This window comes from Allobaculum sp. JKK-2023, from assembly GCF_034745455.1.
Taxonomy (GTDB): Bacteria; Bacillota_I; Bacilli_A; order Erysipelotrichales; family Erysipelotrichaceae; genus Allobaculum.
The window spans coordinates 3,402,620-3,517,962 of record NZ_JAYERV010000003.1; the positions used below are offsets into that span (position 1 = coordinate 3,402,620).

90 protein-coding genes and 1 pseudogene (1 of these 91 cut by a window edge) are annotated in these 115,343 nt (G+C 46.4%); 72 read left to right on the top strand and 19 right to left on the bottom strand.

Annotation, left to right across the window (positions count from 1 at the left end; all coding sequences use genetic code 11):
- Positions 1-175 precede the first annotated feature (175 nt).
- The 15 genes from iolE to U4956_RS13755 all read left to right on the top strand — a co-directional run bounded on the left by iolE (position 176) and on the right by U4956_RS13755 (position 23,613).
- On the top strand, positions 176-1,075 hold the full coding sequence (iolE, locus tag U4956_RS13685; protein ID WP_323091269.1) for a myo-inosose-2 dehydratase: 900 nt from the start codon (positions 176-178) through the stop codon (positions 1,073-1,075).
- 262 nt (positions 1,076-1,337) lie between these two features.
- Complete coding sequence (gene iolG, locus U4956_RS13690; protein WP_323091270.1) at positions 1,338-2,351, top strand: inositol 2-dehydrogenase; 1,014 nt, start codon at positions 1,338-1,340, stop codon at positions 2,349-2,351.
- A 443-nt stretch (positions 2,352-2,794) separates the two neighbouring features.
- Positions 2,795-3,829: a 5-dehydro-2-deoxygluconokinase gene (gene iolC / locus U4956_RS13695; protein WP_323091271.1), complete on the top strand. Its 1,035-nt coding sequence runs from the start codon at positions 2,795-2,797 to the stop codon at positions 3,827-3,829.
- 23 nt (positions 3,830-3,852) lie between these two features.
- Positions 3,853-5,781: a 3D-(3,5/4)-trihydroxycyclohexane-1,2-dione acylhydrolase (decyclizing) gene (gene iolD, locus U4956_RS13700; RefSeq protein ID WP_323091272.1), complete on the top strand. Its 1,929-nt coding sequence runs from the start codon at positions 3,853-3,855 to the stop codon at positions 5,779-5,781.
- Positions 5,782-5,843: 62 nt separating this feature from the next.
- A complete protein-coding gene (locus U4956_RS13705; RefSeq protein WP_323091273.1) occupies positions 5,844-5,996 on the top strand; it encodes a hypothetical protein in 153 nt (50 codons plus the stop codon).
- Positions 5,997-6,809, top strand: a complete 813-nt coding sequence (locus U4956_RS13710) for a 5-deoxy-glucuronate isomerase (RefSeq protein WP_323091274.1) — start codon at positions 5,997-5,999, stop codon at positions 6,807-6,809.
- A 176-nt stretch (positions 6,810-6,985) separates the two neighbouring features.
- Complete coding sequence (locus tag U4956_RS13715) at positions 6,986-8,143, top strand: iron-containing alcohol dehydrogenase (RefSeq protein ID WP_323091275.1); 1,158 nt, start codon at positions 6,986-6,988, stop codon at positions 8,141-8,143.
- 663 nt (positions 8,144-8,806) lie between these two features.
- On the top strand, positions 8,807-11,194 hold the full coding sequence (locus tag U4956_RS13720) for a VWA domain-containing protein (RefSeq protein ID WP_323091276.1): 2,388 nt from the start codon (positions 8,807-8,809) through the stop codon (positions 11,192-11,194).
- 162 nt (positions 11,195-11,356) lie between these two features.
- Positions 11,357-13,894, top strand: a complete 2,538-nt coding sequence (locus U4956_RS13725) for a tubulin-like doman-containing protein (RefSeq protein ID WP_323091277.1) — start codon at positions 11,357-11,359, stop codon at positions 13,892-13,894.
- Positions 13,891-14,892: a hypothetical protein gene (locus tag U4956_RS13730; RefSeq protein WP_323091279.1), complete on the top strand. Its 1,002-nt coding sequence runs from the start codon at positions 13,891-13,893 to the stop codon at positions 14,890-14,892. The genes U4956_RS13725 and U4956_RS13730 overlap by 4 nt, the downstream gene beginning before the upstream one ends.
- 30 nt (positions 14,893-14,922) lie before the next feature.
- Positions 14,923-16,860, top strand: coding sequence for a hypothetical protein (locus U4956_RS13735; protein WP_323091281.1), 1,938 nt, complete (start codon positions 14,923-14,925; stop codon positions 16,858-16,860).
- Positions 16,853-20,152: a hypothetical protein gene (locus U4956_RS13740; protein WP_323091282.1), complete on the top strand. Its 3,300-nt coding sequence runs from the start codon at positions 16,853-16,855 to the stop codon at positions 20,150-20,152. Before U4956_RS13735 ends, U4956_RS13740 begins: the two co-directional genes overlap by 8 nt.
- Positions 20,153-20,211: 59 nt before the next feature.
- Entirely contained in the window at positions 20,212-21,135 is a 924-nt protein-coding gene (locus tag U4956_RS13745) for a hypothetical protein (protein ID WP_323091283.1), read from the top strand.
- 960 nt (positions 21,136-22,095) lie between these two features.
- Entirely contained in the window at positions 22,096-22,764 is a 669-nt protein-coding gene (locus U4956_RS13750; protein WP_323091284.1) for an IS607 family transposase, read from the top strand.
- Positions 22,765-22,938: 174 nt separating this feature from the next.
- A complete protein-coding gene (locus U4956_RS13755; RefSeq protein ID WP_323091285.1) occupies positions 22,939-23,613 on the top strand; it encodes a transposase in 675 nt (224 codons plus the stop codon).
- Positions 23,614-23,802: 189 nt separating this feature from the next.
- Here the strand turns inward: U4956_RS13755 and U4956_RS13760 are convergent, their stop codons facing one another.
- From U4956_RS13760 to U4956_RS13770, 3 genes are read right to left on the bottom strand one after another with little or no spacing between them, the layout of a single operon-like run.
- Positions 23,803-24,222, bottom strand: a complete 420-nt coding sequence (locus U4956_RS13760; protein ID WP_323089020.1) for a hypothetical protein — start codon at positions 24,220-24,222, stop codon at positions 23,803-23,805.
- An 18-nt stretch (positions 24,223-24,240) separates the two neighbouring features.
- Entirely contained in the window at positions 24,241-25,050 is an 810-nt protein-coding gene (locus U4956_RS13765) for an ExeA family protein (RefSeq protein ID WP_323089019.1), read from the bottom strand.
- The gene (locus tag U4956_RS13770) at positions 25,050-26,315 is read right to left on the bottom strand and encodes a DDE-type integrase/transposase/recombinase (RefSeq protein WP_323089018.1); all 1,266 of its coding nucleotides are present in this window, start codon (positions 26,313-26,315) and stop codon (positions 25,050-25,052) included. The genes U4956_RS13765 and U4956_RS13770 overlap by 1 nt, the downstream gene beginning before the upstream one ends.
- Positions 26,316-26,478: 163 nt before the next feature.
- Here U4956_RS13770 and U4956_RS13775 point away from each other — a divergent pair, with 163 nt between their 5' ends.
- The 10 genes and pseudogenes from U4956_RS13775 to U4956_RS13820 all read left to right on the top strand — a co-directional run bounded on the left by U4956_RS13775 (position 26,479) and on the right by U4956_RS13820 (position 39,486).
- A complete protein-coding gene (locus U4956_RS13775) occupies positions 26,479-26,652 on the top strand; it encodes a hypothetical protein (protein ID WP_323089017.1) in 174 nt (57 codons plus the stop codon).
- A 495-nt stretch (positions 26,653-27,147) separates the two neighbouring features.
- On the top strand, positions 27,148-27,921 hold the full coding sequence (locus U4956_RS13780) for a transposase (RefSeq protein ID WP_323091286.1): 774 nt from the start codon (positions 27,148-27,150) through the stop codon (positions 27,919-27,921).
- Between the two features lie 272 nt (positions 27,922-28,193).
- Positions 28,194-29,732: a hypothetical protein gene (locus tag U4956_RS13785; protein WP_323091287.1), complete on the top strand. Its 1,539-nt coding sequence runs from the start codon at positions 28,194-28,196 to the stop codon at positions 29,730-29,732.
- A gap of 941 nt (positions 29,733-30,673) precedes the next feature.
- Positions 30,674-32,233, top strand: a complete 1,560-nt coding sequence (locus U4956_RS13790) for a nitrite/sulfite reductase (protein ID WP_323091288.1) — start codon at positions 30,674-30,676, stop codon at positions 32,231-32,233.
- Positions 32,234-32,491: 258 nt separating this feature from the next.
- Positions 32,492-33,511, top strand: a complete 1,020-nt coding sequence (locus U4956_RS13795; protein ID WP_323091289.1) for an ABC transporter substrate-binding protein — start codon at positions 32,492-32,494, stop codon at positions 33,509-33,511.
- Between the two features lie 49 nt (positions 33,512-33,560).
- A complete protein-coding gene (locus U4956_RS13800) occupies positions 33,561-34,628 on the top strand; it encodes an iron ABC transporter permease (RefSeq protein WP_323091290.1) in 1,068 nt (355 codons plus the stop codon).
- The gene (locus tag U4956_RS13805; RefSeq protein WP_323091291.1) at positions 34,621-35,400 is read left to right on the top strand and encodes an ABC transporter ATP-binding protein; all 780 of its coding nucleotides are present in this window, start codon (positions 34,621-34,623) and stop codon (positions 35,398-35,400) included. Before U4956_RS13800 ends, U4956_RS13805 begins: the two co-directional genes overlap by 8 nt.
- 757 nt (positions 35,401-36,157) lie before the next feature.
- A pseudogene (locus U4956_RS13810) lies at positions 36,158-36,707 on the top strand (IS607 family transposase); the annotation flags it as partial.
- A gap of 22 nt (positions 36,708-36,729) precedes the next feature.
- Positions 36,730-38,457: a zinc ribbon domain-containing protein gene (locus U4956_RS13815; protein WP_323091292.1), complete on the top strand. Its 1,728-nt coding sequence runs from the start codon at positions 36,730-36,732 to the stop codon at positions 38,455-38,457.
- Between the two features lie 492 nt (positions 38,458-38,949).
- A complete protein-coding gene (locus U4956_RS13820; RefSeq protein WP_323091293.1) occupies positions 38,950-39,486 on the top strand; it encodes an O-acetyl-ADP-ribose deacetylase in 537 nt (178 codons plus the stop codon).
- 156 nt (positions 39,487-39,642) lie between these two features.
- Here U4956_RS13820 and cobA read toward each other — a convergent pair whose 3' ends face one another.
- A complete protein-coding gene (gene cobA / locus U4956_RS13825) occupies positions 39,643-41,151 on the bottom strand; it encodes a uroporphyrinogen-III C-methyltransferase (RefSeq protein ID WP_323091294.1) in 1,509 nt (502 codons plus the stop codon).
- Positions 41,148-41,795 carry a bifunctional precorrin-2 dehydrogenase/sirohydrochlorin ferrochelatase gene (locus U4956_RS13830; protein WP_323091295.1) on the bottom strand — a complete coding sequence of 216 codons (648 nt, stop codon included), beginning with the start codon at positions 41,793-41,795 and terminating at the stop codon, positions 41,148-41,150. The genes cobA and U4956_RS13830 overlap by 4 nt, the downstream gene beginning before the upstream one ends.
- 771 nt (positions 41,796-42,566) lie before the next feature.
- Between U4956_RS13830 and U4956_RS13835 the strand changes: the two genes are divergently transcribed.
- The 11 genes from U4956_RS13835 (at position 42,567) to holA (ending at position 55,950) form a co-directional block, all read left to right on the top strand.
- Positions 42,567-42,689 (top strand): hypothetical protein, encoded by a 123-nt coding sequence (locus U4956_RS13835; protein WP_323091296.1) that lies wholly within the window; start codon positions 42,567-42,569, stop codon positions 42,687-42,689.
- 470 nt (positions 42,690-43,159) lie between these two features.
- Entirely contained in the window at positions 43,160-43,513 is a 354-nt protein-coding gene (locus U4956_RS13840) for a helix-turn-helix transcriptional regulator (RefSeq protein ID WP_323091297.1), read from the top strand.
- Between the two features lie 744 nt (positions 43,514-44,257).
- Positions 44,258-45,415: a tRNA 2-thiouridine(34) synthase MnmA gene (gene mnmA, locus U4956_RS13845; RefSeq protein WP_416347428.1), complete on the top strand. Its 1,158-nt coding sequence runs from the start codon at positions 44,258-44,260 to the stop codon at positions 45,413-45,415.
- A gap of 58 nt (positions 45,416-45,473) precedes the next feature.
- A complete protein-coding gene (locus U4956_RS13850) occupies positions 45,474-47,867 on the top strand; it encodes an AAA family ATPase (protein ID WP_323091299.1) in 2,394 nt (797 codons plus the stop codon).
- Between the two features lie 457 nt (positions 47,868-48,324).
- Complete coding sequence (alaS, locus tag U4956_RS13855) at positions 48,325-50,958, top strand: alanine--tRNA ligase (RefSeq protein WP_323091300.1); 2,634 nt, start codon at positions 48,325-48,327, stop codon at positions 50,956-50,958.
- Positions 50,959-51,991: 1,033 nt separating this feature from the next.
- Positions 51,992-52,243, top strand: coding sequence for an IreB family regulatory phosphoprotein (locus U4956_RS13860; RefSeq protein WP_323091301.1), 252 nt, complete (start codon positions 51,992-51,994; stop codon positions 52,241-52,243).
- Positions 52,243-52,677: a Holliday junction resolvase RuvX gene (gene ruvX / locus U4956_RS13865; protein WP_323091302.1), complete on the top strand. Its 435-nt coding sequence runs from the start codon at positions 52,243-52,245 to the stop codon at positions 52,675-52,677. Before U4956_RS13860 ends, ruvX begins: the two co-directional genes overlap by 1 nt.
- A gap of 109 nt (positions 52,678-52,786) precedes the next feature.
- A complete protein-coding gene (locus U4956_RS13870) occupies positions 52,787-53,047 on the top strand; it encodes a DUF1292 domain-containing protein (RefSeq protein ID WP_323091303.1) in 261 nt (86 codons plus the stop codon).
- The gene (gene mltG, locus U4956_RS13875) at positions 53,040-54,137 is read left to right on the top strand and encodes an endolytic transglycosylase MltG (protein WP_323091304.1); all 1,098 of its coding nucleotides are present in this window, start codon (positions 53,040-53,042) and stop codon (positions 54,135-54,137) included. Before U4956_RS13870 ends, mltG begins: the two co-directional genes overlap by 8 nt.
- A gap of 46 nt (positions 54,138-54,183) precedes the next feature.
- Positions 54,184-54,654, top strand: a complete 471-nt coding sequence (gene greA / locus U4956_RS13880) for a transcription elongation factor GreA (RefSeq protein WP_323091305.1) — start codon at positions 54,184-54,186, stop codon at positions 54,652-54,654.
- A 354-nt stretch (positions 54,655-55,008) separates the two neighbouring features.
- Positions 55,009-55,950, top strand: coding sequence for a DNA polymerase III subunit delta (holA, locus tag U4956_RS13885; RefSeq protein ID WP_323091306.1), 942 nt, complete (start codon positions 55,009-55,011; stop codon positions 55,948-55,950).
- Between the two features lie 616 nt (positions 55,951-56,566).
- On the opposite strand, the gene rpsT is transcribed toward holA, so the two are convergent.
- Positions 56,567-56,830, bottom strand: coding sequence for a 30S ribosomal protein S20 (gene rpsT, locus U4956_RS13890; protein WP_323091307.1), 264 nt, complete (start codon positions 56,828-56,830; stop codon positions 56,567-56,569).
- Positions 56,831-56,939: 109 nt separating this feature from the next.
- On the opposite strand from rpsT, the gene fmt reads away from it, so the two are divergent.
- The 18 genes from fmt to recO all read left to right on the top strand — a co-directional run bounded on the left by fmt (position 56,940) and on the right by recO (position 76,718).
- Positions 56,940-57,872 (top strand): methionyl-tRNA formyltransferase, encoded by a 933-nt coding sequence (fmt, locus tag U4956_RS13895; protein ID WP_323091308.1) that lies wholly within the window; start codon positions 56,940-56,942, stop codon positions 57,870-57,872.
- A 1-nt stretch (position 57,873) separates the two neighbouring features.
- A complete protein-coding gene (lepA, locus tag U4956_RS13900) occupies positions 57,874-59,679 on the top strand; it encodes a translation elongation factor 4 (RefSeq protein ID WP_323091309.1) in 1,806 nt (601 codons plus the stop codon).
- Complete coding sequence (gene hemW / locus U4956_RS13905; RefSeq protein WP_323091311.1) at positions 59,676-60,791, top strand: radical SAM family heme chaperone HemW; 1,116 nt, start codon at positions 59,676-59,678, stop codon at positions 60,789-60,791. Before lepA ends, hemW begins: the two co-directional genes overlap by 4 nt.
- Positions 60,792-61,136: 345 nt before the next feature.
- Positions 61,137-61,400, top strand: a complete 264-nt coding sequence (gene rpsO / locus U4956_RS13910; protein ID WP_323091312.1) for a 30S ribosomal protein S15 — start codon at positions 61,137-61,139, stop codon at positions 61,398-61,400.
- 304 nt (positions 61,401-61,704) lie between these two features.
- Entirely contained in the window at positions 61,705-62,940 is a 1,236-nt protein-coding gene (locus U4956_RS13915; RefSeq protein WP_323091314.1) for a hypothetical protein, read from the top strand.
- Between the two features lie 340 nt (positions 62,941-63,280).
- On the top strand, positions 63,281-65,536 hold the full coding sequence (pnp, locus tag U4956_RS13920) for a polyribonucleotide nucleotidyltransferase (RefSeq protein WP_323091315.1): 2,256 nt from the start codon (positions 63,281-63,283) through the stop codon (positions 65,534-65,536).
- 786 nt (positions 65,537-66,322) lie between these two features.
- Positions 66,323-67,711, top strand: a complete 1,389-nt coding sequence (locus U4956_RS13925) for a Sapep family Mn(2+)-dependent dipeptidase (protein ID WP_323091316.1) — start codon at positions 66,323-66,325, stop codon at positions 67,709-67,711.
- Positions 67,708-68,346: a tRNA (guanosine(46)-N7)-methyltransferase TrmB gene (gene trmB, locus U4956_RS13930; RefSeq protein ID WP_323091317.1), complete on the top strand. Its 639-nt coding sequence runs from the start codon at positions 67,708-67,710 to the stop codon at positions 68,344-68,346. The genes U4956_RS13925 and trmB overlap by 4 nt, the downstream gene beginning before the upstream one ends.
- Positions 68,347-68,375: 29 nt before the next feature.
- Positions 68,376-68,711, top strand: a complete 336-nt coding sequence (locus tag U4956_RS13935; RefSeq protein ID WP_323091318.1) for a thioredoxin family protein — start codon at positions 68,376-68,378, stop codon at positions 68,709-68,711.
- Between the two features lie 3 nt (positions 68,712-68,714).
- The gene (locus U4956_RS13940; protein WP_323091320.1) at positions 68,715-69,797 is read left to right on the top strand and encodes a hypothetical protein; all 1,083 of its coding nucleotides are present in this window, start codon (positions 68,715-68,717) and stop codon (positions 69,795-69,797) included.
- The gene (locus U4956_RS13945; RefSeq protein WP_323091321.1) at positions 69,797-71,116 is read left to right on the top strand and encodes a UDP-N-acetylmuramate--L-alanine ligase; all 1,320 of its coding nucleotides are present in this window, start codon (positions 69,797-69,799) and stop codon (positions 71,114-71,116) included. Before U4956_RS13940 ends, U4956_RS13945 begins: the two co-directional genes overlap by 1 nt.
- 529 nt (positions 71,117-71,645) lie before the next feature.
- The gene (locus tag U4956_RS13950; protein WP_323091323.1) at positions 71,646-72,125 is read left to right on the top strand and encodes a hypothetical protein; all 480 of its coding nucleotides are present in this window, start codon (positions 71,646-71,648) and stop codon (positions 72,123-72,125) included.
- A 2-nt stretch (positions 72,126-72,127) separates the two neighbouring features.
- A complete protein-coding gene (locus U4956_RS13955; protein WP_323091324.1) occupies positions 72,128-72,880 on the top strand; it encodes a hypothetical protein in 753 nt (250 codons plus the stop codon).
- Positions 72,877-73,884, top strand: a complete 1,008-nt coding sequence (locus U4956_RS13960; RefSeq protein ID WP_323091325.1) for a LacI family DNA-binding transcriptional regulator — start codon at positions 72,877-72,879, stop codon at positions 73,882-73,884. The genes U4956_RS13955 and U4956_RS13960 overlap by 4 nt, the downstream gene beginning before the upstream one ends.
- A gap of 177 nt (positions 73,885-74,061) precedes the next feature.
- Positions 74,062-74,517, top strand: a complete 456-nt coding sequence (ybeY, locus tag U4956_RS13965; RefSeq protein WP_323091326.1) for an rRNA maturation RNase YbeY — start codon at positions 74,062-74,064, stop codon at positions 74,515-74,517.
- Positions 74,498-74,866, top strand: a complete 369-nt coding sequence (locus U4956_RS13970; protein WP_323091327.1) for a diacylglycerol kinase family protein — start codon at positions 74,498-74,500, stop codon at positions 74,864-74,866. Before ybeY ends, U4956_RS13970 begins: the two co-directional genes overlap by 20 nt.
- A 14-nt stretch (positions 74,867-74,880) precedes the next feature.
- A complete protein-coding gene (gene era / locus U4956_RS13975; protein ID WP_323091328.1) occupies positions 74,881-75,780 on the top strand; it encodes a GTPase Era in 900 nt (299 codons plus the stop codon).
- Positions 75,781-75,935: 155 nt separating this feature from the next.
- On the top strand, positions 75,936-76,718 hold the full coding sequence (recO, locus tag U4956_RS13980; protein WP_323091329.1) for a DNA repair protein RecO: 783 nt from the start codon (positions 75,936-75,938) through the stop codon (positions 76,716-76,718).
- A gap of 136 nt (positions 76,719-76,854) precedes the next feature.
- Here recO and U4956_RS13985 read toward each other — a convergent pair whose 3' ends face one another.
- Positions 76,855-78,510 (bottom strand): Rqc2 family fibronectin-binding protein, encoded by a 1,656-nt coding sequence (locus tag U4956_RS13985; protein WP_323091330.1) that lies wholly within the window; start codon positions 78,508-78,510, stop codon positions 76,855-76,857.
- Positions 78,511-78,879: 369 nt separating this feature from the next.
- On the opposite strand from U4956_RS13985, the gene U4956_RS13990 reads away from it, so the two are divergent.
- Positions 78,880-79,764 (top strand): hypothetical protein, encoded by an 885-nt coding sequence (locus U4956_RS13990; RefSeq protein WP_323091331.1) that lies wholly within the window; start codon positions 78,880-78,882, stop codon positions 79,762-79,764.
- Positions 79,765-79,998: 234 nt separating this feature from the next.
- Here U4956_RS13990 and pstB read toward each other — a convergent pair whose 3' ends face one another.
- The 5 genes from pstB to U4956_RS14015 all read right to left on the bottom strand — a co-directional run bounded on the left by pstB (position 79,999) and on the right by U4956_RS14015 (position 83,742).
- Positions 79,999-80,757, bottom strand: coding sequence for a phosphate ABC transporter ATP-binding protein PstB (gene pstB / locus U4956_RS13995; protein WP_395528915.1), 759 nt, complete (start codon positions 80,755-80,757; stop codon positions 79,999-80,001).
- Positions 80,757-81,674, bottom strand: coding sequence for a phosphate ABC transporter permease PstA (gene pstA / locus U4956_RS14000; protein WP_323091333.1), 918 nt, complete (start codon positions 81,672-81,674; stop codon positions 80,757-80,759). The genes pstB and pstA overlap by 1 nt, the downstream gene beginning before the upstream one ends.
- 20 nt (positions 81,675-81,694) lie before the next feature.
- Complete coding sequence (pstC, locus tag U4956_RS14005; protein WP_323091334.1) at positions 81,695-82,549, bottom strand: phosphate ABC transporter permease subunit PstC; 855 nt, start codon at positions 82,547-82,549, stop codon at positions 81,695-81,697.
- A 2-nt stretch (positions 82,550-82,551) separates the two neighbouring features.
- Entirely contained in the window at positions 82,552-83,415 is an 864-nt protein-coding gene (locus tag U4956_RS14010) for a substrate-binding domain-containing protein (protein ID WP_323091335.1), read from the bottom strand.
- A gap of 180 nt (positions 83,416-83,595) precedes the next feature.
- The gene (locus tag U4956_RS14015; protein WP_323091336.1) at positions 83,596-83,742 is read right to left on the bottom strand and encodes a hypothetical protein; all 147 of its coding nucleotides are present in this window, start codon (positions 83,740-83,742) and stop codon (positions 83,596-83,598) included.
- An 81-nt stretch (positions 83,743-83,823) separates the two neighbouring features.
- On the opposite strand from U4956_RS14015, the gene gmk reads away from it, so the two are divergent.
- The 9 genes from gmk to U4956_RS14060 all read left to right on the top strand — a co-directional run bounded on the left by gmk (position 83,824) and on the right by U4956_RS14060 (position 92,628).
- The gene (gmk, locus tag U4956_RS14020; protein WP_323091337.1) at positions 83,824-84,390 is read left to right on the top strand and encodes a guanylate kinase; all 567 of its coding nucleotides are present in this window, start codon (positions 83,824-83,826) and stop codon (positions 84,388-84,390) included.
- A 237-nt stretch (positions 84,391-84,627) separates the two neighbouring features.
- On the top strand, positions 84,628-85,086 hold the full coding sequence (gene rimP, locus U4956_RS14025; RefSeq protein WP_323091338.1) for a ribosome maturation factor RimP: 459 nt from the start codon (positions 84,628-84,630) through the stop codon (positions 85,084-85,086).
- 19 nt (positions 85,087-85,105) lie between these two features.
- Positions 85,106-86,866 (top strand): transcription termination factor NusA, encoded by a 1,761-nt coding sequence (gene nusA, locus U4956_RS14030; protein ID WP_323091339.1) that lies wholly within the window; start codon positions 85,106-85,108, stop codon positions 86,864-86,866.
- Between the two features lie 306 nt (positions 86,867-87,172).
- Positions 87,173-87,433, top strand: a complete 261-nt coding sequence (rnpM, locus tag U4956_RS14035; protein WP_323091341.1) for an RNase P modulator RnpM — start codon at positions 87,173-87,175, stop codon at positions 87,431-87,433.
- On the top strand, positions 87,423-87,776 hold the full coding sequence (locus tag U4956_RS14040; RefSeq protein WP_323091343.1) for a hypothetical protein: 354 nt from the start codon (positions 87,423-87,425) through the stop codon (positions 87,774-87,776). Before rnpM ends, U4956_RS14040 begins: the two co-directional genes overlap by 11 nt.
- A gap of 98 nt (positions 87,777-87,874) precedes the next feature.
- Positions 87,875-89,743, top strand: a complete 1,869-nt coding sequence (infB, locus tag U4956_RS14045) for a translation initiation factor IF-2 (protein WP_323091344.1) — start codon at positions 87,875-87,877, stop codon at positions 89,741-89,743.
- Positions 89,733-90,128 carry a 30S ribosome-binding factor RbfA gene (rbfA, locus tag U4956_RS14050; RefSeq protein ID WP_323091345.1) on the top strand — a complete coding sequence of 132 codons (396 nt, stop codon included), beginning with the start codon at positions 89,733-89,735 and terminating at the stop codon, positions 90,126-90,128. The genes infB and rbfA overlap by 11 nt, the downstream gene beginning before the upstream one ends.
- A 214-nt stretch (positions 90,129-90,342) precedes the next feature.
- Positions 90,343-91,353: a zinc-dependent peptidase gene (locus U4956_RS14055; RefSeq protein WP_323091346.1), complete on the top strand. Its 1,011-nt coding sequence runs from the start codon at positions 90,343-90,345 to the stop codon at positions 91,351-91,353.
- Positions 91,354-92,112: 759 nt separating this feature from the next.
- Entirely contained in the window at positions 92,113-92,628 is a 516-nt protein-coding gene (locus U4956_RS14060; protein WP_323091347.1) for a hypothetical protein, read from the top strand.
- A gap of 778 nt (positions 92,629-93,406) precedes the next feature.
- On the opposite strand, the gene U4956_RS14065 is transcribed toward U4956_RS14060, so the two are convergent.
- The 4 genes from U4956_RS14065 to U4956_RS14080 all read right to left on the bottom strand — a co-directional run bounded on the left by U4956_RS14065 (position 93,407) and on the right by U4956_RS14080 (position 99,600).
- Positions 93,407-94,162 (bottom strand): nitrous oxide-stimulated promoter family protein, encoded by a 756-nt coding sequence (locus U4956_RS14065; RefSeq protein ID WP_323091348.1) that lies wholly within the window; start codon positions 94,160-94,162, stop codon positions 93,407-93,409.
- Positions 94,163-94,235: 73 nt separating this feature from the next.
- Positions 94,236-95,912, bottom strand: a complete 1,677-nt coding sequence (gene cydC / locus U4956_RS14070; protein WP_323091349.1) for a thiol reductant ABC exporter subunit CydC — start codon at positions 95,910-95,912, stop codon at positions 94,236-94,238.
- Positions 95,899-97,716: an ABC transporter ATP-binding protein/permease gene (locus U4956_RS14075; protein ID WP_323091351.1), complete on the bottom strand. Its 1,818-nt coding sequence runs from the start codon at positions 97,714-97,716 to the stop codon at positions 95,899-95,901. The genes cydC and U4956_RS14075 overlap by 14 nt, the downstream gene beginning before the upstream one ends.
- 675 nt (positions 97,717-98,391) lie before the next feature.
- Positions 98,392-99,600: an acetyl-CoA C-acetyltransferase gene (locus tag U4956_RS14080; protein WP_323091352.1), complete on the bottom strand. Its 1,209-nt coding sequence runs from the start codon at positions 99,598-99,600 to the stop codon at positions 98,392-98,394.
- A 1,293-nt stretch (positions 99,601-100,893) separates the two neighbouring features.
- Between U4956_RS14080 and U4956_RS14085 the strand changes: the two genes are divergently transcribed.
- From U4956_RS14085 to U4956_RS14120, 8 genes are all read left to right on the top strand, one after another.
- Complete coding sequence (locus U4956_RS14085) at positions 100,894-102,033, top strand: acyl-CoA dehydrogenase (RefSeq protein WP_323091353.1); 1,140 nt, start codon at positions 100,894-100,896, stop codon at positions 102,031-102,033.
- Positions 102,034-102,054: 21 nt separating this feature from the next.
- On the top strand, positions 102,055-102,852 hold the full coding sequence (locus U4956_RS14090) for an electron transfer flavoprotein subunit beta/FixA family protein (RefSeq protein WP_323091354.1): 798 nt from the start codon (positions 102,055-102,057) through the stop codon (positions 102,850-102,852).
- Between the two features lie 11 nt (positions 102,853-102,863).
- Positions 102,864-103,922 carry an electron transfer flavoprotein subunit alpha/FixB family protein gene (locus U4956_RS14095; RefSeq protein ID WP_323091356.1) on the top strand — a complete coding sequence of 353 codons (1,059 nt, stop codon included), beginning with the start codon at positions 102,864-102,866 and terminating at the stop codon, positions 103,920-103,922.
- A 170-nt stretch (positions 103,923-104,092) separates the two neighbouring features.
- Positions 104,093-104,932 (top strand): 3-hydroxyacyl-CoA dehydrogenase family protein, encoded by an 840-nt coding sequence (locus U4956_RS14100; protein WP_323091357.1) that lies wholly within the window; start codon positions 104,093-104,095, stop codon positions 104,930-104,932.
- Between the two features lie 111 nt (positions 104,933-105,043).
- Positions 105,044-105,823, top strand: coding sequence for an enoyl-CoA hydratase-related protein (locus U4956_RS14105; protein ID WP_323091358.1), 780 nt, complete (start codon positions 105,044-105,046; stop codon positions 105,821-105,823).
- Positions 105,824-106,285: 462 nt separating this feature from the next.
- A complete protein-coding gene (locus tag U4956_RS14110) occupies positions 106,286-107,854 on the top strand; it encodes an acyl CoA:acetate/3-ketoacid CoA transferase (RefSeq protein WP_323091359.1) in 1,569 nt (522 codons plus the stop codon).
- A 1,116-nt stretch (positions 107,855-108,970) separates the two neighbouring features.
- The gene (locus tag U4956_RS14115; protein ID WP_323091360.1) at positions 108,971-110,626 is read left to right on the top strand and encodes an alpha-amylase family glycosyl hydrolase; all 1,656 of its coding nucleotides are present in this window, start codon (positions 108,971-108,973) and stop codon (positions 110,624-110,626) included.
- Positions 110,627-110,868: 242 nt separating this feature from the next.
- Positions 110,869-111,969, top strand: coding sequence for a threonine aldolase family protein (locus U4956_RS14120; protein ID WP_323091361.1), 1,101 nt, complete (start codon positions 110,869-110,871; stop codon positions 111,967-111,969).
- Positions 111,970-112,250: 281 nt separating this feature from the next.
- On the opposite strand, the gene U4956_RS14125 is transcribed toward U4956_RS14120, so the two are convergent.
- The 3 genes in view from U4956_RS14125 to U4956_RS14135 are tightly spaced (at most 41 nt apart) and all read right to left on the bottom strand, a layout consistent with a single transcriptional unit that may run on beyond the window.
- The gene (locus tag U4956_RS14125) at positions 112,251-113,366 is read right to left on the bottom strand and encodes a metallophosphoesterase (protein WP_323091363.1); all 1,116 of its coding nucleotides are present in this window, start codon (positions 113,364-113,366) and stop codon (positions 112,251-112,253) included.
- Positions 113,363-114,121, bottom strand: a complete 759-nt coding sequence (locus U4956_RS14130; RefSeq protein ID WP_323091364.1) for an alpha/beta hydrolase — start codon at positions 114,119-114,121, stop codon at positions 113,363-113,365. The genes U4956_RS14125 and U4956_RS14130 overlap by 4 nt, the downstream gene beginning before the upstream one ends.
- Before the next feature lie 41 nt (positions 114,122-114,162).
- Positions 114,163-115,343 carry the 3' portion of an ATP-grasp domain-containing protein gene (locus U4956_RS14135; RefSeq protein ID WP_323091366.1) on the bottom strand. The gene runs 16 nt beyond the window's last position, so only the last 1,181 of its 1,197 coding nucleotides appear in the window; its start codon lies beyond the right edge, outside the window; its stop codon occupies positions 114,163-114,165.

Consider the following 115,343-nt stretch of genomic DNA (forward strand, 5'->3'; position numbering starts at 1 on the left):
GACCCAAAACAGGGAACCTAAAATTTAGATCAGGAAATTTCGCCAGAAAAAATACCCCTGAATCTAAAAAGGTTCCCGTTTTTTTGTCCATTGCCCGATGGTATCTTATAGCCAGTTAAGGAAAGGTACCTTAAAAAAACTGAAAAAGAAATTAAAGAGAGGAAAAAATAAATTTATGTTAAGTGCAGAAAATGTAAAGATCGGAATTGCGCCAATCGCATGGACCAACGATGACATGCCCGATCTTGGCGCCGAAAACACCTTCGAACAGTGTGTCAGCGAAATGGCTCTGGCCGGCTATACCGGCAGCGAAGTCGGAAACAAATACCCGAAAGATCCTGCTGCCCTGAAAAAAGCCCTGGATCTGCGCGGGCTGGAGATCTGCAATCAGTGGTTCTCTTCCTTCCTGCTGACTCGTCCGTATGAAGAAGTTGAGCAGGAATTCCGGACTCAGCTCAGCTTCCTGAAAGCGCTCGGCGCCAAAGTGATTGGCGTTTCGGAACAGAGCTATTCCGTCCAGGGCCAGCTTGATACCCCTGTGTTTGGCCACAAGCATGTGATGAATGAAGAAGAGTGGAAGCTGCTGACAGAGGGCCTGAACAGACTGGGCAAACTCGCAAAAGAAGAATACGGCATTACGATGACTTTCCATCATCACATGGGAACCGTTGTTCAAAACGATGATGAAGTGGAACGCCTGCTCAGCCAGACGGATCCCGAATACGTCAGCCTGCTGTATGATTCCGGACACTTTGCCTATGCCGGATATGATCCTGTAGAAATGGTGAACAAATACGCAGATCGTATCCGCCATGTTCACCTCAAAGATATCCGCCCACAGCTTGTTGAAAAAGTCAAAGATGAAAATCTCAGCTTCCTCGATGGCGTTCGTCTTGGTGCCTTCACGATTCCGGGAGATGGATGCATTGATTTTGCCTCGATCTTCCAGAGTCTCGATCGCTCCGACTATAAAGGGTACATGTTAGTGGAAGCCGAACAGGACCCAGCAAAAGCCAATCCTCTGGAGTACGCCCTCAAAGCCCGCCGTTATATCGCCTCGAAAGCCGGTCTTTAATCCAGTCAGTCCAGAGATTTTAAATCCGGCCGCATGCCAGATGCTTTCAGGGGCTGGCAGAGCCGATAAGCTGAAAAAGTAAGCTAAGCACAGACCGTATCGCTGTAAAGACAAAAAAACAGAATTTGAATTCAGAAACTGCCCAATACCAGCAGCTTATCAATCGAAGAAAATTGGATTCAAAACCAGTAAAAGAGAAAACAGAAAAAGAAAATCGAAAGAAATAGAAATCACTCGCTCAAAGAGAAAAAGGAGACCCCCCATGGTAACAGTAGGAATTATCGGCGCCGGACGAATCGGCCGTGTACACACCCAGAGCATCCGTACTCAGGTTCCAGAAGCCGTCACCAAAACAATTGCAGATCCATTCATGAATGAAAAAACCGAAGCCTGGGCCAAAGAAAATGGCATCGCAAACGTCACCACAAACTACAAAGACATCCTCAATGATCCAGAAATCGATGCAGTCCTGATCTGCTCTTCTACCGACACGCATTCCCCCATTTCTGTGGAAGCTATTAAAGCTGGCAAGCATGTCTTCTGTGAAAAGCCAATCGACCATGACATCACTAAAATTCAGGAAGTCATTACTGCATTGAATGAAAATCCCGTGAAATACCAGGTAGGCTTTAACCGCCGCTTCGACCACAACTTCCAGGCAGTGAAAAAGGCTGTCGATGCCGGCAAGATCGGTGAAAAGCACATCATCAAGATTACTTCCCGTGACCCGGAACCACCTGCACCAGAATACGTAAAAGTTTCCGGCGGGATCTTCCTGGATATGACCATTCATGATTTCGACATGGTTCGTTATCTGGCTGGCTGCGATGCCACAGAAGTCTATGTGGCTGCGGCTAATCTTGTGGATCCTGCTATTGGTGAAGCCGGCGACGTGGACACGGCTATTATCACGCTGGAGATGGAAGACGGCTCACTGGCTGTCATCGACAACTCCCGTAAAGCAGTGTACGGCTACGACCAGCGCGCCGAAGTGTTCGGTTCTAAAGGAATGGTATCGACTGGCAACGACAGCGCAACCAAAGCCGTGATTGCCAATGAAGAGGGAATTACTTCGGAAAAGCCGCTCTACTTCTTCCTGGAACGGTACATGGATGCCTATGCCAATGAAGTCAAGGCTTTCATCCATGCCATTGAAACCGATACAGATACCCCGCTTGGTGTTGACGACGGTCTTAAGCCAGTTCTGATGGGCCTTGCTGCCAAGAAGTCGCTCGAAGAACACCGTCCGGTTAAAATCAGCGAAATCCTTGCCTGATTTCCCGTATCGAGTCGCTGGTTGCTGGATAACTGAATGAACTTTCGCTTCAGCATCAGGCGCCGGAAAGAAAACTGGAAAAGAAGGCAAAAAAGGAAGCGGCAGCAAAGCGTAAGAAGCGGCAGCAAAGTGTAAACAGAAAGTGGCAAACAGCATAGACAATCGAAAGATTCGAATCGCATCAAAACAAAAAAACATTAAATAAGAATAGAAAAAAGAACAAAAAATGGAAAGCGGTCTGGAAGGGTCAGAAGAAGATCGGCCAGGCCGGACAAAGAGAAAGGAAATTCCAGCAAGAAAAAAGGAGATTCTGTAAAGGCGGCCAGCCGGATTGCATTTGCAGAATCTGCCCTGGCTGCTCAGGGCAGAAAGGCGGCCGGTCTGGCCAGCCTTTCTTTTTGAAAAGGTCAAAAGAAAAAGGACAAGGAAAAGGAAGAAAGTGCATGAACTATATCGAAATTGACCAGACCAGACCCCTGGATCTGATCCTGCTGGGCCGGGTCGCCATTGATTTTAATCCTGCTTATTCCGAAGAAGTGAAGGAAGAGTTTAAGCCGTTAAAGCATGTTCACTATTTTGAAAAGTTCGTCGGCGGGTCGCCTGCCAATATTGCGGTTGGGATTACGCGTCATGGATTAAAGGCCGGCTTCATCGGCAAAGTTTCAGATGATCAGTTTGGAGACTACGTCGTCGACTATTTCCATGAAGCAGGAATCGACACCTCTCAGATTACACGCTGTACAAACGGAGAAAAGCTGGGCCTGACTTTTACAGAAATGCTCAGCCCGAAAGAATCCTCCATTCTGATGTATCGCAACATGGCAGCTGATTTGCAGCTGTCGGTTGACGATATTGACGAAGACTACATCAAAAGCGCCAAGGCGATCCTGATTTCCGGAACCGCCCTGGCCCAGAGCCCCTCTCGTGAGGCAGCAATTAAGGCCGCTCTGCTGGCCCGCAAGAATGGCACACTGATTATCTTTGATATCGACTATCGAGAGTACAACTGGAAAAATGCTGACGAGATTGCCATTTACTACAATGCACTGGCCAAGGAAGCTGACATTATTATGGGCAGCCGTGAGGAATTTGACTTAACCGAAAAACTCATCCAGCCTTCCATGAGTGATCAGGAAAGTGCCCGGTACTGGCAAAATCAGAACGCGAAAATTGTTGTCATCAAGCATGGCATGGAAGGCTCAACAGCCTACACCAATGATGGACAGGCTTTTTCCATTAAGCCATTCCCGGTTGCTGCCCGCAAAGGGTTTGGCGGCGGCGATGGATATGGATCCGGTTTCCTGTATGGTCTTTTCCAGGGCTGGCCTGTGATCGATTGCCTGGAATTCGGCTCTGCAGAAGCATCCATGATGGTCCGGGCCAATAACTGCTCAGATGATCTTCCTGATTCAAAACAGGTTGCCGCATTTATTGCCGAAGAAAAAGAACTGTATGGGGAAATGATTGCCCGTGTCTAAAGAAAGTCAGGGAAAAAAGAAAGATGGAAAACACTACACGTATGACGACTGCTCAGGCAATTGTCAAGTTTCTGAATAATCAGTACATCCTGGTTGATGGTGTCGAAACACCATTTGTTGAAGGATTCTTCACAATCTTTGGCCATGGAATTGCTGTCGGGCTCGGCGAAGCCCTTGACACCAATCCCGACCATCTGCGGGTCATGCAGGGGCGCAATGAACAGGGAATGTGCCATGTGGCTACAGCTTTTGCAAAGCAGAACAATCGCCGGAAAATTATTGCCTGTGCCTCCTCGGTCGGGCCCGGAGCAGCCAATATGGTGACGGCTTGTGCTACAGCCACAGTCAACAACATCCCGCTTCTGGTTTTTCCGGCCGATACTTTTGCCTCCCGGCAGCCTGATCCTGTCCTTCAGCAGCTTGAACAGAGCAATTCCCTGGCTACAACGACCAATGATGCCTTTAAACCGGTATGCAAATACTGGGACCGTATTCAGCGTCCAGAGATGGTGATGACCGCTTTAATCAATGCCATGCGCGTGCTCACCGACCCAGCCGAAACAGGTGCCGTCTGCATCGCGCTGCCTCAGGATGTTGAAGGCGAATCGTATGATTTCCCGGATTCTTTCTTTAAAAAGCGCATTCACCGGGTGACGCGCCCGACTGCAGATCTGGAAGAAATCGAAGATCTCGCCGACATGATTCGTCAGGCCAGCAAGCCGCTGGTGATTGTTGGCGGCGGTGCGCGCTATAGCGATGCGGGCAAGGAAGTCGAAGAATTCTGTGAAGAATTCAATATTCCATTTGCGGAAACCCAGGCCGGAAAATCAGCCTGCAAGTCCAGTCATCCATATTGCCTGGGCGGAATTGGTGTCACAGGAACGAGTGCAGCCAATCGGATTGCCAAAGAGGCTGATGTCGTTCTGGCTATCGGTTCCCGGCTGTCGGATTTTACGACTGGATCCAAGCGCCTGTTCAAAGACACTGCCCAGTTTTTAACCATCAACAACAACCGATACCATGCCGGCAAGATGGATGCCATAAAAGCAGTTGGCGATGCCAGAGCCAGCCTGCAGGTGCTGGGCGAGATGCTGCGTAAAGACAATTACCGTGCTGGCTATACCGATGAAATTGAAACGGCCAAAGCTGAGTGGGAAGAAGAGCTGAGAAGACTTGGCAGCCTGGTTTATACCGGTGATGAGTTTGAACCGACGATTAAAGCGCGTGATCCCCGCACTGTTCCAGAGTTTCATGAACTTTACAATTCAACCCTGACGCAGACTGCTGCTTTAGCCACCCTGCGAAAGGTCATGGATCCTGACGGCATTATCATTACTGCCGGCGGTTCGCTGCCCAGCGACCTGCAGCGAGTCTGGAAAACGGATCACCGTGGTGGATACCATGCCGAATATGGATACTCTTGCATGGGTTATGAAGTGGCTGCTGCACTTGGCGTGAAGATGGCTGAACCCGACAGTGAAGTGTATGCGGTGGTCGGGGATTCCAGTTTCCAGATGCTGCACAGCGAAATCATGACCATTCAGCAGGAACGGCGCAAAGTCAATATTCTGGTTTTCGATAACTGCGGCTTTGGCTGTATTAACAACCTGGAGATGAATCACGGAATTGGTTCACTGGCTACTGAATTCCGCTATACCGATGGCACCAAACCGACACAGGATTTGATTGCGGTCGACTATGCCAAGATTGGCGAAGGCTATGGATATCAAACGTACACCTGCCGGACGGCTGAAGAACTCGAAGCCGCTCTCCGGGATGCCAAGACACAGAAAAAGCCATGCTTGTTTGATTTGAAAGTTCTGCCAAAGACGATGACCGATGGATACGACTCCTGGTGGAATGTCGGCATTGCAACCACTTCCCAGAAAGAATCAGTACGCAATGCAGCCAGGGAAGTATTGAAGGGAAGAGCGGAAGCCCGCAAATACTGATTCCGGAACAGAAGACCATCAGGCTATTGTTTCAGTCTTCTGGACTTGGAGTAAGCAGCATCATGGACTGTAAAGCCAGGTCCAGACGACTGGAACAAAACAATTGGCCTGGTGTTGATCAGCCAGAAAAGAAGACGCAGATCCAGAAAGGAACAGTCCTGATCCAGTCCCAGTCAGTTCTGGATCGAAAAGACGCAATCGAAGAGAAGGATTGAATGAGAAAAAACAGCATGAAAAATATGGAAGAAAAAGTATTTGGATATCCACAATATGATTCCAATGGCGAAATGGTCCTGACCACGTATGACAACGAGTATCGGGCCATGCGGATGGATATCCGTCTGTATACCCTTTACGCTGGGCAGAGCCGAAGCTTTGAAAGCGAGAAAGAAGAAACAGCAGTCTTGCTGCTTTCGGGAAAAATCATTTTTGCCTGGGGTGGAAACCAGGAAACAGTCAGCCGCAAGGATGTGTTTACTCAGGGTCCCTGGGCTTTGCATGCCAGCAAAAACCACAAGATTACGGTGACCGCTCTGGAAGAAAGCGAGATCCTGGTTCAGAAAACCCTGAATGAAAGAGAATTTGCCAGCAGGCTTTACAGCCCAGAGGATGCCCCCTGGATTGCTTCTTCCAAAGGAAAATTTGGCAATACCGCAAATCGTCTGGTCAATACGATTTTTGACCACGACATCTGCCCGGAATCCAACATGGTTTTGGGAGAAGTGCTCAATGCTCGCGGCAACTGGTCAGGCTATCTGCCCCATCGTCATCCCCAACCCGAAACTTACCTGTTTAAATTTGACCGTCCCGAAGGATTTGGTGCCAGTTTCGTCGGGGACCAGGTCTTTAAAAGCGTCAATAACAGTTTCTCAGCCATTCCCGGCGGCGAACTTCATCCCCAGGCTGTGGCACCGGGCTTTCAGATGTATACCTGCTGGATGATCCGTCATCTGGATGACAACCCCTGGCTGCAGACAGATCGCAATGAAGATGAGCGGTATCTCTGGCTGCACGATGCAGAGTTTTAGACAAGACTGATCCTGCCAAAAAGAGTCAGGAAAAACACCTGAAAGACTGCCAGGTCAAAAAAGAGCAGACCAAATCAAGTCCGCGCAAAACCAAGTCCAGACAAGACAGACAGTGGACACTATTTATAAAGAAGAAAAGCAAGAGAAGAAGGAGAAGAAGGAGAGTTTAGAGTTTTATGGCAAATGAATTTGTAATGCCTGGCCAGATTATTTCTGGATCTGGCGCCTTAAAGCAGGCAGCCGGCCTGTTTTCCCAGATGGGAAGCAAAGCATTGATTGTGACAGATCCGATGATGATCCAGCTTGGAAATGTTGAAAAAGTTGCTCAGGTCTTAACGGGCCAGAACGTAGACTATGCGGTTTTCAGTGATGTTCTTGGCGAACCGACAGATAAAATGATCGAAGCGGGAAAACAGAAATACAAAGAAGAAAACTGCGACTTTTTGATCGCGCTGGGCGGCGGCAGCCCAATTGATTCTATGAAAGCCATCGGGGCTTTGGTCCATCATGATGGACCAATTACAGACTATTTTGGTCAGGTCATTGACGTGCACATGCCGCCGATGGCCGCCATCCCTACCACAGCAGGCACCGGATCGGAAGCCACGCAGTTTACGATCATTACGGATACTGCCAACAATGTCAAAATGCTGCTCAAAGGAAAAGTCCTGATGCCATCGGCTGCAATTATTGATCCACAGTTTACAATGACTGCTCCGGCTAAAATTACAGCGGCGACTGGCCTGGATGCTTTATGCCATGCCGTCGAAGCCTACACTTCCCGTAAAGCCCAGACCTTATCGAATACTTTTGCCTTATCAGCAGTGAAGCGAATTTTCAGATTCCTTCCACAGGCATTCCATGACGGCCAGAATGAAGAGGCAAGAATTCAGATGTCAGTTGCGGCTCTGGAAGCCGGTATTGCATTCAACAATGCCTCAGTAACGATTATTCATGGCATGAGCCGCCCGATTGGAGCACTGTTTCATATCGCGCATGGCTTATCCAATGCCATGTTAATGAAGGCCTGCCTGCAGTTTGCCTGTGATGGAGCTGTAGATCGATTTGCAATTTTAGGTCGTGAAGTTGGGGTGGCAAATGCAGATGATTCCGATCAGGTGGCAGCAGAAAAATTCCTGGAAGCCTTAAATATCCTGGTTGAAGAACTGGAAACTCCTTCTTTAAAAGCCTACGGGGTCAACCGTGATGAGTTCTTTGCGGTAGTTGAAAAGATGGCAGATGACGCACTGGAAAGCGGATCGCCTGCCAACACCATCAAGCCTGTCAGCAAAGCAGATATTCTGAATATTTATGCCAGCCTCTGGGAGGAATGAGTCCAGAAAAATCGTCTTTCTTTCTGAGCGCAGACAACTTCTAAGATACCGATGTTCTTAATCTCCTGTGCACTCTGCACCCACTCCTGTTTTTAAAGCCTGTCCTTGTTTACGGAGAAGTAAGCAAGGGCAGGCTTTTATCGTATGCCCTGTTCTTTCTTTTTGCCGCCAGCTATTCGGGCGCATGCAGGCCAGATCCGAGGGATGCGGATGTCTTAACTATTTTTTGCTGTTTATCCCGTAACCGAGAAGAAAAATATCCGGTGCTGGATAACGAAATTTCAATATCGAAATAAATTATGACGACTTATACCAAATTCAGGCACAATAATGTAAGAAATCATTCAGAAACTGATCACAAAATATCACGGAATCTTGTGAATAATGAGAGAGAAATGTAAGCTATGAAAAACTGCATTTCTGCAAGAGTTCGATTTTCTTTTCCTTCCGATTTCCACTTTAATTTCACTTTAATTTTAATCTATCGGATAACTGGCTGTTTTGCGGCCTCAGAACAGATGACAGGGAAAAGATTTTCGCTTTTATAGAACTGTAAAAAATAATATCTGAAGTATAAACAGACTTGCTTGAGTGATCTTCAGAAACGACAGTTCACATACAAATCAGAAGGCAGTCCAATGGCTGTCTGGAAAAGAGGTAGGAATGAACAAAAGCAAGCGGATTTCTCCAGTCCTTGCGTCAGCCTTGCTTGCACTGGCTGCTGTCTGGCAGCCAGTTCTGGCTGATGAGCAAGAGGATACCCCCTCACGCGACATTTATGTCGTTTATGACAATTCGGGTTCCATGTATGTGTTGGATAACAGTCAGGAACTGACCGATGCCTGGTGTAAGGCGAAATACTCCATGGAAGTGTTGGCAGGGATGCTTTCGGATCAGGACCGGATGAATATCTATTACATGTCTGACTACGATATCGAACCCGGTGCTGATCCACGGATTCAACTGGATGGTGCGGATGATGTAGAAGAAAACATCGCCGTCATTCACAACACGAAAACGGATTCCGGTCATACATCCTTTGATTCAGTTCGGACTGCCATGGAAGATCTCGAAGACAGCACAGCGGATGAAAAGTGGCTGGTCATCTTAACCGACGGCAAAATGCAGAACTACGGCGATGGAAAGTATCCTTCTTTGAGTGCCCAGCAGATTGAAGAGTATCTCGATGCAAAACCAGAGGAGATCTCAGTGATTTTCTTAGGCATGGGCGAGCAGGCGGTCGCGATTGAAAGCGACCCGGCACAAAATATTTTCTACAGAAAAACCGAGAGTTCCAAGGACATTCTGGAAGGGGTGACTGAAGTCGGTCTGCAAGTCTTTAACGCCAACCGACTGGATGTCGACAAACGAAAACAGTCAGTTTCCTTTGATGTCCCGATGAAAGAACTGCGGGTGTTTGCCCAGGGTGAAAACGTCCAGATCAACGGGATCACTGATGAAAACGATACGACCTTCAAACCTGAAAGCGATCCGGTTGAAGTCCGCTACAGCGAAGTGGATTCACCAAGCCATCCTGAAAACAAGCCGGACACCTCTTTACAGGGCCAGATGGCTCTGTTTACCGGACCGTTTGAACCAGGGCAGATGAAGCTGGATGTCGACAATGCTTCCACCATTGAGGTTTACTACAAACCGGATGTAACTATTGGGGTTACTTTGCTGGATGAATCCGGCAAGGAGGTCACCGGCAACGACTCTATAAAGGGCGGCGAATATACCCTGTCGTTTGGACTGATCAATGCCATGACCAATGAGCCGATTGAAAAGACAGATCTGCTTGGCGATGTTTCCTATGAGGCGAAGGTTACCAACAACGGGAAGGAATTGAGCGGAATCTATGGCAACAACGATCAGATCAAGCTGGAAGAAGGGGATCTGATCATAGATGTTCTTGCCCATTATCTGGACTACAACACAACTTCTACCCATTATGACTATTCCGTCATGACGGATAAGACCATTACGTGGGAAGTTACAAAGAATCCTGAATATCTTGTCAAAGGCAAAGGACTGCGTTCAGCCAACAGCGATCTTGACCCGGCAGAAGATCAGATTGAAATTCAGGCCTTAATCGATGGCAAAAAACCAACAGCTGAGCAATGGTCTGAGATGGGGCTGCCAGTTGTCAGCCTGGAAGCTGGAAGTGAAGATAAGTTGGATGATTTCTGCGTGGAAAAAACGGAAACCCCTGGTGTATATGCGATTTATCCGCAGCTTCCAGAATCAGGACCGATGAGAGGGAAGAAATACGAGCCAGCAGCCTATACGATTGCTTATGACCAGGAGGTCGGGCCGGCTGTGTGGCAGGGCAGCAGTGAAGAAATGCTGAAACTCAACGACCCTCGAAACTGGTTTGAGCTTCATCCATGGTTCTGGTGGATTCCAGCTGGACTTATTCTGGCAGCCATTCTGTTTGGGTATTTCTTTAAAGCCCGTCTGCCTAAATCTTTAAAAGATAATCCCCAGGTTACTGTCAAGGACAATCAGAACTATGACCAGAGCACAATCGAGTATGGCCGGACGACCAGAGATAAAGTTTCAAAATGGATGCCCTATATGGCTGAAAAAGCCAGTATTCAGCTGCTGCCAGCCACTACCGGCCTGAAACGGACGATGGATGTAAAGGCGGTCCGCAAAAATACCGGAATGGAAGTTCTCAATCCGGGTGTCCTGAAGGATGCGAAGATCCAGGATAAGACCCTTGAAGAACGGAAGTCGCAAGCTGAACGCCGCGCATCAAAAAATAAGAAAAATGAGAAGAAATCCAAAAAAGAAGATCTGCTGACTCTAAAAGTCAATGAAACGATCAAGTTTGAAAAGGACGGAAAGACGTACGCAGTCCAGCTGAATAAAGGCAAAGATGAGCGCAAAAACAATCGTGGGGCCAAAGGCAGCAAACGAGGAGGCAGTTCATCCAGAGGGCGTTCCAGCCGAGGCGGCAGCCATCAGTCTTCCTCAAGAGGGACTTCCAGCCGCAATCGTTCCAGCAAATCCAGCTCTAACCGGAGTTCGCGCGGCCGCAGGCGTTAGATCCAGATCGAACCCAAAAACGCAGCTCAGCAGATAGAACGAAAGAGCAGTGTTTTAAAAACGAAAAGAAAACCCAGTCTTTGTGCAGATCGTTTACAGGCAAAAAGACTGGATGAAATAAACTGATAAGAGATTTTTGCACCATGCTAGAAAGGGAATTTTATGAATGCACCCACATTGATCGTTGGTCTTGGAGGAACCGGATGTAAAATCGCCGAACGCGTTTCGGAGATGGTTACCCCAGATCAGCGGGACAGCATCGCATTCTGCGGATTTGATACCGATATCAACGATCTTGAAAAGATCAGCCAGCGCAATCCGTTGATGCACCTGGTTCAGACTTCCACCAGACAGACCGTCGGGGAATATCTCAGTCTTGACCAGTATTCCAAAGACGAATGGTTTCCCGGCCATGCCATTCTGTATACCAAGCCATTAACGGAAGGCGCCGGGCAGGTCCGGGCAATCTCCAGACTCTCACTCAATCCGGTCGTACGAGCCGGCCAGCTTGAACCCTTACACGAGGCGATTCAGAGCCTGTACAAAGTCGACCAGTCCAAAGCGGATCAGGCTTTGCGCGTGATTATCGTCAGCTCCCTGGCGGGCGGAACCGGATCTGGATTGATCCTGCCGATTGCTTTATACATTCGGCAGTATCTGAAAACCCACTATCGCCAGAATGCGAACATTACCCGCGGATTTTTCATTCTGCCGGAAGTCTTCTATGAAGTCATTAGGGATCGGGCAGAACGCAATAACCTGAACGCCAATGCGTATGCAACGCTGCGCGAGCTGGATGCTTTCTTAATGAAAGGCGACAACTCCCTGCCAAACCGCTACAAAGATTCCGTCAAACTGCTGATGCCGCGTATTTCAGCGGAGGGCTATGAGGATTTCAACGTCAGACCCTATGATTTCTGCTTCCTGTTTGATGCGCAGAACGCAGAAGGATCCAAACTGAATTCGTTTGAACAGTATCTCGATCATGCAGCCAACTGTATTTATTCCCAGTCGATCGGCCCGATGAATAAACGCTCCAATTCTTCAGAAGATAACACGATCCGCCGCCTGGCCCAGGAAAGAGGACGCAACCGTTATGCAGGAGCTGGGGCAAGTCGTCTGGAATATCCGCTGGAAGACATCAAAACCCTGGTCGCCCTCAACTGGATGCGCCAGGCGATCAGTGAACAATGGCTTGTTTATGACCGGCTGTTCAAAGCACAGAAAGCGGAAGCGAGTGCGCGCCGCGAAGAAGGAATTTCGACAGCAGATCAGTCCTTTGCGGAATTCTATTCCAAACAGATCGAGACGGATACCAACAACAAAAACAAATTTGCCCGGGCAATCTACAATTCAACAGGCGAATACCAGGATGGCCTTACAAGAAATGGGGATTACTGGAAAAAATATACGGATCGAATTGCGGCCAAAATCAGTGAGGAATCCACCCATCTTTCCGATCGTTCAAAACTGGCAAAGAAAAATGTAGAAAACCTTCTTTCAGATCTGGGAAATCAGAGTGGGTGGGCGGATTATGGCCAGTGCTGGCAGGACCTGAATACCTACCAGAAACTGCTGGAAAAAGATATTGAAGACTCCATTGCCAATATTGCCTATTCCACCTTCCGGGGAGTCAAGGAAGATCCAGACGGTAAATTCTCTGACTTACAGCTCGAATACTATCTGAGCGATCAGAAGGGCAATTTTATTCATCCATGTGCAGCCAGATTCATGATTGCCAGAGTCATTGAAGAGCTTGAAAAACGCAAAAAGACAGCAGACAACACCATCAAAGAACTCGAAGGAAAATTTGCGGACGAATACCAGGGGATTTCGGATTACGCAGGCGAAGACTGGAAGCCTGATTCCCTGGCAAATCGCAAAGATCGCGGGTGGATGAACCGCAGGAAAGACGCTGGTTTCCGGGATGATGTCGCCCTGCTTTTAGAGGACTACAAGAATGATATTGATGCCTGGGCGGCTGTAAAGATTCAGTCGGATGTCTATATGACCGGTCTGCAGTATTATCGCAATCTGTTCAGTGCCTATGACAACTTCTATCAGGCCCTGGAAAGCAAAGTCGGCCAGCTCGACAAACGCATTGAGCAGCTCAAAAACAAGTACAGCCATTCGAGTGGCAGCACGGTTCGCTACGTTTGTGCGAATCGTAAATGCCTGGATGCGATCATCAAGAAGATGCCCTATTTACAGAGCCGGTACTATCTGGACAACAATCTGGCCCGCAAGATTCATACCCGGATCCGTGATTACTCCATGATGGGTGAAAAGCCAGAGGCGGCCCGTTATTTTGGCGGTCTGTTTGATCAGGAAATGACGACCTTCTATAAGGATGCGGTGATGGACTCTTATGGTCTGGATCTGGATGTGGATATCCTGACAGCGATTGAAAAAGAAGCTGAACTGCTCGGTCTGTACAAGGATGATCCAGATGAGATGCGTCTGATGGATCAGTATGTGCGGGATGTTATCCGCACGACTCGTGATCTGAGCTGTCCATTTATTGAAACCCCGCTGGGTGAAACCCGCTCTCCGGTTTACAGCTGTACGTATAACACTTCACTGATCCCGCCAAAAGGCGACGATTCGCTGCGCAGCCGGCTGATTCAAAGTGAACTGGCCAATCTTGGCGGCACGCCAATCTTGGCGGCACGCCAGATGATGACATTCCGGAAAACATGATCATGTTCTACAAGTCGTTTTATGGTCTGCGCGCCAATGAGCTCAGCAAGTTTGCTCCGCCGATTCATGATGAAACCCATGACCGGCCAGGGGGCGAATATTTCAAGGCCTACTACGAACTGGTCGATGGCCTGTTCCCGATTCCAGGCAAGAGTTCGGGCATCAGCCCACATTTGGATAAATGGTGGCATCTGGTCACGAAGATGCCCGATCTCGATGAAGGCAACCAGGACAAACTGTTCCATGAGCAGTTTGCGGCGTTCTTCTGGGCCATGCTGATTGGCCTGATTGAACTCGATCAGATATCAGAAGATCAGTGCCAGTACAAGGTCAACCATGTCCGATTGCGTTTAAACAATGATCCGCGCCTGAAATTCAACAGCAGCACGCTGGTTGTTTCCAATGGCACACCCTGTGACAAGCTCTATGAGGTTCTGGATGCCATTTCGATCTATCCGGCTTTGATTCACCGCATCCTGGACTACGTCAACAATGAAATTGCCTATGACATCAACATGAATGGTGATCTGAAAGATCGCCTGTTATGGGCCAATCTGAAGAAATTTGAAATTGAAGAGCCGCTCATTGGCGTTGACCATGAAAAATCGACATGCATTCTGGATCTGCCGCTGCTGCTGCGCAAATCGAACAACACAAAGACTTACTTTGAAGAAGACTCCATTGGCTTGCTGAAAGTGATTCTCGATGAACTCAGGCATTATTTCGAGCTGAATATCAATGAAAAAGATGCCCTCAATGACTACATCGATTTCATCAAGACAGAGTATGCCCGCAGTCTTGTCAGCTGGGAAAAGGAAGAACAGGCCATTCCAGCTACGCTGACTGGCTCGCTGTTTAACAGCTGGTATGAAACTCTGGCCCAGTATTTTGAAGATCTCGGGGTCCGTCGGGATGCCAGGGAAATCCGTTCGAAAGCGGAAGAACTCAAACAGAAATACGACGCACAAAAGGGCAAAGGTGCGGATGCAAGGGCGTAGAAAGACTGACTCAGAAAGGGGATTTCGAACATGCTGAATGTTCTGATCATGAACCGCGCCACGCGTGATTCCTTTCTGGAGCAGCCGGTTCTGTATGCCAACATCGTCAATCGGCCGGATGTGGAAATCTGCGGCTGGATTGAGTCGGGATCTACCCTGGAAACCGCGCTGCCGGCCATTGAGGAGCTGGTTGGACCCCATCAGAAATGGCGGGCCATTGTGATCAGTTATGAAGATGATGGCGTGATGGAAAAATTTTCCTTCGATCCGGAAAATCCATTTGATTTTGACGGGAATCCCTTTGCGCTCCACCAGCCAAACCCTATTCCGCTTGTCCGGCTGACCCATCTGCTCAAAGGACTTCCACCATTAGAAAAGAAATACGTTGAAGAACAGATTATCGATCAGACGGGCATACAGAAGATGGTGTTGACCGAGCAGCCCCCTGACGAAACAATGACCAGGCAATGGCAGCAGTTAGCAGCCCTCTATGAGAACGATCTGCGTGAACCCGAGCAGATCATTCTCATCCGCCGCCGGCTCAAACCCAAAGATCCAGCCAGCCGGCGCCTGGAAAACATGTGGAGTCTGCCTGAGGAAATTGAAAGCTCCAGATTCGTGGACCGCAATGGCTATGCGCCAGGATGCCGGTTTCTGTGTGTTGACTACACCAGACAGGGCAAATACCAGGCGCTTCAGGAAGCTTTTGAATTCTGGGTGAACAGTACGCTCATGGCGACCATTGAAGTCGATGGCAGCACGCTGCAGGCAGGAAGACTCTATCGGCTGGAAACCCGGATGGACAAAACGTCGCTGACCAGTCTGTTTCGGATTCTGGATGCAAGACTGACCAGAGCACAGAACGGCTATTTCGAACATTCAGCCCGCCTGAAAGAAAAGCATCCGCTTGAGGAAGAAACGCTGCCAGCCTATCAGGTCACTCTGCCCGAACTTCATCTGGAGACAGGCTCGTTTGAGGAAAGCGAAGAGCTGGATCTCAATTTTGCGATGCTTCCCGCCCGCAAAATTGACCCGCTCCATGACTGGCAGGACTATCTCAAGCTTGTTGAGAAGGAATATCAGGCGTCGATCAAAAAGATCGGCCGCTCGTTTGACCGGGCCGCCGAGAAATTTCAGGACAAAATGCAGGTCCGCGTCGAAAACGTGGAATTGCTCAATCAATGGCAGAAAGAAGATCTGGCCCAGGAACTCCAGAAAGAAAAGCTTGCCTGGATGGAAACCGGTGCCAGTTTGCCTGCCCAGGGCATTGTTCGCAATCAGAAACTCAAGAAAACAGATGATACGGTGCGCTGGCTGTTAGAAAACCAGGCTGACCGACGGGATGTCCTGATTATGGAAGGAGTTCTGCTGATGATCGGCCTGCTGGCTGGCCTGCTTGGATTTGTCTTTCCGATTCAGAAAAACCAGGAAAGCTGGGCGCTGGGTTTTTGGATTGTGCTTACGCTGTTTGTTGTTGTGGGCGCTGGATGGCTGAGTCTGTTTCTTTGGAACAGACGGGCCAGAAAGCTCGCTGATTCCTATCGCAATGAAATTCAACAGGCCGCAGCCGCAATGAACTCGGATACCACTGGCTTTGCAAAGTATTTAGAGCAGGCGGTCAATCTTGTACGCGGGGCGAAATATCTGCGTCTGAGTGATACGAAAGCCATGATGGGACAGATGCAGGATCAGTCCACACTCTTTAATAACCATCAACAAGTCGAGCTGCTGACTGCCCTGCAAAATAACCTCCATCTTCTTGGAGCAGCCAACCATCTCTCGCTAAAGGAAAGTACACCTCACCAGTCATGGCCTGAGCCCAGCGGGGAAGTCGTCGATGGGAAGAATCTGCTGCTCATTGAAGAGGACCCGGTAGAAGTTGAAATCAACCATTCGGGATTTCATGTTGAAAGTCCATGGCCGTTTGTCAGCCGCCTGATTGTGGAACGGGAGGAGCTGTATGAATAATCTCCAGCAGCTTTTCCTCCATCTTCTTTCCTGTACAGCCGGCCTGTATGCCCTTTGTGGTCTTGGCCAGCTCTATCCGCTTAAAAAGCCTGTCCGGCCGTTAGAAGGCATCATGGTTGTGATGGCCGTTCTGTACAGCCTGATTGCGTCATGGATTTTGCTGGATCATGCCAGCCAGCTGGTCGCCCTGCTTCCAGACTGGCTGTCTGAGAGCAATGGGATTGATCTGCCAGCCTTATCGACAATGTTTCTGTTTGGGTATGCGCTGATCCGCTTTGCGGTGGATGGCATTTTGCGCTTGCTTCAGTCACGCAGTGAGTTGGTCGCTTTCAGTGCCCTTGATTTTTACGAACAGGATCCTGCCAGCCGCCAGTGGCATTTAAAGCAGGGGCTGGCCGGATTCCAGCGCTTGATTCAATGGACGTACCTGGCTGCTCTTGGCATGAGCGTCCTGTTTTTAACCCTTGTCTGGACCTGGCCGAATTTGCAGATTGGCTGGGTTAGCTGGCTGCCGATCGCCTTATTGCCATTCTTGATGTCTGTTCGAGTCTATCTGGATGGACTGCCGCCGCTGCTGGATCCAAAGCGCAAGTACAGCGGGTCTGGCATTGATGCGCTGGATATCTGCAACTACTATGGCCTGCGCTCGGTCTATGAAGAAAATCTGCCTGAGCCATTGTTGACATCGACTGCCGGCTGTGATCTGCGGCATCTGACCAGTGCCCTCAATCTGGTCGAAACCTGGCGCAAACATGGCGGGGAAATTGAACAGATTGCCGCCGAATACTATGCGATTCATCAGCGCTTTACCAAAAGCGATCCGGATTGCGCCGCGGCGTCGATTGATTTGCTCAAGGGGCGCAATGTGGTGTTCTTCAATCCGTTTTATCGCGATCTCAGTCTGTACCTGACGCTGCCGCTGGCTTCGACTTTACTGGCTGGGGATCATGTCCTGATTCTTTGCGGCCGCAAAAGTCTGGAACAGCCGGCCAGAGAGTGGATTGAAGAAGCGATCGGCTTACAGACCCGGACTGAACATCTGTGGACGATCCGGCAGATTGATGATCAGGATGAACCCTGTCAGATCGGGATCATGACCTTTAACCAGATCTACAATCATTCGGTTTTGAAAAACAACCAGGATTTCTTCCATAAAGTGCAGTTTGTCATTTTGCTGGAGCCATCCAAACTGATTGGAACAAGCCAGACTGCCTTGTCCATTATTGCTTCCAATCTGGGAGAGTCCGATCGCCGGCCCGTGTACGCGGTGTGTGATCGTCAGACGACAGGTCTGATCGATACGCTTTCGCACGTTTTAAAAAGTGAATTTATTGAAGCCTGTGCCAGTCCGGTTCCCCATTGTCTGTACACGGCGATGTTCTGGGATGCAGATGGGGAATTTCGGCGCCAGGAGTTCTTTGATCACCAGAGCCGCTATCTTGGCAATGGTCTGGAACTGGCCGCTCTGGCGATCCGCTGCCAGGTGCCGCAGGTGAAATGGATCGGGGAAACCAAAGTCCCGCTCAAAGATCTGCGCCGGATTGCCGGCCAGAGCTATCAGAACTTGTGCCGATTCATGAATATCAAAGTCAGCCAGCACGCTTTGTTTGAGCGAGTGGACTTTGTTGACAGCCTCTGGCAGCCCGAAATGGAAAAACGTCCATTCCTGATTGTTGAAGATGAATTCAACAATCTCTTTGCCACGCTTCATCCCTATCTGGCCAGAGGAACCGGACAGTCCTTTGTCCATATGCTTTCAGAAAACTATCTGCTTCGTGATTATATGAAGGAAAACCGGGAAGTCTTCGCAAGCAATCCCCAGGCTGTTCCTTCCCTGATTCCGGATTACGCGCGCACCGAACGCAATACGATTCTGAAACTGCTTCTGTTGATGAACATGAAGCCGGTCGATGAAGAAACCATCGCCAGAGAATTGCGCATGACGGGCATTTTAAACCGGGATCTTGAAAATGAAATCAACCGGCTGGTTCGCAAGTATACGCCAGCGGATGAGACGATCTTTACGATCCATCGCCGCAAGAAACTGGTCAATGAATTTACCCAGAAAGTTGTGGTTGAATACTCGATCAGCGATGAAGCGTTCAGCCAGTACTTCCAGTCCTCTTTGAAAAATGCCTATTTTGTCGTTGAAGATGAACTGGCCAATCATGAGTATCTGGATGCAAAACTGTATGGCCAGATTGTTCAGGCCATTTTGCCAGGACAGTTTCTGACCTATGGCGGCAAGTATTATCAGGTCCATTCCATCAACCCGATGGATGGTGTCGTTTTGCGCAGGGCTTCGGATCTGTATGAAGGTCGTGAATACTATCGCCAGAAGCGGATTTATACAGTGACCACCAGTCCGGCGGAGGCTACAGACGGTTTGTCAGAAAGCACCATAAATCCGACAGAAGGTGAAACAGCTGAACTGGTCAGCTTCCAGCAGATCGGTTCGATTGAACTGCGTCAGGAACGCCACAATTTCTCTGTCGAAACGCCTGGCTATCTACGGCTGCGTGATAACCATGATCTTGAACATGGCATTCCCTATACCTTCCAGCAGGAGGGCCGACAGGAAATCTTCAACCGCTCGTATTTAAGCAAGACATTGTTACGGGTGAAGATGCCGGAAATGGATACGCAGGATGCTTTGACGTTCTGTGTATTGCTGAATGAACTGTTTCGGACCGTCTATCCAGAAAACTGGCCGTATCTTTGTGCGGCAGCTGTCTATGATCCTTTGAATGTCGATCCATGGGTGAGCTACCTTGTCCCCCAGGTGAAAGGAAACTTTGATCAGGGTGAAGTGCTGATCCTTGAAGACAGTGAAATGGATCTGGGCCTGATTGATTCGTTCTGCCGCAATTTTGACAGCCTGATGGGCATTGTCTATGACTATCTGGACTGGCTGGAAAATCCGGTGGCTGAAAGTACAGAAGCAACGATCGATGAAGTTGATTTTGATGCCCTGATTGAAGAGATCAAGGAACGAAAAAAAGAAGAAGCCAAGAAAAAACGCTTTTTCGCCCGCTGGAAAGCCAGACATTCTAAAAAGAACAAAGACGATCCAGAAAAACCAGATTCAGATTCAGGACCTGATGCAGGACACGATTCAGATCCAAATCCTGACCAGACAAAAGAAGAGGACTCTTCTTCTGGTAAACAGGCATCCGATTCACAACAGGAGCAGTTGGTTCCGTTCACAAGACCAGTGACGGAAGATTTAAAAGTTCCAAATTCCGTAAAACAGGAAAAACCAGAGGCAACTCTTTATTCAGACCAGAATTAGCCAGCTTGCAAGACTGGACTGAACGGAAACCAGGAAAAGAAGGAAAGGACGAAGTAAAGATGAAAGATAGGGAAAAGACAAAATTTGATCCCACTGCCTATCTGCGCTTTGGAAAAGATCAATTACCTGAATATTTCCAACCCGAAAAGCTTCGTCAGTGTCTCGAAGCCAACGGTTATGCCGGCAACCCATTAACCAAAGCCCGTAAGGCAAGACAGACCGTTTTCAAAGATCTAGAAATGACGGATGAAAAAGGCCAGCCCATTCTCGCTTCTTCTTGTGACTTCTGCGGCCAGCGCATCAATGGCGTTTCCTACCAGCAGTTAGCGGATGGCCGGATCCGCTGCAATGAGTGTGCTTCAACGGCTATTGAAAGCCTCGAAGAATTCAAACTGCTTTTTGAACAGTGTATCCAGCTGATGCAGGACTTTTATCAGGTTACTTTCCAGGTTCCGCTTGATATCCGGACGACAGACAGTGACGAAATTGCCCGCCGCATTGGATTTAAAGGTTCGGAAGGGGTGGGCAAGAAGGTTCGTGTATTAGGTTTTGCCCAGAGCCAGAATGGAAAACATACAGTTGTCATTGAAAACGGCAGTCCAAGACTGGCTTCGATTGATACGATCGTCCATGAAATGACCCACATCTGGCAATCGATTTCGTGGAATGAAGCGGAGTTTGAACAATTGTATCGTATGGGAAATAAGAAGAAAAACGCCCTGGCCAGACTGCTTGTCCGTGAGGGCATGGCCGTCTGGTCAGCCATTCAGTTTCTGTACCTGATTGGTGAAACCAGCTATGCCTCCCGCCAGGAAACCCTGATGGAAAACCGGAAAGATGAATATGGTCTTGGCTTTCTGTTGTTTCGCCAGCAGTTTCCTTTGATTCGAACGACCGATTTTCTGTACCGAACGCCGTTTACCGTCTTTCCACCAATCCCACCGGAAATGATCCGTAAGATCGTAAACCAGATTTTTGCCTGAGTCTTCATACTGACTGGAAACCAGAACAAATCGAATTGTCATCAACACCTGATGATCCCGCCTGGAAAGTCAGGTGTTTTTGTTTTGACGGCTTTGGCAGCAAGCCTCACCAGCCTCATTCTGGTCAGCCAGAAAATTCTCAAAAATTTTTGAAAAAATCGCCAATTTTGAAACAGATCTTCCGATCTTGCGTACATGAAAGTGACAGGGGAGGAGGAGATAGTCAACTGCAAAAGAAAGAAGTAAATCGAGTCGACGGAAACCTTGCTTCACAGCAATAAAGTACTCACTGAACCCCATGGCAAGCCATGAGGATTGAAAGACCTCTATTGTTTGACAGGACAGCTTCGGCTGTTGTCTGTGAGTAGCCTTGGTGAATATTGTCTTCGGACGATACGAACTCCGTTGTTTATGTCATCACACCTTTAAGATATCGTTCTAGTGTTGCGTTTTATTGACTTTTATATTAATGAGACTTTGCACCATTAGAGCCTTGCACTTTATATAAAGATCTAATGGCAATTCTGTCTTTCGAGAATAAATATAAAAGTCATTGGGACAGATCACTAGTCTTAAGTCATCAAATGGATGGCTTATTGATAAGCGAAAAAACAATACTGTAAACATTGAATAGGAGGTGCAGGCGGCAATTGCTCCCCACAGCAAGCTATGGGGTTTCCTTGCCGCATTAGATGACAGTGGTCAGTCGGATATCACAGGAAGGAAACCTGATCTGACCCAGGATCAGAGAGTTTCCAGGGCAAAAACGATAAAAGGCGCTGTTGAGCGCGAAAGGAGCGATAAATATGGGTATTGATATCACTGCGGTTTTAAAGAGAAAAGGGTACACAACTGTTACCTTATCTTGGCGAATCAAGATATCAATATTCTTATATAACTATTTTATAATTCAACTAATTGTGGATTTTTTATGGTATCATTCAAACAGGAGATGACGTTATGATCGGTCCTGAAGACTTAAGAAGAGAACGCTATACCACTGGACAAATTGGAAAACTTGTAGGGAAAAACTACCATACAATTGCCCTTCATAAAAACAAGGGAATGATTAATATGGTGCAGGATCCAGTTTCCGGGTTCTGGTATGCCGATAAAAAAGACCTGATTGATTATCTGAAAAAACTCGGGTTATGGAACAATTCCGAGAAAAAGAATGCTATCTATGCCAGGGTTTCTTCCCATGATCAAAAGAAACATGGTGATCTGGACAGACAGATCGGCAGGCTCTGCCAGAAAGCTTCTGGCGCAATGATCTTTTCTGATGTTGGCAGCGGCCTGAATACAGAACGCAAAGGACTAAATAAACTCATAGATGAGGTCATTCATAATAAGATTGATGTCCTCTATATTACTCATAAAGACAGACTCACCAGATTTGGATATGGCTATCTTGAAAAGTTTTTTAATGCCCATGGAGTCAAAATCATAGTGACCGAGGATAAGCCGGATAAGAACTATCAGGAGGAGCTGGTAGACGATATGATGTCGCTCCTTGCCTTCTTTTCCGGGCAAATGTATGGAATGAGAAGTTCTCAAAGAAAAAAGATTGCCCAACAGGCCAAAGAAGTAATTGAAGAACCTCTCAAACAGGAAGAAACAAAAGATTGAGAGGCCCAATGTCATTTAGCTTAGTTTTTGATAGTTAGTATTGTCCACCATCCGTGCACAGATGGTGGATTTTATATTTTCTGGTTTAACGAAAATTAACTTTGACAACAACTCTATAATTGTCTAATTTAATCCTTACTCAATCAAAAATGTAACCGTTTAAGGAGGAATAAAATGGCAATTAGAGTTACTTCACCACATAAGATTTATCAAAGATTCATGAAATTCCTTGAGGAATTTGCCCACAAACAGGAGAAGATTCTTGCTTCTCAAACAGGAGCTTTCTCACGAAGTCATTATCGATCATCAAAAATAAACTTGTTCCATTTCCTGAATACATCCATTATCGGGAATGGATCAACACTCTCCGATTTATCCATGAACTATTTCGGCATGGGCAGTGTAAGACCATCTGCTTCGGCACTTGTTCAGACAAAAGCCAAGACTCCAGTCAGCGTATTTTCAGCACTGCACAAAGCCACATTGGCACTTTGTTACATGGATAAAAAATATAAAGGGCTAAGGGTAATAGCCTTTGATGGAACCAATGAACCTGTTGCGCCAAATGAAGATGAACCTGACTACATCATTTATGCCAAGAACAAGGAAACCATCATCCGGGCCGGTATTCACATTAACGCTGCCTATGACGTACTTAATGACAAATATCTAGCCATCGTCACTCAAGACCAGAGGTCCAAAGACGAACGGGCCGCTGCTATGAAAATGGTCAAGGAGATTCACGAAGCTTATCCTGGCGAGACATTTCTCTTTGTCATGGACAGAGGGTATTTTTCTTATCCATTGTGTAAGCTTATTGATGTTACGCGTCGAATTGATTTGACATAATACGTTAATTTTTATTGCAGTTATTTGCTCCAGAAATCTTTCTAAACATCTTGATTTCAATAAATCGATATGAATTATCGCGTCACTTTCTTTTTCAAAAATATGACCCTTGGCTTTTTGATAAAATTAGTTATTGATAATTAAAAATGAGATCCGATGCATTTCTTGCATCAGATCTCGTTTAACTATTCAGAAAGGCAATTCTGTATTTGCCCATTCTTTCGCTTTTTCGAAACTATAGTATTCGTACTGGGCTACAGGGTCTACCGTGTCCCAGATCCGATAAGGCCCAAAGATAAACTCTTCAATTTCAAGACTTTTCATCTCCTGATTTTTACTGCTTCCGTACGCACCAGTTCGGGCCTGTACAAAAACTGTACGGTGATCAGGATCATAGCCTGTAATTGTATAGCGCGGCTCTTCAATGCCATCTGACCTTACAACGACTGCGTGGCAATGCTCCGATGAAAGGTACTTTCGGATGAGATATTCATAGGCCGGAATTTCTTCGTTGCGTGTCTGTACTGCCTGCGCAGCTTCTTCATAGCTTGATCCTTCTTTCTTCAGGTAGTGAAAGAGATCATAAGGATTAAATGTTGAATACATCATCTTCATCTCCAGTTCATTTTAAATGTCAAGTTCACAGTCTTCACGGGCAATGGTTACAATATCAGCTGTGATCTGCCGCTTTTTCTGTGCAGCTGCTTCAATCATGCTTTTGGAAAGAAGCGAATCCATAACCCTTACTGAACCCTGCGAAAAGCGCCAGGCTGCTTCAATGGCATCTTCAGAAAATACCGGTTCTTCGCAGCCCGATTCCTTCAGACACCACTCAACATACTGTCCTGCTTCTTTTCGACTCAGGCCATTTGCGTGATAATTCACGATGATTCGCTGTCTGAGAGATTCGTTGATGCTCTGTTTTAAAATTCGATTCAGTCCGGGAAGACCCGAGAGAATCAGAATGCAGCAGTCACGAGAATCCATTTCAAAGTTCAGAAGCATAACCAGATCCCGCAGAATGGCATTGGATAAATATTGTGCTTCATCAATGATAATCACCGGCGTACATTTCTTTTCCTCGCACTGATAGCGGATTTCATCTTGGATTTGCCGAAACAGGTCAACCTTTTTATATTGCGGCTCAAGACCAAGCTCACTTGAAAGCATCCGAAAGAACTCCGCAACAGTGACAGTTGTCATCTGCAGGTAAATCACTTTAAACGAAGCTGGATTAAGGTTGTTGGTAAATTCACGGATCGCAGCAGTCTTGCCAGTTCCGGGTTTGCCAGTAATCAGACCAATTCCGCGAACCTTTTTTAAATGTTCCAGTCGACCTTCAAGCTGCTGAATATCTTCTGTTTTGTAAAGATGCCGGTAGCGTGAAGATTTCTGAAAGGGCAGCTGCCGCAGGCCAAAGAATAATGTCGGTTCCATTACTGTGTCTCCTTATGCGGGTAAACAATATGGCGTTTGCGATGGGTATAAGCATTTTCATGCTTATCTACCTTTTTTACAGAAATCTGCTTGTTTGAGATCGGATCCAGGATCCATGCCCGATCATCATTAAGAGGGTCGATAAAAATTTCGATTTTCTGCTTCATGAATTCTGAAGGAACTTCGTAAAGGACATTCTGAACCGAAACAGTCGAGTTTGTTTTGACTTTTCGCTCATACCTGCAGACAAAGATAGAATCCAGTTTTTCCAGAGGAATTTTATGGATGTATTCCTGATCCATAAGGAATCTTTCTCTTGGTGTCAGACAGGTACCATCCTCTTTGGCTAGAGAAGAGTGAGGTTTATTGATATACTCAGGGTAGAGATAGTGACTGAACGAGCTTTTTACTTCTGCCAGGTCGTTGAAACTTGTCCAGTCAATCTGATTGAGCCATCCTTCCTTCAGGGTTCGGTTCAATCTTTCTACCTTCCCCTTCTGGGCCCCATCCCGCACAGCACAATAACGCAAAACGATTCCTGCTTGTGCGCAGGCTAAGGCCAGATGGTGGTTTTCATAGGTTCCGCCGTGATCAAGAAGCAGCTTTTCCGGTCTTCCATTCCGAGCGATTGCGTCCTTAAGCACTTCAAGAAAATTCGCGGCATTATCGTGGGTATAGATACCGTACCCAACAACCATCCGGCTGGCATCGTCCACAATGAGCATCAGACAGACTTTTTCACCATTTAAATTCTGCAAGAAAGTGGTGTCTGCCTGCCAGCACTCGTTGGCATGCCGGAACTCAAAAGCCTTCCTGTCCTTATTCTGATGAATGGCAGGGAGCTTTTTTTCTGGTCTGGCCGTTCTGACAAAGCGATCAATTGTTGACTGAGAAAGCGAATCATCAATAATACCCTCGTCTTTCAGCCTTTCTCTCAGCTTCACGTTGGAAATTCTTGGAAACTGATCAAGGATCTGACAGATTCGGCTTTGAACCTGGGGAGTAAGGGCGCGAAACACCCCCTGGTCTTTTCTGCTGCGCGAAATAAGACCATCCAGTCCCGAAGATTCAAAGCAGTGGCACCACCAGAGAAGGGTGCGTGGACTGTAAAACTTTGATACCCCAGTGACAGGGTTCATCAATGGCGATGAAGCGATTTTTTTGGCTAAGGCATGTCTGGATTCATCCTCTTTTTTCCGATGAAGGATAGGGGAAATGACGCCAACTTTCCAGATTGCGATCTTTTCTTTGTTTTCCTGATTCAAGATTTCACCTCCAATAAGATCAATCCCAACATACCATCAAATCGGCCGCTTCTACTATGTCCAAATGATTTGAGTGTGGTCATATGCATAAATTCCATACCCCATAACAGATGAACGACCAGTGGCTTGATATTGGAAAGTGACGCGTAAAAAAAGATTCACTGTGGATGTGAAGAAAATCAACAAGAAAGTCTATGAGCCTCTTAGAAGACTGGGCAAGCTTGCAGGCTGTCCGGCCTCTGGACAACTGATTTTGATGGGCAAGTCTGGTCTGCATAATTCTCCAGTCCTCGGCCGAGTAACGATTAATCAGGCTGCGAATGGTGGATCGGGGTAAATGGAAGTGCGTGGCAGTCGTCTGAAACTGCTCTTTCCCCGGGCCATAAAAATAGCCAAGAACACATACCAGAAAACTATATGTAAAGACACAGAAAGGACATATCCAGAGCGGTAAAAATGCATGATATGGATGTTCACATGTTTTACATTCGCAACGAAAGACGGTCACAGTCAGATGAAATGGTTTTGAATTTTTACTGGTATATAGATAGCGTTGGTAATGGGAATGAACCTTCATTTTGCCAACAGTTCCGCAACAGGGACACTTAGAACGTATCCTTAGAGCATTTTTTAGATCCCGGTCATAACGGTTTTGAAAGTTGGATGAGTATGAACTTGGATCAATGCTTGGGAGTTTTCCGACAATACACATGATAATCACCTTAGAATAATTTTAATCCAACTGTTAACGTTCTAAAATGTAAATTTAATATGATGCAAAAAAGCACAATCCATTTCATACCTGCCTAGGCAGGTATGAAATGGATTGTGCTTGAAATCCCGAAATCTATGTAATACAAGATGCCTCGTAACAATTGAATCCTTAGGGCACAAATACCTCATACGTATGAAAGAACGAGAGTATAGCTGCCTGACTTATACACAGCTTGACCATACAGAAGACCAGCAGATCAGCCGCATTCTTACCCACCACCAAAGAAAAGAGGAAAAAGAAAACCCCCAGATGAAATACCTGGTCAAAAAATCAATGAGACAGATTGATCAAGAATCTGAATTTATTGATTTTGACTGCAGGGTGGTAGCTATCGAGATTGGCGACAACGTCTGGGAAGGACTGATTACCAACCTGGATGAAGCAGAATTTCCTCCGGAGGCTCTTGGATTTATTTACCACCTAAGGTGGCGAATCGAGCAGAGTTTCTCCTGGCTTAAATATGGAATAGGAATGAAACGTATCCACTCGATAAAAGCAGAATACATCATTCAGGAGATTTATTCATCCCTTATCTTCTACAATCTGGTTTCCGAGATCAAAAAGTGTGTTCTTGAATCATCTCAATCGGATAATAAAGAAGAGAAGCAGACAACTTATGAATACCAAATCAATACAACTAAGGCGATAGGGGCTATCAGGAATACGTTTACTCCGAAATGGACGAAAAAACGAACAATCTGTCAAATTACAAAAGCGGAGTTTCAAGCTCTGACCGAGGAGCTGCTAAGAGAAAAACTGCCCGTTCGGCCGGAAAGGAGCTTCAAGCGAAATCTCCATCCCAATCGTTTGATGTGGTTCACCTATCGATAAGTGCATTATATGCGCATCTTATTGATACAAACCACCCATACAATTCTTAAAAACGGCTCTTATCGAAGGGTTGTTTTTAGTGTACCTATTTTGATGAATACAGCCAAATCAATCAGTATATTTTGTGCTTGGTTGGTGCATATGGATATAATCAGCAGCAAATTCTATTCCTATCATCCACTTTGTCTTTGATTTTTATACAAAGTTTGAGGTCATATTTTTCTAGCTAAATGACATTGTTGAGAGGCCTGTAAAAGAAAGGAGCTGCACATATGGCGACAAAAATGAAGATTCGAGAAAAAGTCCCTTATCAAAGAGCGGCTCTTTTTGATGAAGAATCGTTTACACTCACTTCCTCCGGCCGTTTTGGTAAAGAAGGATGTCTGGATAAAAAATCACTGCTCAAACCAAAGAAAGAAGCTGTGGCGCAGCTGGCGGAACTTAGAGCCTATATTGAAACAATGGCAGAACATTTTTCGCGGATGGTTCATTCGGCATGGGTGATGATCTGCCATGGATTGGAAGATGGTGAGATTAAAGCTTCTCTGACCAAACAGTATTCTGTTAAAGCAAGAGCAGCGAATGCGGCAATCAACCAGGCTCGCACCAGAATGAATTCCCTGAGTGCTCTCAAAGTGACACAGATGGAGGAGCTTGAATCCAAAATCAGCGCCTATAATGATCTGCTTGAAGATCAGAAAAAGGAGCATAAAGAATGGCATGAGAGCGTAAACTGGCATAAGCCGCAAAAAGGTGACTGTCAGAAAAACAGATACTGGAAGCGAAAAATCAACAACATGAAAAACCGCCTCCATGGAATGAAGCAGAAACTGGCAAGCTGGAAAGAAAAAATTGAAAACAGTTCTTTTTCATGCTGCTTTGGATCTAGAAAACTCTTTAAGGCTCAATACCATTTAATAGAAGCAGGATTTGCAAACCACGAGGAATGGAAAGCGGCCTGGAGAAAAGCCAGAAAGAAAAGCTATTATCTGTTTGGCAGTTCGGATGAGACTCAGGGAAACCAGTTGTGTCAATTAACACCAGAATCTAAACTTGGCTCTGACTGGTTCAGTCTGCTTCTTAGAAGCGGATTTAAAGATGACAAAACTGAGCATCACATCGCAGTGCGGATTCCACATCTGAAAAAAGAACTGAAAGACAATCTCGAAAACCGCTCTGTTTCCTATCGTTTTGTTCTGAAAGATAAAGGACTGTATATCCAGCCGATGGTTACAATCCAGAAAAAAGAAACCTATGAACCACAGGGAATGCTTGGAATCGATATTAATGATGGATTCTTCTCGGTTACTGAAAGTGACGGCCAGGGAAAATTTGTTTCTTCCCAGGATATCACCTATTCAAATTCAGGCTCCAAAGCGGTAAATGCCACCGTTATGGCTCAGAAGCTGTCTGAAATTTTTACCAGAGCAGAGAAGCTCCATTATGGGGTTGCCATCGAGACAATCAATCTTACGAAGAAGAAAACAAAGATTCAAAAGAGATGGGAAAGAAAATATAACCGAATGATTTCAAATTTCCCATACTTAAGATATATGGACAACTGTGAAGCATTATCACTTAAAAGCGGTGTTCCCCTTTATTACGTCTCCCCTTACTGGTCATCCGTTCTTGGAGACGAGAAGTACTCTGAAAAGCTGGGGATCAGCCGTCATCAGGCGGCAGCCTATGTGATTGCCCGGCGGGCTCAGAATTACAGCGAATTCTATATTCCTCCCAAAAAAGGAAAGTCCAAAGCAAAGAAAACTGAAACAAGGAAGTCTGAAACAAAGGCATCAAAACCATGTGCGTAACTGGCATTCAGCAATGATGTAAGTCCAATCTGCTTTGAAAATTCGGCCTCTTAGTCCACTTGATTGAAGAGGCCTCACTTGTTTTTATTGCGACATGGGCGAAAGCCCAAGGTGTCTTGCAATGTATTTTTGAAATGCATTTAATCTGCAGTCCGCTATATATGAAGCGAGTCCAACTCTGTACAAACGCAAGTTTGTTGGGCACGGAAAAGTTTATCCTTCATCCCGGTTAATGGCCAGGGGATCATTAGCCTTGCTCTGAAGGTGAAAGAGCTTTTTTCAACCCGGCAGAGGAACCAGCCGTAGGGATTCTAGGGCAGCTTCATTTTATCCGTATAGCTGGATTAGCTAAAAATAGGCTACGGTTTGGTCAGTACGGAACGTGCATGGATTTGATTGGCTCCTGGGCTTATGACTTGATTTCAATTGAAGATCATATCCCGGAAGATGATGATTTTAAGGAATCCCAGGCCACTTTTGTCGAGGTGAGTAGAACGACCTTTTAATGGCTTGCAACAGATTGAAATTGGGATGAATTCAGAACCAAAAATGAAAGGGCTGTGTGCAAAACAGACAGAGTTTCGGCCTGAAAAACTTTCTTTAACTATTTTGGAGCGGTCAATACCTTTTACAATTTGAAAAACTTGCCTCAGACATGATCGTGAAGACAGAAATTTGAAAAAGTCAAAACGATAACGCTTCACACTGCCATATAAAAACGACATTAAGGGAGAGTGAATCTCGGTTTTGGGATAATTGTAAAATTCGGTTCCTGGAAAAAGGTATACAGATCAGATTCAGGGGACTCTAGCTTTCTAGCTGATGTTAAATGGAGTAATTCAAGCATGAACAGAATGCCAAAATCCATGTAAAAGCGAATCGGGATTGGGGTGAGGATGCTATACTTTGGCTGACAGATGAATAATTAGAGGTAATAAAGAATGTCAGACATTAAACCTGTAGACTACGAATCATTTAAAAAGCAGATTCCTCTTTTCAAAGAGAAATCTGAAGAGTTCTATAACAAAACCATGAACATGAAAGACTATAAGTCTTTCTCCGGAAAATACGGAAGCTATGCACAGCGTGGCGGCAAAAAGAACATGCTTCGCTTGCGGATGACGGCTGGTAAAGTCACTCCGGATAAACTGCACTTCGTTGCGGATATGGCAGACAAATATGCCATCGAGCCAATCCACTTCACAACCTGCCAGACCATCCAGCTTCACAATCTGGACCTCGATGCCGTTGTGGACATCATGGATAAAGCCCTCGATCACAAGATTGTCTGGTATGGCGGCGGCGGCGACTATCCCCGTAACGTCATGTGCTCGCCACTCTCTGGTGTTGAAGAAGAATACTTCGATGTCATGCCTTATGCAGAAACTGCCGCAAATTTCCTGCTGGACTTCATCGATAAAGAAAAAATGCCTCGGAAGCTGAAAGTCGGCTTCTCGAACAATCAGAAAAACGAACCCCATGCCACTTTCCGTGACTTAGGTTTCGTTGCAAGACCGGATGGAAAATTCGATGTGTATTGTGCCGGTGGCCTGGGACGCGATCCAAAACTGGGTGTCCTGGTTGCTGAAGACGTAGACCCAAATGAAATTCTCTACTACATCGAAGCCATGATCCTTTTGTTCCGTGCGTATGGGAACTACGAAAACCGTGCCAAAGCCCGTACCCGCTACATGCAGGATGTTTTAGGCGCTGATGGTCTGCGAAAAGAATTTGCAAAATATCTGACTCAGGTCAAAGAATCCAGAGACCTGACCCTGACGGATGTTGAAATTCCAGAAATCACCAAAAAAGGCGAAGGAGAGCCTCTCGAAGAATCCTTCATCGTTCATAAACAGAAACAGCCTGGTCTGTATGCCCTGCTGTATCATCCACGCGGAGGTATCGTGACCAAAGAAACAGTCCGTGCCCTGTCAGATGCCATTGATGGCATGGAAGATGTAGAAGTTCGTCTGAAACCAGATGAAGGCAGCTACATCATCAATCTGACGGCTGATGAAGCTCGCAAGATTCTTGCGATCATTGAAGCTGATGCAGCAAAAAATGAATTTGAAACTTCTGAAGGCTGTATTGGCGCAACCATCTGTCAGGTTGGTCTGCGTGACTCTCAGGGGGCTTTAAAAGCGGTTCTGGAGGCAGTCAAAGAAGCTGGCGACATTGCGGATAACGCTCTGCCTCAGATTCATATTTCGGGATGCACGTCGAGCTGTGCAGCTCACCAGATTGCGCCGATTGGTTTCCGTGGCAATTTAAAAGTTGTGGATAAAAAACCAGTTCCTGCCTTCTCAATGTTTGTAGAAGGGGAAGATATTCAGGGCAATGAAAAACTTGGCCAGGAAGTCGGAATCATCGCGGAAAAAGATCTGCCAGCATTCCTGGTAAAACTCGGCCGGGATATCACAAAATCGGGTCTGTCCTTTGAGGAATGGCAGTCTGCCAATCCAAATGGTCTGGTTGAAGAAGCCCAGGAATTCTTCCTTTAATCGACAGATTGAAAAGATCAGACCAGAAAACTGAATTTAAATCCTATTAAAAGGCTTCGTAAAAGCGAAGCCTTTTTTGGTGGCTGGCCATCCAACACCAATTCGCCGCAAGAATCTGAGTGATTCTGAGCGGTAAAATGCCCGGAAAGGATAAAATAGGGTCGTTATTGTCGAGGCAGAAGAAAAGAGACTTTGTCAGAAACTAAGCAAAAGATTTTTGGCAAAACGAATCTGACTCGACAGATAAAAGGAGATTTCATGAAAACACTCAAATCAAAGGCTGCCAGTGCTCTGGTGATGGCCAGTCTGATTCTTTGTGGCTGCAGCTCCAGTCAGTCTTCCGCTGCATCTAACGGCAGCCAGATATCAGCCTCTGCTTCGAGCAGTGCAAAATCAAACACTGACCAGATATCAAGTCCTGTTTCAAGCTCATCACAGAGCGAAACGATTACTCTGACAGACGACCTGGACCGGACTGTAGAATTTGAAAAGCCGCAGCGTGTAGCTATTTTGATCGGCAGCTTTGCGGATGAGTTTGCCAATGCGGGGGGTGAGGATCTGATCGTCGCAGCCCCACACGATACCTTTACCCAGTTTGACCTGGATCTCAAAGATGCTGCTGACCTGGGTGAGGTGAAAAATATCGCCCAGGAAACCTTGATTGCAGCAAAACCTGATCTGGTCATTGCCAGCGCTAAAAATGACAGCCAGAAAAAAATGCTGGAAGTCCTTGAAAATGCCAATATTCCGGTCCTCTATTATGACGTGTCCAGCTTTGATGACTATCTGCGCACTCTCAAAGCCATGACCATGATCACTGGGGATACGGAAGCATATTCGAAAAATGGCCTGGACCAGCAAAAAGCCATTGAGACTATCCAGAATGCAAAACGAAGCAAAACACCCAAAGTCCTGGCCATTCGTGAAACGGGCAAGGGTGTTAAAGCCTTGGGTTCCCAAAACAGTCTGTTAGGCCAGATGCTTGCGGACCTGAAAGCTGAAAACATTGCTGGCGAAGGCGGACTGGATACGTTATCCATGGAAGAAATCCAGATGCAGAATCCAGAGGCCATCTTTTATGTAGCGCAGGGAAAAGATCAAAAAACGGCTGAAGAGATGGCTGATCAGCTTTTTGCTTCAGAGGCCTGGAAAAACCTCGATGCTGTCAAAAATGGCCGGGTCTATGTGCTGGACCAGAAACTGTATAATTTAAAACCAAACGCGAAGTGGGCCAGCGCATTGAAAGATCTCGAAACGATGTTGTATCCATCAAAATAATGAGCCCAACAAATTCATAACCACAAACTGGAAAGGAGAGCTGGACAAAATGGATGATCACTCATGGTCTGAAAAGACACAAAAAACGGATGATCTGCCCCTTTGCCGTTGCCAAAAAGACCAATCTGATCCTGCTGGCCATATCCTGAAAACAACAGGCATGACGGGTCAGTCAGGGCGCCTGCTGTTTGTTTCCTTATTGCTTTGCGCGGCTTGTTTTGTGCTCTCCTTGCTCGCCGGGCCGGCAGGATTTCTGGATTTGCACAACCCAACCATGCAGACCATTCTGCTTCATCTGCGTCTGCCGCGTGCTTTAGGCTCCCTTCTGGCGGGCAGTGCCCTGGCCGTGAGCGGTGCTTTGATTCAGACAGTGCTCAACAACCCGCTGGCCTCTGCCAACTTGATCGGGATTAATTCTGCAGCCGGATTTTTTACCATTCTTGCCGGAATTTTGTTTCCAACGATGGTCGCTTTGCCACCATTGGCGGGATTTTTTGGAGCTTTGCTTTGCGCAGGGATGATTCTGCTTTTGATCTGGAAAAAACAGGCCAGCAAACTGACGATCATCCTGGCAGGGCTGGCGATCAGTCAGGTTTTTTCAGCCGGAATTGACCTGTTGACGGTCATTGTTCCAGATGCCCTGAGTGGATATGCCTCTTTTAAAATCGGTTCGCTGGCATCGATTTCCTTATCGAAAGTCGGCTGGGGGGCCATTTTGATTTTGCCGGCGCTGGCTCTGGCCGTTTTTTGCAGCCGGCAGCTGGAAATGTTTTCTCTGGGCGCGCTGCAAAGTAAGGCGCTTGGCTTTCCCATCCGGCGCTGGACGGTCATCTTTCTGGCCCTGGCTGCATTGCTTTCGGCAGGAACGGTCAGCTTTTGCGGAATGCTTGGATTTGTCGGCCTGATTGTCCCGGCGTGGCTTCGCCGCTTTCATTTGCCGGTCAAGACCTACTTGCTGGAATGCCTGATTTGCGGGGCGATGCTGGTGTGCCTGGCGGATGTTTTAGGCCGCGTCATTCTGATTCCATGGGAACTGCCGGCCGGACTCTTGCTGGCGTTAGCCGGCGGTCCGTATTTTCTGTATCTGTTGTTAGGAAGAAGGAATCTGGATGCTTGAAGTCCATTCCCTGAATGCCGGATATCCTTCCCGGCTTGTTTTAAAAGATATCAATGCTTCGTTTAAAGCAGGCAAACTCTATATTCTGCTCGGTCCAAATGGATCGGGAAAAACGACCCTGCTCAATACCATCGGCGGCTGGCAGAAACCCTTTGGCGGCCGCGTGCTGGTCAATGGCAAGGACTTGTTTGAACAAAGCGACCGGCAGCGCGCCCATCTGACTGGGCGTATGGCCCAGCAGACCGCTTCGCTTTCTATGACAGTGTCCCGCTTTGTTCTGCTTGGCTGTTATGCCAACCAGGCCTGGATCAATCCGTATTCACTGGCCGATTATCAGAAAGTCGATCAGGTTTTGACCGCCTTAAAACTGACGGATCTGGCAGATCGTCGGATGGACCAGATTTCTTCCGGTCAGCGTCAGAGAGCGGCCATCGCCCAGGTCCTGGCCCAGAATCCGGTCTGCCTGCTTCTTGATGAACCGGGCAGTGCGCTCGACCCTTCAGCCCGGTTTAAACTGATGGAAACGTTGGTCAGCCTGCGCGCGCCGGACCGGGTGCTGCTTGCGATTGTACATGACCTGGATCTGGCTCTTCGTTATGGAGATGAACTGCTGGTTTTAGATCAGGGTCAGCTTGTCTTTCAGGGAACTGGAGATGAGCTGGTCAGAAGTCACGTCGTTGAGGACGTCTTTGGTCTGGTCATCAAAGACTGGGATTCCGATACCCGCACCGGCCGGATTTTTCCGGCTGCCTGTGAAGGGAAGTGGATCTGAGGTCGCTGCTGGATCTTTCGTCCTCATTCTTTCGTCCTCATTCTTTCGTCCTCATTCTTTTGTTCTGGATCTTTAATCGATGCTTTAAAATTCTGACATCAATATTCATCAGACAGTCTGGCTTGATTCTGGCCAGGCTTTTTTGTGGCTCATTGACAAGGGATTTTCGAGTCGAGATTGAGCCAGCCCCAACAAAGGCAGCTGAACACGCATTCATTGTTCAGGAAGAATACTATTAAACAGTTAATATTGGATACTCAGACGGGATTTAACAGTTGGATAAATAAGGCAATTTTAAAATAATAAGGGCTAAATGATTGAAATTCCGTTATCGGCTCATCCTCCATTTTTCACCTGTCCACTATTCTTTGCATGTCCATCGTCACCAACATGTCCTTTGTTATCAAGCTAGGCGAATACGCCATGGCTTGCCATGGGGATGAAAGCCCTCTGAAAGATGCTTTTGAGATTCAATAATGGATAAGATGCGACCGACAAAAGCGCTAAAAGCAATTTTTGTCTGTTATATATGAACGTTTACGCCTGAAATCAACATTTTAGAGTTTGTTATGATCATTAATTGCGAACGTTTTTAGTCAACCTGACCATGAAAGGGACATTTGTCAGGCCCATCTGGATAAATAAAATAAATGCGTTTTCGGCCTTTTTATTGCGCATTTTTTGCGTCTGATGTACAATGAATATAGAAATAGAAAGCGCGTAGGTCTGCCAGTATTTTGGAGTTACCAGACATACTTTGTACAGAATGATCAAAACTGATAACCTGCCTTATCATCTTTCTATTGGCGGCCATTATATGTTTGATTCTGAAGAGCTGGATGTCTATCTTGGGAAGACTCCAGAAAAGTCGCAAAGAACCGCCATTGGTTATTGCCGTGTTTCTACAAAGAAAAGAATGGCGGACCTGGAAAGGCAGGCAGATGTTGTTGAGATCTATATGCAGAAGCAGGGCTGGCAATACCAGATTATTGAGGATATTGGATCTGGAATGAATTACAAAAAGCCAGGTCTGCTTAAACTGATAGATCTGCTTATAAACAGAAAAGTCAGTCACATTGTCATTACCCACAAAGACCGCCTGCTGCGTTTCGGCTTTGAACTGGTTGAATATCTTGCCAAAAAGATGGAGACAGAAATTGTAATCATCAATCAGGGAGAAGAACGAAACAGCGCCCAGGAACTCACAGACGACCTGATTGCCATCATTACTGTTTTTTCTGGCCGCTTATATCTTATATGGTTCACGTAGCAACAAGAATAAGGAAATAATTGAAGAAACCAGGAAACTGCTGAAGGAGGACAACGAAGATGAGTCGATCGAAAAAAACAATTCAGATGGTGTCCGTCCGACTGGACAAAAACCAGAGCAGACAGGCAGATAACTTATTTCTCGCCTGGAGAGAAACCTATAACCTTCTTGCTCCTTTTGGCTGTTCCATTGAGTTGATGGGAAAGTCCTGGAAAAAGTGCCGGGACCAAATCCGCGCTGAAAAACGACAGCTTCTTAAAGATACGACCAATCACGTAGCTAAATTGACGGGTATTTCTTTTCCAAAGGGAATGCTTCCTTCATGGCTCTGGACATGTGCTATGCAGTCTATCATCACAAACCGTAAATCCATGGAGGAAGAGATCATCCGCCGTATCAAGGATGAACTCTATACGAAGTACAAGATGAATGCCCAGGAAGCCTCAGTTGTATTTTATGTGGTCAAGACGCCTTCGCTGTTTAAACCAATCATTCGAAATCATCGGTTTGAGCCTCTGGAGATTTCCAATAAAGATATCGCTGGCCGCCTGAAAAAATGCGATCCTGTCAGAATCCACCGGCTTCTCACTCATGCGGCAAGAAGGTATCGACAGTACCATAAACCAGTTCATACCAACAAAGGCAGCTGGATGAGAATTGACAAAAACGGTTATACAATCCGTCATGAAGAGAATACAACAATCATTCAGCTGATGGGGTTAGGAAACCAGGAGCCATTTGAAGTCAAACTCCGGGGGATTTTCTATACATCCAAAAAAGAAAAGACCAGAGGCAACCTTACTGTGCTCTATGACCGTGAAAAAAAACGTCTGGTTTTTCAGAGACTTGTCGAAGTAAGAAACCATCCTTCCAAGTCAGAGAAGAACGTTGGCGTAGATGCTGGAATTACTTCTTTGCTCAGCACTTCCAATAATATTTTGTCTGCTGAACTTAAAAAGAAGAAAACTGAAGATAAAAAACAGGCGTTGCGCAAAAACAAGAGCAAGGCGGCTGAAACTTTAGACCAAAGAACTTACAAAGAATGCTTTTATCCTGCTTCTGATTTTCTGAGTGCGCGAGGAGTTCAGAGAAACCGGATGCGGGATCGAAGAAAAAATCTTTTAAAGCAGGCTGACCAGGAGAAGTTTGCCTCTAAAAAGCCAGATCTTTCCCCTCAGGAAAAGAAAGCCTGCGAAGAACGAACATACTCGCTTTTGCGCAAGGCAGAAAGGATCAGAAAGAACAATACCCGTGGTAGAAAGTCCTTTGCCCGCCAGTCCAGAAAGATCCAGGCCCATCTGGAATGCCTGATCAACGAAGAAATCGCTTTGGTCCTGAAGACAGACCAGAATATCGGTCATATTGTAATGGAAGATCTGGATATCCGAGGGGCGGCCAGCAAGTATAAGCGAATGAACCGCCTGCTTTCGGAATGGATGTATGGCGTCCTGCAGGAGAGAATCGAATACAAAGCCGGCCTGAAGGAGATCGGAGTCTCGTATGTCAATCAGGCCTACAGTTCCCAGTACTGCCACATCTGCGGAGCAAAAGTTACCCGCGACAAATCAGCACATGAAAAGGCGTTTTGTCCTGTACACAAAGAAATGAACGCCGATATCAATGCGGCGTCCAATCTTGTATGGATTTATGAGAATCATCCGGAAATCACCAAATGGACTCCCCGAGAGAGCATTAAGAAGCTTTATGAAGAGAGAATCGAGCAGTTAAAGAATCAGCAGGAAACAAAACAAGAAGTAAAACAAGTAACCAGTCAAGTAACACCATAACTCCCTAACTAACTAACCAAGTAAACAAATGAATAGACAGCCATAATGACTGTCCGAGCTTTCATCAAGCCCGGCCGGAGCTGTTTTGTGAAATCTTCGGGTTTCTTAAAACTCAGGCCTGTACCGCGCCGGACGGGCTTTGAGGGGGACCAATTCTGCGAGATTGGGGTATGCCCCTTAAAATTACAAGCTGTACTTTCCCCGGAAAGTGCGGTGCGTAAAGCGGGACTTAGATAAGATTGAAGATTCAGAGTGGAGTCCAAAAGACAAGGCTTTGGATCACCATTCAATTTAACCCTTCGACCGCCGGCTAATGCCGAACACTGTTCGCAGACAGGGATGAGTACATTTTATCCTTCCGAGGACAAATTCTACTCATTTATTGAAGGGGAGAATTTGTTCAGGCGAACTAACCAAAACGGTTGATTTTGTGGCGAGATGAACTTAAAAATACGCTACAATGAGAAAACGCACACAATGGAGGGAAGGAATATGACTGAAATTAAAGCAATCTGTGGCGATATTACCAAGGATCATGGCGTGATGGCGATCGTCAATGCAGCCAATACCAGCCTGCTTGGCGGCGGGGGAGTGGATGGAGCGATTCACCGGGCTGCTGGACCTGAACTTCTTGAAGAATGTGAGACTCTCAATGGCTGTCCAACTGGCCAGGCCAAACTGACACGGGGTTACAATTTACCGGCTGCCTATGTGATTCATACCCCGGGACCGCGCTGGCGCGGTGGAAATGAGCGGGAAAGAGAACTGCTGGCCAACAGCTACTGGAACTGCCTGCAAGTTGCTTTGGATCATCAGATCCGCTCGGTAGCCTTTCCATCGATTTCAACGGGGATTTACCATTTCCCATTACGGGAAGCTTCTTTGATTGCGGTTTCAACAGTAAAGCGATTTGTAGAGAACAATCCGGACGCATTTTCGCAGATTCTCTTTGTGCTTTTTGATGACAAAACCCGTCACATGTACGATAAAGCGATTCGCCAGGTCTGCTCAGCCAAACCGCTGATCTGACCTGGCTTTTCTGGTCGAAAAAAGTCCGATTGAGGCGTCTGTGAACCACTCGATCGGACTATTGTTTTTGGACACGTCTTTTTGAACATGCTTCTTATGGATTGATCTGGTCTTTGAATATCCAGCCATGCAAGCTGAATTTGCTTCCAGAATCGACTATGCTGTCGGGCTGCTTTCGGATTTTTCTTTGCTCAGGGCATCTGTAATAAGCAGACGGGCAACCTCTTGGGCCTGGGGGTGCGGGCTGATAAGAACTTCACTGTCTAAATCGCTGACCAGACTGGCAATCGCTTCGGATAGGGCAATGATCGTTTTGACGCGCGGCCTTTTTTTCAGGTTGCTCCAGCATTTTGCAGCGGTACGGCTTGGCAGCACCAGATAGTCATACTCGAGATCAGCTTCCAGGGCACGTCCCGGTCGGCATGCAAAATCATACAGAGCTACAAAGTCAGTTTTCACATCGGTTCGTTTGGCAAGCTGATCCCGTAAAGTCGGCAGAGCTTTCTGGCTTTGCATCAAGACAACATGGTCGCCGTCTTTGACTTGATTTGCAAGTTCCAAGGCAAGGGAGGCGCTGTCAGAGCCGGAAGCAACCAGATCTGGAATGATCAAAGCCTGTTCAAATCTTCTGGCCGTTCCTTTTCCGATGCAGGCAATGCGCATGCTGGCAAGACTTCGCAAATCCCGGTGTTCTTCAGAAAGCAAAGACAAAAAGCGATCGGCACCATGGGGCGAAGTGAAGACCAGCCAGTCTGGATGATCGTCGAGAATGGCTGAAAGATCAATTTCAAAATCCGTGTATTCGTAGCGAAGAAGACTAGCAGACTGCATATCAGGGGGCAGCAGAGCACTTAGTTTGGCATTAAAATCTTCAGAGCCACCAAGAGCAATCCGGATCGGGTTAAGGGGCGAATAACTCGCAACAGAGCCGCCAATCACAATAATTCCAGGACTTTTTAAACGATTTTCCTCTGCACTCTTTGCGAGAAGGCCAAGAGATGTTTTAATGCTTGTTGTCATTGTAAACACAGGACTCGTAAAGATTGCACAAGGAGTCTGCGGATCCAGACCGGCTTCGATCAGATTCTGACGGATTGAATCCAGGTCAGCCATCCCCATCAAAAAGACAAGAGTTCCCTGAAAACCTGCAATCTGTTTCCACTCGGTTCTGGTTCGTGGCTGCTTAGCGTTATGGGCGGTAAGCACCATGAATCCAGCAGCCTGCGTGCGTTTGGTCAGTCCGAAGGCTTCTTTGGAGGGAATGCCATAGAACGACGAAATGCCAGGCAGGACGCGTACCGAGATGCCATGTGCTTCTAGAAATTCGACCTCTTCCATACCGCGGCCAAAGATCATTGGATCTCCCCCTTTCAGGCGGACAACCTTTTTACCGTCCAAAGCCTCGTCAACCAGCAGCTGATTGATTTCACGCTGATCGGCACTGACCAGATGGCCCCGCTTGCCACGGTAAATTCTTTGCGCTTTTGGATGAGCACAATTGACGATGCTTTCGTCGACCAGATCGTCATAGATGACGATATCGGCTCTGGCAATTGCTTCTTTGGCAGCTGCCGTCAGCCAGGAAGCATCGTGACAGCCAGCACCAACCAGATCGACAACTGGCTTTGAATTCTGGTCTGAATTTACGATTGGTTTGTCGTTCATTTTTGTTTCTCTTCTTTCTGTTTCTGGTCATATAACAACAGAAGGGCCTCAAGATGGTCTGCGTCGAGCGGACCATGGTTGGCCAGACTGTCTTTAAACAATTGGGAAAACAAGGCTGCCCGGACGAACTGAACTTTGTATCGTTCGATCATGACCGGCCGCAATGCGGCCAGCCATTCCAGAATGGATGAAAATTCTTCCGGAATGATCGAGCGGATTTGGTTTTTGATATAGACAGCAGCACTTGGTGAAGCACCGGATGTGGAAACACCGATGACCAGATCACCCTGTTCAATGACAGCGCCGAAAATACAGTCTGACAAGCCTGCATTATCGACCACATTACAGAGGATCCCCTTGTAGCGACATGCTTTTGCGATCCTCTCATTTTCGAAATAATCATCGGTGGCTGCAATCACAAACTGGCAGCCATCCAGATCTGATACCATCCAGCCTCGATTGATCAGCTGGATTTTTTTTTGCGCTGCCATCTGGGCAAGCTCATCCGCGCATTCTGGAGCAATAATGGTCAAAGCTGCTCCAGTTTTAAGAAGCCGCTTTGCTTTTTCTAAAGCTGTATGTCCACCCCCGATAATGGAAACAGGTTTGTTGGAAAAATCAAAAAATAAAGGAAAGTAGGCCATAAAAACTCCTTTCGTCCTTACCTTTACAAAGTATAGCGGGCACTCCTGTTTTCCGGCTTTCTAAGGCCGCAAAAGATGTGGTGATGGTCAAAGGCAGACAGATCAACCTTGCACGAAATTTCGCCCCCTTAAAAAGACTGTATTCATTTAAATTCCAGAGAATTATGATATTAAACAGTTAATATTTAATCGTATCAAACCAAAAGAAGGGCAGACCATATTGATAAAGGTCTGAATCGAAGCGAGGGGCTGGATTGAGCTTGCCCTTGCATCCGAGCCGGCCGATGTGTGTACGACTTTATGCGCAGGCAAGAAAAGCCAGCAAAACAGAAAAGGAAGCTCAAATCTGGAAAGAGAATGCGAGTGCTCGACTGACTGACTGCCCGAGTCAGGATCAGGCGGTAGTAGGAGATGGGGAAGAACAGACGGTAAATATTTTTTTGAAACGATCAAAAAAAGATATTAAAAATACACACTTCAGGCATATTGATGAGGAATTCAAAAATGTTCATCATATATAGACAAAAATCAAAAGGGCATTCGTTCAGAACATTGAAAAAGCTAAAGATAAATTGCTGTCATTAAGTAAGTTCAGGGGTGCCGGAAATTGTTGATCTTTCTGTCCTGAACAGCGAAATGAACGAACGAATATTCAGATTCGAATTATTCATATATGGATAACACTAGATCTTGAATCGTATGGACATGAAGTAACTTCATGGTCAGTCAGATCGAAATTCAGTCTGTGAATATGGAGATATGACCATAAATATGGTAAATATAAATATTAAAATTGTCCAAAGACAAAACGGTTCTGCTCAAAAAAATCCAAATTTTGTCCTTGAAAAATGGGCAGAAATGCGCAAAAAAACGCCGTTTTTATTGGTTCCATAAAAATAACTCAATTAAGATTTTCTTTAAATGGAGAAATCTATTGATAAACTTCGGTAAAAAAGTGTAAGATTTATAAAAAGTGAATGGATAGTGACGGGGATGATATACAGAATTCACCGTCCAAAGATTACATCCATTTGCCAAGTGCGAATCAGGCGATTGAAGGAGGGGATCCTGCACAGATAACCTGAAATTCGACTTTTCCCGTTTTAATTCATTTCGACGTCCAGTCAGTCTGCGTTTTGAGAACCAGTTTTTCGTAATGTGAAAAAAAATGTTCTGAATCTGCAGACAAAATACAAAAGGAAAGGATAAAGCTTCTCAACGTGATTTGAATTTACCTGGGAGAACTCCTCGATATACGGATAGCAGTGCGTTTCGAGGGGATGTACCGCCGACTGGGTGGGAATTTACGCATGTGGACTGTCAGCACATCTGCCTATGCTTCCAAATTGCCGACAGGAAGAAGCATGAATAGAAGAAGGCCGCAAGGCCAAAACGAGAAGCAGGGATTGTCTTTGGCGAAAAAATCTGCTTGTGTGGAACTTGAAGTTGGTAGTCCTGAATATTCAGTCGTTCATGCTATTCAGGATACGAGAGAACGGCTTCAGATTACACAGACCGAACTTGCTAGACGCACTGGTATTGACCAGGGGGATATTTCCAAACTCGAACGTGGAACGCGAAATCCGTCTTTAAAGCTGCTCAAAAGACTCGCTCACGGTCTGGGGATGGAACTTAAGATTTACTTTATCCCGATTGAATCGTCCCAGGAAGGCGATAGCCAGCCAACTGATCGTGCCGGGGCTCTTACGCAAATGTAGTTTTTAACACTGATAATCCTGGTGAATGAATAAGCTGGAATCATTCATGCTGTTGATTAAATAACATTACCTAATCTGAGATGAGTTTAGCTATCACGTTTTGGGTTATTGTCATTAGTAGTAATAACTATCGTTTATAATAGTCACAATGACTAAACACGCTATTTGCATAAGAGCCCGTGCCGGACTTTAATAAGTCCGGTTTTTTTGACTTTAATTTTTCTGGCCACACGAAAAGCAGAAGATCCATTCAAAAAACTGCAGGCGGCCTGGAAAGTGAGAGTTTGCCAGACTTGCCTGGTTCGATACAATAAAGAATTGAATCCATCGATTGCATCCAGAGGGAAGAAATTTTCAAAACTCTGTCAGTCTTCGGTTTTTCTGTTTTCATTTGGACCTTCTTGGATCTGCTTCTGGCTGCCTTTTTTCGACGAATAAGCAGATACTCTTTAAAATATTAAAATATAGGTTGAAAGCCGAAAACCAAAATGGAAAAGCGCCATCAGCTGGTGGATTTCCAACATAAGTCTGTGATAAGTCTTTTATAAATCTGTCAGACTCTGGCGTCGTAAATTGATGTGGATTTTAAACTGGAAAGATCCTGCGTTTTGCCAGGATCATTTAGAAAGCAGAGGCATTCTTATGACCGAAACAACAACAGATCCAAAGGATCTTCTTCATACTCTTGATTACACCAGACCTGCTCCTCTTCCTTCTGCGCTGGCCGGGCGCAGACCCGAAGAGATTAAGGTTCTGGTCGGCCTTTCCGGTGGAGTGGACAGTGCGATTGCAGCCTTTTTACTCTCCAGGCAGGGTTTTGATGTCACCTGCTGCTTCATGCGCAACTGGGACTCTTTTGCCAATAACGATGTGGCCGGCAACCCCGACCTGCTCAATCCTGTCTGCCCGCAGGAACAGGATTACCAGGACGCGAAAGCCGTTGCCGACAAACTCGGTCTTGAGCTGCTGCGTGTGGATTTTGTCCGGGAGTATTGGGATGACGTGTTCTCCGTCTTCTTAAAAGAATATGCCCGAGGCCGCACCCCGAATCCGGATATTCTTTGCAACCAGTTCATTAAGTTTGATGCATTTTATCATTATGCAATGGCCCATGGCTTTGATGCGCTGGCGACAGGTCATTATGCATCCAACTTTGTTGAAGGCAATTTTACCTGTCTGGGCCGGGCTGAGGATTTAAACAAAGACCAGACTTACTTTCTCGCGCAGATTGCCGAGGAACCATTATCCCGCACAATTTTCCCGCTGGGCACGCTGACCAAACCACAGGTGCGCGAGATTTCCCGGGAACTCGAACTGGATTCCGTTTCTTCTAAAAAAGATTCCACTGGCATCTGCTTTATCGGAGAACGCAATTTCCGTCAGTTTTTAAGCAACTATCTGCCTGCCAGACCAGGAAAGATCATTGATCTGGATTCCGGAACGGTGGTCGGCGAGCACCAGGGGGTTCTGTATTACACCATCGGCCAGCGCAAAGGTCTGCATATCGACCGCTTTAAAGGCCCATGGTTTGTTGCCGGCAAAAACGTCGAAACCAATGAGCTGTATGTGGCCAGAACCGATCAGCGACACTGGCTGGATTCTGACAGTGCCCGCATTGAAAAGATCAACTGGCTTGTTGAAGATGGCTATTCATTCCCAGAAAACTGCACCGTGAAATTCCGCTACCGCCAGGCCGATATTCCTGTTCGCCTGGAAGTGGATGGAAATTGCGCGACAGTTTACTATCCACAGAAAAGTGCAGCCGTGACTCCCGGTCAGGAGGCGGTTTTCTATGATGGAAAGCGCTGCCTTGGCGGGGGCGTGATCGAACAGGTTTTCGATCAGGGGCAGGATCTTTTCGAAACCATCAGAAAGCGAGCTGAAAGTTTTGGCAAACACTGAGACTACCCCGTTTTTTTCTGAAACGGATCCCCATTTTGATCCCGTGGCGGATCGGGCAATGAATCAGGATGTTGACCTGTCCAGTGCATTTATTCCGGTTGGCAATCTATCCTTCGAAAAGGCACGTCTGGCCTCGAATGCTCTGTCAGATCTGTCTGATCCGTCCGCTCAGCTGGCTTCTGAAGCTGAACTTTCGAAAAAAGCTGAAAAGGCCGAAGAGCAGATAGCCTCTTTATCCACGACGCCGCTTGCTGCGGATCCTGAACTCGACCTGTTAAAAGCGTCCGAACAACCAGAATGGCCCGTATTTACCGGGCAAATTGAGCGGATTTATTTCAACAAGCCGGAATCCGGCTTTGTGATTGGTGTCCTGCGGGAAGAGCAGATGAAAAAAACAATCCGGTTTAAAGGCACTCTGCCTGGATGTGAAGTCGGGCAGCTCTGGCAGATTCAGGGCGACTGGGTTCATCACGAAAAGTATGGCGATCAGATTGCGGTCGATACAGCCAGGCAGCTGGAAAAAAGTTTTGATGAAGACCTCATCCGCTTCTTTTCGTCCAAGCGGTTTCCCGGCGTCGGAAAAACCACCGCAAAAAAAATTGTGGATGCTCTTGGAGAAGGAGCCATTACGACCATTTTGCAGGATCCAAGTGTCCTGACAAACCAGTGCCAGCTCTCTGAAAAACTGGCCTATGCGATCAAAGATGGTCTTCGAGGACTTGGCGGCAAAGGCCAGCAGATTGAACAGATGCTGCGCTGGGGTCTCAGCCAAAAAGACATCAACCTCATCCAGCAGCTTCCTGATGATATGCAAAAAAACCTGCTCAAAGATCCGTATTGGGCTTTTTATAACGTCCGGGGCTTTGGCTATGAATCCTCTTCAAAACTGGCTGATGGGTGTCATGTTTCAAAAGATGATCCACGCCGCATTGAAGCCAGTGTCTATCATCAGCTGAGGGAGATGGTTTATCACTCTGGCTCAACGGCGATTTCCCGGGCAAATCTTGCAGGCGTCTGCCAGACCCCGGAAGAGGTTTTAAATCCGGCTTTAAAATCGTTGGCTGAGCGCAAGATCGTTACGGTGCGGGACAACTTCGTCTATTTAAGCGAACAATACCAGGCAGAACTGTTGATTTCAGCCTTGATGTATACTCATCTTTTCCAGGTCGAAGCCCCGGCATACCAGACGATTGAAGCGGCGTTGCGGAAAGTCGAAAAACGCTACCACATTCAATACGATAAGGACCAGCACAAAGCGGTTCATACGTTTCTTAACAATTCCATGATGATTCTCAACGGCGGACCCGGTACGGGTAAAAGCACCCTGCTTAAAGGCCTGCTGGCGATGATCCGGGAATTCTATCCCAACCAGACGCTGTTGCTTTGCGCACCGACAGGACGGGCGGCGAAGCGGATGAACGAACTTTCCGGCCGCAGTGCCCGCACAATCCATTCTCTCCTTGGCTGGGATGCGGACCTCGACGCGTTTGCCCGGGATGAAAACCACCCACTCAGCTGCGATTTTCTGGTTGTCGATGAGATGTCGATGGTTGATAACCGCCTGTTCTCTTCGCTGCTTCGGGCTTTGCCGGCGTATTGCCGGATTCTGCTGATCGGGGACGAAGATCAGCTGGAAAGCGTAGGTCCAGGCAATGTGCTGCGGGATCTGATTGAATCGGGGAAGGTTCCCGTGGTCCGCCTGGAAACCTTGCACCGTCAGAAAAAAGGAAGCGGGATTTCCCTGCTTGCCAGTGAAATCCGTAACAATCGACCGGTGACCTTTGAAAATCCGGTGACTTTTCTCGATGTGCCCCAGGATCAAACGATGGCTGTGCTCGAACAGGTGATCAACCAGCAGGAAGATCCAGACAGCATGCAGATTCTTGCACCACGCTATGGCGGGCAAAGCGGCATTCATGAAATCAATGCGATGATGCAAAAAATCATCAATCCGTTTTCTACAGCCAAACCAGAGATAGCCATCAATGTCACGACCGCCGATGGCAGACGGGCAATGACGTTTCGGCAGGGGGACAAGGTATTGCTCAAGATCAATATGGCCGAACTGGATGTTTACAATGGGGATATCGGAGAGATAACTTCCGTTGATCCGATGACAGGATCTTTGATCTGTGAGTTTAACGGTATCGAAGTCGAATTCACCAAGCAGGCTCTGTACCATACAGTTACGCATGCCTGGTGTATTTCGATCCATAAGTCTCAGGGATCGGAATATCCGAATGTCTGCCTGATTGCTGACTATAACGGAGGTTCCATGCTGCGCAAAAGGCTGCTGTATACGGCGGTCTCGCGGGGCAAGGCAAATCTGACGATCGTCGGCAGCGAGATGCTTTTTCGCAATGGCGTCCGCACGCAGGAAAGTGACCGGCGGCAGACAACGCTGCAGCTGCGCATGAATCAATATTGGCAATATATGGCCAAAAAACTGTGAGCAATCCCTTCATTTTTGGAATGGTTTCAAAGGATCCTTGCCTAAAAACGGGAGGATTGTTTTACATCTTTGCGCCAATCAGTCTATAATACGATTTGCAGTGCAGACAGGGAAAAGAAGCAGTGTTTCGGAAAGAAGAGAGCAGCGGTTGGTGAAAAGCTGCCCGGAGTCTGTTTTACGAGCCGCCCTCGAGCTGACGCTTCCGGCGATATCGGAGAATTAAGGGTGCTTTCCGCACAATGACCAAGGAAAGTAAACCGGGATGGTAACGCGTGTTCAACGTTCCTGGAGACAGGGACGTTTTTTTGTGCTTTGTCAAAACGTGCACAAGCAGGACCGGTCTGGTTCTGGTCCATTGAAGGATGGACTTTCCCCTTGTTTATTCTTAATGATTCGATATCCTGGCCAGGACAGCCCACAGAAAAGGCCATGTCTGATGCGAAAGGAGAAAAACGACATGAAACAGCTGACAGGTAACCAGGTCAGACAGATGTTTCTGGACTATTTCAAGTCTAAAGATCACATGATCGAACCAGGAGCAAGTCTGGTTCCACACAACGACCCGACGCTTTTATGGATCAACGCGGGCGTTGCCGCGCTGAAAAAATATTTTGATGGTTCTGAAAAACCAAAAAAGAACCGGATTGCCAATGCACAGAAGTCGATCCGGACCAACGACATCGAGAATGTCGGAAAAACGGCCCGTCACCACACATTCTTTGAAATGCTGGGTAACTTCTCCATTGGTGACTACTTCAAAAAAGAAGCCATTCCATTTGCATGGGAATTCCTGACAAGCCCAAAATGGATCGGATTTGACCCAGAAAAGCTGTACATCACCGTGTATACCGATGACGATGAGGCGTATCGCATCTGGACCGAAGTATGCAAAGTTGATCCCAGCCACATTCTGAAGACCCACGAAAACTTCTGGGAAATCGGGAAAGGCCCAGGGGGACCAGACACTGAAATCCACTACGACCGCGGGCCCAAATACGATCCAGAAGGTCTTGGCGAAAAACTGTTCTTTGATGAAATGGAAAACGATCGGTACATCGAAGTCTGGAACGTTGTATTCAGCCAGTATGACTGCAACCCTGAAATTGACCGCAAAGACTACAAAGAACTGCCACAGAAAAACATTGATACCGGTATGGGCCTCGAACGTCTGGTCGCTCTGATTCAGGATGGCGAAACCAACTTCGACACCGACCTGTTTTTGCCTATTATCCACGAGACAGAACGTCTTTCCGGCAAGAAATACGAAGGCGACAACAAGATGGCTTTCCGCGTGATCGCCGATCATATCCGTACGCTTGTCTTCGCTTTAAGTGATGGTGCAGGCTTCTCAAACTCCGGCCGCGGCTATGTTTTAAGACGTGTTCTGCGTCGTGCTGTTCGCTTTGGTCTGAAACTCGGTCTGGATGAACCGTTCTTATATCGTCTGGTTCCCACCGTTTCCGAAAACATGAAAGACTTCTATCCATACCTGATGGATCACATTGAAGAAAATGAAAAAGTCATCCGTCGTGAAGAAGAAACCTTCAAGAAGACCCTGAAAAATGGTCAGGCGCTGCTTGACGAAGAAATGGCAAAGGCCAAAGATGGCAAACTGAGCGGCGAAGTGACATTCAAACTGTATGACACCTATGGCTTCCCATTCGAAATGACCCAGGAAATTGCTGAAGAAAACGGTCTGAAAGCTGACCGGGCTGATTTCGATGAACAGATGGAACAGCAAAAAGAGCGGGCAAGAGCCGCCAGAAGCAAGGAAGATTCCTTCGGCAAGCAGAACGAAGAACTGATGAACTTCACCGAAACCTGCACCTTCACGGGCTACGATCGCTATGAAGATGAAGGCCGCATCATCGCTCTGTTCAATCAAGAAGGCCATATGGTCGATGAGCTGTCCGATGAAGGCCAGGTGATTCTCGATGTCACTCCATTCTATGTACAGTCCGGTGGTCAGGTTGCCGATACGGGGACTTTAACGGGTGAAGATGGCGTTAAAGCTCATGTTGTGGATGGAATCAAGACGCGCAACAAACAGCATCTGCTCCAGGTTGTTGTCGATGAAGGACAACTCCATGTTGGTGATCGTCTGCATCAGGTTGTGGATGCCGAACGCCGGGTGAACACAACAGCCAACCACTCTGCCACCCACCTGCTGCAGTCTGCCCTGAAATCCGTTCTTGGAGATGGCATTCACCAGGCAGGAAGCTACGTCGGTCCAGAATATTTACGTTTTGATTTCAGTTACCGTGACAAACTGACTCCAGAACAGCTCGAAGAGATCGAAAACAGAGTCAATGTCATGATCGAAGACGCTCTTCCTGTAACCAAGGAAATCATGCCGATCGAAGAAGCCAAGAAAACAGGGGCAACGGCTCTGTTTGATGAAAAATACGGGGATGAAGTCCGCGTTGTGACCATGGGAGATGTGTCCAAAGAATTCTGTGCCGGCTGTCATGTGGGCAACACCAACGAAATCGGTCTGTTAAAGATCGTTGGTGAAGAATCTATTGGTTCTGATACCCGTCGTATTACAGCTAAGTCTCGTAAGGCTGCTTATGATGACTTTGCCGCCCAGCAAAAAATGCTTGAGCATATTGCCAAGACTGCAAAAGCCAAAGGCATCAAGAATCTGACGGACAAGATCGACTCTTCCTTCGAGCAGATGAAAGAAATGCAGAAAGAAATTGCCGATCTGAAAAACCAGATCTTCACCCTGAAATCCAAAGAATGGGCAAGCCAGGCCAAAGAGATCAATGGCCTGCATGTTCTGACCAAACAGGTCAGCGGCATGGATGGCAAAGCGCTCAAGGAAATCGCTTCTACGCTCAAAGGCAATGACGATTCCATGGTTGTTGTTCTGATTTCCAACAACGATGGCAGACTGGCTATTGCCGCTGGCGCTGGTAAAGAAGCCGTGAAACGCGGCGTTCATGCGGGCAAGCTCGTTAAAGAAGCGGCTGCGATTACGAATGGTAAAGGCGGCGGAAAACCTGACCTGGCTCAGGCCGGTGGATCCGATGCTTCCAAGATTGACGAAGCGCTCAACAAAGCCAAATCTATGGTTGAAGAAATCTAAGCGATTACTGAATCCATTTGAATTTGTTCTAAAAGCCGGGGATGTTCACATCTTTGGCTTTTTTTGATGGAAAAAGACATCTGTAATTTCTTGGAAGGACCAAACAGAATTCGAAGAAAAACAGAGAAAAGGGGATTGACAACAATCCCGAAAAACTGGAAATAATGGGAGACACTCTGGCTGCCTCCTTGCTTGAAGGTCTGAAACCAGATGAAAAATGACGTAAAACCATACATTTTGAGTGAAATCTGCTTATAGCGGGAAAACAGGCAAGATTGAATTTAAAAGCCAGTTTTAAAAAAGAAGGATGAATCCAACTGTTCAAAGCGCTCAATCCAGCCGGATTTTAGCAAGACTTCGCCCTAAGTGGAAACAAAAAAATTTCTGTCGGCGGTGTTGAAAGAAGAAACCAGCAGGCCTGCTCTAAAGCAACAAAGACGTCCCGTAGGCAATCAACTAAGAAAGCTTGCTGTTTAAAAGCAAAAAGAAAGCCCTGAACCATTGGGAAACAAAGACAAGACCATGAGCTGACAGAACTGTCAAGAAAACTTTGCTATTCTAAACCAGATACGCCCAATTTGCTTCATAACAAAGAGAATTTCGATTCAAATTGTCTTTTCGAACGGGCATGATTCCACAAAAAGAAGGCGAGGCTGATTCTGGGCCTTTTCAAGGAGGCCCGTTTCAGGCAGTTCAAAGCCAGAAGAAAGTGAAATTGGTCTGCCCTGTCATCGGTTTTCTGATCAAATCAGCAGTGTTGAACTGCTCAATCGGCTAAGGTATTCATAACCATGGCTGGACGGATCAGCCAGTCCATCCGGCCGGGATCTTTGTACAAGGCAAACTGTGCAGGGAAATCGGCAGGTCCAGCGATGATCATAAAAAGCAGCTGACAGACTCAGATTTTTGAAGAAAAGTGGGGTAATCGCCAATAAAAAGCCCTGTTTTTTGAAAACTGGTGGCAAATCTGAGCGTCTTTTCAAGAAATGAGGATTGGTGTATCATATAAGCGCTTTAACAAGGAGGGTTAACAATGGCTAATATTACAGAAACAGTAATGTTCACCACCGAAAAGATTCGTCGTGAAAATATTAAACGTATTCTTCGGGAAGTTTCTGAAGCTCTTGAGGAAAGGGGATATAACTCGGATAACCAGATTGCCGGTTATCTGATCAGCGCGGATCCAGCCTATATTTCCTCCTACAAAGATGCCCGGAATACCATTCAGAAAGTGGAACGCTACGAGATCATTGAAGAACTCGTCAGAGCGTATCTGGAGAAATAATGGAAAGACTCATCGGGCTTGATCTTGGCTCAGTCACCTGCGGTGTTGCCATCAGCGATCCGTTAGGCATGATTGCCAGAGCTCTTACGACAGTACGCTTCGCACCGGATGATTACGATACGGCCCTGGCGGAAGTACTGAAAATTATTCGCGAAAACAAAGTTAAAAACGTAGTCCTTGGTCTTCCCAAACACATGAATGGCGACATCGGTGTTCGTGGTGAGATCTCACAGAATTTCGCTAAGAAGCTGGAGGAAAACGGAATCCACGTTGATTTGTGGGACGAACGCCTGACCACAAAGGCAGCAGAAAAAATTCTGATTTCAGCGGACCTGTCCCGCAAAAAACGGAAAAAAGTAATCGATCAGATGGCAGCAGTTCAGATTCTGCAAAGCTATCTTGACCGTAAAAATGGCGGTCTTGTTTCGTTTTAATCAAGTTTTTCCAGGGGCAAATATTATTTTTGCCCCTTTAATTGTTTTGGTGCAGCTTTCAGGTTCTTTGATCAGGGAATGAACCGGAAGTCAAAAAGGAGGACATTACATGATTGATTCAAATTCTTTATATGTAAAGGATGAAGACGGCAACGAAAAAAGAATGATCATTCTGTTTACATTCAGCAGTGATGATTATGGCAAATCGTATGTTGTTTTCCAGGATCCGGAAAATGAAACCGGTGAAATCTACGCGTCGGCCTACAATGATGATGGCGAACTGCTCCCCATCGAAACAGATGAAGAATGGGATATGGTAGAAGAAGTCATCAATACGTTCGTCTCCGACGAGGAAGAAACGGATGACTAAAAGGAAGGTCCGAAAAAAAAGTCATAAGGGGTTATGGATAACACTGATTCTTCTGATTGTCCTTGCAGCTGGAGCGGGCGGGGCGTACTTCTGGTATTCTTCTTCGCTCAAACCTGCTGGCAACGAGGAACAGAAGATCGGAATCGAAATTGATCAAGGGGAAAACCTGAATACATTACTGCATCAACTGAAGGAAAAAGGCCTCATCAAATCTGAAGAGGCCGCAAAGATCTATGGCAAGCTGGAAAATCCAGCTATGTATGCCGGAACGTATGAACTCTCGCCAACGATGAGTGTTCCGGAAATCTTTGCCTATCTCGCCAATCCGGCCAACGCCATTGCGGACTATGTCTCGGTTATGATTCCAGAAGGAACATGGGCCAAAGATACGGCTCAGATCCTCGCAGATGAAGTTCCAAATCTGAGTAAAGACGAGTTCATGCGGCTGTGGAATGACAACGCCTATATCGAACAGCTGGCCAGCGAATATCCATTCCTGGATCCATCTAAGCTGGAAAACGATCAGTACTTTGTCAAACTGGAAGGCTACCTGTTTCCAGATACATATTATGTTGGTCTGGATGCAAACGAAGACCAGGTCACACGGATGATGCTGGACCGTTTCAATGACGTCTATGCCGCCCATCAGGCAGAAATCGATAACTGCGGGCGTTCCATTCAGGATCTGATCACGCTGGCCAGTGTGATTCAGTTTGAAAGCGGCGATCCATCCGAAATGAATGACATTTCCGGCGTGTTTGTCAACCGCCTCAACCAGGGAATGCCATTGGAAAGTTCCGTGACGGTCTGCTATGCACTGTACGATGATTTCAACTCAGGTGAAGACTGCGAAACCAATACGCAGATTGATTCCCCCTACAATACTTACCAACATACAGGACTGCCGATTGGACCGATTCTCAATCCAGGCGAAGATGCAATCATGGCGGCTTTACGGCCGACCGGACATGATTATCTGTTCTTCGTTTCTGATGTGTATGGGGATGGAAAGACGTACTTCGCCAGAACCTATGATGAGCATCTTGCCAACATCGAGCGATTCAATTTGCAGATTTCTGATTCTCAATAAAAAAAGTGATACTATTTTAATGTTTTGAAATCTGGAGGATTGAAACATGGCTGAAAAAATTTTTGTAACCCAAGAAGGTCTGGAAGAACTCCATGCCGAGCTTGAAAATCTTGTCCATGTCGTAAGACCTGAAGTCATCATTGAACTGCAGGAAGCCCGTGCACAAGGTGACTTGTCCGAAAACGCCGACTACGATGCTGCCCGTGATCATCAGGCCCGTGTCGAAGCCCGTATCAAAGAACTCGAATCTCTGATTAAAAATGCGGAAATTATCCAGGAAGGAGCAACAGGAACCAAAACAGTTCGTCTGGGTTCTACTGTAACGATCCACGATAACAGCGACGGTACCGAAATGACATTCAACATTGTTGGTACCATTGAAGCTGACCCATTTAATAACAAGATTTCCAACGAAGCACCCCTGGTCAAAGCGATTCTCGACAAAAAAGCCGGAGATACCGTTCTGGTCAAAGGTGTAGAAGAACCATACGAAGTAACAATTGAATCTGTTCTTTAAAGAAAAAGCGTTCGACCTGTTCGAGCGCTTTTCTTTGCATTAGACAGCCTGCCTGTCAAAAGAGCAGGATCCATCTGGACAATCTTCTTGAATCCGGCATGGCCTGATGGTCCTTAATCCTGTAGACAGGCAAACGCGCTGGAAACAGGGACATAAAATCAGGAAACAGATTGGAATAGGATAAGGCAGGCGGTACTGGCCAGACAGGATAGACAACAAAAAAGATCCTCGAAAAGTGCCGGCCCAAGTATCAGCGTTCGGGCTTGATGGCCGAAAACAGAGCTGAAATGACCCAAGAGGAAACTCTAAGAGGAAACCCAAAAAGGAAACAAAGAAAGGCGGTCTTGCGAATATATGATCTATGTTTTGATTGGTGAAGACGCTTCACGGATGGAATACAAGCTGGAGCGGATTAAAAAAGAAGAAAACTGCGATCAGATTGATCGCTTTAACTGTGCCAAGGATGACCCGGCCGAGATTCAAAACGAACTGGTAACGATGAATCTGTTTGCACAAAAGCCGATGGTTATTTTGACCAATGCCACGTTTTTAGGGGCCAAGAACACCACCCCCTTTAAGCCGGAGGAAATTCTGACCAACATTCCTGAAGACAAAGTCGTAGTGATGATGGCAGAAATCAAGAAGATGGATACGCGCAAGAAGGTCATCAAGAATCTTCAGAATACGGCCAAAGTTCTGGATTGCATGCCGCTGGATGAGAAAAATCAGCCTGGCGAGATCCAGCAGATGATTAAAGAGCGCAAGCTGAAAATGGACCGCGATGCCTTTGATTGGTTTTGTGCCAATGCCGGCTATTCCCAGCCTGTTCTGGCCGGGCAGCTTGATAAACTGGCCCTGTACTCCAATCATCTGACACTTGCCGATGTCAAGGCATTGACGACCGTAGAACCAACTCACAACGTTTTTAAAATGACGGATGCATTGTTTCGCAAAGACCGAATCAAGCTGCTCGAACTGTACCGGACCTTCAGGGGCCAGAACATGGAACCTCAGGCGATACTCGGTCTTCTGGCCGGACAGATCCGTTTTGTTTACCAGGTGCGCGTACTGATGGACTCTGGCTGTAAAAAAGAAGAAATGATGGACATCCTCAAGGCTTCAAGCGGGCGGATCTGGAATACGATGAAAAACGCCAACCGCTTCCGGGCAGATCAGCTGCTTGATCATCTGGCTTTGCTGTCAAATCTGGATGAGACCATCAAAAGCGGTCGGATGGATCGGGATACGGCGTTTGAAAACTTTATTCTCCAAATCCAGGATCCCTCAAACAGATAGACGGTTGAACGTTTGATAAAGTCCTGGAATGATTGAATTCCATCTTTAACAGATGTTTTCTACGGATTTTATCCGAGGCATATTGTTGTGTCGGACAGAATTCAGCGGGAAAGTCCAGAAGACAAAATATTTTGCGGATACAAGATTGTCTGCTTTTGAAAAATATGTTCGCGCTTTCGTAATTTTTTCCCTGTAGGGATAAGAACAGAGCAAAAAGAATTTCAGCCCAGGAAGGGATGGATTGGAAGCTGATTTTCGGGACAGATCGTGAACAATTCAAAAAAAACAAGGTCGGGCTGATCACACTTCTGATCAGAAAAAATACAGACAGGGAAATAAACCGAAAAACAGACTGAAAAAATAGCCTGAAAAAATCGATCAAAAAAGAGCTGGAGGACTATGATGGTCTTCCGGCTCTTTAATTTGATCGGTGCTGGAAATGAAGATTTGTAAAAACCAACTCTTATCGGATTTGGCTGATCCTTCCAATCTATCTTTGCAAAAAAGGCACAAAAAAACGAAGCCAAAGCTTCGCTTTTGTTGTTTTGATCAAAACGACAAATAACTGACTCGCAGAGAGTCATTTAAAAAACGATATCTAAAGGATATCGTGTTTTTACTTGATGGAGTTAACTGCTTTAGCAAGTCTGGATTTCTGGTTGGAAGCATAGTTTTTATGCTTGAAACCTTTAGAAACAGCTTTATCCAGTTTGGAGCAGGCTTCAGCATAAGCTGCAACAGCTGCTGCTTTATCTTCAGCTTCTACGGCTTTCAGCACTTTTTTGATCGCTGTTTTGAGAGCTGATTTCTGAGAAACATTGCGGCTTCTTGCTTTATTATTCGTGAGAACACGTTTTTTCTGCTGTTTGATCTGCGGCATGGGTACACCTCCTGACGTAACGCTTTGAAATTATAGCAAAGTGCTTTTTACAATGCAACAAATGCCCGCCTGATCAGTTATAATACAAACCCGAAAGGGGGCATTCCTTTTGAATTCCAGAATTATTTTTATGGGGACTCCCCAGATTGCGGCCGACGTTTTACAGGCACTGCTCGACAAGAACGCCAACGTTGTCCTGGTTGTCTGTCAGCCAGACCGCAAAGCTGGCCGTAAGGGTCAGCTGCATGAATGTGAAGTCAAACAACTCGCACAAAAACATAACATTCCTGTTTTCCAGCCGGAACGAATCCGTAAGGACTACGGACCCATTGAAGAAGCCGATGCCGATCTGATTGTGACTTGCGCTTATGGCCAGATTGTACCCAAAGCTGTCCTTGATGCGCCGAAACAGGGATGCGTCAACTTACATGGATCCATTCTTCCTGAATACCGCGGCGCTGCCCCAATTCAGCGCGCTATTTATGATGGCAAGACAAAAAGCGGCATGTCCTTGATGCGCATGGAAGAGGGAATGGATACCGGTGGTGTAGCCGCCATCAAGGAAATCGAAATCCTGGATACCGATAACACCACAACTTTATTTGAAAAAATGGGGAAAGCAGCCGGTGAGCTGCTGATTGAAAATCTTGAAGCATTACTGGATGGTTCTGCCTGCTTTGAAGAACAGAATGAAGATATGGCAACGTATGCGGCCAAGATTTCCAAAGAAGAAGAACAGATCGATCTGACTCGAACAGATCGTGAAATTTTCAACCAGATCCGGGCTTTATCCAGAACACCCGGCGGGTATGTCATGGCCAACAACCAGAAACTCAAGCTGTTAAGCGTGCGCTATCTGCCAAAAGAAACACCGGGCATTGGGGTGTTTGCAGCACCAAGTAAAAAACAGTTTGCGATGGGTGGTCATGAGGGACTTTTCTTGCTGGATGAAGTTCAGCCCGAAGGCAAAGCTGCCATGAAATCCGCTGATTTTGTCAACGGGAAAGGCCGCAGCCTCATTGGAAAGAAAGCGGGGGAATAACTTGGATCAGAAAAATATCCGAAATTTTTCAATTATCGCGCATATTGACCATGGAAAATCGACGCTGGCCGACCGGATTCTCGAACTGACGGATTCCGTTGAAAAACGGGAAATGAAAGACCAGATTCTCGACAGCATGGATCTTGAACGGGAGCGCGGAATTACTATTAAACTCAATGCCGTCGAACTGGTGTATCACGCCAAAGACGGTCAGGACTATCTCTTTCATCTGATTGATACTCCGGGCCATGTCGACTTTTCCTATGAAGTGTCACGCTCGTTAGCAGCCTGTGAAGGGGCTATCCTGGTCGTCGATGCCGCTCAGGGAGTTGAGGCTCAGACCATGGCCAACGTCTACCTGGCTTTAGACAACGACCTGGAAATCCTGCCGGTCATCAATAAAATCGACCTGCCAAGCGCCCAGCCGGATGTCGTCAAAGAAGAAATTGAAAACCTGATTGGGCTGGACTGCACCGACGCAGTGGAAATCTCAGCCAAGTCCGGACTGAATGTCGACCAGGTTCTTGAAGAAATTGTCCACAAACTGCCAGCACCATCGGGTGATGGGACAAAACCATTGCAGGCGCTGGTTTTCGACTCGGTCTATGATCCGTATAAGGGCGTTATCGCCTGGGTTTCCATCAAGAACGGGAAAGTCAAGGTCGGCGACAAGATCAGACTGATGGCTTCCCAGGCTGAATATGAAGTCACTGAACTTGGCGTACGCACACCAAAACTTTTAAACAAAAACGAACTTGAAACCGGTGATGTCGGCTGGATCGCTGCATCGATCAAAGACATCAAAACTGTCCGTGTCGGTGACACGATCACTTTATCCGACCGCCCCGCAGATCAACCGCTCCAGGGATATAAAGAAATGCAGCCAATGGTCTATGCGGGTATTTATCCTGTCGATAATGCCCGTTATGACGATCTGAAAGAAGCGCTGGAAAAACTGCAGCTTAACGATGCATCCCTGCATTTTGAGCCGGAAACTTCCCAGGCACTGGGCTTTGGTTTCCGATGCGGTTTTTTGGGACTGCTGCATATGGATGTTGTCGAAGAACGGCTGGAAAGAGAATACAACCTCAATCTGATCGCCACTTCGCCATCCGTAATCTACCGGGTTCATAAAACCGATAAAACGATCGAGGAAGTCGACAACCCGGCTGCCTTGCCGCCTGCGCAGAAAATTGACTACATTGAAGAGCCATACGTCAAAGCAGAAATCATGGTGCCAAAAGATTATGTCGGAACCATGATGGAACTCTGCCAGAAAAAACGCGGCGAATACGTCGATTTACAGGTTCTTGATGATACGCGCATGGAACTGGTTTACCAGATGCCGTTATCCGAGATTATCTTTGATTTCTTTGACAAGATGAAGAGTGCAACCAAAGGGTATGCCAGTTTTGACTACTCTTTTTCTGGCTATCGTAAATCTGATTTGCAAAAACTTGATATTCTGCTCAATGGCCAGCCTGTCGATGCTTTAAGTATCATTGTCCATAAAGATTTTGCCTACACGCGCGGCAACGCAATGACGATCAAACTGAAAGATCTGATTCCAAAGCAGCAGTTTGAAATTCCGGTCCAGGCCGCGATTGGAAGTAAAGTTATTGCCCGTACCAACATCAAAGCGTTGCGAAAAAATGTCCTCGCCAAATGTTATGGCGGTGATATTTCCCGTAAGAAAAAACTGCTTGAAAAGCAGAAAGAAGGAAAGAAGCGCATGAAGATGGTCGGCAGTGTCGAAATTCCACAGGAAGCCTTTATGGCGGTCCTGTCCATGGACGAAGATAAATGATCGCTTCGGCCTACGTTCATATTCCATTCTGCCAGCACATCTGTACATATTGTGCGTTTGCCAGAACGGCAAGGCTCGACTGGATTGAACCCTGGTTCAATCAGTGTGTGTCTGAAATCCAGACCACGTTGCAAGAGGCCAGAGCCAAAGATGAAAACTTTGCTTTGCAGACCGTCTATTTTGGCGGGGGAACCCCAAGCCTTCTTTCTGTCGACAAGCTGAAGAAACTGACGGATTGTTTCAGACCTTATCTTGCAGATGAATATGAATGGACCATTGAAGCCAACCCGGAATCAATTGACGAAAAAAAGCTGACGGTTCTGCATGATGCAGGCATCAACCGGCTTTCCATCGGAATCCAGACCTTTGATGACGCAAGATTAAAGCAGCTTGGCCGTCATCATTCCAGCCATCAGGCCAAAGAATGCATCAGGATGGCCAGAAAGGCCGGCTTTGGCAATGTCAGTGTGGATCTGATGTATGGCTTTCTGGATCAGACACCCGAGCAGCTGAAACAAGATCTGGATGCGTTTCTGGATCTGGACGTCGAGCATCTGTCGATTTATTCGCTGATTCTCGAACCCGACTCGATCCTTGGCCGCAGGCAGACCGAAGAGATGGATGAACAGCAAAGCGGTGAACTGTTCGAGCAGATCGAAACCCGCCTGGAAAATGCCGGTTATACGCATTACGAAATTTCTTCGTATGCCAAAGGCAACCGATACGGTCTTCACAATGTGCTCATCTGGCAGGATGGTCTGTATTATGGCTTTGGCTATGGCGCCATCGGCCGCAACGAACACGGGCTGTATCATCACACGGGAACGCTCAAAGACTATATCGAGGGGAAAAGCCGGCTTGAATACGATGAAGATGCCAATCCCTGGTTTGATGCCATCATGACTGGTCTGCGGACGATCTTTGGATTGAATCTGAAATCCTGGAATGAGAAATATGGCTTTGACTTTGAAACGCGCTATCCTAAAACGCTTGCGCGATATGCCGATTCTTTCCAGCATAAGGATGGGTATCTGTGCGTAGATTGCAAAGGGATGGAAATCCTGGATACCATTCTGGTGGATTTTCTGATGGAAGATGAATCGGCTGGGTAGACTCTATTGGATAGATTCTATCTACTTCGAAGAATGGAATCGTTCAGGATCCGAATTGTATCGAAGCAATCCGATTGTCCGGATCCTTTTGTGCCAGGCAGGGCAGCTGCTTTTCCAAACCTTGCCTGGTCAGGTTTGATTCACATTCATTTTTGCGGTTTCTGCCTGTCGAATGGCGAGAAACTGAAAGCTTGGACTTGTTCTTTTGGCCAAAAAAGAATACACTGTAGCAGTTCGCTTCAGAAACAACTGAAACGAAGATTCTGACCGGATTCATACGCGGTATCTGGACACTCCGACCAATACTTCGTATCGAACGGAAATCGAAATGAAGGAGAAAATTTCATGACAAATGCAGAAAAGCAGGCAATCATCAAAGAATTTGCCGTACACGAAGGAGATACAGGTTCTCCTGAAGTTCAGGTTGCTATCCTGACCCGCCGTATTAACGAACTGACTGAGCACTTCAAAGTTCACAAACACGACTACCATTCCTACAGAGGTCTGATGCAGATGGTTGGTCACAGAAAAAACCTGCTGGCTTACCTGAAACGCAAAGATCTGGAACGTTATAAAACTCTGATCGCAAGACTTGGTCTGAGAAAGTAAGCGCAAGCTTGCTTTTTTTTTTACTCTTTTGAACGCTTGCAGCTTGATGTAGATAAGCTGGGCGGCAAATTCTGGCGACAGTCTGATCAGGCCGAAAGCTGGAGAGTACGTATGGGCATCTTCTCAAAAGTGGGCAGGTTTCTGGATCTGACTGGATAAATCGTCTTTATGGTGGGAGATTTTATCCAATAAGGACGAGACGGAGCGTCTTAAAAGTCGTTTTAACCTGATTTTCAGCTCAATATGCCTACAATAAAGACAGAGACTGCCTGGTCAGTCTGTTTTAGAAAAAGGAAAAAAGATAATGATGAATCGATCTCTACAAAAAATGACAGGTGCAGCCATGGCGGCGCTGCTCTCCTGCAGCCTGTTGAGTGCCTGTTCGAGTGCACCGGTAAAAGTCACCGAAGAAAACGCACCAAGTGAACTGTTAAAGAAAACTGCCGCGATTACCAGCGACTCTGCTTCACAGGACGTGGTAGATGTCTTTCGTTCGTTGATTGATGCCACCAGCAAGGAAAGTGATCATCGACTGATCTTTACGGAAGATGTCAACAGTAAAGGACTTTCCCTGGACAGTGAGGACTTATCCACAGTAGAAAACAGCTTTAAAAACTATGATGTCCGATATGGCAGCGAGAATGCTTTTTATCAGCTGTATGAAGAAGTTTCCGAAGACCAGCCGATCTTTGGTCTGATGGAATCCAGTCCGAAAAACATCACCACAGTTTACATCAATCCAAAAGAAGACGAAGAAGCCAAGGAACTTTTAGGCAAAACCCCACAGGATTTTACCATTGACCAGATCTCCGTTTCCGACAGTGCTTTAAAAGACACCAATGAAGAAGAACTGCGCACAAGCATTGATAATGCAGTTGTCTATCCATTGAATACTCTGCTGGGGGCAAGCCTTGTCCTGCAGCCAACCGATATCCCTTCGATCTATACATATGATCTGGAAAAAATCGGCAATGACTACACCTGGACGATTTCGATCAAGGATGTGGAGGAATACAACACTCAGCTCGATGAAGCGTACCAGGCTGGTTATGGTCATGACCGCAACGATATTCGCGGTGATGGTTCCTATGTTCTTGATTCCTGTGATATCACCGATGTCACCATGAAAATGACCATGAATGAAAATGGCGCCTTAAGCAAGATCTCTATCACCAATAAGTCGACTGCTGTTCTTGATGGCGATTCGGCTGATCTGTACAGCACCGATGAGGTAGAAATCAAGCAGGCGCCCGAAACATGGGGTGAATTCTTCACTGCATTCTTTGACCAGATCAACGACAAGTCGCTGGCCGAAAATGATTCCTTCACTCTGCTAGGGGAGTCGAAGACTGAAAATGATTCCAGCAAAGCTTCTGAATCGAAGGATGAAGAGTCCAAGAAAGAAACCACTGAATCCGCAGCCGATTCTGAAAAGAAATCGGAATCCAAAGCAGACTCTGAAAAGAAATCAGATGCTGAGTCCAGAACCAATTCAGAATCGAAAGAAAAATCGGAAAGCACCAAGTCTGAATCCAAGTAGCAGACTTTAAACGTTTTTTGAAAGAAGAGCTGCCCTGGCAAAGACAACATCAGTCTTTTGAAGCCATCCAGTCAATCAGATCCTTGTCAATTTGAATTTCTGACCATTTCCTTTTTGGGAGATGGTTTTTTTTTCGTTCCTTATTTTCTGCTTTTCCATTCTGCTTTCCGGAATTTTGCAGTCCCGATTTTGGACTCTCCAATGAATGCCTTTACAACATTTTTATGCGAATAAATTACAGTTCGAGCTCAGGAAATTGGAATTTACATGTTTGAGTGATTGTAAAATTTCGTTATGTTATGATGTGCCTTGACAAAATAAGAGAGGTAAATATAACAAGATGTCAAAACAGGTATTTCATCTTGACTTTTGTGGAAAAAACATCACGGTAGAGACCGGTGAAATTGCCAAACAGGCAAGCGGTGCCGTTATTGTCCGTTATGAAGACACAGTCGTCCTGTCCACAGCTGTTGCCAGCCAACAGGCTAAAGAAGGACTGGACTTTTTTCCACTTACAGTCAGCTATGAGGAAAAGCTGTATTCAGTCGGAAAAATCCCGGGTGGATTCTTACGCCGTGAAGGCCGTCCAACTGAACATGCTACGCTGACTGCCCGCATGATTGACCGCCCGATCCGTCCTTTATTTGCGGAAGGTTTCCGAAATGAGGTTCAGGTAGTCAATACGGTCTTATCCGTAGACCAGGATGCTTCGTCTGAAATGGCAGCGATGCTTGGGGCATCGCTGGCTTTATGCATTTCCGATATTCCATTTGGCGGTCCAATCGCCGGTGTGAAAGTTGGACTGATTGATGGCGAATATATCTGCAATCCGGATGCCGAGCAGGCAGAACGCTCTGAAATTGAACTGACCGTTGCCGGAACAAGCCAGGCACTCAACATGGTTGAAGCCGGAGCCAACGAAGTCAGTGAAGAAGTGATGCTGAAAGCTTTGATGTTCGGCCACGAAAAAATCAAAGAACTCTGCGCATTTGAAGAACAGATTATCGCAGCCTGCGGAAAACCAAAACGGGAAATTGAGCTTTATGCTCCAGATCCAGAACTGGAAGCTGCTGTTCGTGAAACTTATGAACAGGATATCCGCCAGGCTGTTTCTATTCCTAAAAAACTCGAACGCTATGAAGCCATCGATACCCTGATTGATCAGTGTAAAGCGCAATACGAAGCCAAAGAGTATGCCACTGAAAAAGAAAAAGCTGAAGCGGTTAAAGAAGCCGGCAAGATCTGCCGTTCGATTGAAGCCGATGAAGTTCGGCGCCTGATTATCGAAGACAAGATCCGTCCCGATGGCCGGGCGGTAGATGAAATTCGTCCGCTTAATTCCCAGGTTGACCTGCTGCCGCGTGTTCATGGCTCTGCTATGTTCACCCGTGGTGAAACCCAGGTTATTTCAGCGACCACCCTTGGGGCGCTCAACGAAAACCAGATTATTGATGATGTGACTGAAGTTGAAAACAAACGCTTTATGCATCATTACAACTTCCCGCCATACTCTGTTGGTGAAACTGGACGCATGGGCTCTCCTGGACGCCGTGAAATCGGTCATGGCGCACTGGGTGAACGTGCACTCTCGAAAGTTCTGCCAAGCGAAGAAGAATTCCCATACACAATTCGTACGGTTGCGGAAGTTACCGAATCCAACGGTTCTTCCTCTCAGGCGTCCATTTGTGCCGGCACGATGTCCTTAATGGCTGCCGGGGTTCCAATCAAGGCGCCAGTGGCCGGGGTTGCCATGGGTCTGATCATGAACGAAGAAACAGGGCAATACACCGTTCTGACTGATATTCAGGGGATGGAAGACCATTTTGGCGATATGGACTTTAAAGTTGCCGGAACGCAGAAGGGAATTACTGCCTTGCAGATGGATATCAAGGTCAAAGGCATCACCAAAGAAGTCTTTGAAGAAGCCCTGGCGCAAGCACACAAAGCCCGCCAGGAAATTCTCGCCAACATGTTAGAAGCAATCCCTGAACCACGCAAAGAACTGTCTCCATATGCACCAAAAATTGCGCAGATGAAGATCAACCCTGAGAAGATCAAAGACGTGATCGGTCCAGGCGGCAAGATGATCAACCAGATCATTGCTGAATGTGACAACGTCAAGATTGATATCGAAGACGATGGATCTGTTGTGATCTACCACAAAGATCAGGAAGCTATCGATAAAGCGAAAGCTCAGATCGAAGCCATTGTCCGCGAAGCGAAGATCGATGAAGTCTATACCGGTAAAGTTGTCCGCGTTGAAAGCTACGGCGCTTTTGTCAACCTGTTTGGCAAGACCGATGGCCTGCTCCATATCTCCAACATTTCCTGGAACCGAGTAGGCAATGTGGAAGATGTTCTGAAAATTGGCGATGAGATTGATGTCAAAGTCACTGATATTGAAGATGGCAAAGTGAAAGTCTCTGCGAAAGCTCTGCTGCCAAAACCAGCAGACTGGAAAGAACCAGAACGTCCCCAGCGCCCACCTCGTAAAGATAACCGCCGTGCCAATGGTCCAAGAAAGTTTGATCACCACAGGCCCAAAGAAGATCAGCCTTCTGACAAACCTGCTCCAAAAGCTGAAGAGACTGAATAAAACTGAATTGAAAATCTGAACCAGGCAGCGATGTCTGGTTTTTTGCGTACCCGCACAAGCAGCCAGATGAGCAGCGCAGCCAAGGGCAGACCACGATTCGTGATGGATTCATGACTGATCCATGCGCGCGGTATGAAGTTTTTTCGTAGAAAATGAATGAATTTCTCTGCCAGAATTTGCCATCGGATGAGATTGGCGTAAGCTTTCTGTCTGACCGGAATTTTGAAACTTTATGACTCTGGCTGAAAAGTGGGTTGGAAAGAGCAGTTTGATATGGCCGAAAACGGATTGTTTTCAAACTTTTTATTGCAAATGCGAAACCAGAAGTGAATTCTTTTGACTTTTTTGGGGCTCTTGTTGGTGAGCTTTCAAGCGAAAGATTGGCTTGTGATAGAATAGTTCTGTTAAGGAGCAGAATGAAAGCTTTAGGAATGGGTTTCTTCCTTTTTACAGAAGGAAGAAACCGGCAGACAGTTCTTGAAGGCTGTTTTCTGAGGGCTGCAGGCTGCCCCGTCTGATTTTCTGTCAGATTAAAAACTATCCTGAATGGTGAAACGAAAAAGATGAATGGTCTGAGAAGTGACTTTTGACTGTCTTTGCTTAAGGCCCTGGCCAGATGGAAGACTGAATCAGTCCGGACAATGAAAAAGCATAAAGGATAAAGAAAGAATACAAAGAATCGGAACGCCTAAAACAGGTTCTGGATCCGAAATAAAGCTGAAAGGAGGCATGCGCCATTTCCCCCCTGGCTGTGTTTCAGTTTGTGGGGATCCCTGCGCAACAACAATGGATTTTAGAAAACTTACTGACGAATACTTTGATCAATATATAAAAGATCTCAATGATCTGGTTTCAATCGAATCTACCCGCGATGTTGAACATGCTGCGCCCAATGCGCCATTTGGTCCTAATGTGGCCAAAGCGCTGGAAACGATGCTTGAAATGGGTAAACGAGACGGCTTTGAAACGAAAAACTACGATGGCTATGCAGGCCTGATTACCTTGGGTGATGGCCAGGAGAGTGTTGGAATTTTAGGCCATCTGGATGTTGTTCCTCTTGGAGATGGCTGGACGAAAAATCCGCTTGCGGTTACCGAAGATCAGGGCTATCTGTACGGCCGCGGTGTTCTGGATGATAAAGGGCCATTTCTGGCTGGTTACTATGCGATGAAGATGTTAAAGGATCTCAACGTTCCTTTAAAACGCAAAGTCATGCTGATTGCCGGTACGGATGAAGAAAGCGGCATGGGTGGAATTCAGGAATACGTCAAGACCGGTCCAATTCCAACAATGGGCTTTACTCCAGATGCTGAATTCCCAGTCATCTATGGTGAAAAGGGCAACCTGCATATCACTCTTGATTCCGACCAGCCTTCCATCATCGAAGACTTCCAGGCCGGCACCAGACCCAATATTGTGATTGCCAAAGCGGATGCCATTTTGAATACAGATCAGTTTGATGAAAATCTGTACAGCTTCTTCTTAAAGACCAATGGTCTGAAAGGCCGCGGCTGGGTAGAAGATGGCAAAGTGCATCTGTATGCCGAAGGCAAAGCCGCTCATGGTTCCTTGCCATACATGGGCATCAACTCCGGTGTTCTTCTGCTCAACTACATTGCCAATGCGTATCACGATAAACTGGCCGGCGAGTTGTATGAACTGCTCAAAGACTGGAAGGGTGTTCCAGAAGGCATTGATGTCAATGGTGTCTACATGGGCTTTTTAACGATGAACCCTGGAATCATCACGATTCATGACGGTCATGCCCATGTCCTGATTGACATTCGATATCCAAACGATACCGAACCAGAAAAGATTCTCAAAGGATTTGAAGAAGCCTGCACAGATTTTGCCAGGGACGTAAAACCAGCGATTGTTTATGCCGGCAAGCCGTTATTTGTCGATCCAAATTCCAAACTGGTCAAAGACCTGATGGCTTCTTATGCGAAATATTCTGGCGATACGTTCTCTCCAGCCATTACCATCGGCGGCGGCACCTATGCCAAGATGTTTGACAACTTTGTTGCCTTTGGCCCTGAAAAGCCATGGGTAAGACCTCCAAAGGGTGTTCACGTTGGTGGATGCCACGAAGCTGATGAAGGCATCAGTGTGGATGCCTTAAAAGAAGCGATCGCTATTTATGCGGATGCGATCGTAAGGCTGGCCAACGAATGAGAATGCGTCGCATTCCCTGGGCGGCAGAGTATCTGAGCCAGAGTGCCTCCCGGGTGTTTGAACCAGCTGAAAAAATCGGCCGCTGGAAAGAGGACCAGCCACAAGGCAGGCTGCATCTTGAAATCGGATGCGGCAAAGGCGGCTATTCCGCCTCGATGGCTGCTCTGTATCCGGAAGATACGTTTGCGGCTGTAGAAAAAAACGAAAGTGCTGCCGGTCTGGCTGCCAAGAAATTTGATGAAGCCGCTCTTGGCAATCTGTCACTGATTTATGGCGATGGTGCCGAACTGGACCAGTGGTTCAAGCCAGGGGAAGTGGATGTCATCCATCTGAATTTTTCCGATCCATGGCCCAAAAAGCGCAATGCCAAACGCAGACTTACAGCCCCTGCCTTTTTGAAGCAGTATCATGATCTGCTCAGCTCCAATGGTCAGATCGTGATGAAAACCGATAATCCGTCCCTGTTTGAATATTCAACCCTGGCTTTTCTGGCAGCCGGATTTGAAATGGAAGAAATCAGTGTGGATTTTCGAAGAGAAGAACATCCCGAAGATCCATTAACCGAATATGAACAGAAGTTTGTCTCTCAGGGCAAACCAATCTATCGTTCAGTCTGGAACAATGGCCATAAGTGAACCGGTAATCCGGAAAGCAATTTAAGAAAGTGATAAATATTATGAAACAGATTCATACCCCTGAAGAAGTCAGTTCTCTCAAGCAGTCGGACCGACCAGTCGTCTTCTTATGGACAGCCAGCTGGTGTCCAGACTGTGTCTATCTGTACCCCTTCTTAGATCAGATTGAAAAAGACAACCCTGACTTTGATTTCTATAAACTAGACCGTGACGAGCTGCTTGATGAAGCAATCGATCAGGAGATCCTTGGCATTCCATCTTTCACCGTTTTCAAAGGCGGAAAAGAATTGGGTCGTTTTGTCTCGAAATTGCGCAAAACCCCTCAGGAAATTCAGCAGTTCTTAAATTCAGTAAAGGAGGCGTAACGCATGGGCTTTAAAGATATGATGAAGTCATTTCTCTATGAAACCGTAGAAGATGAAGACGATTACGAAGAAGAAGAGGAAGTCGTCCAGAACGAACCCAAACGCAGTTTTTTCCATAAAAAAGAAGAAGCAGCCTCCATATCTGCTTCTGAGCCAGAAGCAGTACCCGCTTCTCAGTCTGCACCAGCCCCACAGTCTGCCCAGAGTGCTCCAGTCTATCCAACAACCAACCCTTATGCACAAAATCCACAGGCAGTCTCAACAGCCGCTTCTTTATATTCGGCTGAAGAACTCTATACCACTCCACAGGTAAATCCTGGCACGCCTGAACAATCCAGCAGCTTCTTATCACGAATTGATGAAGCGATGGTGGAAGAAACGCCAAAATCCAGACCAGCCGGCAACGTGCGCCGCGCAGCGAACCGACCACAGCCGAATTATGGCCGTCAGGATTTCTCCAATGTAATTTCGCCAATTTACGGAACCTTTGCGGAAGAGGAGATTATTCCGGAAGCGGTGCACAATGCGGTTGATCTGCCAAAACCTGTGGATGCAACAGAAATGGTCGAAATCATCTCCCCAATCTATGGAACGATGACAGTACCCGCCAACAAGAAAAAGAAAATCCAGCCGGTTCAGGCTGCTAAATCACTTGGCATGGCATCCTCGAAAGGAAAAAAAGCTGCACCGCGCAATAAACAGCCAGAGCGTTATTCTGCTCTTGAAAAGGCCGTCGATGCCGAAAGCAAAGAAGAAATCCCGGCCAAACCTGACCAGGAAGCCGAAGCTGCTCCTGCTTTAGAAGCTGCCCCGGCCACTGAAACACCATCTGCCGCCTCGGTGACTGCTGAAACCACAGCACCAGAAGCCAAAGAAGCCAGACCTGCTTCAAAAGCAGAGAAGACTGCCCCGGCCCGTCCGGCTTCCAGCAGCGTCAGCTACAAGCCAAATAAGCCAGCTTTTACAGCGGATCTTGGCAGCTATCTCTCACGCGGGAGCACCCCTAAAAATCGGGCCGGTGCAAGCCGGGCTGAGTTGTTAGAACCAGTCCTGGAAGAACAAGCGAAAAAAGGAAGCAAAAAATAATGAGAGTTTTCTTTACCGGAATTAAAGGAACCGGCATGGCCGCTTTAGCAGAAATCCTGGATGAACTTGGCCATGATGTTTGTGGTTCCGACATTACGAAATATGTATTTACTGAAGATGGCTTAAAAGAGCGGGGAATTGAAATTCTTCCGTTTGATGCCGACAATATCCAGCCTGGCGATACCGTTATCGCCGGTCTGGCTTTCTCGAAAGATCATCCGGAAATTGAGCGCGCTTTACAGATGGATGATGTCACGGTCTACTGGTATAACGAATACCTTGGCCGCCTGCTTGAAGACTATGAATCGATCTGTGTAGCCGGCTGTCATGGAAAATCCACCACAACCGGCCTTCTGGCTCATATTCTGGAAGCCTGGAAACCAGCTGGCTATCTGATTGGCGATGGTCATGGCCATATGCCGGCAGATGCTGAATATTTTGTTCTGGAGTCCTGTGAGTTCAAGCGCCATTTTCTGGCTTATCATCCGGATTACGCGTTGATTACCAACATCGAACTTGATCACGTCGACTACTACAAAGATCTTGATGATTACATCTCCGCCTTCCAGAGCTTTGCTAACCAGATTAAAAAACGCGCTGTGATCTTTGGTGACGACCCTTATCTCAAAGATCTCCGTTACCCGGTTCCTGTTACCACCTATGGTCTGGAAGAGGAAAATGACTATCAGGGGGTGAACCTGGTTGAAAACGAAAATGGGTCCGAACTGGATGTGAAAAAAGATGGCGAAATTATCGCTCACCTTGTTTTGCATGAATCCGGCCTGCCTTTTGTCTGGGATTCTTTAGGCGCCTTTGTCCTGGCTCATGAACTGGGCATGCCCGCTGACGAAATTGCCCGCCAGATTGCAGACTTCCAGGGGATTGCCCGCCGGTTTGTCATTGAAAAAGTCAAAGACTCGGTTTTGATTGATGACTATGCTCACCATCCAACGGCCATCTCGCAGATGATCCGTTCGGCCCGCAAACGTTTCCCAGGCAAGAAAGTCGTTGCTCTGTACAAACCAGACCGCTATTCCCGGCTGCAGTTCTTCCTGGATCGGTTTGCTTCTTCCTTAAATGAAGCCGACGAAAGTTTTATCCTTGATTTTGGTGCCAATGCCAAGCGTGAAGATGAAACCATCACGGTAACCATTCAGGATCTGCTCGACAGACTGACCAACGGTCGCCTGCTGGAGATTGATCAGGCCAGTGCTGAAATTCTTGAAAAGGCCGGCCCGGCAGTTTATCTGTTTATGTCCAGCAAGAATATCTACCTGCTCAAAGACCTGCTCAAGCAAAGACTGAATTTTGAAGGCTGAGATTGGATGGCTGCAGCCTAAAAATAAAATTTAAAGAAACCGGACGTGATTTCTGTTCTGTGACAGACAATTCGAAAATCCAGCCATGAATTTTCGAAAGGATTTCCAAGCAATTCCGGCCGGATTTACGAAGAATTCAGGCCAATCTGACATTCTTGAAATGTGGGTTTTCCTTACGCAAAGACGCATTGAAAATGCCTACAATGGTAGCGAAGCCTGAAACGATTTTCATCTTCCTGAATCCAGGACGCTTCCATTCGATGAAGGATTCTGACCAGAAGCGAAAAAACACGCGCAGGAATGTCGAAGACTATGTGATGACCAGAAATGGCCATCTTTATCAACAGGAATGCAAAATTGAAATCTGTTCCTGTCGGAAACGTTCGAAATGACCATCGAATGGTCAGGAAACCTCATAAAGCGCCCTGTTCCTTTCAAGCTTTGAAAATTTTTTCATTCCAGCAAATAACAATCGTTGATTGATGGTATAATCCAACGGTAATAGAACATTTGTTAAGGAAGGAAGAGTATGACAATTAATCTGGATGTCCTGATGTATCTTGCAAGGATCGCCTTATGCATTGCCGGCGTGATTGCAGTCATCTATCTGGTCCTGCTGTTCAAGTCTGTCATCGATACGATGGGCGAACTGCAGGAGACACTCAAAGCGGTCAACCGGGATCTGATCAAACTGGAAACCCCGCTGGACACTGTCGGCCAGGTATCCAATACCGTTAACGAAGTCCAGGCTTCCGCAAAACGTGCAGCAATGGGTGCCATCAATGTGTTCTCCAAAGGAACAGAAGTGATTGGCGGCAAGCTGAAAAAAGAGACGGGTCAGCAAGCCAGCACTCCATCACAGACCCAGGAAGTCCGTGACGCTGATGCAATCCAGGCAGATTTTCAGAAAATCACTGAAGATCTCAACAGCATTGTCAAGGATGAAGATGTCATTGCCAAAGACATCTCCTCTAAGGATGCCGATAAACCCGCAAGAACAGGAGACTGAATATGGATGAAGAAAAAAATTTAATTGAAAACGAACTGCCAGAACTGCCAGATCCAAAAGAAGAATCTGAAAAGGCTCCTGAGACGACAGCCCCGGCTGAATCTGAACCAGAAGAAGCCAAGACTGCTCCAGAAACGCCAGCTGATTCTGAGCAGACCGCAAGCGAAGATGCCCGCGCTGCTGCCATTGACGAAATGGAAAAAGCCAGCCAGAAGGCACTGGAAGCCATGCGGGAAAGCGGAAACGAACAGAATGAAGAAGTTGTCGACGATGCGGAAAAGAAGCTCGAAGACATCTTCAGCCAGCTTGATGAATGGCTCAAACACAACACCCAGCCAGAACGCATTAAAGCTGAAATGAAAGCAGCGGCGACGAAAGTCAATGATGTGCTTGAAAAGACAAGAGCCAGTGTAATCAGTGTTGCCCAAAGTGAACAGTTCAAAAAGACCATGGAATCCGGTCATGATTTCTTAATCGGTGCCGGCAGCATGATTGCGGATGGCTTACAGTATGGTTATGACAAACTCATGGAAGTTCCAGAGTTCAAGAAAGCCGCTGACTTTGTTGACAGCCGTGTTGACGATCTGCGCCACAGTGAAACACTGAAAACAATTGTTGACCGGTCCGAAGAAGGACTCAGCCGTCTGAATGAATCGATCTTCAGCGGACTGAAATCATTCTTTGAACCAGCCCATAAAGATGAAGACCTGCCTGATTTACCAGAACAGGATGATAGGACCGAGGATCATCAATGAAGCGAATCACAATTTATGATGTAGCCAAAGAGGCGGATGTCTCTCTGGCCACTGTATCCCGTGTTATTAACGATTCGAGCGTTGTTCGAGAAGATACTCGGCTGCGCGTTCAGGAAGTTATCGAACGACTTGGCTATAAACCAAACGCAGTTGCTCAGGGGCTTGCTCTGTCCAAAACTACAACGGTTTCGATCGTTATGTCGGAAAAGCTGTTGGCTTACAACGCCAAAATTCTCAATGGTCTGATGGACGTTGCCAATATCTACCATTACAATGTCATGTTTCATACCACATCCAAAGGCATCTCCAAGATGCAGGATGTGATTGAATCCATCATCAAATCCCGTGTAGACGGTGTTATTTTATTCAATGACAACTTCTCCGAAGAAGAGATGAATGTCCTCAATGAATATAAGATTCCAATGGTGATTGTCGGTGGTAAATTTGACGGTCCAAAGCATGACCATGTCGGCAATGTCTATGTAGACATTGAAAAAATTGCCAGTCAGCTGGTCAAGGACTATTTTGCCAAAGGAATCGATGATATCGCCATCGTGGAAGATAAACTGAATCTTTCCATGATGAAGCAGATGAAAAAAGGGGCTGAAGAGGCCTTTAAAGAAGCTGGAAAAGAGTTTGAGAACTATCTTTCCTACAACGATACCTACAAGACCAGCTACGAATATTTTTCTGATTATCTCAAAGAAAATAAACCTCACAAGCTCAATATCTGCTTCCGTGATTCCCAGGCTATTGCCCTGCTGAATGCCGCCAAAGAAAACGGCTATAAAGTTCCGGAAGATCTCGAGATCATCACCATCCTCGACTCCAAATATCTGCCAATGATGCGGCCGACCATTACGGCTTACAACATTCCAGATTACGATATGGGTGCACTGGCTATGCGTATGTTAACGAAAATGCTAGTCAGCAACGATGATAAAGGTGTTGAAAAGAGCATTGAAATTCAGGCTTCGCCGCTGATTCGCGAAACCACCAAGTAATTTCGAACCGTATTTTCACTTTTATTTCGTTTCGATCTCTGACCAAAACAGATTCAGGCGATTCTCCACTTCGGAAAATCGCCTTTTTGTATTTTGTAAACCCCCGCACTCGGATCGGCCAAAGGGAATTGGCGCCACAGACCGGGCCGAATATCAATCGTGGTATAGAATAGAGACATGGAAATCGTATTTACTCAACTCAATCCAGAAGTACCGGATCATGATTATGAAACGGACTATCTGGCGATTATGGAAAAAGCAGGAAAGTTTCTCAATCGCAGCGAGAATCTTGTCTGCTCAGTGATTTTCTGCTCACCCCAGCAGATTCATGAAGTGAACCGGGACTATCGAAATGTCGATCGGCCGACGGACGTGATTTCCTTTGCTATGCAGGATGATGCGAGTAATATCCTGATCGAAGAAGAGGAGAATGAACTGGGAGATATTTTTATCAACACTCAGGCAATCAAAGATCAGGCCAAAGAGTACGGTCACTCCACCCGCAGGGAATCCTGTTTCCTTTTCTGTCATGGGCTGCTTCATCTGATGGGCTATGACCACATGACAAAGGAAGACGAAGAAGTCATGTTCGGCCTCCAGAAGGAAATTCTGCATGGCGTGGCTGATCGATAGATTCAGGTATGCATTTGCGGGAATCCGCTATGGCTGGCTGCACGATAAAAGTATCCGCTGGCAGCTCATTGCAGCAGGGATTGCAGTTTTAGCTGGATTTCTTTTTCAGATTCGCATCGACCAATGGTTATGGGTTGCTTTAGCGGTGGCGCTGGTGATCATGGCAGAAATTTTTAATTCCTGCATTGAAAAAACCATCGACTATATCAGTCTGGAGCGCAACGAAAAAGCACGGGTCATCAAAGATATGGCTGCTTCGGCTGTCTTTGTCGTTTCCTGCTTTGCCTTTCTGGTCGGTGTTGTTGTTTTTCTTCCACCATTGATCCAATGGATGACGAAGTGGATTTAAGTGAGGTTTTTTGAATGGAAAATTTTAAATCTGGCGTGATCGCCATTGTCGGCCGGCCAAATGCCGGCAAGTCGACTCTGATGAACGCTTTGCTTCATGAAAAAGTGGCCATCATGTCCGATAAACCGAATACAACCCGCAATAACATTGCGGGGATTCTGACCAATGATGATACCCAATATGTCTTTATGGATACGCCGGGCATTCATAAACCCCAGCAGGAACTGGGACGAGTGCTCAATAAAAATGCCTATATTGCCATCGAAGATGCGGATGTCATCGGCTGGATTGTCGATGTGACCCAGGCTTTTGGGCCTGGCGATGAGTTTGTCTTAAACCGTCTGAAAGAGGCCGGCAAACCAGTTGTTCTGCTGGTTAATAAAGTTGACCGCCTCAACAAAGAAAAACTGCTCAAACGTCTGGCTTACTGGAGCAAAATTTATGATTTTGCAGACATCGTTCCTCTGTCGGCTTTAAAACATGACAACCTGGAAACGGTTCTGGAAGTCTTCCGTAAGTATCTGCCAGAAGGCCTGCCGTTGTATCCAAGTGAGATGAAGAGTGATCACGGACTGGTTTTCCAGCTCTGTGAACTCGTCCGGGAAAAAATTCTGCAGAAAACCCATGAAGAAATTCCGCATTCGGTCGCGGTATTGCTTGAGAGCATGGAAGAAAAGAATGGCAAAGTCTATCTTTCCTTTCTGGTTATCGTCGACCGCGATTCTCAAAAAGGCATCCTGATTGGCAAAGGCGGCGATATGATTCGTGAGATCCGCCTGGCCGCTCAAAAAGAAATCAAGGAAAAGCTGAAAAAGCCAGTCAACATGGAATTATATGTCCGGGTTGAAAAGAATTGGCGCAACAAAGAGTCCAAGATCAAAGAATTCGGTCTGGATGAACTTTCTGAAAACTAACCATTCTGGCCCGCTTTCTGTGTTTTGGCTGATCCGAAGAACTGTGTTCATCAACATTCCCGACAGGAATTTGCCTGCCGGGATTTTTTCCACCATGAATACGGAAAGCAGAACTGGAACAGGAACAAAAGAAACAAAACAGGAAGGACGAAAATATGAATGAAGTGCAGCAGTTTCCCGTCAGTGAACAGGGAGAGCCAAAAGTTGAAGGTCTGGTTCTGTCGATGATCGATTATGAAGACCGCAATGGAATTCTTCATATCGCCACGCCAGAAAAAGTCTATTCGGTCTATGCCCGCGGCATCCAGTCGCAGTCTTCTAAAAACCGAAGACTGGCTATGCCGTTTTCACGGGTCATTCTCAACTATGATCCGAAGTATTCGAAAAATATGATGTTTCTGATCAATGGTTCCGTCGAAAAGTCGTACTGGAAAGTCGGGGAATCGCTGGAAATGCAGACAGTCAGTTCGATCTTGACCAGCCTGATTGAATCATTTGGCATTGACCCGGATCTTTACGCTCATCTGGAAGCCTTCTGGTCGAGTGTCCAGCAAAGCGAGATGAATCGGGCCCTGCTTCATGCCTGCCGGATTGTGACGGGCATTTTAAAGAAAACCGGAACGATTATGGATGTCGATGAATGTGTAGTCTGCCAGACAAAAACCAAGATTGCCGGTATCTCAATCGAAAACGGCGGCTTTGTCTGTAAAGAACATCTGGATCCAGAGCAGGGAGATCAGATCTTTTCCAGAGATGACCTGATCAAACTTCGGGGTCTGGTCAAGATCAGGGAGGATCAGCTCGATGTGCTCTATTCCTTTCAATGGGATCTGCCATTTCTGGTGTTTTTGTTAGACTGGCTGGTCTATCACAATGACTATCGCCTCAAGAGTCTGGACTTTCTGAAAATGCTGCTGCCAAAAAGAACCGCCGCCTGAAAACAGACGACGGTTTTGCTTTTGATATTTGGTATAGGTGGAATGGCTAAAGAAATGGGGCAGCCCCAGTATCGCGCAGCCCCAGTATCGCGCAGCCCCAGTATCGCTTTGAAAAGCACTTCCAGAAAAAAACAGACTAGAACGTCTCCTCTTCATCGACTTGGCGGGATTTGATGGCCGCTTCGATCTTTTGGGCATCCGGATCAATATAAATGGTCTGATAGGATTTCATCGTGACAAATCCAGGTCCTTTTTTCGGGACTTTTTTCAGATTCGAGATGCGGGTGTAGTCGATGGGTACACTTGAAGAATTGCGTCCTTTGGAAAACCAGGCAGCCAGGCTGGCCGCAAACCGAATCTCATTTTCCGTGGGATTTTCGCTTCGTAACACGACATGCGAGCCATGGTAATCCTTAACGTGGAACCATAAATCGCTGCGGTGGGCCAGATTCCAGGTGATGTACTGGTTTTGCAGGTTATTCTTGCCCGCATAAATCGTCGCATCGCCCATCCGGATTTCGATGATGTTGGGCATCTTTTTGCGTTTCTGGCGGGTGCTGCTCTGCTTCAGACGCATGAAATGACGGCCTGCCAGTTCCTGACGGATTTCGAGAACGTCATCTGCAGTGCAATAGTTGAGCTGCTCTTTGAGCGTTTCAAAGTAGTCGATCTGGTCCTGGCATTCTTCGATCTGTTCATTGAGGATTTCAATGGAGCGTTTGAGCTTATGATACTTCTTGTAGAACAGATTGGCATTGTCTTTCAGTGAATAGCGCATATCAATCGGAATGGAAAGTATAACCCCCTCTTCTTCAAAAGAAGGCAGTTCCATAATGGGTTTCTTTTCCAGGTACAGATTAGCAAACAGAACATCGCCATACTGCCGATAGCGGTCATAGTCCTGGGACTGCTCCAGGGTTTCTTCCAGCCGGGGCAGTTTGCGGGAAAGTTTTTTGACTTCTCGGTCGACCGCTTTAAAGACATCCCCGCACTGTAAGGCAATCCGCTTACGGGTTTCATCGGCTTCAAACAATCGCTCCAGTCCTTCCATCAGCGGCATTGCTTTTTCTGGCTGCTTAAGATGAGTCAGAGGCAGGCAGTGATACTCCTTGTTATAGGTGTAGAGACTGGGGGACGCTTCGAGTTCTTCCATGATCTGATCATAGGACTGTCCATTTTGCATGCGGAAGAGAAATTCTCTTGAAAGTGTTGGGGAAAAGCCCTCAATCTGGCTGACCAGACTCTTTTCAAGGTTCAGAGGACCCGGGTGAAGGGGGTCATAGCGATCTGGTTTTTCCGGCAGAGTATATTCGGCACCAGGATGAAGCAGACGCTTTGAATTTTCAAAGACTGGGATTCGCTTGAGGCAGTCAATGATGGTATTGGTGGCAGAATCGACCAGAACCAGATTGGCATATTTTCCCATCATTTCTGCATACAAATCGTATTCAACCCGATCTGATAATTCATTGGCAGCACTGATATGGAATCGAACCAGACGGTCATATCCCATCTGTTCAATCTCAGTGATATATCCCTGGCTGATCCGTTTGCGCAGCATCATGACAAATGCGCTCGGGTTAGGAAGCGGCTCTTTCTGGTTTGAGCATAGATAGAGCCGGCATGTATTGGAATGAGCAGACAAAGCCAGGCGGGTGGACCCCAGTTGGGGTTTATGTAAATAAAACAGAACTTCTTCATCAGACAGACACTGAATCTTTCCGATTTTTGCGCCTTCGTATTTTTTTAAATCACGAACGACGCGGTTGAGAAGCATTCCATCAAAAGGCATAAAAAACTCCTTTCCAGACGATCATAAGTCCTTATATTACAGGACCAATGACCATTTTGACAGGATGTTTTCAATATATCAGGTGACAGGCTTGTTGTCAGGAAGATGAGAACTGGTCGAAATGAAAAGTCCGGTATCCAAGAGCGCGAGTTGAAATCAGAGTAAAAAATAAAACCGGCGATTGATATATTGAATTCTTCGTTAGATAGGATTGACGTATCAATCGTTTAAACTAAAACGATTGAACATCCTGTAAAATAAGAATAAAACAGCCGCTCGCTTTGACGAACAGAGACAAATTCAGGTTTTGAACCATTAAAAGCCTCAAAGCGATCATCGACTTCTGGCTGTAAAAAAGGAGAACAACATATGGCTTTGATCAAGAAAACACTCATTACTCTGCTTGCCGCCAGTCTTTGGTTAGGCGGCTGCCATTTATTGCCATTAAAAGCCGCTGATGAATCCTACGCCGATCTGGCAGAGAAAATCCCAGACCAGCAGTCTTTGACAGCGAATGCCTCAACAGAAAAGGGACTGCTGTATCGGCTGATGAGTTCCTGCGCGCTGCAAAGCGCAAAAGAGGAATTTGAAAGCCCGGCAGTCATTGTCAACTATCGAACGTTGCAAGGACACTGGACCATCATCTTTAAGGAAGAAAACGCTTTATATGAGATTACTCTGATGGAGGATTACTTAAATGGCGGAATTGGCTGGTGTTATGTTGCCCAAACCAGAAATGGCCGCCGGACGCAAGTGAATATGGGACGAAATCAGGGAACGATCTATCACGTTGGAAGCAGCTTTGAGAGAGATTCTGAGTTTGGAGACGATTTTAATGCGCAGATTCAAAGTGATGTTGAGGCAGTCTTGTCTTTGGACTCATTTCTGCTTCTTCGCGAATTTCCAGACTATTTTGACGTCTGGGAAAATGCCAAGTCTGATGTTCATCGCCAGTATGCCTGGAAAGTGACAGATCGCGACGCACTGTCCGAGGCCATCAGCAATTCCCGCTATGTTAAACTTGGAAATACCATCCCGCCTGATTGTGTGGGCACGTTTACCGTCGTTTCAAGCGGGGCTGTCATCGAGTGGAGCAATACAGATTTTGAAGGAAGACAGAACGTTGGGGCGATTCGAGTTCTTGAAGGGATGAATACACAGTTCTGGATTGATTTCTTTAATCAACCGCTTCCTCAGGAAGAAAGCGAAGTGGATCTGGCTGGTGCATGGCCGGAGAATCTGCCTGCCTTCTAGAATTTGAAAGGACTCAAAAGAGAAACCGGATTGGAAAGATCAGACTGGAAAGTCAAAGCCGAAAAAAAGGATACGTTGAAGTATCCAGTATCTTGCTTATTCATCTGCCGCAAAGTTTCATGAGCAATCGAATTTTTATCCAGAGGATAGACCAGTCAAAGAGCTGATCTGAGCTGAAAAAAGAGGATCTGCTTTGATTGCCAGATGGTATCAATTCCAAATAATAATAAACAATCAGCCAAAGACGCCAGTGATATAGTCTTTGGTTTTTTGCATAGCAGGATTGGTAAATAATGTTTTCGAGTCAGCGTATTCAATCAGATCGCCTTGATAAAAGAAAGCTGTCTGATCGGCAATCCGCATTGCCTGCTGAAGGTTATGGGTGACGATGATAATTGTATAGTGTTTCTTCAGTTCCAGGCAGAGTTCTTCAATTTTCGCGGTTGAAATTGGATCCAGTGCGCTGGTTGGCTCGTCCATCAGCAGAATTTCCGGCTCGGCCGCCAGAGCTCTGGCGATGCATAAGCGCTGCTGCTGCCCGCCGGAAAGAGATAAGGCGGATTTTTTCAGATCGTCCTTGACTTCTTCATACAGAGAAGCCTGTTTGAGTGCTTCGATCACGATGGCTTCCAGTCTTGCTTTATTTTTTTCGCCATGCGTTCGCGGACCATAGGCGACATTATCAAAAATGCTCATCGGAAATGGATTGGGTTTCTGAAAGACCATGCCAACGCGTTTGCGAAGAGCATTGAGGTTTACATTTCCATTTATATTTTTTTGATCCAGCAATATTTCTCCCTCAACTTTACAGCCCGCAATCAGATCATTCATTCGATTTAGGCAGCGCAGAAAAGTAGATTTTCCACATCCGCTTGGGCCGATCAGGGCGGTGACAGAATATTCAGGAATTTCCATCGAAACTTTATGAAGAGCAGGCTTACCGTTGTAGCTGACCTGAACGTCATGAGCCTGTAAAATGTTTGGATTCATCATCAGTGTCCTTTCGTCATTTTTCTTTGAATCAGTTTCTGAGCCAGGTTCGTCAATATGCAGAAGACTAACAGCACCACAGCTACCGCATTGGCCTGATGGATATACAGACCTTCATTGAGAAGCTTGTACAGATGAACGGAAAGAGTGGCTCCTGGATCAAGCAGATTGAAGGACGCTTTGGCAAGCGTTCCTGAAGTGTAGATCAACGCAGCTGATTCTCCTAAAATTCGACCTGAGGCCAGCAGAATCCCGGAAAAGATACCGCTGGCCGCCTGGGGCAGAACAACTTTGAAAATTGTCTGCACCCGGCCGGCTCCCAATGCAAAGCTGGCTTCACGCATGGATGTCGGTACGGCATGCAGGGCTTCCTGAGCAGTTCGCAGAATCAAAGGCAGCACCAGAATGGCCAGGGTCAAAATTCCGGAAAGCAAGGACAGTCCGAGGTGAAGAGCGTAGCCAAACAACAGCATGCCAAACAGACCAAAGACAATAGAGGGAATTCCAGCCAGCGTCTGGGCGGTGATGGAAACCAGATCCACGAATTTTGAACCAGGTCTGGCATATTCTTCCAGATAGATGGCCGCCCCAATGCCAACGGGCAAAGCAATCACCAGAGTAGCCGCAATCATCAGTATCGTGTTGAGGATGGCCGGCATCATCGATACATTTTCGGTGGTATAGGTCCAGGAAAACAGATCTGCTTTCAGCCATGGAATCCCATTGACCAGAATGTAAAGGATCAGTCCAGCCAGAATGAAGATGGAACAAAAAGCAGCCAGAGAACAGAGAATTCGTAAAGCCAGCCCAATGTGATCCGTCTTCTTTTTAAACAGATCAGCGCAAGACCGGGTGTGCGATTTGGAAACAGGCAGGAAGGCGGGCTGCGTGATGACAGTTGTCGGCAATAAAGGTTTCATATTGACTTTGATTCTCCTTGTCATCCCTTTTGATGACGAGTTTTAAAAAATCCGATATTCATGATCAGAATCAGAATAAACAGGACGGTGCCCATCGCAATCAGCGCCTGGCGGTGCAGTCCGGATGCATAGGACATTTCCAGTACGATTCCTGTGGTCAGAGTTCTGACCGGTGAAAGGATACTGGTGGGCAGAATGGCTGCATTTCCAGCCACCATGATGACGGCCATGGTTTCTCCGATCGCCCGGCTGATGCCTAAAACGATGGCGGTTCCAATTCCGCGGGCAGCCGCCGGCACGCAGACAAAAAAGACAGTATGGTCATGCCCGGCGCCCAGAGCCCGGCTGGCTTCATAGAAGGAAGGATCAATGCTTTGCAGGGCGTTTTCGCTGACGGACACAATTGTTGGCAAAATCATGATGGCCAAAAGCAGGGAAGCACAAAGAATCCCTTTGCCGCTCGATCCAACAAAGACTTTTTGCATCCATCCCACCAGAACGACCAGACCAAAAAATCCAAAGACAATACTTGGAATCCCAGCCAGAAGATCAATTGCTGACTTGAAAGGGCCATAAAGTTTTTTCGGGCAATAGTAAGCCAGGTAAATTGCTGTAAGGACCCCAAGCGGGACACCAAAGAGGGCGGCTCCCAGTCCCAGACAGATGGAGCCAACGATCATGGCAAATATTCCATATTGTCCTTGCGAAGGGGACCAGTCTGTCGAAAACAGGAAGTTCAGCGGGCCGATTTCCACGATGGCCGGCAGTCCATTGGCAAACAGAAACCAGCAGATCAGTGCCACACTCAAAATGCAAAGAGCAGCGCATCCGGCAAACAGAAGCTGTAACCAGGTCTCTTTTCGATTCGATTCCATAGCTAGTTCAGGGCGCTCCAGTCCGTAATGGCCCCGGAATAAATTTCTTGAACCTGACTTTTGCTTAATCCGTCCACCGGATTATCCTGGCTGACAATCAGGGCGATTCCATCCTGAGCGATTGGTGTGCTGGTTAAAGACTGGCTTTTCTCTTCATCGTTCAGCTGCCGCGAGAGCATTCCAAGATCATAGACACCTTGGGCGGTTGAACTTGCTCCAGTCGAAGAATCAGTCTGTAAAACAGAAATTTCTGCCTGGTCGTTTTGTTTCTGGTATTCTTCAGCCAGCTTTTCCATCACTGGCGTGACCGAAGAGGATCCGCCGACACTCAGGGAGCCGCTGATTCCCGCGCTGGCCCACTCACCCAAGTCACCAGCAGGCACATAGCCTGCATCCGCAATAATTTTCTGCCCCTGCGAGCTTAGAATGAAGGCTTTAAAGTCATCAGCCAGAGCGTTCTGGACTCCTTCTTTTTGGGCAATCAGAAACGGACGGCTGATAGAATAAGTTCCATCAGTGATGGTTTCAACACTGGGTTTTACGCCGTCAATGGCTAAGGCTTTGACATTGTCATTGAGACTGCCCAGCGAAATATAGCCGATTGCGTTTGGATTCTGGCTGACGGTGGCCATCATGACTGCGGTTGAATTGGTGATTTCAGCATCAGGAACGATCAGATTCTGACCCTCTTTTTCCAGCTGGAACAATTCGCTGAAAGCCGATCGGGTTCCGCTGCCCTCTTCCCGGCTCAATACAGAAATTGTACTGGCTGAAGAAGAAGCCGGCTGGGACTGGCTGCAGCCGCTAAGCATCATCACTAAGGCAGCGGCCCCAAGTTTTTGAAGAGTTGTTTTTCTGGATTTCATGTTCATACCTCGTTTTCACGCGGCCAGTATAGAAGATTGATGTTAATCCTGAAGACAGATTTGGTAAGAAACTGGAAAAAGTTCGGTAAAAAATTTGCATAGTCAGAAAAGAAAGATGTGAAATTTCTAAACCTGGTCAAAAGAACGTCGCTGCAAAAGAAGAGTGCTATTATAGAATTTTTAAACTACGCGTGACAAACCAGAGTTTTGGGTGACTTCAGCCAATGGCCAAAAATCTTCAGAAAACGGCTGGTGGCTGATCGATGAGCAGTCAGCAGATGAACGCAAGGCATCAAGAATTGCTTTCCAGCTGGCTTCTGGAATCATTTTGGATGCATTCCAGTTAAACTGTTAGTATCCAACCCAAGTTGAAACAACCCGTTTTGTTCAGAAAAGGAGTCTGTGTTTATGAGTGAACCAAAAATTATTGTTTTAAGCGGCCCAAGTGGCGTCGGAAAGGGAACAATCCGGAAAATGCTGGATCTTGATGCCCTGAATCTAGTCAATTCGGTCAGCTGGACTACCCGGGATCCCCGGCCTGAAGACATCGAAGGCGTAACGTATCACTTCGTCAGCCAGGATGAATTCCAGAAAAATATTGACGAAGATGGCTTTGTTGAATATGCCGGCTATACCAACAATGCTTATGGAACGCCTAAAAAACAGCTGGAAGACTGGATGGCCCAGGGAAAAAATGTCCTGCTGGAAATTGAAGTGAATGGCGCTAAGCAGGTGATGGAAAAATATCCTGAAGCTGTTTCGATTTTCCTGGTGCCCCCAACGATGGAAGACCTCAGAAAACGTCTGATCGGCCGCAAGTCTGAAGATGAAGCCAAGATTCAGGCAAGACTTGCAGCCGCGCAAAAGGAATTAGACCAGAAAGACAACTATCAGTACCAGGTGGTCAATGATGATGCCAACCGTGCCGCCACAGAAGTCGCGAAGATTATTCAAAGCTGCACTTCTGGCAAGTAATGGATCCATATCTTTGACCAACTCGCAGGCGGCCTGCAAGCCAATAAAGAAAGCCGCCAAGGTAAAAGAGAAATCAAACTTTCAATTCAGAATCATCCGGTTGTCCTCGCTTGATGGAGAATTGAACAGGTGCTAAACTGATTTCAGAATCAATCCTGAGGGAGCGGGGGTCCGCTCCCTTAGATTTTGTCTGGAGAATGAAAAACTCATTCTCGCTAAGGTTTATAAGGAGTATAAATGGAGAATCTGAAAACCTGGATCGAACCACTGCTCGAAGCACAGGGCTGTTCTTTGTATGATCTCGAATGGGATACAAAGATGAAACCTCCAGTTTTACGCGTCATGATCGATCGCGAAGATGGCGGTGTAGATCTTGATTTATGTGCAGCCTGCTCGGAAGAGATTTCCAAGCGTCTCGATGAAACCGATGAAATTCCACAGGAATATATGCTTGAAGTCTGCAGTCCGGGAGCTGAGCGTGAACTGAGAACTGAAAAACAGATCGAGGCTCAAGTTGGCAAGTATGTCACAGTCAAAATGAAAGAGCCAGTTGACGGCTTTCATGAAGTTCTTGCCAAACTCGATGAAGTCAGCCCAGAAGCTTTAAAATTAAGCTTCTTTATCAAAGGACGCCCAAAGAAACTGAGCGTGGATCGAACCAATATTGCGCTGATTAAAAGTGCAGTCAAAGTGTAAAAAAACAACAGAGGAAAATATGCCTAAAAAAGGAACTAACAACACAAAAAAGAAAAATGATAACGCCCAGGCAGCGTTTCTCAACCTTCATAACTTTCGCAACCTGCCTAAGGAAGTCGTAGAAGAAGCCCTGTCTGAAGCCATCGAAAAAGCCTATCGCAAACGCAATGATCTTGATGATGCCCGCATTAAAACAGTTTTTGATACGGATGGCCGCATTAAAGCTTACCGTTTGTGGGATGTCGTAGAAACCGTTGAATTCCCGGACTATCAGCTCGATGTGGATGAAGCCAAAGACATCACGCCAAATCCAAAAGTGGGAGATGTTCTGGAAGAAGAAACGGATATTGACAACTTTGTCCGTGGTGATATTTCGACTGTAAAAAGCGTTATGCTTCAGAAGATCAAGGAAGCCGAAAAGAAAGAAATCATCGACAAGTATTCGGACAAAGTCGGCGATATGGTCACTGGTAAAGTTGAATCTGTTGAAAACAAGTTTGTCATGGTCCGTTTAGGCGGAACTCCAGATGGCAAGCTGCAGCCTGGTGCTACGGATGCCGTCATGCGCAAATCTGACCAGATTCCAACTGAAACCTATCAAGAAGGAGAAATGATCAAGGTCATCATCTCCAAAGTCGATAAAGAATCCAAAGGATCAATCGTGATGGTCAGCCGTGCTGACAACGATATGATCAAGCGTCTGTTTGAAAAAGAAGTCCCGGAAATCTACCAGGGAACAATCGAAATCAAAGCCATTGCCCGCGATCCAGGCCAGCGTGCAAAAATGGCTGTTGTTTCCAAACGCGAAAATATCGACCCGATCGGTGCCTGCATTGGCCAGGGCGGTATGCGCGTGCGCGCTATTTCTGAAGAGTTGAAGGGTGAAAAAATCGATATCTTCAAATGGTCTGATGATATTCAGGAACTCGTGAAAAACGCACTCTCTCCAGCTCAGGGAGTTGAAATTTTCTTAGCGGAAGATGCTGGCGACAAACTGCCTTCTGACAAGAACCCGCGCCGCCCTATGAAAGATGGAAGAGTCCGCGAAGATCAGCGCAAAACGCTGGTGGCCGCTGTTCCCAATAATCAGCTGTCCTTAGCGATCGGTAAAAAAGGTCAGAACGCAAAGCTGGCTTATAAATTAACCGGTCATCGAATCGATATTCGCTCTCAGGAAGAACTGGATGAACTTGGTCTTGACTGGCGCTCTCTTGTCGAAAAGATGCATAACGAATACGAAGAAAAGAAAGCCCAGGAACATGCCTATAAACAGGCTCAGCGAATTGAAGAACTCAAAAACACTTCTGGCCAGACGGCTGTGATGCCGCATCTGAGCGAACTCGAATCGGATGAAGTCTTTGAAGATGAAGCCCTGAAGCAGACTGCTCCGACAAAAGAAGCAGTTCCAGCAGCCGGCGCTCCAAAATCTGAAAATGCTCAGGATCTTGAAGAGGCAGCCCGTATTGCCAAGGAAAATCGTCGTTCTCTTGCAGAAAGACGCACCAACTACGTTTCTAAATTTGAAACCGTAGAGCCTGCCAAAGCAGAACCTTCTGCTCCAGCCCGCCCTTCCAAACCTTATCGTTCTAAAGACGACAACAAGAAGGAAGAACGCCGCTTTGAAAAGAAGAAACCTACCTTCAATACGATGCATCCAATCTATACGGAAGATGAACTCGAGGAGATCGAAAATAACGAACTCGAAGAAGAAATGAACGCTTCCTGGAATGAAGACATCGACTACGAAGAATACGATTCTTACTACGACGATGAATATTAGGCCTGAAGCCTGTCGGGCTTTGATAAGGCCTTAAAAAGAAAGCTGAAAAGAAACGCGGCTTTGATCTGAAAAATGGATCGCCGGATTGAAAAACCATACGGTCCATGCAGATTGAAATGGATATCCCTGACCAGACAGAAAGCGATACCCAAAGCTTTGGCATTGATCATGAATGACAATCTCTGCTAAAAAAGTCGGATTTTAATTGATCTTGCAAAACTTTCCAGTCACAATAGACTGTCTGGACTCTGCCTGATTGGGCCTTGACGCCCGATCAGGTGGTTTTCAGGAAGAAAGGAAACGGATATGCGTAAAATTCCAATGCGAAAATGCGTGGTCACGCAGGAACGCTTCCCCAAACAGGAACTGATCCGGGTGGTCCGCACTCCGGAAAATGAAGTTATTGTAGATGTCACGGGCAAGAAAAACGGCCATGGCGCCTACATCCAGAAATCGTTAGAAACCCTGGAAAAAGCCAAGAAAAACAAAGCACTGGCACGTGCTCTGGAATGTGAAATTCCACAGGAAGTCTACGATAAGCTGGAACTGGTCATCCGTGCCGGCTGATCAGATTCTCTCTTTAGCGCAGCTGTGTGTCCGCACCGGCCGCTTTGCCAAAGGAGATGCTTTAATCCCATCCATTCAGAAAGAACAGGCAAAAATCGTTTTGCTCAGTGATGGATGCGGAGCCAATCGTGCCAAAAAAATTCAGGATAAATGTGCCTATTATCAGATTCCGCTGATTCTTCTTTCGGCAGCAAAATTTGAGAGTATCAGCTCCAAGATTAATGGAGCCTTTGCGATTCTCGATCCCGGCTTTGCTAAAGGAATCATTCAGGCTGCGATGCATCGTGAAGATGTTCAAGCCTTCAATCTGAAAAAGACCAAAACTCCTGAAACCAGTCAATAGCCTCCTGTATGAGGCCCTGCTTCTAATTCCAAAAGCTCTGCTTTTGATTGGAAGCAGAGTTTCATGCAGGGAAAAAATTAGAGAAGGATGGTGGTGAAATGGCTAATAAGCCAGTAAAACGCAAACCGGCAAACAACCGTAACCGCAACAACAATAACCGGAATAACAACCGCAATAACCATACTCCAAGACCAAGAATTGAGTATCCAAAAGAAATTACCTACTCACTTCCGATTACCATCGGCGAGCTGGCTGAACTGATGAAACGGAACTCTTCCGAAATCATCAAGTTCCTGTTTCTGCTTGGCAATATGTCAACCATTAATACAAGCCTGACTGACGATGAAATCGAACTGATCTGTGAAGAATTCCATGTGAAGCCGCACAAAGAAGTCGTTATCGCAGAAGACGATATCGAAGACCAGATCGTAAATCGCGTCTTTGATGAAAAAGACCTGAAACCAAGACCACCAGTGGTTACAATCATGGGTCATGTTGACCATGGTAAAACAACTCTGCTCGACACCATTCGAAATGCACATGTTGTCAAAGGCGAATTTGGCGGCATTACCCAGCATATTGGTGCCTACCAGGCATCCGTCAACGGCCGCAAGGTGACCTTCCTGGATACTCCGGGTCACGAAGCCTTTACTGCCATGCGAGCCCGTGGTGCTCAGATCACCGATATCGTTGTTCTGATTGTTGCAGCGGATGATGGTGTCATGCCACAGACCAAAGAATCTATTGACCACGCCCGTGCCGCTGGGGTGCCAATGGTTGTTGCTGTCAATAAAATCGATAAGCCAGGTGCGAACCCGGATCGCGTCATGAGCGAACTGGCCAACGAGGGTGTAATGCCTGAAGCCTGGGGCGGCGATACGATCTTCAACGAAATCTCTGCCCGTTCCGGACAGGGTGTTGACGATCTGCTTGAATCCCTGCTGTTAGTTGCTGATATGCAGGAACTCAAAGCCAACCCGGATGTACCTGCTTCTGGTACGGTAATCGAAGCCAAACTGGATAAAGGCCGTGGTCCAGTGGCTACCCTGCTTATTCAGCAGGGAACTCTGAAATCTGGCGACTCCGTCGTTGTTGGCAGCGCGTATGGCCGAATCCGTAAGATGACTTCCGATAAAGGAATGGAACTCAAGAGTGCTGGTCCATCTACTCCAGTCGAAATCATCGGTCTGAATGAAGTGCCAAAAGCCGGTGATGTGTTCATGGTTTACGACTCTTACAAACGCGCCGCTGAAATTGCCCAGAGCCGTGCCCAGAAACAGATTGAGCAGGAACGTTCGGCAACCTCTGCCCGTTCCTTAGAAGATATGGCCCGTATGATTTCTGAAGGGGATATGAAGGAAATCAATATCCTGATCAAAGCGGACGTTCAGGGGTCTGCAGAAGCCATGAGAGCTTCTATCGAGAAACTGAATGTCGATACCGTCAAAGTCAACGTGATCCGCTCGACTGTCGGTACAATCACCGAATCGGATATCATGCTTGCCTCCGCATCCAATGCGATTATTTACGGCTTCAACATCCGTCCTACTGCTGCAATCCGTAAGAAAGCAGAAGAAGAAGGAGTTGAAATCCGTCTGCACAACATCATCTACAAAGCGCTTGAAGAAATTGAGGGTCTGATGAAAGGTATGCTTGCCCCAGTTTACGAAGAAGTTGTGACTGGCCAGGCAGAAGTTCGTCAGATTTACAAAGCCAGCAAGGTTGGAACCATTGCCGGATGTTACGTTACAGATGGTGTAATCAAACGTGACTCGCGCTGCCGTCTGATTCGTGATGGCATCGTGGTCTACACTGGCCGTCTTGGTTCTTTACGTCGTTTCGAAAACGATGTCAAAGAAGTCAGCCAGGGCTTCGAGTGTGGTCTGACCATCGAAAACTTCAATGACATTAAAGTTGGCGACATTGTCGAAGCTTTCGAAGACAAGGAAGTTAAAAATGACGCTTAAACAGGACAGAATGGATCAGATTCTGAAAAAAGAAATCAGCCGGATCCTGCAGTTCGAACTGAAAAACCCGAAACTTGGTTTCGTGACTGTTACGGATGTTGAATGCACCCGTGATATGTCACAGGCTAAAGTCTATGTTTCCTTTTTAGGAAAACAGGAACGCAATGATGCGGGTATGAAAGTACTGCGTGCATCGAAAGGATTTATCCGTTCGACGCTGGCTAAAAACATCAAAGCCAGAAAGATGCCGGATTTGATTTTTGTTCAGGATACGTCTTTAGAGCATGGACGTAAGATCGATACGATTATTTCGAATTTGCCGCCTGCCAAAGAAGACACTGAATCCGATGCTGAACCCTCTTCAGAAACTGCTGCTGAAGAGTAAATCAACAATCAGTATTGTGTCAGCCGTGACGAATCAGCCTCGCTGAATCGTGGATAAGACTCTGCCCAGGACCGAAAACAATCCAGCGGATTTCAGGTCCTGAAGATAAACCTGGAGTTTCAGACTTTCCTTTTTCTCTTTTGTGGAAACGGGAAGAGATTCCGGTTTATCGACTGGGCGTCACAGTCGATCACAATTCGAAACGGAAACCGATATGAGAAGAAAGCAAACACTGGACCTGAAAGGCAGAAGGGACAAAGACTCTTCTGCCTTTGGTCTTTTCATCAAAGCATTGATTTACGCAATCGTAATTTTTATCGGCGGCCTTTTTGTGATGCTGCTGGTGACCGGCATGCTGTCTTACTGGCAGATTGCCATTCGATATTCCGTTCTGTGGATCATGCCGCTGGTCATCGCGATCAGCTTCTTTCTGGATACCCTTTTGCGCAACCGAAAATATGCCTACTGGATGTGGGGAGTTGCCATCGCGATTCTGGTTGGGATAGAAGCCGTATTCCTGCTCAATCCGCCTGACCAGTTTGCTCAGCTTCGCTTTATCAAATCGCATGCTGAAGAGATTGCCCGTCAACAGAAAGAACCGTTGATTGCCGATGTCACCCGCATTTCGGAAAGTAAGATCCCGTTGTATGTGGAAACCCGTTCCAATGCCAAGCCGCTGGATGATGAATCCATCGCGTATCTGGTGAACCTGATTAATGCCCTGCCAGATACACTGACCCAGAAAGCAGCCGGAATTTATTTTGTTGAAGAGGATGAATTCCAGGCCAATGCTGCAGGCAAGCAGAACATTGATGCTTTTGCCGGTTATGTCCGCCTGGAACAATCAGCGATGTATATCAAGATGCATGATCCGGCTGAAGCGGATCTGTATCTATATGTCTGCCATGATGGCAAACAAATTCCATGGGGCGAGGCGGAAACGTATAAGGAAACACTGATTCATGAACTGGTCCACCTGCTGGATATTCAGTACGAAGGCAAAAACGTTTACCTGTCTGATTCTAAAGACTGGCAGGATCTGTTTGCGAAACATCAGTACGATCTGAGTGAGTACGCTGCTACCGATCCGGTCGAATTCTTTGCGGAAGCAGGAACCTATTATTTTCTGTATCCGGAACTTTTAAAACAATCTGCTCCAGATGTTTACGATTGGTTTGTGACCAATCTGCCAGACTTTCAGCCTGATGAAAGTCTGGCTTTTTAAGTTCTGGCAGCCAATCAAAGTCAAAAGGATCCGGCAGAGAAGTGGCATCGAGATAATAGGTGTGCAGACAAGAGAGAGCAAAGCCAGCTTGAAGATCGTTCGAAAAGAGCAATAGTTTTGAAAATAAAATGGTTCAGACAGGAAACAGTTCAGACAGAAGACAGCAAGACAAATAAGAAATTTGAATTAGACCATCGTTTTTGTGGATCAGAAAGAATGCACTGGCCGATGCAGGGATCAGCAACGTGGATGAAAATATTCCAAAGCAGTAATTTAATATTATAGGTCCAGACTGCCAGAGCTGTCTATTTCATGAATGAGATAGGAAAACCCAGGCAGTCTGAAAGGCTCTGAAAATGAAAACAAGACCAGCGCGCTGAGCAGGATGTATAAATATCTGGAATTTGGTTGACGAAGACGGAAATCTATGATTGAAAATGAACAAAGGCTGATCGGAAATTGTGGAAAATATGGGAAAAAAGGGTGAAAGAGCAGACAGGAAGATCGTCCGAAAAGAGCCATTCTACCCCAAGTAATGATTTATGATCTCCCCTGGAGAAAAAAGCAGATCTGAATTATGTGAAATAAGTAAAATAATCGGGAGACAAGAACAAAATCACCAGATCGTTTTCCCGTATTTGTATGAAAAAACGAAAAAATGTAAGCGTGCAATGTTAAGATCACACTAAAGATTGCCGTTATCCGATTTGTATCCTGTGTCAACATTGTATTTTATGTTTTTTTACCTAAAGTATAGGCATGAGCAAAAGAACCGATTCCGCAGTTGACTGCATGCAGTACCTTGAACAACGTCTGATCGAACAAAGTAATGAGAACTGCGTAGATGAACAAAAAATACACGATCTTCTTTACCTTTCTTTGAAAGAAGGGTATGCAATCTTTGAGGAACCGATCCTTGAAGGCTCTTTTGTAAGCCAAAAGACCGGCCCATATTGTGTGGAACTGAACGCAATGTCGATTCAGCGTAAAAAGCTGTTCCCAATTACTTTACGAATGTCCCGCCAGACCATTCTGGTTTTGAATTCAATCCTTGAGCAATATGGCCACTGTTCCCATGAACAGCTGATGAGAATCATCTGCCGTGATGAAGCCTGGCAGTCAGCCCGAAAGAATTCAAATGAGACATTTTTTGGAGTCATTGATTCTGAGTTGTTAAGAACGGACTCCCGCAAAGTCAGCGTAATTAGATCCCTGTGGAAAATGGATCATAACTTCTATGCAGATCCATCCTCGATGGCAATCCATCTGAACTAATCCTGATAAAAAACAATCCGGTCGATTCATGAACATCGGTACGAAGATTGATAATGGCCTGTCCAGTGTGTCTGGGCGGGCTTTTTTGTATCCCATGCGCAGTGATGTCTTTGATGTTCCTATAAGAGAAGGATAAAGTCAAGTGAAGTCCCCTCAGACAGATTGAGTCTGATGTCTATATCAGAAAACAATCCAAAAAGCAAAGAAGCAAAACCGGTTGTTCCAGTTCTATTCAGGCTGTGGAGAGGCTGCTTGTGGAGGGGCGTCTGGAGGTAAGAAAACTGGATAGAAAGAAATCGGGCCAGCACCAGGCCGAAGCGAAAACATCTGACGAATTTTCAGTATAAACACAGAGGTCAGACAAATTTCAGGGTTCGTTCCGACCTTTGAGTAAAGCCGGGTTTCGATTGATAACAGCCTGCTGGAAAATGAATCGTGATTCCAAAAACCATCTGAAGAATAAGAGAGATACAGCGAGTTCTAATGGCATTCCTCCAAAACAGGTCTGTACATCGGCTGTAAGGGCTAAAACAGCGAGGAGCAGACTTGGGTTGATTGATCACAAGAATATTGAACAGGAAGCTTTTCTGCCCCCCGACTCCGGGGCAAACAGCCACAAAAGAGTTCAGCCGATGGAGACAGTTTTTTCCTTAGCGTTGGCAGAAATAAAAAAGATCACAGACCTGTTCAGCCTGTGATCAGAAATTAGATTTGACCAGTCAGAATTCATCCTTTTAATGGAATCGACCAGAAACAAAAAGAAGGAATGAAGTGTGGATTATTGTGGAGCAGATCCTGCCGGGAGGGTTTTGATCCTGTATTTAAAATACGCCAGATGGCCAAGCCATACGAAGACCAGAATCCAGCGGGCCCATGGCACTTTGCTCATCATCAGAAAACCAAAGAGCATCACCAGAGAAATGGTTATCAGCACCCGCCGCTTAGCTGCGGTGGTCATCCCTCGCTGTTCACGCCAGTCTTTGATGTTGTTTTTATAAAGATCGGTCTGTAAAAACCAGTCGTTGAGCTTTTTTGAGCTGCGGCCAAATCCGAATGCCGCTAAAAGCAAGAAGGGAAACGCTGGCAGCAGCGGCAGAACAGCCCCGATAAAGCCAAGGATTAATCCAATAAAGCCTACCAGCAGATAGAACATCCGTTTGAAAAGATCATGATGTTCGATCCATAGATGATGGATCGTCATCACAGGATGGTGAAGCAGCATCCGTGGCCCGGAGTAGCGCATGACCTGACGGATTTCATCCCGTTTCTGTGCCTGGTAACAATGCACTTTGCAGGCAGAGCAGAAGGTTTTGGATTCCATAAACGGACATTTATCAATGCGCAAGCGGGCGTATGTTTTCAGATCTTCAGTCTTGATGGTATTGGGATTTCCTTTTTCATAGAGATCGATCATTTCGCAGACGATCTTCTTTTCAAATGCGCGGCGGTCTTTAATTTTTTTTGTTTTCTTTTCATCCAGGCCGGCTGGGCTGGGCTGGAGTTTATTGACAGGTTGGGTGGACTGAGTATTCATGGTCGGTCCTTTCCTTTCTAATTTTCTGGAGTTCGATATTTTGATCGTTTGTTATGAGTGATGGATTTCAGATTTAGCCAGCCTGAGGGGTTATTTGTGGACTCTGGATTTTACCATCGGCCATCTTGATGTTGCGATCAGCAAAGCCTAACGTTCCTTTACGGTGAGAGATCAGAACGATGGTCCGGTCTTTCTTTTCATCGACAATGGCTTTCAGAACAGCTCCTTCATTGAGCGCATCCAGATTGGAAGTTGGTTCGTCAAGCAGCAGAATTTTTGAATTGTGCAGAAAAGCCCGGGCCAGACCTAAACGCTGGCGTTCACCCGCAGAAAGGGAAGAACCCATTTCGGCCACTGGTGTCTGATAGCCCTGGGGGAGGGAGACAATCAGATCGTGGATATTGGCTTTCTTGCAGGCTGCAATCATTTCTTCTCTGGTGGCATCTGCCTTGGCAATCCGCAAGTTCTCTTCAATTGTGTCCGCAAACAGGATCGTATCCTGGAGCACGCAGCCCTCCAGATCACGCAGGGAAGCTGTATTGGTTACGGTCAGATTCTGATCGGCCAGCGAAACGGTTCCAGCTGTTGGATCCCAGAAACGCATCAGCAGCCGCAGCAGAGTAGACTTTCCACAGCCCGATGGACCCGAAATACCCAGAATCTGATTGGGAGCAATATCCAGATCCAACTCTTTTAAGACAGGTGTCTTTTTGTTATAGGCAAAGCTGAGATGATTGAGATCAAAGCGACCATACTGACCGTCTTTGCCATTCTTGACTTCATGGGTCTGGGGTTCTTCTTCCAGTAAAGCCAATACACGCTCACCGGCACCAAGAGTGGCGGATAAACCGGTGGAAAGATTTGCCATGGCGGCAACGGGACCAAAGGTAGAAAGCTGGCCGACAAGGGCCACCAGAACCTGAGAAGCATCGATCTGGCCGCTTGCATACAGCAATCCGCAAAGCAAAGTCATCGCCAGTCCAGACAGAACGATCAGGCTGTTGACGATCGAAGTGGAGTCGGCCTGCATGCGGCGCATTTTCTTTTCTTCTGTATAGAGTTCATCAGTTCTGGCATTCAGCTTTTGAATCCGGGAAGGGATCTGGCCAAACTGGAGCAGTTCAAAAATCCCACGGGTGCTTTCCAGAACGAATCCGCCCAGTTTTCCAGACAGATCGCGCATTTTCTTGCCAGCCTTTGCAGCTTTGGGGCCAATGACTGCCACCGGAAGAAAAGCAACCGCAGCATAGGAAAGAAAAAGCAGCAGAGCGATCGACCAGTGGATAGCGGCTCCAATCCCCGCAAAGATCAAAGAACAGATCAGCGCAATGCAGATTGGAGAAATCGTATGGGCATAGAAGACTTCAAGCAGTTCCACATCTCCGGTGATCATCGAAATGAGATCGCCCTTGTTGCGCCCTTCCAGTTTTGCGGGGGCAAGTTTTCGCAAATCCCCAAAAACTTTGTCACGAATCTGGGCAAGCAGTTTGAAGGCAATGTAGTGGTTGCAGGCCTGCTCGCCATAACGCAGAATTCCGCGCAGGATTGCACAGACGACTAAGGCAAGGATCACGCTGCCAAGGGAAGCCTGAGGATTGTTCATCAATACCCCAAGTCCCCAGGCTCCAAGCACCGGAATGGCACTGGCAGCCAGAAATCCAAGGACACCAAGCGTAATGGCGCAAAGCATCCAGCCCCACATGGGCAGGGCTAGTTTGATCATTGAAAGTAAGAGTTTAGCGGACTTCATGCTGGTTCTCCTTTCTGTTCTCGTCTGCTGGAGCTTTCTGGTCCAAGGCAGCGGAGTAGGCTTCAAGCTCAGCCTGACGGCCGGCCATGCGGGCATATTCACCATTCTGTTTTTTCAGATTAGCTGCTTTGCCGCGCTCAACCAGTTCGCCTTCTTTTAAGACAAGGATTTCATCGGCCAGATCCAGATTGGCCAGACGATGAGAAATGCAGATCACCAGACGATCTTTACTGGCTTCATGAGCGGCTTTCATCATCAGATGTTCAGCGTGGGAGTCCACTGCACTGGTCGCTTCATCCAGAATGAGGACGGGCGCGTTTTTAAGCAGTGCCCGGGCGAAACTGACCCGCTGGCGCTGACCGCCAGATAACGAAGCGGCCTGTTCGGAAAGGTGGGTATCCAGACCGTTTATCTTTTCAAGATCGTTCCAGACACCCGCCTGGTTTAAGGCCTGGATCATCTCTTCATCTGTCGCACTGGCTTTGGCAGCCAGCAGATTTTCACGAATTGTTCCAGAAAAGAGGGTACTTTCAAAGCTCAGGATAGTGATGTGATCAGAAAGTTCACTTGAAGCAATATTTTCAATTGGAACAGTGTTGAGGGTTAAAGCCTTGCTGGAATCATCCAGTTTTCCACAAAGAAGGTTGGCCAGAGTGGATTTACCGGACCCGGATTCTCCACAGATGCCGACAAAACCAGGGCCAGCCAGTTCGAAATCCATATGACGAAGAGCTTGTTTGCCCTCATTGCCCTCATTGCCCTCATTGTCTTCATAGGCAAAGCACAGATTCTCGGCTTTATAGATAGGTGTTCCCTGAGGAAAGGATGCCTGACGTTCTTTGACTGGGACATCGAAAATCTTGAACATGCGGTCAGCTGCAGCCGAACCATTTAAGGAAACATGGAAATAGCTGCCAAGCAAGCGCATTGGCAAGAAGAATTCAGCCGATAACAGCACAATGCTCAGGGTCTGGAACAGATTGATGTTTCCATTTCGGTAGGAGAACAAGGCTGAAACAATACCGGCAGCTGCCCCGCCATAGGCCACCAGATCCATGACAGAAATGGAGTTGAGCTGCATGATGAGAACCCGCATGGTGACTTTGCGGAAGTTTTCGGCTTCTTCATTCATCTTCTGATGTTTACGTGCATCTGCGTTGTAGACCTTGAGTGTCGTCAGGCCCTGAAGGTTTTCCAGAAAAGAATCGGAAAGACCGGCGTATTGACCCCAGTATTTATCGAGCAGTTTTTTGGCAAATTTCTGGACCATCACGATGGAAGCCGGAATCAGAGGAACACAGATCAGCAGAATGAATGCGGAACGCAGATCCCAGAAAGCCAGCAGCACAAACAGGGTGACGGGAGCAGCCAGGGCATAGAAAAATTGGGGGAGATAATTTGCAAAATAGCTCTCCAGCTGCTCAATTCCATCATTGGAAAGCTGCATGACTTCAGCACTGGAAAAATAGCGAACATAGGAAGGCCCGATTTCAGCTACTTTGGCCAGCAGACGCTCACGCATCGTCTGCTTGACGCAATGGCTGCTGGCCACCGCATTGGCTTGCGCTCTTCGGGTAAAGAAAGAACGCAGCACACTCAGACTCGCCAGTCCAATACAGGCAATCACTAGAGTGGTTGTCGAAAAAGGATTTCCCACTAAAAAGCCGGCACAGATTCCAGATAGAATCAGGGTTGTGCCAACTGAACAGATCAATCCGAACCATTGGTCGATGACGTTTGCACGGATGAATTTCATCGCCTCTGGAACAGATTGAATCAAGCGTTTGTTAAACATTTTTTTCATACCTCTTCAATGAAAAAGCCTGTAGATCAGGTGTATTCATCGTCTTTCTACTGAATGATTAGTTTTCGCTAACTCATTATGCCAGAATCGTTGAGTATGTCAAAGTTAACTTTTTGCCAAATCTTTGATCTTGATGGATTGACTTTTAGATAAAGGGAAAATGAAAAGAAAATTGAAAAGGTGAAGGATATTTTGATAGAAACCATTGAAAAAGTATCCTCAACAGATAAAAATCGATTCGCTTACATTCCCCAAGTGAATAAGGTGAACAGAACTCGATCCATTCAACTCTAACGGCGGCTTTGAATATCCAGGATCGCAAGTGGTTGGTCTGGCTCTCTAAACTTAATTGAGGTCTTTCATACTTTCTGGCAGGGGGCAATCGGTGCTGTTTGTTAAGAGTGTCTGGTATTCCATCCTTACTGAAAGGATTTTAAGAGAGACTGATCAGAATTTCCTTAGAAAACCGCAACTTCGCATAAGAGCCAAAGCAATCGCGATTTCCTGATTTTTCTGGATTTTCGACAATTTCTGAGCGAATCGACAGACAGGGATACGTACTATCTTTTTCAACATTCCAACCCAAGACGGATTTGATCAATCAGAGCGCAAAAAAAACAGGCTGAATCCATCAGCCTGTTTGAATTGCAAGTTTGCGTTCTATCGTTTAGAAGATCATTCGCACATTTTAACGATAACAGCAACACCCATGCCGCCGCCGATGCAAAGGGAAGCGAGACCATAAGTGAGGTGACGTTTAGCCATTTCGTAGAGCAGAGTAACCAGGATACGGTTTCCGGAAGCGCCTACTGGATGTCCAAGAGCGATTGCACCACCGTTTACGTTTGTTCTTTCTAACAGAACTTCTCTGTCAATGCCAGTGTTTTCGATCAGTTCATGGATTACACCAAGAGACTGAGCAGCGAAAGCTTCGTTCAGTTCGATTAACTGCATCTGATCCAGAGTCATATCTGCATTTTTCAGAGCGTTGAGGATGGCTGGAGTAGGACCAAGACCCATAGTTAATGGATCAACGCCGCCCTGGCCGAAGGCAACCACTTCTGCGATTGGTTTTAAGCCATATTCTTCAACAGCGGATTCAGAAGCAACGATGCACATGGAAGCACCATCGTTGATACCAGAAGCGTTACCAGCAGTAACACTTCCGTCTTTGATGAAGGCTGGTTTTAATTTAGCCAGCAGTTCAAGAGAAGTTTCACGAGGTCCTTCGTCAGTATCGAAGACAACGGTTTTCTTGCGCTGTTTGATTTCGATTGGAACGATTTCATCTTTGAATTTGCCTTCAGCGATGGCTTTGATTGCTTTCTGCTGAGAAGCCAGAGCAAATTCGTCCTGCATTTCGCGAGTCAGGTCATATTTTTTTGCAATGTTTTCAGCGGTAACGCCCATGTGAACGTTATTCATTGCATCAGTTAAAGCATCGTTGATCATGGCGTCAACCATTACCTGGTTGCCCATTTTGGATCCGACACGGTTTTTGCCGCTTACCAGGAATGGAGCAGCAGACATGTTTTCAACACCACCGGCTACGATGACTTTGCCCCAGCCAGCACGGATTCGGATTGCCGCTTCGATGACAGCTTCCAGACCGGAACCGCAGACCATGTTGATGGAGTGTGCAGGTACGCTGTTTGGAATGCCTGCATCTAAGGAGACGTGACGGGCAATGTTCTGTCCCAGACCAGCGGAGATAACGTTACCGATGATGACTTCGCTGACCTGATCAGGTTTAACGTTTGCCTGTTCCAGGGCTGCTTTCAGAACTGTTGCACCCATTTCTGCACAGGATACACTTGTCAGAGATCCCATGAATTTGCCGATGGCCGATCTTTTCGCGCCAACGATATAAGCTTTTTCACTCATTTTTATTGCCTCTTTCTACTCTTATGAGATTGCTCATCCATACTAGACCACTCGTCGCCGAATTTCAAACTTTTATGTGAATAAATTCACACAAAACAGAAAAACCGTTCAGAACGGCCATGCACAAACCCATTGTAACAGGAAACAAGTCAAAAAGAATACGCTTTCGGCACTAAATGCCTGACAACCGACTGCTGTTTTTCCAAAAAGCCGGTCAATTGAATTGAAAATGGAATTCCTGCCGGAAAATTTCTGGATTCACAATCAGGAAGAAAAAGCGCTGAATAAGCTGGAAATTGGAAATTCTGGTCAAAAAAAGATCCGATCTTGCAATATTCAGAGGCACAAAGGATGGAATATCAGTTTTTGATCTGTCTTTTTTCTTTCTTTTTTGAAATTGTCCGAAATTTTTCGATTTTAGAAAATAAATCGAATTAGATGAGTAAATTCTTGAACAGAGACTATGAAAAATCAAGTCAGAATGATTTGTGGAAAGTCTGGATTCCGTCCTGGCTCATGAGTCAGGGGAAAAGAAAAGCCTGATTAAGAAGTCTAAATTGAAAATTACAGCGCAAAAGGAAAACTCCAGACAAAACCAGGCAGCCAGTCAAACAGTCAGGTATGGGCGATGGCTTGTTCGATAAGACAGAATGCGTTTTGAGAAAGATTTGGATTTTGAAATTTGAAAAAAGCAGACAGGATCGAATATGGCAGTGAACGAGGATTGGCTTGTCCAAAAAAGAACAAAGTCAGATTTGGATCTGGCAAAAAGGGCGGAAGGCAGGGAAGAAGAAAGAAAAGAGAGCGGGATGCTCCTGATCAGTTTGGTTAAATTCGGAATAGCGGCCATAGATTTTCGATAAAATAGCCACGATTTTCCATAAAAAAAACGAAAAAACTTGGTGTCTGAATTCGACTTTGTTTTAATGAGGAGCATGCGCCTGAAAAACGGCTCTTTACGATAAACCTAGTTGTGATTTTTGTCACGATTGAAATCGCATACATTGACTGTATGGAAATTTGGTACGAAAAAGCTGTGATTTAATTCACTTTTTCAGATGAAATCGGATTCAAGATATTTATCGCACAATTCGCCATAATTACCTGATAAAAACGCAGAAAACCCAAGAAAAGGAACGCGAAAATGCAATTTCTTAGTGAAATGATTCACATCCGAAATTGACAGTCTTTTTTTAAGGGCTATTATTTGGGTAGTGCAAAGTCCGCTGTGGAGGTGCGTCTTTGCCCGAGAATCCAAAGTTCAGGCTGAAGAGAAAGGAGAACTTCAATTTTATGGATTTCAATTTAACAGAACAACAGAAACTGATGCAGAAGTTGTTCCGGGAAGTTGCCCAGGCAGAAGTAAAAGACAATGCTGCTGACGTCGACGAAAAAGAACGTTTCCCAAAAGAAAACGTAGAAATTCTTCGTCAGGCAAAAATGCTGGGTATCCCTTATCCACGTGAATACGGTGGAGCTGGTGCAGATTATCTGTCTTACATCCTTGCTGTCGAGGAATTATCCAAGACCTGCGCAACCACAGGTGTTGTATTATCTGCCCACACTTCTTTAGGTACTTGGCCAATTGCCCAGTACGGTACTCCAGAACAGAAAGAAAAATATCTCAGACCACTGGCTTCCGGTGAAAAACTGGGTGCATTTGGTTTAACAGAACCAAACGCTGGTACAGATGCTGCTGGTCAGCAGACAACTGCTGTTCTTGATGGCGACGAATATGTAATCAATGGTACAAAAATCTTCATCACCAACGCTGGTGAAGCAGATGTTTATATCATTTTCGCAATGACTGACAAATCCAAAGGCAACAAAGGAATTTCCGCTTTCATCGTTGAAAAGGACACTCCGGGCTTTACCATTGGTCAGCATGAAAAGAAACTCGGTATCCGTGGTTCCGCTACATCCGAGCTGATCTTCAACAACGTCCGCGTTCCAAAAGAAAACCTTTTAGGCGGCGAAGGCAAAGGCTTCAAAGTAGCCATGTCTACTCTTGACGGCGGCCGTATCGGTATCGCAGCTCAGGCTCTTGGCATCGCCGAAGGCGCATTAGAAGAAACCGTTAAATACGTTAAGGAAAGAAAGCAGTTCGGACGTCCAATTGCTAAATTCCAGAATACACAGTTTGTCCTTGCCAACCTGCAGACAAAGATCGATGCAGCGAAGATGCTCGTTTACCGTGCTGCAATGGCAAAAGAAGAAGGCAAACCGTATACAGTACTGGCAGCTGAAGCAAAACTGTTCGCAGCTGAAGTTGCTATGGAAGTAACAACCAAGTGCATCCAGCTGATGGGTGGTTATGGTTATACCCGCGACCTGCCAGTTGAAAGAATGTTCCGTGATGCCAAGATCACTGAGATCTACGAAGGAACATCAGAAGTTCAGCGCATGGTTATCTCCGGCGCAGTGCTTCGGTAGTGGAAAGGAAAACGGAACGATATGAAAATTGTTGTTTTAGCTAAACAGGTCCCTGACTCAACTGAAATTACAGTCGACAAAAAAACCGGTACTCTGGTTCGTGATGGCGTTCCTTCCATCATCAACCCAGATGATTTAGCTGGTCTCGAAGCGGCTCTTGAATTAAAAGATAAATCCGACGACGTTGTCGTTGAAGTTCTCTCCATGGGTCCACCTCAGGCTGCTGGCATGCTCCAGGAAGCAATCGCACGTGGTGCTGACAAAGCTTACCTGCTGACTGACAGAAGACTTGGTGGTGCGGATACATGCGCAACATCCAGAACCCTGGCTGCGGCTCTGGATAAAATTGGCTACGACCTGATCATCGCCGGCCGTCAGGCTATTGATGGTGACACCGCTCAGGTTGGTCCTCAGACTGCTGAACGTCTTGGCATTCCTCAGGTAACTTACGTTGATGAAGTTCTGGAAGTTGCTCCAGACCATATCAAAGTTAAAAAATCCCTCGAAGATGAAGACCAGATTGTTTCTGTTCAACTCCCGGCTGTTATTACAACTCTGTCCGGTATGAATAAACCTCGTTACATGAACTGCGTGGATATCGTTGATTCCTTCAACAATCCAGTTGTCATCATGACTTACGATGATCTTGCTGAAAACCTGCCAATGGAACAGATCGGTCTTGCCGGATCTCCAACTCAGGTATTCAGAACCTTCACAAAAGATGTAACGGCTGCTACAGAAACCTTTAACCTGCCTGCAGAAGAAACCGGAAAACAGATTGCTGAAACTCTGAAAGAGAAACAGCTGATTAAGAAGTAGAAAGGAACGTCATGGCTACATTTCCAGATTACAAAGATATTTACGTATTTGTAGAACAGAAAAACTCCGAACCAGCTGAAGTTGGTTACGAGCTCATCAACAAAGCCAGAGAGCTGGTTGATGCGGCTCCGGAACTCGGCTACAAAGTCGTTGGTGTACTCCTTGGCGAAAATGTTAAGGATAAAGCACAGGACGTCATCGCTCATGGCGCTGACGAAGTGATCGTCATTGATGATCCAAAACTGAAAGACTACTCCACTCAGTACTACACAGACGCACTGACTCAGATGATCGAAAAATTCAAACCATCTTCTCTGTTAACAGGTGCAACTGTTCTCGGACGCGACCTTGCTCCACGTGTTGCGGCCCGTATCAATGCAGGTCTGACTGCTGATGCAACTGGTATTGAAATTGGTAAAGATGTAAAACTGAACTCCCGTGAAGGCGTTCGTGAAATTCCAAATGATGATGCACTGCTGCTCGTTACCCGTCCTACTTTCGGCGGTAACCTGTTCGGTACAATCGTCTGCCCCAATACTCGTCCACAGATGGCTACCATCCGTCCGAAAGTATTTGACATGGCAAAACCAGATGCTTCCAGAACTGGTGAAGTCATTGAATTTGCTCCAGTATGGGATGACAAAGCGCCAGAAGTTGTGGTTGAAGGCGTTGAACCAAAAGAAGTTGCTGGCGTAGACATCACAAAATGTGACGTTCTCGTTGGTGCTGGCCGTGGGGCTGAAGGTGCTCTTGACCTGGTTGAAGAACTCGCCAGCCTGCTCGGTGGTGAAGTTGCTGCAACTCGTGCTGCTGTTGAAGATGGCTTCCTGCCAAAAGAAAGACAGGTTGGCCAGACTGGTAAAACAGTTCGTCCAAATCTGTACATTGCCTGCGGTATCTCTGGTGCCGTTCAGCATGTAGCGGGTATGGAAAAATCCGATTACATCATCGCGATCAACCGTGACCCAGAAGCTGAAATCTTCAAGATTGCTAACCAGGGATATGTAGGAACTGTTGAACAGGTTCTGCCAGTCCTGATTGAAGAAATCAAAAAAATCAAAGCTGCTTAATCAGATCGTTTAATCAGCATCAAAACTGAGATTTGCATTCTACAGGCATGACGGATCAGTTCTAGGACGATTCGTCATGACCTGTTCCTTATTCTGTTTCTGTTGCCGTCAGCCGCTCAGATTATTCTGACTGCAACAGCATCATTTCAAAGATAAAAGGAGAGAATATCATGACAAAAGTAGGCGTAGTCGGCGCTGGTACTATGGGCCAGGGCATCGCAAATGCATTTGCATCCGCTGGAAACCCTGTAACCGTTGTTGATGTTAAAAAAGAATGGGCAGAAAACGGTGTAAACAAAATCTGCGCATCCAAAGACAAACTCGTTGCGAAAGGAAAAATCACTCCTGAAGCTGCTGAAACTGCTAAATCCAACCTCAAAGCTGGTGAATACGAAGATCTCGCAGACTGCGATTTAATCGTTGAAGCTGCTCTCGAACAGATGCCTCTGAAAAAAGAAGTATTCCACAAACTTGATGAGATTGTTAAAGAAGACGCTATCTTCGCTACCAATACTTCTTCTCTGTCCATTACTGAAATCGCTAACGGCATTAAACATCCAGTCATCGGCATGCACTTCTTCAATCCAGCAGACCGTATGAAACTGGTAGAAGTTATCTCTGGTGCTAATACTCCTGACGAAGTGAAAGAAACCATCATCGAAACTTCTAAAGCAATTGGTAAAACTCCAGTAGAAGTTAAAGAAGGACCTGGCTTTGTTGTTAACCGCATCCTGATCCCAATGATCAATGAAGCAACTGGCATTCTGCAAGAAGGCCTCGCTTCTGCTTCCGATATCGATACAGCTATGCAGCTTGGTGCCAACCACCCCATGGGACCTCTCGCTCTTGGTGACTTAATCGGTCTTGATGTCTGCCTCGCAATCATGAACGTTCTGTATGACGAAACTGGTGATCCAAAATACCGTCCTACAACTCTGCTCAAGAAAATGGTTCGCGCTGGAAAACTCGGCCGCAAAACTGGCGAAGGCTTCTACAGCTACAAGAAATAAGAACCGACAAATTAAGGGGGAACTTGCAGTTTCCCCTTTTTTTCAGAGTTGATCAGCCCGCTTTTTAACAATCATCTCCGGGCAGACTGAAATAGAGAGAAAGGATAAATCATGAATAAAGTACTTCTTGAAAAAGATGGCAACGTGGCCATCATTACCATCAACAACCCAAAAGCCCTCAACGCTCTGTCAACTGAAGTGTTAGAAGATCTTGACGCTGCGGTCAATGACGTTAAAAACGATGATGACATCTATGCAGTCATCGTAACTGGTGCAGGGGATAAATCTTTCGTTGCCGGTGCCGATATTGCCGAAATGAAAGATAAAAACGTTGAAGAAGCTGCCAAATACGGCGCATTCGGAAACAAAGTTTTCCGTGAAATTGAAACCCTGAACAAACCAGTCATTGCTGCCGTAAACGGTTTTGCTCTTGGCGGCGGAAACGAACTGGCCATGTCCTGCGATATTCGTCTGGCTGCTGACAATGCAGTATTCGGACAGCCTGAAGTTGGTCTGGGCATCACTCCAGGATTTGGAGGCACTCAGCGCCTGGCTCGCCTGATTCCAGTTGGTCTGGCAAAAGAAATCATCTATACAGCCCGCAATATCAAAGCCCCAAAAGCTCTTGAAATCGGTCTGGTGAATGCGGTTTATCCTCATGAAGAACTCATGCCAGCTGCTTTAAAAATGGCTAAGGGGATTGCGAAAAACGCTCCAAAAGCGGTAGCCGCTTCTAAGAAAGCAATCAACGACGGTCTGAATGAAACCATCGATGAGGGTATTCAGACTGAAGTTGAACAGTTCTCCGGCTGCTTCGCTACTGAAGACCAGAAATACGGTATGGATTGCTTCCTGAATAAAGTTAAAGACAAACAGTTCAAAAACAAATAAGCAAAAAAGCAGACTTAAGGTGTTTTCGAAGATGGATTGTACAGTTTTTCACTGTCCATGTCCACCATCTCAGCGCCGAAGGACAACCTTTGCATATTGAATCTCAATCTGTACAGATGCAGTCTTTGTGACAGGATATCTCGAGAGAATATCGGTGGATATCGTATCGATCTGCGTACGATCTACATATTCGACATATATGGAAAGAGGTTCAGATGAATAACGATGGATCTGGATCAGGTCTTTGGCTCCTGATCTGAAATCTGTCAACAGTCAGGACTGACGTTTATCGTTGTGTCTGGCCCGTAGATCAGACCAGCGGTTTCGGGCGTTGCCTGTGTGAAAAGCTGCTGGTCTTTCGTTTTTTTTGGATCCGCTGCCTCTTTCATGACAGTAGAGACAGTTTTGGAGTCAAACAATTTCACGATTATAAGAAACAAGAAGAATAGAAGGAGAATCATTGTGTCAAAAGTCATTACTCCAGCTCAGGCTGCTGAACTTGTCAAAGACGGCGACCGGCTGACTATGCTTGGTTTTATCGGAATGGGTCATCCTCAGGAAGTGACCTATGCCATTGAAGACCGTTTCCTCAAAACTGGACATCCACGCGATATCGATCTGTTTTTCCCGACAAACGTTGGGGATGGAACAGACCGGCTGGGCATGAATCATCTGGCTCACGAAGGTCTGCTGCGTTCCATCGTTGGTGGTCACTGGAACCTTGTCCCTGCTTTACAGAAACTGGTTACAGACAATAAAGTTCAGGCCTGGAACCTTCCAATCGGAACGCTGGCCCAGCTGCTTCGTGAAGTTGCCGGCAATCGTCCAGGTGTCATTACAAAGATCGGTCTGAATACCTTTGTTGACCCTCGCGTAGAAGGCGGCAAAATGAACGATATCACCAAAGATGACCTGGTAGAACTCATGGTGATCGATGGGGAAGAGTACCTGCGCTACAAATCACCAAAGAAAATTGATGTTGCTGTTATCCGTGGTACATTAGCCGATGAAAGCGGCAACGTAACCATGGATAAAGAAGCTGCCTTCCTGGAAGCTCTGGCTATGGCTGAAGCCGCTCATAACACTGGCGGTATCGTTATTGCTCAGGTCGAAAATATCGTCCAGAATGGATCGCTCAATCCCAAAGACGTTAAAGTACCTGGAATCATGGTTGACTACATCGTTCAGGGAACACCGGATAACTCCTGGCAGACTTATATGAATCCATATCTGCCTGAACTGTCCGGCCAGATCAAAAAGCCGCTTGGCGCGATGGAAAAGATGCCGCTCAATGCCCGTAAGGTGATCAGCCGTCGTGCGGCCATGGAACTTTCCAAGAATGCGATCGTAAACCTTGGAATCGGTATTCCAGAAGGAATTGCTAAAGTTGCCAACGAAGAAAAACTACCAGGCATGAAAATGACTGTTGAAGCCGGAAATATCGGTGGTGTACCTTCTTCAGGCGTTGGCTTTGGTTCGGCCACTAACCCTGAATGTACAATTGATTCTCCTGCCATGTTTGATTTCTACGATGGCGGCGGCCTGGATCAGGCTTTTTTGGGTCTGGCTGAATGTGACCGTAACGGGAACATCAACGTTTCCCGTTTCGGACCCAAAATTGCTGGCTGCGGTGGTTTCATTAACATCACCCAGTCCACACCAGTTGTTGTCTTCTGTGGAACGTTCACTGCAAAAGGTTTAAAAGAAAAGATTGGCGATGGCAAACTTGAAATCATCAACGAAGGTGAAGTGAAGAAGTTCATGAACGACGTTGAACAGATTACTTTCTCCGCTGAATTCGCCAAGAATGCCGGTCAGAAAGTTCTGTACGTCACTGAACGCGCTGTCTTTGAATTACGCGATGGCGTCTTCACACTGACTGAAATCGCTCCTGGAATCGATTTACAGAAAGATGTTCTCGATCAGATGGACTTCATTCCAGCGATTGCAGAAGATCTGAAGTTAATGGATGAAAGAATCTTCAAAGACGAACCAATGGGTCTTTTAGACGACATGAACAAAGCTGACTGATTGCTTCTGTTCTTCTACTTTGAAAAGGATCAAACGAATTTTACAGGTGCCCAGATCTCTTTGGGCACCTGTTTTTGTCGTGTCTGAAAAGAAGTGACCGTTTTTTTTTTTTTTTTTTTGTAAAAAGAGAGATCTCTCTTTTTGAGAAACAGGGAAGTTAATGCTCAAAACTTTTAAACGACAGGATTTCCGGGCAAAAACTGGACTGCTTTCATCTTCGCGTTCTGGTCGGAGTGTGCAAAATCGCGGGAAAATTGGAGAGATGAAAGCCTTTTTAAGCGGATTTCTTGCCTGCCTTCATGGATTTCTTATACTGATTGAGATCCCTCTAATGTGATAGCGGGACTTTTTTCAGTGACACGATGTTTAATCAGGTACAATCTGGTTAGATGGTTTGAATCAGAGATTTTCTCTGACGGGATGGACTTGCCTTACATGATAACTGACCGAGAGGAATCCATCTTTAATCAACCTTTCAGCTTAGGTGGGCCGGTAAGAGAATCAATACTGATTTTTTGGGGTTGACTCGCATCACTGAGCAGTAGATATGCCCTTAAGCTCTAATCTTTCAAATCAGAAAGTAAAGAGAGAAAATACATTTATTCTCATGCTGAAGCAGGTTCAGGATTCACGACAGAAGTTAGAGCCTGCTAAACTTGTATAAGAAGCAGAAACCCGAAATTCAGTTTTTCATTCTGCTTTGATTTTTCAATGACAGAATAACCAGCGGCCGCTTTCGGCCTGCTGCTTTCTCAATTCCTTGCTGCAGACCTGCTGTTTTGGACCTGTACAGACCTCTTGTTCTGGATCGACCGATTTTATCAACAGACGATCTGCCTGACTTTTCAGCCCCGTATCTGTTTTTACGAAAAGCCTGCCCGCAGGGAGAAAGTGATATCTGTCCAGCTGTACTCTATCAATCAAGAACATACAGATCCGATTGGACCATCAGTCTTTTCTTCGCGAGATAAGAGATCGGATCTTGAAACAAACTCAATCTTAAGGAAAGGTTTCTGTACCCTGTATAGAGCCTGGATTCCATGCCCAACGGAAAGGAGGCAAGCGCAATTCCTTCCCCAATCTCGTACTTTCGGGGGCATTCCTTGCGCAAACTCGATGAAATTTAAAAATATCCTGTCTATTGCGTTATCCGCAGCCATGCTTTGCACGACTCTGGCCGGATGTCAGCAACAGTCTAACAATACAGAATCACCCGTCACACCATTAAGCCTGATGGAAGAGATCAATACCAAAAATGTCATTGACGGCAGTGGGGATATGCGTGTCTGGTATCAGATCAATCCAAATCTGTTTACCCGAAGCGCAGATGAACCTGGAACACTGAACACCGTCAGCGATTATCTTGAATATCTGTCCGATGGCAATACGAAAACCATTGAAGACGACCTGAATCTTTCAGGTGTTTTACTGACCAACCTGATTTATACCGATGAATCTTCCACGACCAAAGAATTCAGCCAGATCAATCCAGCGCTTGGAAGTGATGAAGACCTGGCTGCATTCTGTGAAAAATCTAACAACCTTGGCATGCCGGTCATGATCTCGATTGATGTGACGAGCATCTCCACCGAAAACAGCCAGTTTCTTGCTTTGCAGGATCTGATCAACAACCTGCAGGATGGTGAAGATCCATTCGTAAAGGATCCAGTTCTGATGGGTGAATTTTATGTTGAAAAAGATAAGAACGAAGAAAACTGGATTCAGATTGGATCTTCCCCTTACTACTACCTGGCTCTGCCCCAAAGCAGCATTCCCCGAATCAATCTGGACAGCCATGTGTGGAAGCAGTTTTTGATCAGCGCGATTGAGCATTACTTCTCTCTTGGCGTGAGCGGCTTCTGCGTGACTGACTATAACAATCTCTATGTGAACGATGACCAGAAAGATGCCGACTTTATGAAGTGGTTTGATACCATCTGTAAAGAACGCAAACCGGACTGTATCAATGTCTTCCAGTATTCGAGCTGGAATGATCCGATGGGGGAAATCCCAGCCTATGCAGCGGATAGTGCTTCTGCTGGTGCTGAAGGGATGATCGCAAAAGCCGTAACCGGTGCAATCACGGCCAAAGATCTTGGCAACTACTTTGAATCCAATACGAATAAGACGCAGAATATGACGGCGTATTTCCTGAATAATGATGATGGTTCGCTCGATCTGCTCAAATCCGATAATCGCATTGCCCAGTATAAAATGGCCATGGCTCTTGAACTGATGCTCAATGGTCAGGTTTTCGTGACCGCCGGCGATGAACTGGGTCTTACTTCTGATCAGGCAGATCTGATTGTGGATGCCATCGCCTCCGCACCGGCCGCTGCTGAAGATTACTCGGCAAGCGGAGATCTGACGGGTGCGGAAATGACTGGTCAGGAAGGAACTCCAGCGGCTGAAGTGAACCTTGAATTTGGAAATCTTGCCCAGCAGAAAGAAGATGGCAGTTCCATTCTCAATTTTGTTATGCAGGCAATTGCTCTGCGGGATTCTTATCGTTCCATTACGGAAGCTCCGACTACTGTTTCCCAGGAGCTTTCGACCGATACAGTTCTGGTCATTGACCGGAAATCCGAAACTTCGGAAACTGTTCTGGTCTTCAACTTATCCGACAGCTCACAGAGTGTCGACCTGTCTGCCATGCAGATTTCTGGTCTGCCGGCTGAACTGGGCGGGGTGCTGTTAACCGGTACGCAGGATGTTGTTGTTGAAGGACAGACCCTGACTCTGCCGGCCTATTCAATGGCTTTGCTGAAGTAAATGAAGAAGAGGCGCGTTTTTCTTTAGAATTCCAAAAAATCCTTCAGAAACTGACAGATTGAGATTTCTGTCAGTTTCCAGGCGCCTAAGAAGTAAAATAATAACGATCATTTATAGGCCGGAAAACTGACAGGGATCAGTATGGCTTATAGACATGGGACTTTTGATCGCCCATCATAAGAAAAGATAAGCAGAAAACCGGGGATCAGGGGTGGTCAGACGGTTTTCAGAGAGGGGAAACAATGATTTTTTTTCGCAACGATTATGGAGAAGGCTGTATTGAACCGATCATGAAACTTCTCCAGCAGGCCAATGATGAGTCCAATCCCGGCTATGGAGAAGACAAATATTCACAACGGGCCAGGGAACTGATCCAGTCCAAGCTTCCAGATGTTCCATCTGACATTCATTTTATTGTATCGGGAACGCTGACCAATGTCGTGATGATGCGCCATGTTCTGCGCCCGTACCAGTGCGTTCTGTGCACGGATTCCTCCCATATCGTCCAGCATGAAGCGGGGGCGATTGAGCAGACAGGACATAAGATCATTCAGATTCCAAACAGCAGCGGCAAAATTTCGGCTGTTTCTTTGTCTAAAACAATCAACAAGCTGAATTCTGATGAACATTTTCTGATGGAACCAAAACTGGTCTATCTGTCCAATGCTACGGAATTTGGAACGGTTTATACCCGTGAAGAACTCGAAGAGATTTCCAGAATCTGTAAAGAAAACCACATGTACCTCATGATTGATGGGGCAAGAATCGGACAGGCGCTGATGAGCGGCATTGATTATACACTCAATGACATTGCCAAGTGGGCTGACTTATTCTGGATTGGCGGTACCAAAAACGGTGCCCTCTTTGGTGAAGCGGTGGTCATCACCAACAACGATCTGAAGCCATATTTCCGTCATGTACAGAAACAGAGCGGTGCCATTCTGGCCAAAGGCTGGCTGATTGCCATGCAGTTTATTGGCCTGTTTGAAAATGATAGCTTTTATCAGTGTGCCAAATATTCCAATGAGCTGGCTTCTATCATTCAAAATGAGATCATCCGTCTTGGATATCCATTGTTCATGAAGTCAACGACCAACCAGATCTTCCTGGTTCTGAACCAGGTTCAGTATGAGTACCTCAAAGACAAAGTCGACTTTGAAATCTGGACGTACTGGGATGAGAATGTCATCATCCGTCTAGTGACCAGCTGGCATACTTCAAAAACTGCGGTTTCGACTCTTTGTCAATATCTTCAGCTTGCGATGGATGCCTCCAAAGCTGCTGAAGCTCAGACAGAAAAAGAAGAGGAAGAAACCGAAAATACAGAAGAAACACCAGTATAGTCTGTGGTCTGGCTGGGCTTGCCCCATAAGCCCTCGATAACTCCTTATGGTGCTTTTTCCCAACTTTGAAATCACAAGTAAGGCCAGATTCTGATCAGAAAGCTGAAAGGAATCTGGCCTTTTGGCGTAGGTAGATTGTAAAAAATGTCCGGTCAACAAAAAAGCAGCCCGATCGAATATTCGTCAGACTGCCTGATTTGTTTTGTGTGGGTGTAAAGGTTTGCTTGGTTGCGCGCTTGCAGATTGGCAAAACTATTGCTGGTAAGCAAGAGTCTATCTGTTTACCAGTTGAGGTCGGCATCTTCATGTTCCAGAACAGGATCATAAGACAGATTGGTCAGATCCGTCCAGCCCATGACACCATGGTGCTTGACCTGCGCCTTGTGACCCCAGACATTGACCAGATGGACGGTCTGTCCGGCGATCAGCGGCAGTTCATAGTTGGTATAGTTTGAGGCTTTGCCATCAATCAGGAATTCATTATCGACCCAGATCCTGCGGTGCAGGTGAGGGGAATAGACCAGGGACTGGTTTTCGCCCTTTTCAAGAAGTTCAACATCTCCCTGAGAGAAGTTGATATAAAACGAATACTGATTTTCAGGTCTGGTGGTATGGAGGGCTCTGACTTTCGGCAGCAGATCGGTGTTCACAAACCGAAGGGTATTGTGCGAAAGAATCAGCGCATTGAGCTGCCCGGCTTTTTTGACCACATTTCCCCCGTCAATGGAAATAATATTCTTTTCCCTGTTCAGTTTCGGGTTAAAGCTGGGATAAAGAACGCAGTATTCGCTGACGGGCATATGGCCCACAATGACTGGTCTGGAAAAGTGAACATCTTCCTGATCGAACTGAAAGCGAGTCATGATATCCCGAAAGTCATCCGCAAATGTCTGCTCATTGGCTATTCCTGAGTGAGCCAGAATATAGTCTGGCGTATCAATCACATGAGGAAGATCATTGAGAAAGGACAACTCTTTGAGATAGCGTTTGCGCAGCTCGTAACAGAGAGCATCCATGTCGGTCTCTTCAGTTAAAGCGGGAAGACCGGCCTGGGCGATCATTTCATGAATCAGAGAGTGCTTTCTGTTGAGCAGGACTTGTTTGAGGAAGTCGAGCCGATAAGAAAACAGAACGTTTTTGGCAACAAAATCACAGTTGCCCATCATTGGATAAACAAAACCAGCATCCATCTGCTTCATGATAAAGTGCAGGGTAGCCAGCGACTGGTCGCCTTTTTCAACTAAATCACCCAGCAGGATCAGACGATCCTTGCCGGGTTTATAGTCAACTTTTTTCAGGAGCTTCTGATATGTTTTCAACGCTCCATGAATATCAGAAATAACAATTGTACGGCCTTGAAAACGGCCAATTTTTTGAATCACAGGTTTACGGTTCATTTTAAAAGAAACCTCAGAAAGGTATCCGCCAAAGCTTCCCATTGCGCTTCGCAGTGTTCTCCTTCTGGCTGGACATCAAACTGGAGTTTGATTCCTTTTTTCAGAAGAATATTGGCCAGCGTTGTCAGTACACGGGTTTCCTGAATGAATTCATGGCCCGTATTGCCTTCTCTTGCGCCCCAGGAAAGATAGAGGCTGCCTGGCAGCTTCACATGGGCTCTTGCTGAATGGTACAGCAAAGAAGACTGACTGGGAAGAACATAAGGGGACAGGGCAGCTGCCTTGGAAAAGACATGGCTGTAAGCATAAAGAGCATAGATGGCCATCAGGCCGCCGCAGCTAGAGCCGCCAATCCAGGTTTTGCTTCGCTCCGGACGCGTTGGAAAATGGGTATCGACGTAAGGCTTGAGCGTCTGGACGATAAAGTCCATCGTCTGTCGGCCTTTGCCCTCGAAAGCGCCATCATATTCTGGATCGTAAAAAGGGTACGGGGCGTATTCACTTAACCGTTCGTTGCCTTCATGGGTGCATTCCAGACCGACAACCATGATCTCCTGAGGCAATCGGTATAAGGGATTGAGCAGCCGCCAGCTGCGGCCATAGGTTGCATCTTCATCAAAGAAGAGGTTATGGCCATCAAACATATAGAGCACAGGATATCGGTTCTGACTGGAAATATAGTCATCGGGCAAATACATGTGAATCATCACATTGCGATGAAGCTGATCGGAATACAGATCAAACTTGGTGATCAAAACTGAATCTCCAGGATCTGTTTTTAGAAGAATGCGTTGAATTAATACTTCGCAAAAGAATCCCGATAGAATTCATCGCGTCGTTCCGGGGAGGTGAAGCGGGCTTTGATGGTGACATCGCCCATTGCGCTCGCAAAAGCGGGTGGCAGAACTTCAACTCCAATCAGTTCACTGGAATATTTATCCATTAAGAACTCAACGGAGTTGCGATAATTCACACCTGTCCGGCGGCCGACAAATCCGGCCGAGTATTTTGCCTTTTCATGAACTGGACATTTCTGTTCCAGCAGTACCTGTGCCCATAAACTGTAAATATCTTCATCAAAGGAGTAGTTGATCAGATCTGGACAGAATCCTCCAGGTGGTCTGAAATTCATTTCCAGAGCGACCAGATCTCCCTTGTGACCAAGACCTGGCTGGTCTTCGGTCAGTTCAAAATATTCTCCATGGAAGAAACGGTTGCGGATGCCAAAAGCCTGGATAACCTGGTTGGCAATCTGCTGACGTTCAGGGGAAATTTCAAAGTTGTAGTAGGTTCCAATGGAATCGTGATTCTGGACAGAATCCATGCAGTTGGAAACATAGTTCATTCCGCTTAAGAAACGGATCCTGCCTTCGCCATCGGCAAGACCATCAAGCGTTGTGACATTTCCTTTGATGAATTTTTCCAGAATCATCTGCAGGCCGATCTGTTCGGCTTCATGCCAGTAGCGATCCATTTCCTGCTCATCATGGATGTGCCAGGTATAGCTTGCGCCTACGCCGACATCCGGTTTTAAAACAAGATTCCAGCCATTCTCCCTGGCAAATGCTTTTGCTTCTTCAAGAGAGTGCGGCAGGCAATAGGGGGCCACTTTCAATCCGGCTTTTTCATAGTAGGACTTCATGGCGGATTTGGACTGGAATTCCTGAATCTGTTTCAGTGAGAAACCACTGGCCAGATGGAAATCGTCGCGAAGTCTGGCATCCAGGTCGAGCCAGGCTTCATTGTTGGATTCGATCCAGTCCGGTTTGCCGTATTTGAAGGCGAAATAGGCGACAGCTTTATACACTTCATCGTAGTTGTGGAACGAAGACACTTTGTAACATTCGTCGATGTTTCGTTTTAGTTCCGGATGAAGATTGTCGTAATCAGTATCAATGACTGCAAGGACTCTGGCACCCATTCTCTTCAGCCCCCGGCAGAACATCCAGTAACTTTCTGGATAGTTTGGGGAGATGA

Excerpts from the sequence above, each read along its gene's own strand:
- U4956_RS13970 (WP_323091327.1), top strand. The coding sequence starts at position 74,498 with ATGGCGTGGCTGATCGATAGATTCAGGTATGCATTTGCGGGAATCCGC.
- U4956_RS14055 (WP_323091346.1), top strand. The coding sequence starts at position 90,343 with ATGAGAAGAAAGCAAACACTGGACCTGAAAGGCAGAAGGGACAAAGAC.
- ruvX (WP_323091302.1), top strand. The coding sequence starts at position 52,243 with ATGGAAAGACTCATCGGGCTTGATCTTGGCTCAGTCACCTGCGGTGTT.
- U4956_RS13730 (WP_323091279.1), top strand. The coding sequence starts at position 13,891 with ATGATCATGTTCTACAAGTCGTTTTATGGTCTGCGCGCCAATGAGCTC.
- U4956_RS13860 (WP_323091301.1), top strand. The coding sequence starts at position 51,992 with ATGGCTAATATTACAGAAACAGTAATGTTCACCACCGAAAAGATTCGT.
- U4956_RS13790 (WP_323091288.1), top strand. The coding sequence starts at position 30,674 with ATGTCAGACATTAAACCTGTAGACTACGAATCATTTAAAAAGCAGATT.
- recO (WP_323091329.1), top strand. The coding sequence starts at position 75,936 with ATGAATGAAGTGCAGCAGTTTCCCGTCAGTGAACAGGGAGAGCCAAAA.
- rimP (WP_323091338.1), top strand. The coding sequence starts at position 84,628 with ATGGAGAATCTGAAAACCTGGATCGAACCACTGCTCGAAGCACAGGGC.
- pstC (WP_323091334.1), bottom strand. The coding sequence starts at position 82,549 with ATGGAATCGAATCGAAAAGAGACCTGGTTACAGCTTCTGTTTGCCGGA.
- U4956_RS13720 (WP_323091276.1), top strand. The coding sequence starts at position 8,807 with ATGAACAAAAGCAAGCGGATTTCTCCAGTCCTTGCGTCAGCCTTGCTT.
- U4956_RS14010 (WP_323091335.1), bottom strand. The coding sequence starts at position 83,415 with ATGAAATCCAGAAAAACAACTCTTCAAAAACTTGGGGCCGCTGCCTTA.
- U4956_RS13740 (WP_323091282.1), top strand. The coding sequence starts at position 16,853 with ATGAATAATCTCCAGCAGCTTTTCCTCCATCTTCTTTCCTGTACAGCC.
- U4956_RS13755 (WP_323091285.1), top strand. The coding sequence starts at position 22,939 with ATGGCAATTAGAGTTACTTCACCACATAAGATTTATCAAAGATTCATG.
- U4956_RS13785 (WP_323091287.1), top strand. The coding sequence starts at position 28,194 with ATGGCGACAAAAATGAAGATTCGAGAAAAAGTCCCTTATCAAAGAGCG.
- U4956_RS13840 (WP_323091297.1), top strand. The coding sequence starts at position 43,160 with ATGAATAGAAGAAGGCCGCAAGGCCAAAACGAGAAGCAGGGATTGTCT.
- U4956_RS14100 (WP_323091357.1), top strand. The coding sequence starts at position 104,093 with ATGACAAAAGTAGGCGTAGTCGGCGCTGGTACTATGGGCCAGGGCATC.
- holA (WP_323091306.1), top strand. The coding sequence starts at position 55,009 with ATGATCTATGTTTTGATTGGTGAAGACGCTTCACGGATGGAATACAAG.
- U4956_RS13745 (WP_323091283.1), top strand. The coding sequence starts at position 20,212 with ATGAAAGATAGGGAAAAGACAAAATTTGATCCCACTGCCTATCTGCGC.
- era (WP_323091328.1), top strand. The coding sequence starts at position 74,881 with ATGGAAAATTTTAAATCTGGCGTGATCGCCATTGTCGGCCGGCCAAAT.
- U4956_RS14080 (WP_323091352.1), bottom strand. The coding sequence starts at position 99,600 with ATGAGTGAAAAAGCTTATATCGTTGGCGCGAAAAGATCGGCCATCGGC.
- U4956_RS14015 (WP_323091336.1), bottom strand. The coding sequence starts at position 83,742 with ATGATTCCAGAAGCCAGCTGGAAAGCAATTCTTGATGCCTTGCGTTCA.
- iolE (WP_323091269.1), top strand. The coding sequence starts at position 176 with ATGTTAAGTGCAGAAAATGTAAAGATCGGAATTGCGCCAATCGCATGG.
- rbfA (WP_323091345.1), top strand. The coding sequence starts at position 89,733 with ATGACGCTTAAACAGGACAGAATGGATCAGATTCTGAAAAAAGAAATC.
- U4956_RS13715 (WP_323091275.1), top strand. The coding sequence starts at position 6,986 with ATGGCAAATGAATTTGTAATGCCTGGCCAGATTATTTCTGGATCTGGC.
- U4956_RS14125 (WP_323091363.1), bottom strand. The coding sequence starts at position 113,366 with ATGAACCGTAAACCTGTGATTCAAAAAATTGGCCGTTTTCAAGGCCGT.
- U4956_RS14085 (WP_323091353.1), top strand. The coding sequence starts at position 100,894 with ATGGATTTCAATTTAACAGAACAACAGAAACTGATGCAGAAGTTGTTC.
- U4956_RS13830 (WP_323091295.1), bottom strand. The coding sequence starts at position 41,795 with ATGGCCTACTTTCCTTTATTTTTTGATTTTTCCAACAAACCTGTTTCC.
- U4956_RS13705 (WP_323091273.1), top strand. The coding sequence starts at position 5,844 with ATGGACTGTAAAGCCAGGTCCAGACGACTGGAACAAAACAATTGGCCT.
- hemW (WP_323091311.1), top strand. The coding sequence starts at position 59,676 with ATGATCGCTTCGGCCTACGTTCATATTCCATTCTGCCAGCACATCTGT.
- U4956_RS13725 (WP_323091277.1), top strand. The coding sequence starts at position 11,357 with ATGAATGCACCCACATTGATCGTTGGTCTTGGAGGAACCGGATGTAAA.
- nusA (WP_323091339.1), top strand. The coding sequence starts at position 85,106 with ATGCCTAAAAAAGGAACTAACAACACAAAAAAGAAAAATGATAACGCC.
- rpsO (WP_323091312.1), top strand. The coding sequence starts at position 61,137 with ATGACAAATGCAGAAAAGCAGGCAATCATCAAAGAATTTGCCGTACAC.
- U4956_RS13950 (WP_323091323.1), top strand. The coding sequence starts at position 71,646 with ATGACAATTAATCTGGATGTCCTGATGTATCTTGCAAGGATCGCCTTA.
- U4956_RS13815 (WP_323091292.1), top strand. The coding sequence starts at position 36,730 with ATGAGTCGATCGAAAAAAACAATTCAGATGGTGTCCGTCCGACTGGAC.
- U4956_RS13805 (WP_323091291.1), top strand. The coding sequence starts at position 34,621 with ATGCTTGAAGTCCATTCCCTGAATGCCGGATATCCTTCCCGGCTTGTT.
- U4956_RS13985 (WP_323091330.1), bottom strand. The coding sequence starts at position 78,510 with ATGCCTTTTGATGGAATGCTTCTCAACCGCGTCGTTCGTGATTTAAAA.
- U4956_RS13820 (WP_323091293.1), top strand. The coding sequence starts at position 38,950 with ATGACTGAAATTAAAGCAATCTGTGGCGATATTACCAAGGATCATGGC.
- trmB (WP_323091317.1), top strand. The coding sequence starts at position 67,708 with ATGAGAATGCGTCGCATTCCCTGGGCGGCAGAGTATCTGAGCCAGAGT.
- iolG (WP_323091270.1), top strand. The coding sequence starts at position 1,338 with ATGGTAACAGTAGGAATTATCGGCGCCGGACGAATCGGCCGTGTACAC.
- U4956_RS13960 (WP_323091325.1), top strand. The coding sequence starts at position 72,877 with ATGAAGCGAATCACAATTTATGATGTAGCCAAAGAGGCGGATGTCTCT.
- U4956_RS14115 (WP_323091360.1), top strand. The coding sequence starts at position 108,971 with ATGAAATTTAAAAATATCCTGTCTATTGCGTTATCCGCAGCCATGCTT.
- pnp (WP_323091315.1), top strand. The coding sequence starts at position 63,281 with ATGTCAAAACAGGTATTTCATCTTGACTTTTGTGGAAAAAACATCACG.
- U4956_RS13945 (WP_323091321.1), top strand. The coding sequence starts at position 69,797 with ATGAGAGTTTTCTTTACCGGAATTAAAGGAACCGGCATGGCCGCTTTA.
- U4956_RS13710 (WP_323091274.1), top strand. The coding sequence starts at position 5,997 with ATGAGAAAAAACAGCATGAAAAATATGGAAGAAAAAGTATTTGGATAT.
- iolD (WP_323091272.1), top strand. The coding sequence starts at position 3,853 with ATGGAAAACACTACACGTATGACGACTGCTCAGGCAATTGTCAAGTTT.
- U4956_RS13850 (WP_323091299.1), top strand. The coding sequence starts at position 45,474 with ATGAATCAGGATGTTGACCTGTCCAGTGCATTTATTCCGGTTGGCAAT.
- U4956_RS14105 (WP_323091358.1), top strand. The coding sequence starts at position 105,044 with ATGAATAAAGTACTTCTTGAAAAAGATGGCAACGTGGCCATCATTACC.
- U4956_RS14090 (WP_323091354.1), top strand. The coding sequence starts at position 102,055 with ATGAAAATTGTTGTTTTAGCTAAACAGGTCCCTGACTCAACTGAAATT.
- U4956_RS13990 (WP_323091331.1), top strand. The coding sequence starts at position 78,880 with ATGGCTTTGATCAAGAAAACACTCATTACTCTGCTTGCCGCCAGTCTT.
- U4956_RS13940 (WP_323091320.1), top strand. The coding sequence starts at position 68,715 with ATGGGCTTTAAAGATATGATGAAGTCATTTCTCTATGAAACCGTAGAA.
- pstB (WP_395528915.1), bottom strand. The coding sequence starts at position 80,757 with ATGATGAATCCAAACATTTTACAGGCTCATGACGTTCAGGTCAGCTAC.
- cobA (WP_323091294.1), bottom strand. The coding sequence starts at position 41,151 with ATGAACGACAAACCAATCGTAAATTCAGACCAGAATTCAAAGCCAGTT.
- ybeY (WP_323091326.1), top strand. The coding sequence starts at position 74,062 with ATGGAAATCGTATTTACTCAACTCAATCCAGAAGTACCGGATCATGAT.
- U4956_RS13925 (WP_323091316.1), top strand. The coding sequence starts at position 66,323 with ATGGATTTTAGAAAACTTACTGACGAATACTTTGATCAATATATAAAA.
- pstA (WP_323091333.1), bottom strand. The coding sequence starts at position 81,674 with ATGAAACCTTTATTGCCGACAACTGTCATCACGCAGCCCGCCTTCCTG.
- U4956_RS13765 (WP_323089019.1), bottom strand. The coding sequence starts at position 25,050 with ATGGAACCGACATTATTCTTTGGCCTGCGGCAGCTGCCCTTTCAGAAA.
- U4956_RS14065 (WP_323091348.1), bottom strand. The coding sequence starts at position 94,162 with ATGAATACTCAGTCCACCCAACCTGTCAATAAACTCCAGCCCAGCCCA.
- U4956_RS13835 (WP_323091296.1), top strand. The coding sequence starts at position 42,567 with ATGGTAAATATAAATATTAAAATTGTCCAAAGACAAAACGGTTCTGCT.
- U4956_RS13760 (WP_323089020.1), bottom strand. The coding sequence starts at position 24,222 with ATGATGTATTCAACATTTAATCCTTATGATCTCTTTCACTACCTGAAG.
- U4956_RS13800 (WP_323091290.1), top strand. The coding sequence starts at position 33,561 with ATGGATGATCACTCATGGTCTGAAAAGACACAAAAAACGGATGATCTG.
- U4956_RS14095 (WP_323091356.1), top strand. The coding sequence starts at position 102,864 with ATGGCTACATTTCCAGATTACAAAGATATTTACGTATTTGTAGAACAG.
- U4956_RS13915 (WP_323091314.1), top strand. The coding sequence starts at position 61,705 with ATGATGAATCGATCTCTACAAAAAATGACAGGTGCAGCCATGGCGGCG.
- gmk (WP_323091337.1), top strand. The coding sequence starts at position 83,824 with ATGAGTGAACCAAAAATTATTGTTTTAAGCGGCCCAAGTGGCGTCGGA.
- U4956_RS13955 (WP_323091324.1), top strand. The coding sequence starts at position 72,128 with ATGGATGAAGAAAAAAATTTAATTGAAAACGAACTGCCAGAACTGCCA.
- greA (WP_323091305.1), top strand. The coding sequence starts at position 54,184 with ATGGCTGAAAAAATTTTTGTAACCCAAGAAGGTCTGGAAGAACTCCAT.
- U4956_RS14075 (WP_323091351.1), bottom strand. The coding sequence starts at position 97,716 with ATGAAAAAAATGTTTAACAAACGCTTGATTCAATCTGTTCCAGAGGCG.
- infB (WP_323091344.1), top strand. The coding sequence starts at position 87,875 with ATGGCTAATAAGCCAGTAAAACGCAAACCGGCAAACAACCGTAACCGC.
- U4956_RS13870 (WP_323091303.1), top strand. The coding sequence starts at position 52,787 with ATGATTGATTCAAATTCTTTATATGTAAAGGATGAAGACGGCAACGAA.
- U4956_RS14060 (WP_323091347.1), top strand. The coding sequence starts at position 92,113 with ATGAGCAAAAGAACCGATTCCGCAGTTGACTGCATGCAGTACCTTGAA.
- U4956_RS13735 (WP_323091281.1), top strand. The coding sequence starts at position 14,923 with ATGCTGAATGTTCTGATCATGAACCGCGCCACGCGTGATTCCTTTCTG.
- alaS (WP_323091300.1), top strand. The coding sequence starts at position 48,325 with ATGAAACAGCTGACAGGTAACCAGGTCAGACAGATGTTTCTGGACTAT.
- mltG (WP_323091304.1), top strand. The coding sequence starts at position 53,040 with ATGACTAAAAGGAAGGTCCGAAAAAAAAGTCATAAGGGGTTATGGATA.
- rnpM (WP_323091341.1), top strand. The coding sequence starts at position 87,173 with ATGCGTAAAATTCCAATGCGAAAATGCGTGGTCACGCAGGAACGCTTC.
- rpsT (WP_323091307.1), bottom strand. The coding sequence starts at position 56,830 with ATGCCGCAGATCAAACAGCAGAAAAAACGTGTTCTCACGAATAATAAA.
- U4956_RS13795 (WP_323091289.1), top strand. The coding sequence starts at position 32,492 with ATGAAAACACTCAAATCAAAGGCTGCCAGTGCTCTGGTGATGGCCAGT.
- U4956_RS14120 (WP_323091361.1), top strand. The coding sequence starts at position 110,869 with ATGATTTTTTTTCGCAACGATTATGGAGAAGGCTGTATTGAACCGATC.
- U4956_RS13750 (WP_323091284.1), top strand. The coding sequence starts at position 22,096 with ATGATCGGTCCTGAAGACTTAAGAAGAGAACGCTATACCACTGGACAA.
- iolC (WP_323091271.1), top strand. The coding sequence starts at position 2,795 with ATGAACTATATCGAAATTGACCAGACCAGACCCCTGGATCTGATCCTG.
- cydC (WP_323091349.1), bottom strand. The coding sequence starts at position 95,912 with ATGAAGTCCGCTAAACTCTTACTTTCAATGATCAAACTAGCCCTGCCC.